Here is a 115,343-nt window from a genome sequence, read left to right on the forward strand (position 1 = left end):
GACAGATGCTCGGGGTCCTGGTTCTTGCCGTGATAGCCGGGCACGACGGGCACGCCCGCCTCTTCCATCAGCGCCTTGGCCGCGTCTTTTAGGCCCATCTTGCGGATCGCATCCGCCGAAGGACCGATGAACACGAGGCCCGCTGCCTCTACCGCGTCCACGAACTCGGGGTTTTCCGACAGGAAGCCATAGCCCGGGTGGATCGCCTTGGCACCGGTCGCCTTGGCAATGGCGATGATCTCATCCCCCAGAAGGTAGCTGTCGACGGGCGCAGAGCCGGTGCCGATGTGGACTGCCTCATCCGCCATGGCCACATGTTTCGCCGCGCGGTCGGCGTCCGAATAAATGGCGACGGTTTTCACGCCCATGGCGCGGGCGGTTTCCATGACACGGCAGGCGATCTCGCCCCGGTTTGCGATCAGAATCTTGTCAAACATCTTTGTGGTCTCCGAAATCACGGACCAGACGAAAGGTCTCAACCATCATCGGTGCGTTTTGGTGAAAGCGACCCGTACGGGTCAGGTAGCTTTCGTACCCCGCCCGCCAGTGCTCCAAGTCTTTGAATTCTCCCTGAGGCGGAACCATCTCTGCCGTTACGTCGCAAAAGCGGACCTTGTCCACCTTCACGGTTTCGGTGGCGCAGGCGGCCGTTCCGTCCCAGTTCAACACGATATCCACGCGCCCCGCCTCGGGAAAGCTTTCCAGGCCATCGTCGAAGACCGACCAAGCCTCGCAGCTGACGGTCTTTGCGCCCGAGCGGATCAGGCCGATGATTTCGGCATTCAAGGCAGATGAATCGCCGGGGCGATAGCTTTGCGCAACGGGAAATGCTGCGAGGGCCTCTTCGAGGGGGATCATCGTTGCCTTACCTCACATCCGGAACACGCCAAAGCGTGTGTCTTCAATCGGGGCATTCAAAGCAGCGCTCAGCGACAGGGCCAGCACCTCGCGGGATTTTCGCGGGTCGATGATGCCGTCGTCCCAAAGCCGCGCCGAGGCATAGAGCGGGTGGCTCTGCTCCTCGAACATCTCGATGGTGGGGCGCTTGAACTCGGCCTCTTCCTCGGCGCTCCAGGCTCCGCCCTGTCGCTCGATGGCATCGCGTTTCACAGTGGCAAGAACGCCCGCCGCCTGCTCGCCGCCCATCACCGAGATCCGGCTGTTCGGCCAGGTCCACAGGAAGCGCGGCTGATAGGCACGGCCCGACATGCCGTAGTTGCCAGCACCGAACGAGCCGCCGACCAGCATGGTAACCTTCGGCACATTAGTCGTTGCCACCGCTGTCACCATCTTGGCGCCGTGGCGGGCGATGCCTTCGTTCTCATACTTGCGGCCCACCATGAAGCCGGTGATGTTCTGCAGGAAGACCAGCGGGATCTTGCGCTGGCTGCACAGTTCAACGAAATGCGCGCCCTTCTGGGCGGCTTCGGAGAACAAGACACCGTTGTTGGCGATGATGCCAACCGGGCAGCCCTTCACATGGGCAAAGCCGGTGACCAGCGTCTCACCAAAGCGCGGCTTGAACTCGTCAAAGCGCGAACCGTCCACCAGACGCGCGATCACCTCGCGGATATCATAGGGCGTGCGCAGATCACCGGGCACAACGCCAAGGATTTCTTCAGGGTCATAGGCGGGTTCTTCCGGGCTGGCCCAGTTGACGCCCAGCGGTTTGGTGATGTTGAGCGATTGCACCGCGCGCCGCGCCAGCGCCAGCGCGTGGGTGTCATCCTCGGCCAGATAATCGGCCACACCAGAGAGGCGCGTGTGCACATCACCGCCGCCGAGGTCTTCGGCGGAAACCACCTCGCCCGTTGCGGCCTTCACCAGCGGCGGACCGGCGAGAAAGATGGTGCCCTGTTCCTTGACGATGATGGTCACATCCGACATCGCGGGCACATAGGCTCCGCCAGCGGTACAGGAGCCCATGACCACGGCGATCTGAGGGATGCCTTTGGCGGACATGCGCGCCTGATTGTAGAAGATGCGGCCAAAGTGGTCGCGATCCGGGAAGACCTCGTCCTGGTTGGGCAGGTTGGCGCCGCCACTGTCCACCAGATAGATGCACGGCAGGCGGTTTTCCTCGGCGATCTCCTGCGCGCGCAGGTGTTTCTTGACCGTCATCGGATAATAGGTGCCGCCCTTCACGGTGGCGTCGTTGCAGACCACCATGACCTCTTGCCCGTGGACGCGGCCGATGCCCGCGATCACGCCTGCGGCAGGGGCCGCGCCATCATACATGCCATGAGCCGCCGTCGCGCCGACCTCAAGGAAGGGAGAGCCCGGGTCCAGAAGGTTCGCCACCCGGCGGCGCGGCAGCATCTTGCCCCGGCTTTCGTGACGGGCGCGGGATTTCTCCCCGCCTCCCATGCGCGCGGCCTCCGCCGCCTCGTTGATCTGCGCCAGCGCCTCCAGATGCGCCTCGCGGTTCTGCTTGAAGCCTTCGGAGGAAGGCATTGCCTTGGATTGAAGTTTCATACCTACATCCTTTTCAATCTTCGCGGGGTTGGCTGCTCAGCTCAACCACCCTGAATTTCAACCATCGAGACACCGCTTCCTGATAGGAACAGACCACCTCAGAAGACACATTCGGAACTTTGAGCTGAGAACAATCTATGGCCTGCGCGGCCCCCGTGGGCAAAGGAGAGATGCCGCTGGGATTCTCCACCCTTTTTGCCGCGTCAGGAAAACTCGATCGAATACGTGTGATGTCCGTTTCCAACCATTCTGTCACCGTAGACAGACACTGGCTTGCGCCCTGCCCGCCGGTGTTGAGATCGCAGAGTTGCCTGGCAGCGGAGACACAGAGCTGGTTCATGGGGATCTGCATTGCCACGTTGGGAATGCGGTTCGTGCATTCTGCCAGGAAACCCGGAGTGTCGAACGGAGGCGTTTTATCTGCCTCCGCCTGCGCCTGGCGCGGCATTGTCTGAAAAACGGCAAGTGCCGCACAAACTGCAAATAACGGCTTCATGCTTTCCCCTCGGCCGCTGCCCGCGCCTTTAGCTCCTTGCGGATCACTTTGCCGGTCACGGTCATCGGCAGGGCGTCCAGAAATGCGATTTCACGGGGGTAGGAATAGTGGGCCAGACGGTCCTTGACGTAATCCTGCAACGCTTTCTCGGTGGCCGCAGCGCCCTCTTTCAGCACCACATAGGCCTTCACGATCTCGGTGCGCATCGGGTCGGGCTTGCCAACGACGCCGACGGTTGCGACGCTGGGATGGGTCAGCAGGCAATCCTCGATCTCGGCCGGGCCGATCCGATAGCCGGAGGAGGTGATCACATCATCCTCGCGGCCCACGAACCGGAGGTAGTCGCCCTCCCAGATGCCGCGATCACCTGTGATCAGCCATTCACCGTGGAATTTCTCGGCCGTCTCCTTGGGGCGGTTCCAGTATTCCAGCATCATCGAGGCAGAGCCACGCCGCACCGCAACATCGCCCTCCTGATCAGTGGGATTGCCATCGGCGTCGATCACGGCGACCTCATGCCCCGGCACCGCCTTCCCGATGCAGCCCGGACGGGCCGGGTAATCCACGCCGCAAGAGGAGGCGACCATGTTGCATTCGGTCTGCCCGTAGAATTCGTTGATCGTAAGACCAAAAGCCTCCTGCCCCCAGGCCAGCATCTCGGCCCCCAAGGGTTCGCCACCCGATGCGACCGAGCGCAGGCCCGGCACCGCCTTCCCGGCGGCCTTCAGCATACGCAGCGCGGTTGGCGGGAAGAAGATGTTGCGTACATCTCCGCGCGTGATCAGATCGACGCAGGCCTCAGGCGTGAATTTGTCGAGCCGCGCCGCGACGACAGGCACGCCCAGCGCGAGCCCTGGCATCAGCACATCGAACAGCCCGCCAATCCAGGCCCAGTCCGCAGGAGTCCAGATGCAATCGCCCGGTTGGCCCAAGTGATCGTGGCTGATGGCAACACCCGGCAGGTGGCCAGTCAACACCCGGTGGGCGTGCAGCGCGCCCTTGGGGCTGCCGGTGGTGCCGGAGGTATATATAAGGACAGCCGGGGTTTCCGGGCCGGTCGCGGCAAAGGGCACCGGGGCGCCGTCAATGCCTGCGTCCTGCACCATCACCGCCTCGGCCAGATCACCTAGCAGCAGCGCACCCTCGGGATCGGTCAGCACGAAACGCACCCCCGCATCCCCGGCGCGCGAGGCCAGCGCATCGTGCTGAAACAGCTTGAACAAGGGCACCGAAATGGCGCCGACCTTCCAAATCGCCAGATGCGCGGCAGCACACCAGGGCGACTGGCTGAGCAGCACACCCACCCGGTCGCCCGGCTGGATCCGCGACAGAAGATAGCGCGCCAGACCATCGACCATCGCCGCCAGTTCCCCATGGGAAATGTCGCGCCGCGCGGCGCCGGTCAGATCGATCAGCGCCAGCGCATCTGCCGGGTGATCCATGGCCTGTGCCGCCATATTGAGCCGCTCTGGCAGATCCCAGCGACCATCGGGCGTCAGCCCTGGTATGCTACAGTAGTCCTGCATGGTCACATCTTCCTAAAACGCATGGCAGGCATGCGCATTTTGTGGTGCATTTCAAAGGCTCGGCACAAACCTGCTTGATCCAGATCAGAGACGTTTTCGCCTCCATGGTGCATGATCCCGGCGTACTCGAAAGAAAAGGGATCTTCCCCATGAAACGCATCGTTTCCGCCCTCGCCCTCTCTGCTGCATGCGCCGCCTTTGCGGCCCCGGCCCTTGCCCAGTCGCAAGGCGACTGGACCTTCGGTGCAGGGATCGCCAACGTGAACCCCAAATCGAACAACGGCACGTTGGCCGGGGGTGCCGCAACGGTCAGCGATGAAACGCAACTGTCGCTGACAGTTGAATATTTCATCCGCGACAACCTTGGCATCGAACTCTTGGCCGCGACCCCGTTCGAGCATGACGTCACCATCGCCGGTGTCGGCTATGCCGGTTCGACCAAGCAGTTGCCGCCGACCCTGTCGCTGAACTACCACTTCCCGACCAACAGCAAGATCACGCCCTTCGTCGGCATTGGTGTGAACTACACCACCTTCTTTGAAGAAAGCTCGCCGCTTGGCGTGCTGAACCTTGATGACAGCTGGGGGCTTGCGCTCAACGCTGGTGCGGACTGGCAAGTGTCGGACAACGGTGCGCTGCGCCTGAACGTGCGCTACATGGATATTGAGACCGACGCCTTCCTGAACGGTGCCGCGATCGGTACCGCCGAGATTGATCCGGTTGTTGTGGGTGTTGCCTACGTCCACCGCTTCTGACCCTCTGATCCGGTTTTCCGGGCGGGCGCTGGCGCCTGCCCGGACCACAGACAAGCCCGCGTGCCTTCCCTCGGTCACGCGGGCTTTCTGCTTTTACATGGTTGCCATCAGCTCGCGGCCGATCAGCATGCGGCGGATTTCCGAAGTGCCCGCGCCGATTTCCATCAGCTTGGCATCGCGGAAGACCCGGCCCACCGGATTGTCAGACAGATAGCCGGCACCGCCAAAGGCCTGCACCGCCTGGTGTGCCTGCACCATTGCCTGCTCAGAGGCATAAAGGCAGCACGCCGCCGCGTCCTGGCGCGTCACCGTGCCATTGTCGCAGGCCTTGGCCACTTCGTAGATGTAGGCGCGCGAGGAATTCATCGCCGTGTACATATCGGCGATCTTGCCCTGCATCAGCTGGAAGCTTCCGATCGGTTTGCCGAACTGCTTGCGCTCTTTCATGTAGGGCATCATCTCGTCCATGCAGGCGGCGATGATACCGCTGCCGATGCCCGCCAGAACCACGCGTTCGTAATCAAGGCCGGACATCAGAACCTGAACGCCCTTGCCCTCTTCACCTAGCACGTTCTCAAACGGCACTTCGCAGTCCTCAAAGATCAGCTCGCCGGTGTTGGAGCCGCGCATGCCCAGCTTGTCGAAATGCACCGAGGTCGAGAACCCCTTGAACTCTTTCTCAATCAGGAAGGCGGTGATGCCCTTGGAGCCTGCTTCGGGATCGGTCTTGGCGTAGACCACCAGCGTGTCGGCATCGGGGCCGTTGGTGATCCAGTATTTGTTGCCGTTGAGGCGATAGTGATCGTTGCGTTTTTCGGCCCGCAGGGACATCGACACAACATCAGAGCCAGCGCCCGCTTCGGACATGGCCAGCGCGCCGACGTGCTCGCCCGAAATCAGCCGGGGCAGGTATTTCTTCTTCTGCTCGGCGTTGCCGTTCAGCTTGATCTGGTTGACGCAGAGGTTGGAATGCGCGCCATAGGACAAGGACACCGAGGCGCTGGCGCGGGCGATTTCCTCGACCGCGATGGTATGGGCCAGATAGGACATCCCGGCTCCGCCGAATTCCTCGGGGACGGTGATACCCAGAAGACCGAGCTCACCCATCTCCTGCCACAGCTCGGCGGGGAATTCGTTCTTCTGATCGATCTCCTGCGCCATCGGCTTGACGCGCTCTTGCGCCCAGCGGTGCACCATGTCGCGCAGGGCGTTTACATCTTCGCCCAGATCAAAAGTCATGCTTGCGTTGAACATCTCGCGTCTCCTCCCGAGTCATCGCGAATTATTTGAACATGTGTTCATTTATTGCCGGCAAGCCACCACAGGTCAAGAGGTCACGTGGGGACACGAAAAGGCCGGACCCTGTCGGGGCCCGGCCAGCCGGAGTTGATTGGTTCTGAAAACAGCCTCTGCTGTGGTTCAGGCGCCCTGAAACACCGCACCGACCTCGGCGCGGATGATGCGGGCGATCTGGGCGCAGTCCTCAAGGCTAAAGGTCAGCGGAACCCGCATATCGACGATCCCCGCCAGAATGCGATCACTTTTGGGTAGCGACGGCGTCTCGGCGTAGCGCCAGCTGTCATAGCGGGAGGTAAAGGCCACGGGTTGCGGTTCACCAAACCACTTCAGCTCAACCCCTCGGGCGGCGCAGCGGCCCAGGACTTCCTGCACCCGGTCCGCAGCCCAATCCAGCAACAGAAACTGGATAGAGGAGCCGACATAGGTTTCCGCTGCCGGGCGCTCCACCACGGTAAGGCCCGGCGTGCCGCGCACCCCGGTTTCGACCTCCTTGTAGCGCTCATTCCAGCGGGCGACCTGCGCCTCCAGATCGCGCAGCTGGGGCCGCAGAATCGCCGCCCGCAGATTGTCCATCCGCCCGGAGATATTCGGGGTTTCGTATTTCACCCGTTCGAACACCTCTGGCCCCGGCGCGGCCAGATGACGGCCATAGAGCATGTAGGATCCGGACAGGATGATAGCCCGCGCAGCGACCTCCTCGTCATCGGTGATCAGCAATCCGCCCTCGCCCGAGTTCACGTGCTTGTAGGTCTGGCAGGAATAGCAACCCACCGTGCCATGCCGCCCCGAAAGGGTGCCATTCCAGGCCGCCCCCATGGTGTGGGCGCAATCCTCGATCACGGTGATCCCGGCGTCGTTGCAGAGCTCCATCAGCCGGTCCATGTCACACAGATGCCCGCGCATATGGCTCAGCATCAGCACCTTTGCCTGATCCGCCTTGGCGGCCAGATCCTCCAGGTCGATGGTCAGATCCTCGGTCACATCCACATAGACCGGCGTGGCGCCGACAGCGGCAATCGAACCAGGCACCGGCGCAAGTGTGAAGGCATTGGTCAGCACCCGGTCGCCATGTTTCACGCCAACCGCTCTTAGCGCGGTGGCCAGTGCGTAGCCGCCCGAAGCAACCGCCAGACAGTATTTCGCCCCCATCTGATCGGCGAATTCGCGCTCCAGCAGCGCGGTCTCTCCGGCCTCGTCGCCCGCAACATTGTAGCGGTGCAGACGGCCATGGCGCAGTACCTCCATCGCGGCGGAAATCGCCTCTTCGGGAATGGGTTCCTGCTGGGTGAAACTGCCAGTGAAAATCTCGCTCATGGCCTGTTTGTGAGCGCGGCCAGCTGCGGGGTCAAGGGGGAAGCCGCTGTCGCGCCCGGTTTCAGACGCGTGCGGAAGGACTTCAGATCATATGGGCAGCAATTCCGCCACCACCCCGGGCAGATCCTCATACCGGTGCAGCAGCGCCTCGGGTTTCAGCGCCGCCATGTCATCGCCTGCAGGACCGAAGGTGACCAGAACCGAAGGCACGCCCGCCGCGGCGGATGTGTTGCGGTCGGTATCACTGTCGCCAATCAGAACGGTGCGCGCGGGGTCACCGCCCGCGCGGCGGGCCGCTTCGAACAACGGCGCGGGATCGGGTTTGCGCACCGGCAGCGTATCGGCACCGACAAGCGAGGCAAAGGCATCGCGCACGCCAAGGGATCGCATCAGCTGCTCGGCCAGCGCCTCGGGCTTGTTGGTGCAGATGCCAACGCCATAGCCAGCCAGTTTCAACGCCTCGACGGCATCCATCGCGCCGGGATACAGAACGGTGTGGTGATCGATTGCGCCTTTGTACGCCTCCAGCAGCACGGGATAAAAGGCTTCGACGGTCGCGTCATCGTACTCATTGACCCGCTTCAGCCCCTCGGTCAGCATCCGTTTGCCGCCGCGCAGGGCGATCGCCGCGTCGCCCGGGCGGGTCAGCAGATCGCCATGGCCCATCTGGCGAAAGCAGGCATTAGCCGCTGCCAGCAAATCCCCCGACGTGTCCGCCAGAGTACCATCCAGATCAAAGATCACTGTCCGCATATCGTCCCCTTTCGGCGCATTTCCGCCGCATGATGTTGCAAGCCGCAACCTAGTTTGATGGCGCAATGGCTTGCGCACCCACTGTTAGCGGATAAAACGGGGGCGCTGAAAAGACAAAGAGAAACATAACATGAGCACAGCCCTCGTCATCCTGGCCGCAGGCAAAGGCACGCGGATGAATTCGGATCTGCCGAAGGTCCTGCATCCCATCGCCCAGGCCCCCATGCTGGAACACGCCATGTCCGCCGGGCGCGCTTTGGAGCCGGAGCGGATCGTCGTGGTTGCCGGTCATGGCGCCGAAGCCGTGCGCGCCGCCGTGGCCGACATCGACGAGAGCGCCGAGGTTGTGCTGCAAGAGGAACAGCTGGGCACAGGTCACGCAGTGGATCAGGCAAGGGAGGCGCTGGCCGGGTTTGATGGCGATGCGGTGGTTCTTTATGGCGACACGCCTTTTGTCAGCGCCGAGACCATCACCCGCATGATCGAAGCGCGCGCACAGGCCGATCTGGTGGTTCTGGGTTTCGAGGCTGCTGACCCTGGCCGCTATGGGCGGCTTGTGATGGACGGCGACAGCCTGGAGCGGATCGTCGAGTTCAAGGACGCGAGCGAGATCGAACGCGCAATCACCTTCTGCAATTCCGGCCTGATGGCCTGCGCATCGCAACTGATGTTCGACCTGATCGCCGAGATCGGCAACGACAACGCGGCGGGCGAATACTACCTCACCGATTTGGTGGAACTGGCCCGCGCCAAGGGCCTGCGCGTCACCGCCGTAGCCTGCGACGAGGCTGAAACGCTGGGTATCAACAGCCGCGCGGAACTGGCCCAGGCCGATGCGCTGTTCCAGAGCCGCGCCCGGGCCGAGGCGCTGGAAAATGGCGTCACCCTGATGGCGCCGGAAACCGTCTATTTCGCCTTTGACACCGTGGTCGGCCGCGATGCGGTCATCGAACCCAACGTGGTGTTCGGCCCTGGCGTTACGGTGGAAAGCGGCGCGTTGATCCGCGCCTTTTCGCATCTCGAAGGCTGCCACGTCAGCCGCGGCGCCAAGGTCGGCCCCTATGCCCGCCTGCGCCCCGGCGCCGAACTGGCAGAAGACACCCACATCGGCAACTTCGTCGAGATCAAGAACGCCGAGATCGCTGCGGGCGCCAAGGTCAATCATCTCTCTTACGTGGGCGATGCCTCGGTCGGTGAAGCCACCAATATCGGGGCCGGCACCATCACCTGCAACTATGATGGCGTAATGAAGCACCGGACCGAAATCGGCGCCCGCAGCTTCATCGGCTCCAACACCCTTCTGGTGGCACCGGTGCGCATTGGCGATGAGGCGATGACCGCCAGCGGCACCGTGGTGACAAAGAACGTCGACGATGGTGATCTGGCAATCTCGCGCAGCGCCCAGGAAAACAAACCCGGCCGCGCGCGAAAACTGATGGACATGCTGCGCGCCAAGAAGGCCCGCAAGGCAAAAGGAGGCGCGTAATGTGCGGAATCGTCGGAGTTCTTGGCAATCATGAAGCCGCGCCCCTGCTGGTGGAGGCGCTGAAGCGGCTGGAATACCGCGGCTATGACAGTGCTGGTATTGCCACCGTCAACGACGGCAAGCTGGAACGCCGCCGCGCTGTCGGCAAGCTGGTCAACCTCAGCGACCTGCTGGTGCATGAGCCGCTGGCGGGAAAATCCGGCATCGGCCACACCCGCTGGGCCACCCATGGCGAACCATCGGTCAACAACGCCCACCCGCATCGTGCCGGCGCAGTGTCGGTCGTGCATAATGGCATCATCGAAAACTACCGCGACCTGCGGGCGGAACTGGCCAAAGAAGGGATCGAGTTTCAGACCGAAACCGATACCGAAACCGTCGCGCTGATGACAGAGCGCTACATGCGCGGTGGGCTGTCCGCCGCCGAGGCCGCACAGAAAACCCTGTCACGGCTGGAGGGCGCCTTTGCACTCGCCTTCCTGTTCGACGGCGAAGAGGATCTGATGGTTGCCGCCCGCAAGGGCTCGCCCTTGGCGATCGGTCATGGCACCGGCGAAATGTTCGTCGGCAGTGATGCCATCGCCCTAGCGCCGCTTACGGACAAGATCACCTATCTTGAGGAAGGCGACTGCGCCGTCCTGACCCGCAGCAGCCTGGAGATCCGCGACGCAAACGGGGATCTGGCGAACCGCGAAATGCGCACCATTCAGATAGACGCAGCACAGGTCGACAAGGCCGGGCATAAGCATTTCATGGCCAAGGAAATCGCCGAACAGCCCACGGTCATTGCCGAAGCTATCCGCCACTACCTGCCAGTCGGCGAAGACGCGGTGCACCTGCCAGGAGACGGGATCGATTTCACAAAAATCGACCGGCTGACACTGGTCGCCTGTGGCACCGCCTTTTATGCCTGCCTCACTGCGAAATACTGGTTCGAAAAACTGGCCCGCATTCCGGTCGAGGTCGATATCGCCTCCGAGTTCCGCTATCGCGAACCACCGATCCCCGGTCGCACTGCCGCACTTTTTGTTTCTCAATCGGGCGAGACCGCAGATACCCTCGCCGCCCTGCGCTATTGCAAGGACAAGGCCGATCAGATCCTGTCGGTGGTCAATGTCCCCGAAAGCTCCATCGCCCGCGAGAGCGATCTGGCCCTGCCGATCCATGCTGGCGTCGAAATCGGGGTCGCCTCGACCAAGGCCTTTACCTGCCAGCTGAGCGTGCTGTTGATGCTGGCCCTCAAGGCCGCAACCGACCGGGGCGAAATCGGCGAAGAGGAGCTGCAGGCCCATATCTCCGCCCTGCGCGGGCTTCCGAACGTCATGTCTGCTGCACTGGAGCAGAACGAGGCGATCCGTCAGGCCTCCCTGAAGCTCAGCGAAGCACGGGATGTGCTGTTCCTGGGTCGGGGGCTGATGTTCCCGCTGGCGCTCGAAGGCGCGCTGAAACTGAAGGAAATCAGCTACATCCACGCCGAAGCCTATGCCTCGGGGGAATTGAAACACGGCCCCATCGCGCTCATCGACAACAACATGCCGGTCGTGGTTCTCGCCCCGCGGGACGATCTTTTCGACAAATCGGTCTCCAACATGCAGGAGGTGATGGCGCGCAAGGGCAAGGTGATGCTGGTCTCGGATGCCGAAGGGCTTGCCGAGGCGGGTGATGAGGTCTGGCAGGCAATCCGCATGCCGCAGGTCCACGACAGCCTGTCGCCGATCCTTTACGCCCTGCCCGCGCAGATGCTGGCCTATCACACCGCCGTGGCCAAGGGCACCGATGTGGACCAGCCGCGCAACCTCGCCAAATCCGTGACGGTGGAATGATCCGATGACGCTGGACGAGGCGCTGGCGCAGCTGCGCGCCCTGATCGAACCGGGCCGCGCCGAGCAGATGGTGGCCTATCACAAGCAGAACCGGGAGGTTCTGGGTATCCCGAACCCGGCGCTCAACGAGTTGACCAAGGGCTGGCGGCAGACCCTCACGGTGGAAGAGCGCGTCGCCCTTGCCGATGCCCTGTGGCAGACGGATATCTTCGAGGCGCGCCTCGCTGCCGCCAAACTGCTAACCCAGGCCCGGATCAAGGGCGACGACGCCGCCTGGGCGTTGATCTGTTCCTGGGTGCCACAGTTCGATAGCTGGGCCATCGCCGACCATGCCTGCATGGCGGCGCAGAAACGGCTGGTGGCGGATCCCGCCCGGCTGGACGATGTTGAGACCTGGACGCAGTCCGAACATATGTGGACCCGCCGGGCCGCATTGGTCGCCACCCTGCCCTGGGCCAAAATGAACAATCTCAAACCCGCCGATCAGGCCCGGCGGGCGCGGATCATCACATGGGCGGCAGGCTATGTGCCAGACCGCGACTGGTTCATTCAGAAAGCCATCGCTTGGTGGCTGCGCGACCTTAGCAAACACGATGCAGAGGCCACCCGTATCTTTCTGGCGACCCATGGCGATGCGATGAAACCCTTTGCCCGCAAGGAAGCCGGGAAATACCTTCGAGACGAGGCGCCCAAGGCAGGCTAATCCACTGGTTTAGTTCACCGGTCAGTTGGCCCGTCAGTTGGCCGGGCGCACCTGTAGCTCAACCAGCTCGGTCAAAGGCAGACCAAGCGCCCGCATTGCAGCGATGGACACCCGGGCGCTGCCCCCGTTTGCCGCCGGTTTCAGCGTCACCTGCACCTCTGCACCGCTGGCGCTGCGCAATACCGCCTGTTGCTCGGTGCCGACCAAAGAGGTCTCCATCCACAGTCCCGGAACCGCCGGATCCCCCAGCGAGGCGACCACCTGCTCGGTGCCGGTGAAGATTGAGGACGCCGCAGGCGCCTCAGCCTCGGACACCATATCCTCCTCCACATCATCCGGCACCGTCAGGGCGCCACCGGTTGCATCCAGCGGCGCGCCAGTCACGGGCGCTGCGGTCGGCGCCGGGGTGCTGCTTGCGGCCTGTCCACGCAGGTCGGGAAAGTCCAAATTCCCGCAACCGGCAAGCAGCAGGGACAGGGACAATGGCAGGGCGGCGGAGCATGAGACTGTGATACGCATGGCCGCAAATCTATTGGCGCACACAGATCTTTACCAGCAGGAAAATGCACTCCCCTCTTGTCGCAGGCAAGGCACCGCTTTACCTATGCAGTCATGACTGCTCCGCTGATCGATCCCTTCGCCCGCGCCATCACCTACCTGCGCGTCTCGGTTACTGACCGTTGTGACTTCCGTTGCGTCTATTGCATGTCGGAAAACATGACCTTTCTGCCCAAGAAAGAACTCCTGACGCTGGAGGAACTGGACCGGCTGTGTTCGACCTTTGTCGGCATGGGCGTGGAAAAGCTACGCATCACCGGCGGTGAGCCTCTGGTGCGGCGCGATATCATGACCTTTTTCCGCGGCATGACCCGGCATCTGGACAGCGGCGCCCTCAAGGAACTGACGCTGACCACCAACGGCTCGCAGCTGGAGAAATACGCCCAGGATCTGTTTGATGCCGGGGTACGCCGGGTCAATATCTCGCTTGATACGCTGGACGAGCAGAAATTCGCGGCAGTCACCCGCTGGGGCCGCCTGCCGCAGGTCATGCGTGGCATCGATGCGGCGCAAAAAGCGGGCCTCAGGGTCAAGATCAACGCCGTGGCGCTGAAAGGTTTTAACGAACCGGAGCTGCCCGAGATCACCCGCTGGTGCGCCTCGCGCGATATTGATCTCACGTGGATCGAGGTCATGCCCATGGGCGATATCGGCAATGAGGACCGCCTGGACCAATACTGGTCGCTCAAGGACGTGCGGCGCGAATACGAAAATCACTATACCGTGACCGATCTGGCGGAACGCAGCGGCGGCCCGGCCCGCTATGTGCGGCTGGAAGAGACCGGTCAGAAGATCGGTTTCATCACCCCGCTTAGCCATAATTTCTGCGAAAGCTGTAACCGGGTGCGCCTGACCTGCACCGGCGAGCTTTACATGTGCCTGGGTCAGGAAGACATGGCCGATCTGCGCGCGCCCCTGCGCGACCACCCGGACAGCGAGGCCCCGCTCGAAGAGGCGATCCGCGCCGCGATCAACCTCAAACCCAAGGGCCATGATTTCGATTACTCCCGGCAGACGCCCGGCGGCCAGATGTCCCGCCACATGAGCCACACCGGCGGCTGAGATGACCAGCCAAGGTTCTGGCGGCGAGGCGACGGCTCTGTATCACGCCTACCGGGCCGTCACCGCGCTGATTGCGCCCTTTGCCTACCGCAAGGTTGCCGCAAAACTGGCGGCGCAGGGTGTGTCCCCGCAGCGCCAGCGCGAGCGTCTGGGCCATGCCAGCCAGCCACGCCCCACCCTGCCGTCCGGTGCGCCGCTGATCTGGTTTCACGGCGCCTCGGTTGGGGAAAGCCTGGCCGCGATTACCCTGATCAACCGGCTGGCGGAAAAACGCAGCGACGCGCGCTTCCTTCTGACCTCGGGTACCGCCACCTCGGCTGCGGTCGCTGAAAAGCGGCTACCAAAGGGCGCGATACATCAGTTCGCCCCACTGGATGCGGCCGGACCGGTGCGCAGGTTCCTCGATCACTGGCGGCCCGATGCGGGGATCTTCGTCGAAAGCGAACTCTGGCCTGTCACCCTCAGCGCCGCTCATAAGCGCGGAACCCGGCTGGCTCTGGTCAATGCCCGCCTGTCCGACCGCTCGGTCCGCAGCTGGCAGAAACGCGCCGCTACCGCCCGTTTCATCCTGTCGCGTTTCGATCTGCTGTTGAGCCAGAACGATCACATGGCACAGAACCTTATTTCGCTTGGCGCCGATACCGCGCGGGTGCAGCCCGGTGGCAACCTCAAGGCCGGGGCTGCCGCCCTGCCGATTGACGCGGCGGCGCTGGAGGCGCTGCGATCCGAGGTCGGCGCGCGGCCGGTGTGGATCGCTTCTTCGACCCATGACGGCGAGGAAGAGACTATTCTTGCAGCGCATCGCACCCTGCTGGACCGTTTTCCCGAGTTGTGCCTGGTGCTGATCCCGCGCCACCCGGAACGCAGCGACAAGGTTGCCGAACTCATCCGCGACGCCGAGTTGACCTTCGCGCGGCGCAGCAAGGGAGAAGCGATCACCCCGCGGACGCAGGTCTATCTGGCCGACACGCTGGGCGAGCTGGGCACATTCTACGCGTTGTCGCCGCTGGTGTTTCTAGGCGGCTCGCTACGGCCCATTGGCGGGCATAATCCGTTTGAAGTGGCACAGGCAGGCGCCGCCGTGATCACCGGTCCCGGCACCAGTAATTTCACCGAGACCTTCCCGCCGCTGATCGCCGCTGGCGGTGCGGTTGAAGTGCAGGACGCACCCGGACTTGCGCATGCCGTACAGCACTGGCTGGAAGAGCCCGAAGCTCTGCACGCTGCCTGCGCGGCCGCCTCGGGCTTTGCCAAATCGCAAGCGCAGGAGCTGGATGGCGTGGCGGATCTTCTGATCGACCGGCTGGGGCTTGGGGCCAAAGGGACACATCCCGATGCCTGAGCTCTTCGTCACCAATTTCAACCGTAATTTCACCGGGGTTTCGGCCACCGCCGCCAATGTGATCCGCCAGCAGGCAAACACCCATGATCTGCGGCTGGTGGGTCGCCCCCTGCCCGGCTGCCCGGCCCCGGTTACCACGGCCGAGGCGCGGCGCCTGTGCAGAAACGCCCCGGACGGCAAACCCTTCGCCATCTGGCACGTGCGACGCAATACGGAAATGCGCGCGGCGATCTGGGCGCGGGATGTGCTGCGCCTTCCGATCCGCATCGTCTTTACCTCGGCGGCGCAGCGGCGGCATTCGGCCCTGCCGCGCTGGCTGATCAGCCGGATGGATGCGGTGGTGGCGACCACGGACAAGGCTGCTGAATTCGTTCCGCACGTGCGCGCGGTGGTGCCGCATGGGGTAGACACCGATCTGTTCCAGCCAGCAGACAACCGCGACACCGCCTGGGCGGCGCTGGGATATGGCGGAACCCGCGGCATCGCTACGGTTGGCCGTATCCGCCCGGAAAAGGGCACCGATATTTTTGTCGATGCGATGATCGACCTCTTGCCCACCCTGCCCGGCGCGGTCGCGCTGGTGATTGGCCGTGCCGCGCGCGAACATCAGGGATTTCTAAAGGATCTGAAATCCCGCATCGCTGCTGCGGGTCTAGGTGATCGTATCCTGTTTCCCGGCGAAATCCCCGCCGCAGATCTACCGCCGCTGATGCGGGCGTTGTCACTGGTGATGCAACTGCCCCGCTACGAAGGCTACGGCATGGCTCCGCTGGAAGGTATGGCCAGCGGTGTGCCCTTTGTGGGGGCCGAGGCTGGATACTACCGCGCCTTTTCGGCCCAGGGCAAAAGCGGCGTGATCGTACCGCTTGAGGCCGCGCAAGCCGCAGCCGAAGCTGCCCGCGCGATCCTGAGCGATCCGGCGCGCCATGCCCAGATGGCACGGGATGCCCGCGACATCGCCCTGCACAGTTTCAGCGCCCGGACTGAAGCAGATGGGATCGAAGCGGTCTATCAGGCGCTCTGGTCCGAAGGCTGAACGTGAAAAAGGCCCGACGATCTGCCGGGCCTTTTTCTTTCAAAAAACTCAGCCTCTATCAGGCGGCGGGCATGCGCTGCTCGACGATACCGGCCCACCAGCTGCAACCAGCCGGAATGGCCTCGTCGTTGAAGTTGTATTCCGGGTGGTGCACATCGGCGCTGTCGCCGTTGCCAACCAGGATATAGGCGCCGGGACGCTCTTCCAGCATATAGGCGAAGTCTTCGCCGCCCATGACCAGCGGCGCTTCATCGCAGTTGCCGGAGATATCGGACGCAACCTTGGCTGCGAATTCGGTCTGCTCTTCGTGGTTTACCATGACCGGATAACCGCGGTTGTAGGTGACGTCGGCCGTGCCGCCAAAGGTCGCTGCAACGCCTGCGCAGATTTCCTTGATCCGCTTTTCGGCCAGATCGCGCATCTCTTTCGACATGGTGCGCACGGTGCCTTTGATCTGAACCCGCTGCGGGATCACGTTGAATGCCTTGGAAGAGGTTTCGAATGAGGTCACCGAGACAACCACGCGATCCACCGGGTCGGCATTGCGCGATGCGATGGTCTGCAGCGCCAGAACCGCCTGAGCGGTCATCACGGTGGTGTCGATGGTCTCATGCGGTTTCGCCGCATGGCCGCCGCGTCCCTCAAAGGTGATGTCAAAGGTGTCGGTCGCGGCAAAAAAGGCACCGGGGCGGATCGAGAAGCTGCCGATCGGTTTACCCGGCCAGTTATGCATGCCGTAGACTTCCTGGATGTTCCAGCGCTCCATCATGCCGTCGTCGCACATCTCCTTGCCGCCGCCGCCGCCTTCTTCGGCGGGCTGGAAGATCACCACAACGGTGCCATCAAAGTTGCGGGTCTCGGACAGGTATTTGGCAGCGCCCAGCAGCATCGCGGTGTGGCCGTCATGGCCGCAGGCGTGCATGGCATTGGCGGTTTTGGAGGCATATTCAAGCCCGGTCTGTTCGTGGATCGGCAGCGCGTCCATATCGGCGCGCAACCCGATGACCTTGCCCGAAGTGTCGGACTTGCCCTTGATCACGCCGACAACGCCGGTGCGGCCGATGCCGGTGACGATCTCGTCGCAGCCGAATTCCTTCAGCTTGTCTGCCACCAGCGCCGAAGTGCGGTGGGTTTCGAACAGGATTTCGGGGTTCTCGTGAAGATCACGGCGCCAGGCGGTGATTTCCTCCTGAAGCTCGGCAAAACGGTTCTTGACCGGCATAGTGTCACTCCTTGTTTTTATCATGTGCGGCGCCACATGCGCCGCCGGGTTTGCTGTCGCAGGCGCCATAGGCACCCGCGAGGGTCCGCGGCCGGATCAGGCCGCGGGCATTCTGCCTTCGACGATTTCCGCGAACCAGCTGATGCCGGCCGGGATGATCTCGTCGTTGAAATCGTATTCGGGGTGATGCAGGCCCGCGCTAGGGCCATTTCCCAGACGGATCATCGCCCCGGGGCGCTCCTGCAGCATAAAGGAAAAGTCCTCACCGCCCATCAGGATCGGCACATCCTCGCAGATGCCAACCGCCTGCGCCGCGGCGCGGGCGTATTCCGTGGCCGCATCATCGTTGATGGTGACCGGCACGCCGATGCGCATTTCCAGCTCGACCGAGCCGCCAAAGGTCGCTGCCACGCCTTCGGCGATTTCCTTGATCCGCTTTGGGATCATCGCGCGCACGTCTTCGGAGTGGGTGCGGATGGTGCCGCGGACCTCTGCCTTGTCGGGGATCACGTTGAACGCCTTGGAAGAGGTCTCGGCGCTGGTCAGCGACATCACCGCCTTCTCCACCGGATCCATGTTGCGCGAAACGATGGTCTGCAACGCGGTGATCATATGGCACATCATCACCGTGGTATCGACGGTCATGTTCGGCTTGGCGCCATGGCCGCCGCGCCCGCTCAGATGCAGGGTGAATTCGTCGACCGAAGCTAGGATCGGCCCGGGACGGATGGCAAATGTGCCTGCTTCGATGCCGGGGCTGTTGTGGATGGCATAGACTTCGTCGATGCCGAAACGCTCCATCATCCCGTCTTTGACCATGGCCTCGCCGCCATTGCCGCCTTCTTCGGCAGGCTGGAAAATCATCACAGCGGTACCGTCAAAATTGCGGGTCTCCGCAAGGTATTTGGCTGCTCCCAGCAGCATTGCGGTGTGACCGTCATGGCCGCAGGCGTGCATCGCGTTGGGGATCTTGGAGGCATGCGGCAGGCCGGTCTGTTCCTGCATTGGCAGCGCGTCCATATCGGCGCGCAGACCGATGGCACGCCCCTTGCTGTCGCTCTTGCCGCGGATCACCGCAACGACGCCGGTGCGGCCGATCCCGGTCACGACCTCATCACAGCCAAATTCTTTCAGCTTTTCCGCCACCAGGGCAGAGGTGCGGTGGGTGTCGTAAAGGATCTCGGGGTTTTCGTGGATGTCGCGGCGCCAGGCTGCGACCTCTTTCTGAAACTCTGCGGCGCGGTTCTTGACTGGCATTCTCGATCTCCTCAGGCGGCGGGCATACGTCGTTCGACCAGTTCGGCGAACCAGCTGCACCCCAGCGGGATGGCATTGTCGTCAAACACATAGGCCGGGTGGTGGCACATGGCGGTGTCACCATTGCCGAGGAACATATAGGCGCCGGGGCGCTCCTCCAGCATATAGGCGAAATCCTCGGATGGCATGATCGGGTCCGTGTTGTCGACCACATCGGCAGAGACTGCACGGGCAGCTTCGACGGCGTAACCCGTCTCTTCCTCGGTGTTGATGGTGACGGGATAGCCCGGCGACCATTCGACCTTTGCCTCGGCGCCATAGGCGGCAGCGACGTTCTCCGCGATCTGGCGAACCCAGCCTTCGGCCTGCTGGCGATACTCAGTATCGAGGGTGCGCACGGTGCCCTGCAGACGAGCGGTATGCGCAATCACGTTGGAGGCGGTGCTGTCGGTTTCAAAGGTGCCGACGGTCAGGACCACGCGTTTCACCGGGTTCACATTGCGCGACACGATGGAATGCAGCGACACCACGATCTGCGACGCCACCAAAGTCGTGTCGATGGCATCATGCGGCGCCGCCGCATGGCCGCCCTTGCCTGTCACGGTGATTTCGAATTCATCCGAGGACGCCAGCAGGGCCCCGGGGCGGATAGCAAACTGCCCGACAGGCAGGCCCGGCATATTGTGGAGACCATAGACCTCCTGAATACCCCAGCGCTCCATCAGCCCGTCATCGCACATCGCCTTGCCGCCAGCGCCACCTTCTTCGGCAGGCTGGAAGATCAGCACGACCTTGCCATCAAAGTTGCGCGTCTCGGACAGGTATTTCGCCGCCCCCAGCAGGATCGAGGTGTGACCATCGTGGCCACAGGCGTGCATCACGCCCGGCGTTTTCGAGGCATAGTCGACACCCGAGGCTTCGGTGATGGGCAGCGCGTCCATATCCGCGCGCAACCCGATGACCCGGCCCGAGGTGTTGGTCTTACCTTCGATCACCGCGACGACGCCGGTGCGGCCGATGCCGGTGGTGATATCGGTGAGACCAAATTCCTTCAGCCGTTCCTCCACAAATCCGGCGGTCTTGTGAACCTCGTACATCAGTTCCGGATTCTCATGCAGGTGGCGGCGCCATTTGGTGATTTCATCCTGCAGATCGGCAAAACGGTTTTTGACTGGCATCCTGTTCCTCTTGCGTTGTGCCCGCACGGCTGCGGTTCCGGGGCACTGTCAGTCAATTAAGTTGCGTTAGCAAGTATCACAAGCAGACGAGCTGCCATGCAAAACGCGTCAAAGCGAACCAATTTTGACCTCCGAAATTTCGCCCCCATTAAATCAATGACTTAACCCGAACCAATTTGCAGATTTGCACTACTGCATTGGTTCGCCCCCGCAAAAATATTTGTATTTGCACAAAATAGCGGCCCAGGGAGTGGGCTAATGAAAACGGGCTGCATCGCCCTGCGATACAGCCCGTCCGTGTTCAGAATATGCATCAGGCGCCCAAGCACCGCGCCCTTGGATCAGGCCGCCAGCCGGTCCACCAACTGCCGCATGAAATCGTGACCAGCGTTGAACTGAGCGACGGTGATAAATTCATTCGGCTGGTGCGCCTGGGCAATATCGCCGGGGCCGCAGATGACAGCGGAATAGCCCGCTTCCTGGAATTGCCCCGCTTCGGTGCCATAGCTGACCACGTGGGTGCCATTGTCCCCGGTGATCATCCGCACCAGCGTTTCCGCTGCGCCCTCCTGTTCGGGGACGAGGCCCGGAACGTTGAACTTCTTTTCGATCTCGATTCGCGCCTCCGGGTGCACTGCCTGCATCTCGGCTTCGATGCGGCGCACCTCGGCCAGATAAGCCTCTCCCCAGTCGGCCGCGTTTTCGCCGGGCACCACGCGGAAATCCATCACGAACCGGCAATCCTTGGCGGTGATGTTATGCGCCGTGCCACCTTCGATCATGCCGACGTGGCAGGTGGTATAGGGCGGCGTGAACATCGCCGGGATCTCCTCCGGCTCGGCAGCCGCATTTTCCGCATTACGGTGGTTAGCCCAGTCGATCAACCGCGCCCCCTGCATCACCGCGCTGACCCCGGTGTGCATCAGCGAGCTGTGCACCTCAAAACCGATCAGATGCGTGTCATAGCCGATACCGCCCTTGTGGCCGGTCACCGCCTTCATCATCGACGGCTCGCCGACGATGACCGCGCCGCCCTTGGGCAGCACGGGCTGCATGGCCTCGATCATCGGCGGGGCGCCGGTGCAGCCAATTTCCTCGTCAAAGGAAAGCGCCAACTGCAGCGGACGATTTACGCCGCGCCGGTGCGCCTCGACCAGCGCCCAGATCGCCAGCGCGTCGAAGCCTTTCATGTCGCAGCAGCCGCGCCCGTAGTATTTGCCGTCACGCTCCACCACGGTGAAAGGATCGCTGTCCCAGGGCTGGCCGTCGACCGGCACCACATCGGTATGGCCGGACAGGACCACCGCCCCTTCGACCATCGGTCCGGCATGGGCAAAGACCGCAGCCTTGTGCGGCTGATCGGGATCGACCCAGCGGTGCGGCGTGATGCCATGGCTGCTCAGGTACTCTTCGACCCATTCGACCAGCGGCAGATTCGTGTCCCGGCTGACGGTGGGAAAGGAAACCAGTTTCTCCATCAGCTCCAGCGGCGTCAGAATATCAGCCACAGGATCAATACCCACTGTCGGTGGTCAGAACGAAATGGCCCGGCTCAAGCTCAAGGTACTCCGACGGCTCCGGCTTGTAATCCGTGCCGTGAATGGGCGAGGGAATCGGTTTGAAGTTCAGATCTTTCTCGCTCTTACGCTTGCGCGGATCGGCGATAGGCACGGCCTTCATCAGCGCCTGGGTATAGGCGTGCAGCGGGTTGGCAAAGACGCGGTCGCGCGGGCCGATTTCAACGATCCGGCCCAGATACATCACGCCCACCTGATGGCTGACGCGTTCGACGACGGCCATGTCGTGGCTGATGAACAAGAAGGACAGCCCCAATTCGGCCTGCAGTTCCATCATCAGGTTCAGAACCTGCGCCTGCACCGATACGTCCAGCGCCGAGACCGCCTCGTCCGCGACGATCAGTTTAGGATTGAGCGCCAGCGCCCGGGCAATGGCGATTCGTTGCCGCTGACCACCGGACATTTCATGCGGATAGCGGCGCATGAAGCTGCGCGGCAGGTGCACACGGTCAAACAGCGAGGCAACGCGATCCTGCAGTTCCGAGCCCGAGGCAAGCCCGTAGTTACGCATCGGTTCAGCCACCTGATCCAAGAGCTGCATCTGCGGATTGAGCGAGGCAAAGGGATCCTGGAAGATCATCTGCATGTCGAGACGCGCCTTGTGCATCTGCGAGTTGCTGAGCCCCAGAATATCGCGCCCCTCGAAATTTACCTGCCCCGACATGGGTTCGACCAGACGGAGAATCGAGCGTCCGGCGCTGGATTTACCACAACCGGATTCGCCGACCAGCGACAGGGTCTGGCCCTTGAACACCTTGAACGAGACGTCCTCGACCGCGTGCACATTGGCAACCGTACGGCGCAGCACCCCGCCTTTGACCGGGAAACGGGTGGTCAGGTTCTTAACCTCAAGAAGCACCTCATCGGTGCCCTTGATCGGTTCGATCTTCTGGTCCTCGACGCCCATCAGTTTCATCGGTTCGGGGTAGTCCTTACCGATCATCTCGCCAAGTTTTGGCACGGCGGCCAGCAGGGCGCGGGTATAGTCGTGCTGCGGGTTTTCAAAGATCTCGGTGACGGTGCCTTCTTCGACCTTGTTGCCGCGGAACATAACCACCACGCGGTCCGCCATTTGCGCCACAACCGCCATATCGTGGGTGATGAACATCACTGCAGTGCCGGTTTCCCGCTTCAGCCGGTCCATCAGGGCCAGAATTTCAGCCTGAATGGTCACATCAAGCGCGGTGGTCGGCTCATCCGCAATCAGAAGGCGCGGCTCACAGGCCATCGCCATCGCGATCACCACACGCTGACGCATACCGCCGGACAGCTCATGCGGGTATTGCTTCAGGCGCCGTTCGGGTTCGGGGATGCGCACCTGACGCAAAAGTTCCAGCGCCCGCTCTTCTGCCTGTTTTTTAGTCATGTTCTTGTGGATGCGCAGACCTTCGGTCAGCTGGCGCCCCACTGTGAACACCGGATTGAGCGCAGTCATCGGCTCCTGGAAGATCATTCCGATCTCGTTGCCGCGAATCTGCTTCATCATCTCCTGTTCGGCCTTGGCCAGGTCGGTGGTTTCACCGCCACGGCCATTGAACAGCAGTTCCCCACCCGCGATTTCGCCGCCGCCGAACTCGACGAGACGCATCAGGGAGAGGGAAGAAACCGATTTCCCCGAACCGGATTCGCCCACGATACAAACGGTTTCGCCCGGGTTGACGTCAAACGAGACATCCTCAACCCCGACGACCGGGCCGTCCTTGGTCTGAAATTCGACCCGCAAGCCCTTAATTTGTGCAATTGGTTGGTCCAGCACCCCAGTCGTCCCCTTATCGGTAAATCGTTATCCGCTGCATCGTTGGCAGTCTTTCAAGGCCGAGATGTAAGCTGATCATTGAAGCTTCGTCAAACCAATGGGCGGCGTTAAGCGAAATTTTGGATCCGAAGGCTTGCAATTTCCGCAAACTCTGTTTCGATACCTCCCAGTGTCTGCCCGAGCAATCTGGCGCGCAGCACCGGCCATGGCCGAAGCTGGCGCATTAGATTTCAATCGTTTAACGCGTGGGGCGGAACGACAAACCATCCGCAATCTTGCGGCAACAGGCTGGGCCACGCATCGCCCGGCCGCAAAAAGACACAAGAACACCGTTTCTGTGTTCGACAAGGAGAGTGTGAAAATGAAACTCAAGACCCTTTTGATGGGGGCTATTGCTTCTGCAGCGCTTGCTCCGGCAGCGTTTGCCGAGCGCGGCACCGACGGTCAGGTGAACATCATCTACTGGCAGGCGCCCTCGATCATGAACCCGTTCCTGTCGGGCGGCACCAAAGACGTTGAAGCCTCCTCGCTGGTCATCGAACCTCTGGCGCGCTACGACCCCAACGGTGCAATGGTTCCCTTCCTGGCCGAAGAGATCCCGACCGTCGCCAATGGCGGTGTGAGCGAAGACCTGACTTCCATCACCTGGAAGATCAAGGCGGGCCTCACCTGGTCTGATGGCACCCCCTTCACCTCCAAAGACGTGAAGTTCACCTACGACTACTGCACCCATCCCGAAGGCGGCTGCGCGCAGGTCACCAAATTCGAAGGCGTGACCTCGGTCGAAACACCCGACGATCTTACCGTCAAGGTCACTTTCGAAGGCCCGACCCCCTTCCCTTACGGCCCCTTCGTTGGCGGTGAAAGCCCGATCATCCAGGCCGCTCAGTTCGCCGAATGCCTGGGCGCCAAAGCCCCCGAGTGCACCGAGGCCAACTTCAGCCCGATCGGCACCGGTCCTTTCGTGGTCGACGAGTTCAAACCGAACGACGTGATCACCCTGTCGGCCAACCCGAACTACCGTGACCCGGCCAAACCGGCCTTCGCCAAGGTACTGTTCAAAGGTGGCGGCGACGCAACTGCGGCCGGTCGTGCCGTAATGGAAACCGGCGAATTCGATTACGCCTGGAACCTGCAGCTGGCACCCGATGTGATTGCCCAGATGGAAGCAGGCGGCAAAGGCGTTGCTGTGGCAGGCTTTGGCCCGCTGGTTGAGCGCATCATGCTGAACAACACCAACCCTGATCCGGCGCTTGGCCCGGACGAGCGTTCGGTTGTACGCCCGCACCCCTTCCTGAGCGATCCTGCGGTTTACAAAGCCATGTCCATGGCGATCGACCGCCCGCTGCTGGTTGAAATCGGTTACGGCAAAGCCGGTAAAGTGACCTGTAACTGGGTTCCCGCACCTGCCGTCTACGCAGCAGATATTGCTGGCTGTGACGTTCAGGACATCGCTGGCGCCAACAAGATGCTGGACGAAGCAGGCTACAAAGACACCAACGGTGACGGCGTTCGCGAAACTCCGGATGGCAAGCCGATGAAGGTTCTGTACCAGACTTCGACCAACGCCGTGCGTCAGGACTTCCAGGCGCTGATCAAACAGTGGTGGAGCGAGATCGGTATCGAAACCGAACTGCGTAACGTCAACGCATCCGTCTTCTTCGGTGGCGACCCGGGTTCCCCGGACACCTTCCAGAAGTTCTACGCGGACGTGGAAATGTACGCCAACACCTTCAACGGCACCGACCCGCAGTCCTACTTCGGCAACGGCCTGTGCGACAAGGCACCGACTCCGGCATCCCAGTGGCAGGGTGAGAACATCTCCCGCTTCTGTGACGAAGAGTTCGACGCTCTGCACGCTGAGCTGACCAAGACTGCCGATGCAGGCAAGCGCGCCGAAATCGGCCAGCAGCTGAACACGATGATCTTCGAAAAAGGTGGCATGATCCCGCTGGTTCACCGTGGTCGTCTGTCCGGTCAATCCAACACCCTGGGTGGCCACGTCCTGAACGTCTGGGACAGCGAACTCTGGGATGCGGCTGACTGGTACCGCATCAAGTAAGGCAGGCTAGCCTCTCCTGAGGCCCCGGTGTTCCACCGGGGCCTCTTGCCATTTACGCCCAGATCCGCTTTAGCGCGCGGGCATAATGGACCCGAGGCCTCCGGCCCTGCTTCCTAATTCTGAAATCGAACATCAAAGGCGCCCACCTGATGCTGACCTTTACAATCAGGCGACTGATCCTATCGGTTCCGACGCTGCTGTTCATCAGCCTCGTGATTTTCCTGCTGCTGGAGCTCGCCCCTGGCGATCCCATGGCGCAGGTCCCGCTGACCGTCCCCCCCGAAGTAAAAGAAAAGATGCGCGAGGCCCTTGGCCTTGGCCAACCCGCCCATATCCGGTTCTGGAAGTGGCTTGTGCAGTTCTTCTGGATCGAGCCGCAGGTCATGATTGACTACTACTTCGGCTCCAATTTTTCCGAAGGCGATCTGCGCGTGATCTCCTGGCAGACCCGCTCGCCCGTCATGGACATCGTGATCCAGCGTATGCCGCAGACCCTGTGGGTTGTCGGTACCGCCTATGTGGTGGCAATCCTGATCGCCCTGCCCATCGGGATCTACTCGGCCTACCGCCAATACAGCTGGTTCGACCAGATGGGCACCTTCGTGTCCATGGTCGGCTTCTCCGTGCCGCCGTTCTTCTCCGGCGTGCTGGTCATCGTGATCTTCTCGGTGCAGCTTGGATGGTTCCCGTCGATCTATGACACCACCTTGGTCGTTGACAGCTGGGACGCCTTCGTCAAACAGCTGCAACAGATGATCATGCCAGTCATGGTGCTGGCACTGCAGATCACCGCCCAGCTGAGCCGCTTCATGCGGGCCTCGATGCTGGACAACCTCAATCAGGACTACGTACGCACCGCCCGCGCCAAGGGTCTGAGCGAATATACCGTGGTCATGGTGCACGTGCTGCGCAACTCGATGATCCCGGTTGTCACTGTGATCGCACTGGGGATCCCAGCGATCTTCGGCGGCGCCATCATCACCGAGCAGGTGTTCAAGGTGAACGGAATCGGTCAGCTACTGATCGGCGCCATTCAGGCCAACGACCTGCCGATGGTGCAAACCCTGACCTTCATCTTCGCGGTGCTGATCGTGATGTTCAATCTGATCGCCGACGTACTGTACGGCATTCTTGACCCAAGGATCCGCTATGACTGAGCTGAGCAATCCTGTCCCGAGCAACCCGCCGCGCAGCCAATGGCTGGACGTGTGGGATCAGTTCAAATCTCACCGTGGCGCCCTGATGGGTGGGGCGCTGTTCCTGTTCATCATTCTGGCCGTGTATCTAGGCCCCATGTTCTGGGATATCGAAGCCACCAGGATCGATATCCGCGCGCGGAACCAGGGTCCAAGCTGGGCGCATCCCTTCGGCACCGACCAATTGGGCCGGGATATGCTGGCCCGGATGATGGCCGGTGGATCGACCTCCGTTTCGGTGGGCCTGACGGCCATGCTGCTGGCGCTGTTCCTGGGCTCATTCGTGGGTGTTGTCGCGGGTTTTTTCAAGAAGCTGGACGGGCCGCTGATGCGTCTCACCGACCTGTTCCTTGCGCTGCCCCTGCTGCCGCTTCTGCTGGTGATGATGCTGTTGTTCCGCGAACCGCTGAACGCGGCCTTTGGCCCCGAACAGGGGATCTTCATCCTGATCGTGACCTCGATCGGCGTGACCAGCTGGATGCCCACGGCGCGGATCGTGCGTGGCGATGTGCTGGCCATCAAGGAGCGTGAATTCGTTCTGGCGGCCCGCTCCATCGGTACCTCGGATGGCAAGCTTATCACCCGACACATCCTGCCGAACGTGCTGTCGCCGATCATGGTCTCCGCGACGCTGGGGATCGCCACCGCGATTATCACCGAAAGCTCGCTGTCGTTCCTTGGTCTTGGCTTCCCGCCGGACTTCCCAACCTGGGGCCGTCTGCTGTTTGATGCCACCGACTATCTGCAGCAGTACCCTGAGCGCGTGTTCTGGCCCGGTATGGCGATCTCGCTGACCGTTCTCAGCGTCAACTATCTGGGTGACGGCCTGCGTGATGCGCTGGATCCGCGTATCCGGGGCCGCTGAGCCGCAAGCTAGACGGGACACACCCGCACATATTCAAATAAGAACATAACCACCGGCCGCCCCAACAGGGCGGCCGGTTTGTTTTGGGGCACCCCGCCCCATCTGGATTCATTTTCTGCCAGCCCTCCGCTACCGGGAACTTTGTCCTGCAGATACCCGTCGACAACTGCGATACTGGCCTTGCTCGCTTGGATATTTCGCGCCATTTCGGGAAAAAGTTCCGATTTCCGGTATGGAGAGTATCATGTTCGAAACGTTCGGTTTTGAAGAGACCACCGCACGCCAGGCTTCTGTCCTGTTCGCGTTGGGGCTGGGCCTTGTCTTTGGCGCGCTGGCGCAATTGACCCGGTTCTGCCTGCGGCGCACCATCGACGGCAGTGACCGCCGCGAAGCCGCTGGCGTCTGGGCCATGGCGCTGGCCATTGCTGTGCTCGGCACCCAGGCCGCTGTCCTGCAGGGCTGGATCAGCTTTGACGATCACCGCCTACTCGCCGCAGATCTGCCGGTGCTGGCCGTCATCGCCGGTGGTCTGATGTTCGGTGTCGGCATGATCCTGACCCGGGGCTGCGTGTCCCGGCTGATGGTTCTCAGCGGCAGTGGCAACCTGCGCGCCCTGCTGGTGATCTCGGTCTTTGCGATCACCGCCCATGCCACGCTGAAGGGTGTTCTGGCGCCACTGCGCACCAGCCTTGGCGCCGTCACTGTTCCGCTTGGCGATTACGCGACGCTGGCGGCCCTGCCCGGCGGCGCGCTCGTCTGGGGCCTGCTGATTGCGCTCGCCGCACTTGCCATTGCCCTGCGCTCTGGCAACCGTATCCCCGTGCTGGCTGGCGCGGCTGTGATTGGCCTGCTGGTCCCGCTGGCCTGGGTCGGCACTGGCTTTGTGCTGTTTGACGAATTCGATCCCATCGCGATGGAAAGCCTGTCCTTCACCGCGCCGTCTGCTGACACCCTGTTCTACGTCGTCGCCTCCAGCGCCGTCTCCGGCAGCTTTGGCACCGGTCTGGTGGGTGGCGTTCTGGTCGGCGCACTTGTTGCGGCCCTGCTGACCGGACAGTTCAAGTGGCAGAGCTTTGAAAGCCCCGCCCAGACAGGACGCTATCTGGCAGGTGCCGTGCTAATGGGCATCGGCGGCGTGCTGGCCGGTGGCTGCACCGTTGGCGCCGGTCTGGCCGGGGTTCCCACCCTTGGCGTGGCTGCCCTGCTGGCGATCCTGTCGATCCTGCTGGGCGGCAGCCTCACCCAGGTGCTGCTCAGTGCAGACCCTTCCGGATCCGCCGGACGGCAAGCCACACCAGCCCCACAACCGGCAGAGTGATCAGCGCGGTCATCATCCCCTTGCTGAGCCCCAGCGGCCCGGCAAGGGGATAAAGCGCATAGGACGCCAGCGACACCGCATAGTAGCTGATTGCCACCACAGACAGCCCCTCGACCGTATGCTGAAGCCGCAGCGCCATATCGGCGCGGCGGTCCATGCTTTCCAGCAAGGCCTGATTCTGCGCGCTGCGCTCCACATCCACCCGGGTGCGCAAAAGCTCCCCCGCCCTGCGTGCCCGATCAGCCAGCGTCACCAGCCGCTTTTCGGTGGACTTCACCGTACGCATGGCCGGCTCATAGCGGCGCAGCATGAATTCTGCGAAGGTCTGGAAGCCTTCCAGGCGTTCCTCCCGCAACAGCCTGATCCGCTGGTTCACCAGCGCCTCATAAGCGCCGGTGGCGCCAAAGCGGAAGGCCGCGCGGGCGGCCATCGCCTCCAGCTCGGCCGAGACCGTCAGAAGGTGCGACAGGGTCTGTTCTGCCGGAACGCTGCTGCCGGTCATTTCCGCCATAATTTCACTCAGATGGGTGTCCAGCCCTCCGATGGTAGGCGACAATCCCCGGGCACGGGAAAAGCCCAGCATCGACATGGCGCGATAGGTCTCGATCTCGCACAAGCGCTGCACGATGCGGCCAATCCTGCGGCTGCCTGTTTCGCGGTTCACAAAGGCAGCAAACCGCATGTGCCCCGCCGGATCGATCCGGAAATCCCCGGCCACCACCGCATTGTCGTCCAGCACCTGCGACACCGCCATGCTTTCGGGCACCAGCCAGTCCTGCAGCTTTGATTTGATTTCCGCCGTGTCCGGACGCGGCAGGACACGCAGCATCAGTGAGGTGATCCGCTGCCCCGGCGCCTGTTCCAGCCAATCGCCAGGCAGCACCTCGAAATCAACCGGATCAAAGGGCCGTTCGCTGACACCGTCACTGTAGAGCGTGTAGCTGACGAATTCGGTGTGCTGTTCCCACTTCAGGGTGTGGCGCCCCAGCTGGGCCGCATGATGGGTGGCGCCCGGTTTCGGGTGCGGCGCGCCGTGGCGGTCCAGCAGATCGATCAGATGCGCAAGATCCAAGCCGCGGTCCCGGTGCACGGCTTCCTCGGGCTGTTTTACCGCCAGATAGATCACGGTGCTTGGGCTTTTCATGGTCGGAAAAGGACGCGCGTGCAGCTCATTGGCAAGCTGATAGCGCAACGGGTGATCCTGGATCGGGGGCATCACGGTCTCCACTGGTACAGGGCGACCATAGCCAAAACCACAAGACCTGTAAAGAATGCATGTAATTCAATACCTTAGCAGGATACAACAGTATACAACGCGGCCGCATGCAGCATAGGCTAGCCGCAGAATGTAGAAAAGGCGCCCCACAAGAGGCGCCTTTTCCGAGTGTTACAGCCCGCAGGCCTGTGGAACTGATCAGCTGATCTTGGTCAGCAGATCGTCCAGAGATTTTTTCGCATCGCCGTAGAACATCCGGGTGTTCTCTTTGTAGAACAGCGGGTTCTCGATACCCGAGTAACCGGTGCCCTGGCCGCGCTTGGACACGAAGACCTGTTTCGCCTTCCAGCATTCCAGCACCGGCATGCCGGCGATGGGGCTGTTGGGGTCTTCCTGTGCAGCAGGGTTCACGATGTCATTGGAACCAATAACGACGGCCACATCGGTCTCCGGGAAGTCCTCGTTGATCTCGTCCATTTCCATAACGATATCATAAGGCACCTTCGCTTCGGCCAAGAGAACGTTCATGTGGCCCGGCAGACGACCCGCAACCGGGTGAATCGCAAAGCGCACGTTCTTGCCCTTGGCGCGCAGACGCTTAGTCAGCTCGGAAACCGACTGCTGTGCCTGTGCAACGGCCATACCGTAGCCCGGGATGATGATGATGTTGTCGGCCTCTTCAAGAGCCTGTGCAACACCGTCAGCGTCGATCGCAACCTGTTCGCCCTCTACTTCCATCGCAGGACCCGAAGTGCCGCCAAAGCCGCCCAGGATCACCGAGATGAAGGAGCGGTTCATCGCCTTACACATGATGTAAGAGAGGATCGCACCCGAGGAGCCAACCAGCGCACCCACAACGATCAGAAGGTCGTTGCCAAGGGAGAAACCGATCGCCGCCGCGGCCCAGCCCGAGTAGCTGTTCAGCATCGAAACAACCACCGGCATGTCGGCGCCGCCGATGCCCATGATCAGGTGGTAGCCGATGAACAGCGCCATCAGGGTCATCAGGAACAGCGGCAACAGCGCGCCAGTGTTGAAGTACCAGATCAGAGCCAGCAAAGAGATCGCCGCCGCGCCTGCGTTCAGCATGTGACCGCCGGGCAGTTTCGTCGCTGCCGAGCCAACCTTGCCCGCCAGTTTACCATAGGCAATGACAGAGCCGGTAAAGGTCACAGCACCGATGAAGATACCGAGGAACAGCTCGACCCGCAGAATTGCGATCTCGACGCCGTCCTTCTTGGCCAGCAGCTTGGCAAAGCCATCAAGCGAGGCCTTGGCGCTGTCGTCCATGGCCATAACGCGGCCCAGTTCGACATGGGCGATAAAGCCCACGAAAACCGCCGCCAGACCGACCAGCGAGTGCATCGCCGCAACCAGTTCCGGCATCTGGGTCATCTGCACCCGGTTGGCCAGGAAGTAGCCGATGATGCCGCCACCAGCGATCAGCACCAGCGACAGCAGCCACAGGCCCGAACCGGGGCCGATCAGCGTGGCGAAAACCGCCAGCGCCATGCCAGCGATCCCGTACCAGACCGCACGTTTTGCGCTTTCCTGTCCCGACAGACCACCCAGCGAGAGGATGAAGAGAACAGCCGCGACCACATAGGCCGCCGTGGTAAATCCGTATTCCATCTGTTTTCCCTCGCTCTTAAGACTTCTGGAACATGGCGAGCATGCGCCGTGTCACAAGGAAGCCGCCGAAAATATTGATACCGGCCATGAAGACCGAGAGCGCTGCCAGCAGGATCACCAGGAAGGAGCCGGAGCCGATCTGCATCAGCGCGCCCAGGATGATGATCGAGGAGATCGCGTTGGTCACCGCCATCAGAGGTGTGTGCAGGCTGTGCGCCACGCCCCAGATCACCTGGAAGCCGACAAAGACCGCCAGAACGAAGACGATAAAGTGCTGCATGAAGCTGGCTGGAGCCACGAGCCCCACGCCCAAGAGCAGCGCTGCGCCGATCACCAAGAGGGTGACCTGTTGCTTGGTCTGCTGCTTGAAGGCGGCGATTTCCTGCGCGCGTTTTTCTTCCGCGGTCAGTTCTTTCGGCGCCTCGGGCTTCTTCTGCGCCGCGATGGCCTGAACCTTTGGCGGCGGCGGCGGGAAGGTGATTTCCTTGTCGAAAGTCACCGTTGCGCCGCGGATCACGTCGTCTTCCATGTCATGCACGATCTGACCGTCCTTTTCAGGGGTCAGGTCGGTCATCATGTGACGGATGTTGGTCGCATAAAGTGTCGAGGACTGCGCGGCCATACGGCTCGGGAAGTCGGTGTAGCCGATGATGGTGACGCCGTTGTCGGTGACAACTTTCTCATCCATCACGGTGCCTTCGACGTTACCGCCCTTTTCGGCTGCAAGGTCGACGATGACAGAACCCGGCTTCATCGCCGCAACCATGTCCTCAAGCCAGAGCTTGGGCGCTTCGCGGTTGGGGATCAGCGCGGTGGTGATCACGATGTCCACTTCGGGGGCCAGTTCGCGGAACTTTGCGAGCTGTGCTTCGCGGAACTCGGGGCTGGAGACGGCCGCATAGCCGCCGGTCGCCGCGCCGTCCTGCTGTTCCTCTTCGAAATCGAGGTAGACGAACTCAGCGCCCATCGATTCGACCTGCTCTGCCACTTCGGGGCGCACGTCAAACGCATAAGTCACAGCGCCTAGGCTGGTGGAGGCGCCGATGGCTGCCAGACCGGCCACACCTGCGCCCACGACCAGAACCTTCGCCGGGGGCACCTTGCCCGCAGCGGTGATCTGACCGGTGAAGAAACGGCCGAAGTTGTTGCCTGCCTCGATCACGGCACGGTAGCCGGCGATATTCGCCATCGAGGACAGCGCGTCCATCTTCTGCGCGCGGCTGATGCGCGGCACCATTTCCATGGCGATGACATTGGCGCCCTTGGAGCGGGCCAGTTCCAGGCCTTCCTCGTTGCCACCGGGATTGAAGAAGGAGATCAGCGTCTTACCCGCTGTCATCCGCTTCAATTCGGTGTCGGTCGGAATGCGCACCTTGGCGACGATATCCGATGTCTTCCACAGCGCGGCTGCGGTTTTCACGATTTCGACGCCAGCCTCTTCATAGGCGGCATCGCTGAAACCGGCCAGTTGACCGGCACCGGTTTCGATGGCGCAGTCATAGCCCAGCTTTTGCAGCTGCTTGGCAGAGTCCGGCGTCATCGCGACGCGCGCCTCGCCTTTCATTACTTCCTTTGGTGTACCTATTCTCACCTTGTCGGTCCCCCTCGTCTTGCCCGTGCCAGCAAAGCACCGGGTACGGATCGCAAATATTTTGATTATCCTGCGCAACATTTTTGCGCAAGCGTTTCGCCGCGTCGCCGCATCATTTTGCCGCGACGCCGCATGACCTTTAGACCCAGCGGCGTACCTTTCCTTCGTAGCGCGCCCAGTCCTGACGGAATGTCCGCCGCATTCTGTTTTCTTCGGGTTCGATGAATCGCCGTTCCAGAATCCAGACGAAAATCGGAACCAGCGGCAAGGACAGCACCGCGTCAAACCGCAGGATCAGCCCCGCCAGAACTAGAATATCGCCCAGATAAATGGGATTGCGGCTGCGGCTGAAGATCCCCGATTGCACCAAGCGGCTTGGTGTCTGGTGGGGAATGATGGTGGTGTGCTGGCGCCGCATCTCGACCACCGCAAGCAGCATCAGAAGGATGCCCCCCCCGACCAATATTCCACCAAGGAAATCCGCCCACGCCCCGCCAAAGGTCAGCCCATAGGGCATATAGCTGGCCTGCAGCCACGCCAGGATAAGGCAGGCAAACAACCAGACGGGAGGCATATCAATCCAGCGCATCAGGCGCACACCATCGCGATATCCGGGGCAGAGTACAAGTTCATCGAGCGCAAAGTCCTCTTATCCGGCCGACAGGTCCAGCCCGCGGCGCCGTTGTGCGCAAAGAAAAGGACAAAATGTCCAAAATGGCCCCAAAACGGCGAATCTGTTCCGGGATGCGGCATGATCCTGCACAATTCTACGGGCTTTCCTACGTATACTTTTGCATGCTGACCGGGTGCGGGGTCATTCCCACTCCATTTCCTCGAAGACCCGCCCGGCGTTCTTGGTAGCGAGTTCCTCGAAGGTATCGAGCCCCTTCCAGCGTTCCTGGTCCACATAGTAAGCGCCAGCCAGATCACCACCCTCGTCGATATGGGCGCCGATCTTCGCTCGCAGATCTGTGAGGTAGTCGTAGGTGTAGCGGCGCACCTGCGCGAGGTTGGTCGGATGGCCATGCCCCGGGATCACATAGGTCGGGTTCAGCGGCTCCATCTTGGTCTCCCAGGTTTCCAGCCAGCAGGAGGTACAGGTCCCCTCAAAGATCGGCAGCATGCGTTCGTGAAAGGCCATGTCCCCGGCAATCAGCATGTTCCATTGCGGCAGCCAGACCTGCGTATCGCCCGGGTCATGCGCCGGTCCCATGTGCATGACCTTGATCTCTACTCCGCCAAGAGTCAGGTCGTAATTGTCTTCAAAACTTAGGTTTGGCGTCACGATCCGGGTGCCTTCGGCCTTGTCGCGGTTGTAGCGCTCCATGCCCTGCAAGATGAAATCGGCCTCTTCGGTGAAGGCTTCGATCGCATCCACATGCGCCAGAATATCGACGCCCTGATCGACCCAGTAGGAATTGCCAAGCATCGCATGGCCCTGGCCGTTTTCATTGATCACCAGCACCACCGGCTGTTCGGTAACCGCTTTGATTTCATCGTGCAGCGCCGCCGCCAGACGCACCGAAGCGCCGCCGTTGATGACCACGACGCCCTCACCGGTCACGATAAATGACAAATTGTTGTTGTGTCCTGAGTTCTCGTAGGTCGGCGGCGCGGTGGCTCCGATGGCGGAAAACACATGCGGGATCACCTCGACCGGCTTGGAGTAAAGCTCGGATTGCGGGTACTGATCGGCGATGTCTTCGCTGGCCCATGCGGCGCCTGCGCTAAATGTCGCGATCAATGCAGCGGAAAAAATCGGTTTCATGGTGTCCTCCCAAAACAGCTGCGCAATAATTCACACTTATGAATATGATTGTAAATGGTCCCGGTGGAAAACCTTTGCCCAAGAGTGCCGACACGGAATTGTGACGGGACGGCTTTCTTGCCCTGCCCCGGCATGCCGTTAGGCTGGACGCAAACACGGGAGGACCGAACAACATGACATCACAAGACACGACATCGCTGGCAGGAAAACATGCGCTGGTCACGGGCGGCGGCACCGGGATCGGCCTAGCCATCGCCCGCGCCCTGGCCGCGCAAGGCGCCGAAGTCACCATCACCGGGCGCCGCCAAGAGGTGCTGGAGGAGGTCGCCACCAAGGGCCTGCACCCCATGGCGATGGATGTGCGCGACGAAGACGACATCGTGACCAAGATCCAGGCCGCCGTCGATGCGCGGGGCCCGATCCAGATCTGCGTCGCAAATGCCGGCGTTGCCGAGGGCAAAGCCCTACACAAGACCACGCTCGATTTCTGGCGCAACATGATGGCGACCAATCTGGACGGTGCCTTCCTGACCATCCGCGAGTGTCTGAAATCCATGCGCGAAACCGATTGGGGCCGGGTGATCACCGTCTCCTCAATCGCGGGGCTGCGCGGACTCAAGGGCGGTGCCTGCTATTCCGCCAGCAAACACGGCATGATCGGCCTCACCCGTGCGCTGAGCGAGGATTACCTCGGCACGCCCTTCACCTTCAACGCGATCTGCCCCGGCTACGTAGATACCCCCATCGTGGAGCGAAACATCACCTCGATCTCGGCCCGCGCCGGTGTCAGCGAAGATGAAGCGCTGAAGATCATGACCCACGCCAACCGCCACCAGCGTCTGATCGAGCCGGAAGAAGTCTCGGCGGCGGCTATGTGGCTCTGCGGTCCCGGATCACAATCCATCAATGGGCAGACCATCGAAATCTCCGGCGGCCAGACCTGATCGCAGCAATAGCCCCGCACCACATTGCGCCGCCGGATTTCCGGCGGCGTTTTTGCGTGTCCTACAGAAATACCACACGCACTGGACAGGTTTTTGAATATCGGATACAAAATCCGAAACCTTCAAGCTTGAAACAGTTCAGGCCCTTCTTTTCAGCCCGCCAGACGAGGTTCCGATGACCGATTTTGCCGCCACCAAGGCCATGTTCGACCTGCCCGAAGGGGTGATCTACCTCGACGGGAACTCACTGGGCCCCCTGCCCAGCGCCGCCAAGGACCGCGTCGCCAACATGATGACCGAGGAATGGGGCAAGATGCTGATCACCGGCTGGAACAAGGCCGGATGGATGCAGAAATCCACGGCTGTCGGCAACCGCATCGCCCGGCTGATCGGCGCCGAAGAAGATCACGTGATCATGGGGGATACCCTGTCGATCAAGGTCTATCAGGCCGTCGCCTCGGCGCTGGAAATGAACCCGAGCCGCAAGGTGGTTCTGTCGGACAACGGCAACTTCCCGTCTGACCTCTACATCGTGCAAGGGCTGCTTAAATCGCTTGGCGCCGAGTACGAGTTGCGCGTCGTCGACCCCGAGGCGGTTGCCGAGAACATCACCGATGATGTCGCTGTGCTGATGCTGACCGAGGTGGATTACCGCACCGGACGCAAGCACGACATGAAGACCCTCACCGCCAAGGCCCATGAGGCAGGCGCCCTGACGGTCTGGGATCTGGCGCATTCCGCAGGTGCCCTGCCGGTGGATCTGGCAGGCTGCAAGGCTGATTTCGCGGTCGGCTGTACCTACAAATACCTCAACAGCGGCCCCGGCGGCCCCGCCTTCATCTATGTGGCGCCGCGCCACGCCGAGGTCGCCCGTCCGGCGCTCTCTGGCTGGCTGGGACACGAGGCACCCTTTGCCTTTGATCTTGATTATCGGCCAGGCCGCGGCATCGAACGCATGCGGGTCGGCACGCCACCGGTGATCCAGTTGACCTCGCTGGAAGCAGCGATGGACATCTGGGACCAGGTCGACATGCAGGATCTGCGGGCAAAATCCATCGAACTCTGTGATCTGTTCATCGCCGAGGTCGAAGCCGCCTGCCCCGAGTTGGAGCTTGCTTCGCCCCGCGATGGCAACCAGCGTGGCAGCCAGGTCTCCTTCCGCTTCCGCGAAGGCTATGCCGCGATGCAGGCCCTGATCGAACGCGGCGTGATCGGAGATTTCCGTGCCCCGGACATCATGCGCTTTGGCTTTACCCCGCTATATATCGACGCCGATGACGTGCGTGCCGCCGTGGCGATCGTGAAAGACGTGATGACCAACGATCTGTGGGACAATGACGCCTACAAACAACGCGCCGCCGTGACCTGATCGTGAGTGGGGCAACGCATATCCTTCCTTTGTGCAGACCTGCGGGCTGGGTGGCGCTCTGGCGCCGCCTGGCTCAGTGCTGCCGGTTAAACCGGAGGACGCTTTCCTTTCCCTGATGTATAAAAGACCAAGGAACAGGAAAGATCCAATGAGCAAATGCCCTCTTAACTCTCCCTTTGACCCGGCCGAGGACGGCGCCGAAATGTCCTTTGACGGGCGCATGTCCTATGGCGACTACCTGTCGCTGGACGCGATCCTGACAGCGCAAAAGCCGCTCAGCGACGCCCATGACGAAATGCTGTTCATCATCCAGCATCAGACCAGCGAATTGTGGATGCGCCTCGCGGTGCACGAGCTGAACGCCGCCCGCGATTGCCTGCTGGCCGGTGATTCCCGGCAGGCGTTCAAGATGCTGGCCCGGGTGGCTCGGATCTTTGAGCAGCTGAATTCGGCCTGGGATGTGCTGCGCACGATGACACCCTCGGACTACACTCATTTCCGGGATTCACTGGGGCAGAGTTCGGGCTTTCAATCCTATCAGTACCGGCTGATTGAGTTCATGCTGGGCAACCGGAACAAAGCCATGCTGCGCCCCCACGCCCATGATGCGGATGTGACAGCCCTCTTGGAGAATGAACTGTCGCAGCCCTCGCTTTACGATGTGGCCCTGCGGCTTCTGTCGAACAGCCTGCCGCTGCCTGCCCAGGTGCTGAGCCGGGATGTCTCCTTGCCCTACCAAGCCAGCGACGCGGTTATGCAGGCTTGGACCACTGTTTATCAGGCTCCCGAGACCCATTGGGAGCTGTATGAGCTGGCCGAAAAACTAGTCGATTTCGAGGATTACTTCCGCCGCTGGCGGTTCAACCATGTGACCACAGTGGAACGAGTGATCGGCTTCAAACGCGGCACCGGCGGCACTGGCGGCGTCAGCTATCTGAAACGCATGCTGGAGGTGGAGCTCTTCCCCGAACTCTGGCACCTGCGCACCGAACTCTAGGCCCGGTCCCCACCGCCGGTCAGGGCACTCTCCCGCCCTGACCGGCGGTGGCTTATCCGTTGCTAGGTGCCTTCGAGCGCCCGTGCCATCAGCGCGGCAAGCTGCGAAACACGCATGCGATAAGTTGGGTAATCGGGCGCCGTATGCTTGATCCCTTTGAGAGCGGCGCAGAACACCTGCGCCACCTCTGCGGCCGTCCCGACGTTTTCGGGCAGATCTCTTTTCTGCAGCCATTCGGCATAGGCCCCAGACAGCGCCGCCTCGCCCGCCTCGATGGCCTCTGGCGCGACGCTCACACCAGCCTCGAACAGCTCCAAGCCATGCGCCGAGGACATCATCGCCTCCATCGTTGCCCCGCCATGGGCGGCAAAGGCATGCGCAACGCGGTCGGCCAGAGTGCCCTCTCCCTCCAGCGCCGCGCGGATGTCTTCGCGCGCCTGCCGGTAATAGGCTTCGACCAGAGCCGTGAAGATCGCTTCCTTGTTGCGAAAGTGAAGATAGACCGCCGGACGGGACATCCCTGCCCCACGCGCTATGTCGTCCATAGAGGTTTTGCGGAACCCATAGGCCGAAAAAGCCTGCCAGGCAGACTCGAGTATGGTCTGGGCCTTCGGGTCGGACAACATGGGATCAGCGGTAAGACGGTTCATACCCAAGGCTACTGACACTATTGCCTGATTTTGTCAATTGACACACTGACACAATTGACGCATTTTGTCACAACATCCACAAACAGAGGTCAGCCCAATGCCAACCACGCTCAGGATCAACGGAAGCGACCACGAGGTGGATCTGCCGCAGGATGTACCCCTGCTCTGGGTCCTGCGTGATGAAATCGGCCTTACGGCCACCAAGTTCGGCTGCGGCATTGCGGCCTGCGGTGCCTGCACCGTGCATATCGACGGGGTGGCGACGCGCTCCTGCCAGGTGGCGCTTGGCGATGTCTGGGGTGAGGTCACCACCATCGAAGGCGTCGGCACGCCCGAAGCCATGGCTGCAATCCAGCAAGCCTGGGTCGATCATCAGGTGGCACAATGTGGCTATTGCCAGTCCGGGCAGATCATGCAGGCCGCAAGCCTGCTGGCCGAGAACCCAGCGCCGAGCGACAGCGATATCGACGACGCCATGCAGGGGAACCTGTGCCGCTGCGGCACCTATCCCCGCATCCGCGCTGCCATCCATACCGCCGCCAAAATGATGCAGGAGGCGTGATCCATGGCCAGCTTCAAGAAAATCGCCCGCCGCAGTTTCCTAATCGGCTCTGCCGCCATCCTTGGTGGTGTGGCCTTTGGCACCTACAAGTACCATCAGCCCGCGCCCAATCCCCTGTCGCCGAAAGAAGGTCAGGCCGCACTCAACCCGTTTGTGATGGTGGATCAGTCCGGCGTGACCCTGGTCGCCCCCCGCGCCGAAATGGGTCAGGGGGTGCGCACCTCATGGGTAGCGCTGATCGCCGAGGAACTGGATGTGCGCCCCGAAGCGGTGCAGGTCATCCACGGCCCCGCCGCCAAGGCCTATTACAACAGCGCCATGATGGCCGAGGCCCTGCCCGGGCGCGGCTATGACGCCAGCAACTTCCAGCACTCGCTGGGGCAGGTCGTCGGCCATATGTCGAAATTCCTCGACCTGCAGGTCACCGGCGGCTCCTCATCCATGAAAGACGGGTTCGATCGCATGCGGATGGCCGGGGCCACCGCGCGTGAAACCCTGAAAGAGGCCGCGGCCCAGCGCCTTGGAACCTCGCGCGCGCTTTTGGATACCGAAGACGGCCATGTGATCGCCCCGGACGGCAGCCGAATCCCCTATACCGATCTGGCGGTGGAAGCCGCCGGGATCGACCCGCAAGAGGCCGCGCTGCGCCCGGCGGCGCAGTGGAAGTACGTCGGCAAGGACGTGCCGCGCCTTGATATGGTTCCCAAGGTGACCGGCACCGCGGGCTTTGGCGTCGACGTGCGCCTTGAAGGCATGAAGTTCGCCGCCATCCGGCAGAGCCCGCATTTTGGGGTGGGCAAGACCGCCTTTGACGCCAGCGCCGCAGAAACCATGCCCGGCGTGGAAAAGGTTCTGGATCTGGGCGATGCAGTTGCCGTGGTGGCAACCAACACCTGGCTGGCGCAACAGGCGGTGAATGCGATCGACGTGACATGGGAGCCCGCTCCCTACCCAGAAACCACCGATGCGATCTTTGCCGAAATCGACCGCGCATTCGAGGACAGCTCAAACTCCGTCCTGCGCGACGATGGCGATGTCGACAGCCTCCCCGAGGGGGCGCAGATCATCGAGGCCGAATACCGCCTGCCCTATCTGGCCCATGCCACAATGGAGCCGATGAACGCCACCGCGCTTTATACCGGTAACGCCTTGCAGATCTGGGCCCCCAATCAGGGCCCGACGGTGGTGCAGAAATCCGCCGCCGATCTTGCTGGATTGCCGAAAGAGGCCGTGGAGGTCCACACCACCTATCTTGGCGGTGGTTTTGGGCGCCGGATCGAGGTGGATTACACCAACCGCGCGGTCCAGGTTGCGATGCAGATGCGCGGCACCCCGGTGCAACTGACCTGGAGCCGCGAAGAAGACATGACCCACGACTTCTACCGCCCCGGCGCCGTGGCGCGCTATCGCGCGGCGGTGAAGGACGGCAAGGCGGTGATGGTACACGGCAAGATCGCCGCCCAGTCCACCACGGTGGAGGGCGCAGGCCGCATGCTTGGTCTGCCGATGGGTGGACCGGACAAGGGTCACGTCGATGCCGCCTTCAACCAACCGCTGGCGATCCCGAATTTCCGCGTCGAAGGCTATCTGGTGAAACCAATGATCCCGGTCGGATTCTGGCGCTCGGTTGCGGCGTCGTTCAACGGCTTCTTTTCGGACACCATTCTGGATGAGATGGCCCATACGGCAGGCCGCGATCCGCTGGAATTCCGGCTGGAGCTGGCCCGCGCCGAGTGGGAGCCAGCGGCACAGGTGCTGGAAAAGGTGCGCGATATGTCCGGCTGGACTGGCGAGACGCCCGAGGGCGTGGGGCGCGGTGTCGCGCTGGCCTATAGTTTCGGCACCCCCGTGGCCGAGGTGATCGAGGTGGTGGATGAGGCCGGCCAGATCCGCATCAACAAGGCCTGGATCGCCGCCGACATCGGCCTGGCCGTGGATCCCCGCAACGTTGAGGCGCAGCTGTTCAGCGGCCTTGCCTACGGTCTGTCAGCGGCCTGTTTTGGCGAGATCACCTTTGACGGCGGCGCGGTGGAGCAGCAGAACTTCCCCGATTACGAAGCCATGCGCATGCATACCATGCCAGCGGTCGAGGTCGCGGTTCTGCAAAACCAGACCCACATGGGCGGCGCAGGTGAACCGGGCACGCCCCCGGCAGCCCCGGCGCTGGCGAATGCGCTATTCGACCTCACCGGCAAACGCGCCCGCAGCCTGCCGTTGATGCACGAGTTCGACTTGCTGGTTTGAACCGGCGTGGCGAGAATATGAATAAGAAGAGCCCGCCGCTGATCCGGCGGGCTTTTTCTGCGTGCTAGCCTTGATGGTCGACAATCTGCACCTAACCGACCAACATGGTTGCACTGACTACGTGATCTCCTTACCCTTTGCGCAAATCTTCACCGACAGGATCTGAGCGGCTTGGACCAGTTCTTCACATTAGCTTTTGGATCTATTTTGTTTCTCGTGGGGTCAGTATTATGCTTGACGTCAATAAAGACTGTTTGGCTTCAGTGTGACAAAAAATCTTTGAAAATCAACCCTATATACAGGTATCTGTCGAACAAATCGCCAAGGTTTCACTTTGTGTCGATGGTCGCTTATCGTGTGTTGGCAATGGTATTCGGGACAGTGGCATTGATTTGGGGGGCCGCCGTTCTCATTGCGTCATGGTCTACCATGAGTTGACAAGTTCAATCGATGGCGGAGTCGAGATGCCCCGGAAAGCAATTCTTCTTTGGGCTCAAAGCGGACCAACGCGATTGGGAGGGGATATTTCGTTCACCCTCTCCCCCACGTTCGACTGAGACGAGCTCCCGATCAGGCCGACTTCTGCAACGGTTTTGGACGCGCACCATCCGCCCAGTCGCGCACGGCTTCGCCGAAGGCCTGGAACAGCGGGCGCGACACGGGGTCGTTCGCCGCGTCCCATTCCGGGTGCCATTGAACTGCGAGGGTAAATCCGGGCGCATCCTCGACATAGATGGCCTCGGGCGTGCCATCAGGGGCGTAGCCGTCGATCACGATGCGGGTGCCCGGCTGTTTGATGCCCTGCCCGTGCAGGGTGTTGGTCATCACCTCTTCGGCGCCGAACAGGCGGTGGAACACGCCGCCGCTGGTCAGCTTTACCGAATGGCGCAGGGCGAATTTCTCTTCCAGGGTGCCATCGGGGGGCATGCGGTGGTTCATCCGGCCCGGCAGATCGCGGATCTCGGGGTATAGCGTACCACCCATGGCGACGTTCACCTCCTGAAAGCCGCGGCAGATGCCAAGGAAGGGCTGGCCACGCTCGACGCAGGCGCGCACCAGCGGTAGGACGATGGCATCGCGGGCGCGGTCAAAGGCGCCGTGGGCTTCGGTCTCTTCCTCGCCGTATTCGTTGGGATGCACGTTCGGACGCCCACCAGTCAGCAGGAAACCGTCAAAGGTCTCAAGCAGTTCTTCCACCGAAAGGAAACGCGGATCCGAGGGGATCAGCAGCGGCATGCAGCCGGACACGTCGGCCACCGCTTCGGAGTTCATAGTTCCACCGGCGTGGGTGGGATACTGATCGTTCATCAGATAGGAATTGCCGATAATGCCAACTTTGGGCCGCGCCATGATCCACTCGCGAGTTGTTGCCTTTTGGTGACCCTAGCGGCGCAGCGCCAGGCATTCAACTCGTCAGGGTGGCGCAGGCGCTTGTTCAGGTACGCACAGGGGGCAAAGCGGTGATTTTTAACGCAATCCTGCGGTAACGCCGCGTCAAAACGAAACGGCCCGCACCCCGGAACGGGGACAGGCCGGTTCATTGTTCGCCATTGCACAAAGGCGGGAGATCAGGCCTCGCCGACCAGCCCCACGGCCTCGATCCCAGCCAGCGCCGCTGCGGCATCGTTGTCCGAGGTATCGCCGGTGACGCCCACGGCGCCCAGCACGGCGCCCTTCTTGTCGCGCAAGAGAACGCCGCCGGGGACCGGCACAACCTGACCACCATAGACGCCGTTCACGGCCGCCATGAAATAGGCCTGCTGTTCGGCCCGGGCCATCTGCGCCGAACCGGACATGCCCAGCATGACGGCGCCATAGGCCTTGCCGTGGGCGATGGCAAAGCGCCCCGGTGCGGCGCCGTCTTCGCGTTCAAAGGCCTGCACGTGCCCGCCCGCATCCAGCACCACCACCGACAGCGGCTTGAGATCCAGTTCGCGGCCCTTTTCCAGCGCCTTGCGGATGATGGTGCGGGCGCGTCTGAGTGAAATCGTCATCTGCGGTTTCCTTCTGATGAGTGTGTTTCAAAGAAAAGGTCCGGGGACAGGCCCCGGTCCGATCAATCGTATGGGTCAGCCAGCCGCCTTCAGCTCAAGCCGACGGGCGTGCAGCACCGGCTCGGTATACCCAGAGGGCTGAATGCGGCCCTTGAAGACCAGATCGCAGGCCGCCTGGAAGGCGATGCCGTCAAACCCGGGCGCCATCGGACGATAGGCCGGATCACCGGCGTTCTGCCCATCGACCACGGCGGCCATCTTCTGCATCGCCGCCATCACTTGCGGCTCATCCACGATGCCGTGGTGCAGCCAGTTGGCCAGCGCCTGAGAGGAAATCCGGCATGTCGCGCGGTCTTCCATCAGGCCGACGTTGTTGATGTCCGGCACCTTGGAGCAGCCGACGCCCTGATCGACCCAGCGCACCACATAACCAAGGATGCCCTGGGCGTTGTTCTCGATTTCCTTGGCGATCTCATCATCCGACAGGTTCTGCCCTTCCATCACCGGGATGGTCAGCAGGTCCGCGAGGCTGCCACGGGCACCGCCTGCCTTTAGTTCGTCCTGGCGCGCCAGAACGTCGACCTTGTGATAATGCGTCGCGTGCAGGGTCGCAGCGGTCGGGGACGGCACCCAGGCGCAGGTAGCACCGGATTGCGGATGGCCGATCTTGGCCTCCAGCATCTCACCCATACGGTCAGGCATGGCCCACATGCCTTTGCCGATCTGCGCGCGGCCCTTCAGACCACAGGCCAGACCGATATCGACGTTGCGATCCTCATAGGACGCGATCCAAGGGGTCGATTTCATCTCACCCTTGCGCAGCATGGCGCCTGCTTCCATCGAGGTGTGGATCTCGTCACCGGTCCGGTCAAGGAAGCCTGTATTGATAAAGGCGACGCGGGATTTGGCGGCGCGGATGCATTCCTTGAGGTTCACAGAGGTGCGGCGTTCCTCGTCCATGATGCCGATCTTGACGGTGTTGCGCGGCAGGCCCAGCGCCTCCTCGACATGGTCGAAGATCTTCACCGCAAAGGCGACCTCTTCGGGGCCGTGCATCTTCGGCTTCACCACGTAGACCGAGCCGTGCAGCGAGTTACCGCCTTCGGACTTCAGGTCATGCATGGCGATCAGCACGGTGATCATGGCGTCCAGGAAGCCCTCGCCCGCTTCGCGGCCTGCGCTGTCCAGAACCGCCGGGTTGGTCATCAGGTGACCAACGTTGCGGATCAGCAGCAGCGAGCGGCCTTTCAGCGCAGCCACCTCGCCTGCGGGCGTGGTGTAGGAGATGTCGTCGTTCAGCACGCGGGTGAAGGATTTGCCGCCCTTGCTGACCTCTTCGGCCAGATCGCGCTTCATCAGGCCCAGCCAATTGGAATAGGCCTGAACCTTGTCCGCTGCATCGACGCATGCGACAGAATCTTCACAGTCCATAATGGTGGAAAGCGCCGATTCCAGGGTGATGTCGTTGATACCTGCGCTATCGCCCTTGCCGATATTGCCGGTGGCGTCGATCTCGATAATCGCGTGCAACCCGTTGTTTTTCAGGAAAATCCGCGACGGGGCCGAAGCCTCGCCGACGTGGCCCGCGAATTGTGCCGCATCCTTCAGCGCCGGAACCAGCGCACCATCCGCGACCGACAGGGCGTCGATATCGGACCAGGAGCCAGCGGCCAGCGGGAAGGTTTCATCCAGGAACGCCCTTCCCCAGGCAATCACCCGGTCGCCGCGCGCCGCGTCATAGCCGCCACCTGCGGGCAGATCGCCCATGGCATCGGTGCCGTAAAGCGCATCATAAAGCGATCCCCAGCGGGCGTTCGCCGCATTGAGCGCAAAGCGCGCATTGGTGATCGGCACCACCAACTGCGGCCCCGGGGTATGGGCGATCTCGGGGTCGACGTTCTCGGTTTCGATTTCGAAATCATCGCCTTCGGGCACAAGATAGCCCAGCTCGCGCAGGAAGGCGGTATAGGCCACAGCGTCATGCCGCTGGCCGCGGCGTTCAACGTGCCAGGCATCGATGCGGCCCTGGATGTCTTCGCGTTTGGCCAGCAGGGCGCGGTTTTCATCGCCCATGCCATTCACAAGGCCGGACAGCCCCGCCCAGAAAGCATCGGCGCTGACACCGGTGCCCGGCAAAGCCTTGGCTTCGATAAAGTCAGCCAGCTCGGATGCGACCTGCATCCCGTGAATGTCTTTCATGTCTGCCATCGGCTCTCTCCTCGCAGGTAAACGTTGGTCAGTTTCCCCGATACAGGAAAAGTTTCCTATCGGCAACAAGGGTGGTAAACCTTTTTTACCAATTTAGGCGCAGCTGTTTCAAATCTTCTTTGCAGATGCGCCCTTTGCCATGCCGCGACAACGGGCCGAGCAATAGATGACCTGATCCCAGTCCCGCGCCCATTTGCGCCGCCAGGCAAAGGGGCGCGCGCAAACCGGGCAGGTCTTCGTCGGCAGCTCTGTTTTCTTCCTCATACGTGCCATTAAAAATCAAAACTCAGCTGGTCAGCGCCCTTCGCAGGCTTTTTGACCTGCCTGCCCCGGGTCGGCGGGGATTTGCGGCTGGCGTGTTTCTTCACGATACGGCGGGCGACGGGGCGAAATCCATCCTGCTGCCGTACAGCCCAGACCGCATCGCGCGCCGCCCGCGCCGCCGTCTGCACATCGACGATAGGGGCCGGATATGCCTGCCCCAGCAGCCGCCCAGCACCCTGCCACTTCCACGGCTCCTGCAGGAACCGGTCCGGCACCTCGGCCAGTTCCGGCAACCATGCCCGGGTAAAGGCGCCTCTGGGGTCCTGATCCAGCCCCTGTTTCACTGGGTTGTAGATCCGCAGGGTGTTCATCCCCGTAGTGCCTGACTGCATTTGCACCTGGCTCCAGTGGATGCCCGCCTCGTAATCGGTGAACATGCGCGCCAGATGTCGGCCGGTTGCCCGCCAATCGAGCCACAGATGATAAGAGGCTACCGACATCACCATCGCCCGCATACGGAAATTGAGCCATCCGGTGGCGGTCAGGCTGCGCATGCAGGCATCAATAAAGGGCAGCCCGGTTTCGCCCCTCTGCCAGGCCACCAGTCGAGCGGCATCCGGCTCCATGGGCCTGAGCCCCTCAAACGCCGGGTGCAGGCAACGGTGTTCGATATCAGGCTGGTCCTCCAGCTTCTGCATGAAGTGATCCCGCCAGGCCAGACGCGCCTGAAAGGATTTCAACGACCCGGACCAACCGGCCTTGCGCCCTACCTCTTGCCCGGCTTTCGTGGCCTGCACCACCTCGCGCACGGAGAGCGTGCCAAAGGCGAAATGCGGCGACAGGCGGGAACAGGCCGTCGCCCCCTCCAGAGGCGATGACATGGCGCGGCGATAGTGCTGGCCGCGATGGTCCAGAAAACTGTCAAGGCAGCGCAACCCCGCCCGGCGTCCGCCCGGCTGCGCATTGACAGCCCCGTCAGGCATCAGACCAAGGTCTGCGGCCGCAGGCATCGGATCGCTGTCGCAGTGTATCGCGTCGACGAAATCGGGCGCACTTACCGGCGCTTGCCCCATGAAACCGTCCCGCGCCCGCTGCCAGCCGTCCCGCGCCGCCAGCCCGCGCACCACTCCGCATTGCGGCAACTCGGTCCAGCGGATGCCGCGCGCCCGCGCCCACCCCGCGACACGCTTATCACGCGAATAGGTCCAACCGTTTCCGGTTTCCTCATGGCTGACCAGATGGTCGACAGCGTACTGCCCCGCCAGCCCTTCCAGCACCTCAACCGTATCTCCAACACGAAGAACCAGATCCGCACCACAGCGGCGCAGCGCCTCACGCAGGCCGGGCAGGCTTTGCCGCAGGAAATCATACTGTCGGGCAGAGGCATCCGGCAGCCGCCACAAATCCGGTTCGACAACATATAGGCACAGGACCGGCCTGCCCAAGGCGACCGCATGTGCCAGCGCCGGATGATCCTCGATGCGCAGATCGCGCTTGAACCACAGGATTGTCGTCATTGCCGGGCGGCGCCTCCTTGTCTGCTGCCCCGCGCCAAGGGCCGGGCGCGATTTGCGCGCTCTGCGCTTGCTGCTCCGGGCTGCATTGCATACCACTATGTTCAAGATACGCGCGCCCCTGCCTGCCGGTTCAAAACAATCCAAGCAGGAAACGCGCCGCGCCACAGATGCAAAGGACCCCGCCATGAAAGATGCCGCACCCGAAACCGCGCCCGAGACATTCTATCTGAAGGACTACACGCCCTTCGGGTTCGAGGTGCAGAGCGTCGAGCTGACCTTCCGGCTGGCGCCCAAGGCGACACGGGTTCTGAGCCGCATCCACTTTGCCCCGAAGCCCGGCGCAGAGAACCCGGAGTTTTTCCTGCACGGCGAACAGCTGACCCTGATCAGCGCAGCCGTGGATGGCGCCCCCGTGACCCCGACACTTACCGAGGGAGGTCTGACCTGCGATGTGCCAGACCAGCCCTTTGTCTGGGAGGCCGAGGTCGAGATCGACCCACAGGGGAACACCGCGCTCGAAGGGCTTTATATGTCGAACGGCATGTATTGCACCCAATGCGAGGCCGAGGGATTTCGCAAGATCACCTTTTACTCCGACCGCCCCGATGTGATGTCCACCTTCAAGGTCCGCATCGAAGGGGATGAGCCGGTAAAACTCTCCAACGGCAACCCGACCGCCAGCGGTGCGGGCTGGGCCGAATGGCACGACCCCTGGCCCAAACCTGCCTATCTCTTTGCTCTGGTGGCGGGCGATCTGGTCAACCATCCCGACAGTTTCACCACCATGTCCGGCAAGGAGGTCGAACTCAACATCTGGGTGCGCCCGGGGGACGAGGGCAAATGCGCCTTTGGCATGGAGGCGCTGAAGAAGTCCATGAAATGGGACGAGGATGTCTATGGCCGCGAATATGACCTAGATATCTTCAACATCGTGGCCGTGGATGACTTCAACATGGGCGCGATGGAGAACAAGGGCCTCAATATCTTCAACTCCTCCTGTGTGCTGGCCTCGCCCGAGACCTCGACCGATGCCAATTTCGAACGCATCGAGGCGATCATCGCGCATGAGTATTTCCACAACTGGACCGGCAACCGCATCACCTGCCGCGACTGGTTCCAGCTCTGCCTGAAAGAAGGCCTGACCGTCTTCCGCGACGCCCAGTTCACCGCCGATATGCGCTCCGCTCCGGTCAAGCGGATTTCGGACGTGATCGACCTGCGCGCCCGCCAGTTCCCCGAGGACGGCGGCCCGCTCGCCCACCCGGTCCGCCCCGAACAGTTCCAGGAAATCAACAACTTCTACACCGCCACCATCTATGAAAAAGGCGCCGAGGTGATCGGCATGCTGAAACGTCTGGTGGGCGATGAAGATTACGCCAAGGCGGTAACGCTGTATTTTGACCGCCACGACGGGCAGGCCTGCACCATCGAGGACTGGCTGAAAGTCTTTGAGGACGCCACCGGACGCGATCTGTCGCAATTCAAACGCTGGTACAGCCAGGCAGGCACGCCGCATCTGAAAGTGTCGGAAGACTATGCCGATGGCACCTACACGCTGACCTTTGAGCAAAGCACGCCGCCCACCCCCGGCCAGCCGGACAAGGATCCCCGCGTGATCCCCATCGCGGTCGGCCTGTTGGGTCCGAACGGCGATGAGGTCTGCGCCACCCGGGTGCTGGAAATGACCGAGGCAAAGCAAAGCTTTACCTTCGATGGGCTGGCCGCAAAGCCGGTTCCTTCGATCCTGCGCGAATTCTCTGCGCCGGTGATCCTGGAACGTGACACATCCAACGCCGAGCGCGCCTTTTTGCTGGCCCATGACACCGATCCCTTCAACCGCTGGGAGGCCGGCAATGCGCTTGCCCGCGAAGCGCGGGTTTCCATGGTGCTCGAAGGCGCCGCGCCGGATGCCGATTACCTGGATGCGCTACAGAAACTGCTGCGCGACGACAGCCAGGACCCGGCATTTCGCGCGCTGGTACTGTCGCCGCCCAGCCAGTCCGACATCGCCCAGACCCTGTTTGAGCGCGGCCATGTGCCGGATCCGCAAAAGATCTTTGATGCGGCGGAAACCTTTGTTCAGACCCTGGCACAGCAGCTCGCCGACAGCCTGCCCAGGCTTTATGCGGATACCACCGTTTCAGGCGCCTATTCCCCGGATGCGATAAGCAGCGGCAAGCGTGATCTCAACGGGCGCATCCTGTCGCTTCTGACCCGGCTTGACGGCGGTCAGCAAGCGGCGCGCCAGTATGAAGACGCCGACAACATGACCCAGCAATACGCAGCCCTCGCCTGCCTGCTGAAGGCTGAAAAAGGTGATGCGCAATCGCAGGCCTTCTTTGACCAATGGAAAGGCGACCGGCTGGTGATGGACAAATGGTTTGCCTTGCAGATCGCCTCAGCCGCGCCGGAAACCGCTGCGTCCGTTGCGCGCGATCTCACCCAGCATGAATTGTTCACCCTGAAGAACCCCAACCGGTTCCGCGCGGTGATGGGGGCACTGGCAGGCCATCACGCCGGGTTCCACCATGCCTCGGGCGCGGGCTATCGGTTGCTGGCCGAGAACCTGATCGCCCTTGATAAGCTGAACCCGCAGACCACCGCCCGCATGTGCGCCGCCTTCCAGACCTGGAAACGCTACGACGCAGACCGTCAGGCGCTGATCCGGACGGAGCTGGAGCGGATCGCGGGCACCGAGGGGCTGAGCCGTGACACCACCGAAATGGTGACCCGGATCCTGGATGCCTAAGGGGAACACTCCTCCCATGCCGAAAACCGCCCCTGTGGAAGACTATCACTTCCGTCGGAAGGGGCGGTCTCCCGCACTGGTTCTGGCGCTGACAGCCTGGCTTGCGGCGCTGGCCGGGCTGTATTTCTATGCGCAGGCAACGCCATGGCTGATTGCGTTGTTGTTCCTGCCGGTCATTCCCGGCCTGTTCGATCTGGTAAAGAATCCGGGCTCCGGCCTTGATGTGACGGCGGAGCAGATCGTCTGGTTCACCGGCGGCGAGCAGACGGACCTGCCGCTGTCACGCATCGCGCGGCTGCGGCTTGATACCCGGCTGGATCTTTCGATCCGCGCAACTCTGATCCTGACAACGGGCAACAAGCTGCGACTGCCGCAGCCCGTCGTGCCGCCTGTGGCCGAGCTGACCCACGCGCTGGATCAGCGCGGCATCGCCCATGAGCGGCATCATTTCTCACTTTTTTAGTATTATTTTACAGGTTTACCCTGTTCATTATACCTTTTCGAAAGGACCTCTCCCGTTTTTCCGGATCGGCTCCTTCAGTTCCCCAGAGCTGCCATTTTTGCGCCGCAATGCGCCATCAGTTTGCGAGGGACGAAGCAGTACCAATTCGCCGGAAACGAGAATGCCAAGATCCCCCTTTCAACTTTCGGATATCCTGTCCCGCCTCCCCGTTTCCCTGCCTGACCGGCTGAAACGACGCGACGCCACGACCGCCGTTGCGGCACCGGCCTCAGTGCGCGCTGAGCCAGCGGCCCACTATGCGCGTCCGGAGGATAGCCTGTCGATCTCGATCTGTACCGAGAGCGACGAGGATACCGCCTGCTGTGCCTTGCAGAAGGAGGGGCAGTTCCTTGCCCGACAAGAGCGCTGGCAGGAGCTCTCGGACCGGATCGCAGAGGCCGATCAGGCACGGTTCACCACTCCCGGCGGCATGCCCGAGGCCGAGCTTCTGGCCTATGGCGCACGCGCCGATGTGGTCAACGCGGTGGAGCATGCCCTGAATGACGGGCAGCCCCGCGATCAACGGCAGCTTATCGACGGGGTGATGGCACTAGAGGCCATCCGCAAGGATCACCGCAAAGACCCCTATCTGACCGCGCTGATCGCGCTGGCCCATATCGATATCGGCTGGGTCTGGCGAGGTCCGGGACTTGAGGAAACCGTCTCCAAGGTACACCTGCGGCGCTGCGCAGCCCATTTTGAACGCGCTGCCACGCTGCTATCGGGCATCGCGCCCGGTCTGCCCGGCAGCGCCTTCCTTGCAGCGGCGGACTGCGCGCTCTTTGCCGCCCGCCGCGCCGAAACGCTGCATGTGGCCGATGCCTATGCCCGGCTGATCGATCTGGCACCGCAGAACCACCGCCCCATGCGCGCCCTTGGGCTTCAGATGCTGCCACGGTGCTCCGGTTCCTATCCGGCGCTGGAGCTGGAGGCCCGCCGCACCGCTTCGCGCACGCAGGATATCTGGGGCTCCGGTGGCTACACTTGGGTCTATTTCGACGCCCTTGCCACCGACTCGGCAGCCGGGGCCCTGGTCGATCCGCAGTTTTTCATCGACGGTCTGAAGGACATCCTGGCCGCCCATCCCTCGCAGGATATGGCGAACCTTCTCAGCGCCTATTGCGCGGTGGCACTGGGCGGCGCGCAGATGGATGGCACCACGCCGCAGACGCCCCGGCAGGAAATCGCAAGCGCCGCCAGCTGGCTGATCCGCGACCACCTGCGCGAAGTGCATCCGCTGATCTGGGCCCATGCGGCGAACGGGTTTGACAACAGCGCCCGAGTTACCTCGCTGCGCCGCTTCTCGGCCCGCGGGCAGGCACAGGCTATGAGCTTTATCGCGCAGATTTTCCGAGATGAGATCGCCCATGGCCAGAAGATCGCCATCACACCGGACGGGCTGCATGTGACCACCGGCTAGGCGTGCGCCCTCGGGCAACGCAGCACTGTCAACAGACACAGAAAAGGCCGGGACATGCCCGGCCTTTTGCGTTGCGGCTTCATCCGGCGTTCAGGTTTTCTTGAAGGCATCCATCAGTGCTGCGCCCAGCGCGCCGGTGGCGCCACCTTTCTCCTGCGCCGGTTTCCCCTTGGGGCCTGCCGTCATCTTCCCCCGCGCAGGCGGTTTGCCACCGCGACGGTTGCCCGGCCCCTGCCCCGGACCGGCGCTGCGTTCCTTGCGGTTTTCCCGGGCCGACGCGCCGCCGTCCTTTTTCATCGTCAGGGCGATCCGTTTACGCGGCACGTCCACCTCGGTCACGGTGACCTTCACCACCTGCCCGGCTTTCACCACCTCATGCGGGTCCTTCACGAACCGGTCAGCCAGCTGGCTGACATGCACCAGGCCGTCCTGATGCACGCCGATATCCACGAAGGCGCCAAAGGCTGCTACATTGGTCACCGTGCCTTCCAGCACCATGCCCGGTTTCAGATCGGTGATCTCTTCGACCCCGTCGGTAAAGGAAGCGGTGACAAAGCTGGGACGCGGATCGCGGCCGGGTTTTTCCAGCTCGCTCAGGATGTCGCGGACCGTGGGCAGGCCGAAGCTGTCGTCGACGAAGTCTTCGGCGCGGATGCCGCGAAGAGCCGTGTTATCCCCCATGATCTGGCGGATATCCCGCCCGCAGGCCGCCACGATCTTGCGCGCCACGCCATAGGCCTCCGGGTGCACAGAGGACGCATCCAGCGGCTCCTTGCCGTCGCGGATACGCAGGAAGCCCGCGCATTGCTCAAACGCCTTGGGACCAAGCCGCGAAACTTTCAACAGCTCCTTGCGGGACTGGAACGCCCCGGCGGCATCCCGATGCGCCACGATCGCCTCGGCCAGCCCGGGGCCAAGCCCCGAGACATGCGCCAGAAGCGGCGCCGAAGCCATGTTGAGGTCGACGCCGACGGCGTTCACCACATCCTCGATCACCGCCTCCAGTGATTTCGACAGTTTGTGCTGATCGACATCGTGCTGGTACTGGCCAACGCCGATGCTCTTGGGCTCGATCTTCACCAATTCGGCCAACGGGTCCTGCAGACGGCGGGCAATGGAAACCGCGCCGCGCAAGGAAACATCGAGATCGGGAAATTCCCGCGCCGCCAGTTCAGAAGCCGAGTAGACTGAGGCGCCCGCTTCGGAGACCACCACCTTGGTCGGCGCCTTGATCTTGGTCGGCAGATTCTTCAGCACCTCGGCCACCATCCGCTCGGTCTCGCGAGAGGCGGTACCATTGCCGATGGCGATCAGCTCGACGCCGTGCTCCGCGATCAGCTTCAGGATCGATACCTGCGCCCCGCGCAGATCGTTCTTGGGCTGAAACGGATACAGCGTCTCTGTGGCCACCAACTTCCCGGTCGCATCAACCACTGCCGCCTTGACGCCGGTGCGAATGCCCGGGTCCAGCCCGAGGGTCGGTCGCGCACCGGCTGGCGCTGCAAAAAGGAGATCCTTGAGGTTGCGGGCAAAGACCTGGATCGCATCCTCCTGCGCCCGGGCGCGCAGATCGCCCATCAGTTCCAGCATCATCGACAGCGACAGTTTCACCCTCCAGGTCCAGCCTGCGACCTTGCGCAGCCATTTGTCGCCGGGCCCATCGCCGCCAGCCCCCAGAACCGCGGCCACCATGGCCTCGGCCTTTGCCACGCCCTCTTCCGGGTCGGGGCCGATATCCAGCGTCAGCACGCCTTCGTTCGAGCCGCGCAGCATCGCCAGCGCCCGGTGCGAGGGTACATCGGCCCAGCGTTCGCGATGATCGAAGTAATCAGAGAATTTGGCGCCTTCCTGCTCCTTGCCTTCGACCACCCGTGCGGTCAGCAAGGCGTCGCGCTGCAAGAACTCGCGGAGCCGACCCAGAAGGTCGGCGTTTTCCGTCAGGCGCTCGGTCAGGATATCGCGCGCACCGTTCAGGGCATCCTTCACCGTCGCCACCGCCTCGGTGATATAGCTTTCGGCCAACGCCTCGGGCTCAAGGTTGCGGTCGGCAAGGATCGCCTCGGCCAATGGTTCCAGCCCGTTTTCCCGCGCGATCATCGCCTTGGTACGACGCTTGGGCTTGTAGGGCAGATAGATATCTTCAAGCTGCGCCTTGGTCTCGGCCTTGGCAATCTTGGCAGCCAGATCGTCGGTCAGCTTGTCCTGACTGCGGATCGATTCGAGGATGGTTCCCCGGCGCGCTTCGAGTTCGCGCAGGTAAGAGAGGCGCTCGTCCAGGGTCCGCAGCTGGGTATCGTCCAGACCGCCGGTCACCTCTTTGCGGTAGCGGGCGACAAAAGGCACCGTCGCACCCTCATCCAACAACTGCACGGCGGCGCTGACCTGTTTGGCGGCAGCGCCGATTTCGGTTGCGATGGTCTGGGCGATGCGGGCGCTGATCTCGGGCGATGTATCCACGGGCGGGGTCCTCTTCCTTGGCGCGGTCATGGCGCGGGGAGACCCTTCTTAGCCTTGGCGACAGGAGCCGCCAAGGGGGTGACGAATGCACCTGCGCGCATCCGCCATTTTTCAGCCGTCAGGGCGCTCAGAAGTAGATGAAGTCATCCCAGCTGAGCTCAGAGGCACTGACATTTTCAAGCAGCACCGTATCGCCCGCGCCATAGCCAACCAGCGTGCCATCGACCACCGAGGTGATGGTGATTTCCCCCTGGGTCACAACCTGCATTTCCAGCAAGTCGACACCCACTTCGAAATCGGTGATGACGTCAGCGTTGCCGCCTTGCTCAAAGGCGAAGACATCGAACCCGACGCCGCCGCTCAGGATGTCATTTCCGGTACCGCCAGCCAAATAGTCAAAGTCGGCACCGCCGCTGATCACATCGTCGCCGTCACCGCCAATCAGGTAGTCAAAGCCATCACCACCCGTGAGAACGTCGTTACCATCCCCGCCAAGCAGATTGTCATCGCCTGCCCCGCCATGCAGCGTGTCGTGTCCAACACCCCCGTCAAGGCTGTCATGACCCGCGCCACCAAACAGCGCATCCTCGCCAAAGTTGCCCAGCAGCTCGTCACTCCCTGATCCGCCATAAACAACATCGTTGCCGCCATCGGCCCAGATGTAGTCATTGCCAAGTCCGCCATCCAGCGTGTCAGCGCCATAGTTGCTGGAGATGATGTCATCCTGGGCACTGCCGATAAGGTTGCTCGCCTCGATACCGTCGATGGTGATGAAGCGGTTGCTGTAGAGGAATGTCATCTCGCTGAAGTCATAGCTGCCGCCGGCCTCCAGGCGCAGGCCTTCGTCTTGCCCGGCAACCCCCAGCTGGATCTGCTCGATACCGCGCAGCTCTGCATCCGCGCTGATGCGGTTGTTGTCGCTGCCGGTGAATTTCAGCGTGTCGATCCCGGAGCCACCGCTCACGACGCCATCCAGGCGCCCGTCCGCCGTCTCGTGCAGGATGAGATCATCGCCGCCGCCCCCGTACAGGGAATCGCGGCCCTCGCCACCATCCAGAGTGTCACTGCCATTGCTGCCGGAGAGAAGGTCGCCGCCAGAGCTGCCGACCAGGTGATCATCGCCATCCCGTCCAAAGATGCGATCATCGCCAGCATCACCCCAGATGTAGTCATCGCCAAGGCCGCCATCCAATGTGTCGTCGCCAGAGTTGCTGATGATACTATCGTCCTGGGCACTGCCGGTGACTTTGGTCGCCAGCGTGCCATCGACAAAGATATCGCCGGTGCTGTCCAGGAACGTAATCGCGCTGAAATTGTAGAGGCCGCCAGACTCAAGCCGCAAATGGCCCGGTGTCTCCGCATCGCCCAGCTGGATCTGCTCAATGTCGATCAGCTGCGCATTCGCACCGATGGAGGCATTGTAGGGGCCGACAAACCTCAGTGTGTCGATCCCGGTGCCGCCGATCACGACGGTGTTCAGAGGCCCGTAAAGCGTGTTGTATTCGATCACGTCGGCGCTATCGGCATCCACCAGGGTAAAGTCCGATTGGTCGATATTGGCGGCATCGACGTTTTGCAGGAAGATACTGTCACCTTCGCCATAGGTCACAAGGGTACCGCCATCGACAGCGGCAATCGTGACATCGGACCAGGCCGCACCGCGTATTTCCAGCGTATCCTGTCCATCGACAAAATCGGTGATGGTGTCCATCCCATCCCCGGAGCGGAAGGCAAAATGGTTAGCACCAGCACCGCCAGTCAGCCTGTCAGAGCCACTTCCCGCGTAGAGGGTGTCGTTGCCAAGACCGCCATCGATCACATCATCGTAAGCGGTTCCGAAAAGGATATCGTCTGCGTCTGTTCCAGTTTTAATATTCGCCATATCGCCGGTGTCCTCTGTTGAATATGGTATTTGCCATGCGTCAGCAAAAACCCGCACAGGGTGCATTTGAACTCAGCAAAACAACCTTATCGAGTCTTTGATGTTTCCAATTTTTCGCTTAGGGCGAGGTGGTCATCTGGGCAGAGGCTCCTTCCCGGCGTCGAATAGCCCTGATTTTGTTATCCCGGCGGGAAAGCCACGGCCCGAAGCGATGGGCACGATCCGCGTCCATCCGGGCCGGACATTTAAAAGAGACACTTTGAACTAAACTGCAGGCCACAGGGGCGCTGCCGCCATTGCCTCTTGCTCCTCGCGCCCGGCGGCCCTAGAACGCTGGGCAAACCAGATATTAGGAGCCGGCACCCATGCTCGACCTGACATATGAACTCCCCAAGCCCAAGGTGATCTCGGGCGCCAAGCATGACTGGGAACTGGTCATCGGCATGGAGGTGCATGCCCAGGTCAGCTCCAATGCGAAACTCTTCTCTGGCGCCTCGACCCAATTCGGCGCCGAGCCGAACTCCAACGTCTCTTTCGTTGATGCGGCGATGCCCGGCATGCTGCCGGTGATCAACGAATATTGCGTCGAACAGGCGGTGCGCACCGGGCTGGGCCTCAAGGCGGATATCAACCTCTGGTCCGCATTCGACCGCAAGAACTACTTCTACCCTGACCTGCCGCAGGGCTATCAGATTTCGCAGCTCTACCACCCCATCGTCGGCGAAGGCGAAGTGCTGGTCGAACTGGGCGACGGCACCGCGCGCATGGTGCGGATCGAGCGTATCCACATGGAACAGGACGCGGGCAAGTCGATCCACGACATGGACCCGGCGATGTCCTTTGTCGACCTGAACCGCACCGGCGTCTGCCTGATGGAGATCGTCTCGCGCCCCGATATCCGCGGTCCCGAGGAAGCCGCCGCCTATATCGCGAAGCTGCGCCAGATCATGCGCTATTTGGGCACCTGCGATGGCAACATGCAGAACGGCAACCTGCGCGCCGACGTCAACGTGTCTATCTGCCTGCCGGGCGCCTATGAGAAATACCAGGAAACCCAGGATTTCTCGCATCTCGGCACCCGCTGCGAGATCAAGAACATGAACTCCATGCGCTTCATCCAGCAAGCAATCGAGGTGGAAGCCCGCCGCCAGATCGCCATCGTCGAAGCTGGCGGAGAGGTCGAGCAGGAAACCCGTCTTTACGATCCGGACAAGGGAGAGACGCGCTCCATGCGTTCCAAGGAAGAAGCGCATGATTACCGCTACTTCCCCGATCCCGACCTGCTACCGCTGGAGATCGAACAGGACTGGGTGGACGGTATCGCCGCCAACCTGCCCGAGCTACCGGACGAGAAAAAGGCCCGCTTCATCGCGGACTTCGGCCTCACCGACTATGATGCTTCTGTGCTGACCGCAGATGTGGAATCGGCCGCCTATTTCGACGAGGTCGCCAAGGGCCGCAACGGCAAGCTGGCCGCCAACTGGGTGATCAACGAGCTGTTCGGCCGCCTGAAGAAAGAAGACCACGACATTACCGACAGCCCGGTCTCCCCGGCGCAACTGGGCGGGATCATTGACCTGATTTCCTCGGACGCCATTTCCGGCAAAATCGCCAAGGACCTGTTCGAGATCGTCTACACCGAAGGTGGCGACCCCGCGAAGATCGTCGAAGAGCGCGGCATGAAGCAGGTGACCGACACCGGTGCGATTGAGACCGCACTGGACGAGATCATCGCCGCCAACCCCGCGCAGGTGGAAAAGGCCAAGGTGAACCCGAAACTGGCGGGCTGGTTCGTTGGTCAGGTGATGAAGGCCACCGGCGGCAAGGCCAACCCCAAGGCGGTGAACGAGCTGGTCGCCAAGAAACTGGGCTGAGCCAATCAAACCTTATCAAAAGGCGCTCCAACTGGGGGCGCCTTTTTTGTCGCGTTTACCCCACAAGGGCAGCGCCCCACCTAGGTCGGATACAAGTTCGACCCTACCCTCACAATCGGCTGCTTATCAGCGAAAGTTATTTTCGCGCATGCCCCTGTCGAATTACGCCCCCCCCCCTTCGATCATTGAAGGCCTTCAACGACTCTCCAAAACTCTTGCCACGCGGCTCGCTGTTCAGGAGGAATGCCTTCTTCATCATCATTGGCAATTTGCTCTGGCGTTGCCCAGGCGATGCTGAGGGTTTTCGCCGAGCTACACAGCCGTTCTGCTTGATCACTGGCGAGTTCGGCTCCTAGAACTTCAGACAGGCCCGCCTTCCCCTCTGACACCTCAGTCATTGCATCAATGTGAGCCTGCACGCCAGCACGCTCCGCGTCCTTGGGAAAGGCTGCAATGAGCGCTTCGATAGCCGCTAAGTCGTGATCTCGCTGCCCTCCGCACGCCCACTTGATCGCGATCGGCTTCAAGAAGAAGTCAAAGCCAAAGAAGATATTTTGAGGTGGGTTTGTTTGAGCCGATGCTCCAGACGCTATCAAACTCAAGGGAATTACAGTCTGTTTTATCAAGTTAATCATCGCGAGTAGTTCCGCCCCATTTTGGAAGCATTCTGAGAGCCGCTCTCGTTGCCAAAGCCACCACAAGGCAGCGACATCGTCCCTCCGGCGGTTCCTCCAGCCAATCCCTAAAACTCTGCCGGTCTACAATCTCGCTGACGTCCAAATGTGCTGCCCCTTGTCAATCCCTGCCCTGCAATGCCTCCACCCTGCCCGCAGCCCCCTGCGGTTGCAAGCCTACCCTTGACCCTTGCTGCGCTCTGGCCCAGCCTGCCGCCCAACGAACACCTCTCTACGGAGCACCCCATGAAAACCCAATTCGATCAGGCCCTTCAGGACCGCTTGGTGCGCTATGCCGCCATCGACAGTCAAAGCGATGAGACCTCGCCCTCCTCCCCCAGCACCGCGATCCAATTCGATATGCTGAACCTGATGGTCGAGGAGTTGAAAGAGATCGGCGCGCAGGATGTGGAGCTGACCGAATACGGCACGGTACTCGCCACCGTGCCCGGCACGGCAGAGGGGCCGACCGTGGGTTTCCTCGCCCATGTGGACACCGCGCCGCAGTTCAACGCCACAGGGGTCAAGCCACGCGTGATCAAGGGCTATAATGGCGGCGACATCACATATCCCGACAATCCCGATCTGGTGCTCTCGCCCAAGGATCACCCCTATCTGGCGGGCAAGGAAGGGCATGACCTGATCACCGCCTCGGGCACCACCCTGCTCGGCGCCGATGACAAGGCGGGCGTTGCCGTGGTAATGACGCTGGCGCAGCACCTGATCGACAATCCAGACATCCCCCATGGCCCCATCCGCATCGCCTTTACCCCGGACGAAGAGATCGGCCGCGGCGTCGATCCGCAACTGCCCAAGGATCTTGGCGTCGATTTCGCCTATACGCTGGATGGCAGCGATTTGGGTGAGATCATCTATGAAAGCTTCTCGGCTGACCGCGCCGTGGTGACGATCAAGGGCGTGTCGATCCACCCCGGCTGGGCCAAGGAGAAGATGGTCAACGCAGCGCATCTGGCGTCCAAGATCATCCAGACCCTGCCACAGGCCACGATGACGCCGGAAACCACCGATGAGCGCGAGGGTTTCCTGCATGTGACCGACATGAACGGTGGCTCCTCCGAGATGGAGATCAAGCTGATCCTGCGCGATTTCGAGCGGGGCGGGCTGGCCGCAAAGGGTGATCTTCTGCGCAAGGTCTGCGACGCCGTGCAGGCAAGCGAGCCGCGCGCGGAGATCACCTGCGAGATCTACCCGCAGTATCGCAACATGCGTTACTGGCTGGAGGATGACATGACCCCGGTGGATCTGGCGCTGGAGGCCTGCAAGGCCAATGGGATCGAGCCGATCTCGATCCCGATCCGCGGCGGCACCGATGGATCGCGCCTGACCGAGCTTGGCGTGCCGACGCCGAATATCTTCTGCGGCATGCAATGCGTGCACGGACCGCTGGAATGGGTTTCGGTGCAGGACATGGCCGCGGCGACGAACGTCTGCCTGACCCTGGCGCAGCTGGCTGCGAAGAAGTAACCGGCCCCACCGCGCGGCACCCTGTCGCCGCCGCAGATGTAGAGAGAATGTCACGGCCTGCGCCGCGTTCCGGCGGCGCAGCTTGACCCCTCGCCTGCATCCGCTAAACCTTCGGGCTAGTCGTCAGGAGTCCGGCATGCAGCCTTATGAATACAAAGTGGTTCCCGCCCCGCATAAGGGCACCAAGGCTAAGGGCGTGAAAACCCCCGAGGATCGCTTTGCCCACTCGGTCGAGATCACCCTTAACCAGATGGCCGCTGAAGGCTGGGAATACCAGCGCGCAGAACTGCTGCCCTCGGACGAACGTTCCGGGCTGACCGGATCGACAACCAACTGGCGCAATGTGCTGATCTTCCGCCGTGCGCTGGCCCCTGCCCCCGTACAGCAGGCCCCAGCAGAGGACACAGCCGCGGCCGCCCCGCCGCTGACGGCCACAGCTGGTGATCCCGAAGCCCCCACAGGAGCAACCCCGGTTCCCGGTCCCGGCGCAGCGCAGATGCAGGGCGACGATGGTGTCGAAGAACTCAGCCCGGTTTCGGGCGTGACGACCGCGCTCAAAACCCGGGCCAGCCTGTCAGCGACGCGCGATCTGCCTGAAAAACCGACAGGCGATCCCGAAGACGACTCCGGAACCCGCTGAGGATACCGCGCCCGCCTGGGGCGCAATAAGCCGTGCTTAACTGCTGATATCCAGCGCCAGCGCGTGAATACGCGGCACGATATCACCCAATGCCTTGTGGACCGCGCGGTGCTGCTGAACCCGGTTCATCCCGGCGAAGGCCGCAGCGCGGATTTTCACATTAAAGTGACTCTCACCCGCACCGTCATGACCGGCATGTCCGATATGGCTGTCGCTGTCGTCGACGACCTCCAGATGGCTGGGCTGGAACGCCTCTTGCAGGCGCATTTCCATTTCGCTCTTCACGCTCATTTTCCGCTCACTCTCATAAAAATTTCCCCTCCCCCCTTCTATCTTCTGCCCCTTACACTAAACTGCTTGCTCCGAGTCGAGCAGATCCGTCTAGAAGGTGCGCCCCATGAGCAAATCAGATCCCTTTGGTTTCGATATGTCCGTCCGCTCCGCGAAAAAGAAAAACCCACGCGGGCGACGTGCCGTATCCGGAGCCTCAGAAACATCGGTGCGAACCTGCGCCAAGGACGGCTGCGAGGAAGCCGGCAAGTTCCGCGCCCCCAAAGCCCCCGATGTGCTGGATGAATACGTCTGGTTCTGTCAGGAGCACATCCGGGAATACAACCAGAAATGGAACTTCTTCCAGGGCACCACAGAGGCTGAATTGAACGCACAGGCCTCCAAAGACAAGGTCTGGGAACGGCAGACCCGCCCGATGGGCGACCCGGAGGCCCGCGCCTGGGCGCGCCTGGGCATTGAGGACCCGCATCAGGTGCTGGGGGCCAATGCCACCCGCAACCCCGGCAAGAACGCGAAATCCGGCCGCCGCCTGCCCGCCACCGAGCGCCGCGCACTTGAGATCCTGGAAGCCCGCGACGACTGGTCCAAGGCTGAGATCCGCAAGGCCTACAAGAAACTGATCAAGGTTCTGCACCCGGATATGAACGGCGGCGACCGCAGTCAGGAAGAACAGCTGCAAGAGGTTGTCTGGGCCTGGGACCAGCTGAAAGAGAGCCGCAGCTTCAAATAACCGATCTACGCATTTTGTGATCAGGGCCCCACCGGGGCCCTTTTCGTGCAGGATCTGGCCGTCGTACATTCTTCGCTCTAAGCCCGTTTCAGCGCTCCCCGTATACGCTCATAGCCTCTGCCACAGCCCGCCAAACATGCATCCATCGCGGTGAGACGTCGCGCAATTGTACCGCTCAACTACCTTTCGCTTGCCCTTCTCCGTCAGATCGGGCACCAATCCCCCGAATTACGCCCCCAAGACCGCCGGGGCACAGAGATAAGGATCGACTGCTATGAGCGACGGCATGCTGGATATGAATGCGAAACCGACCGAGACCATTTCGGTCCGTGATGTGTTCGGGATTGACACCGACATGACCGTCAAGGGCTTTGCCGAAGGCTCTGACCGGGTGCCGGCGCTGGATCCGACCTACAAGTTCGACCCCGACACCACGCTGGCCATCCTTGCTGGCTTCAGCCACAACCGCCGCGTGATGATCCAGGGCTATCACGGCACGGGTAAATCGACCCACATCGAACAGGTCGCTTCCCGCCTCAACTGGCCCTCGGTGCGCGTCAACCTCGACAGCCACATCTCCCGGATCGACCTGATCGGTAAGGATGCGATCAAACTTCGCGACGGCAAGCAGGTCACCGAATTCCACGAAGGCATCTTGCCTTGGGCGCTGCGCAATCCGGTTGCCATCGTATTCGACGAATACGATGCGGGCCGTGCCGACGTGATGTTCGTGATCCAGCGGGTTCTGGAGCATGACGGCAAGCTGACCCTGCTCGACCAGAACGAGATCATCACCCCGAACCCCTTCTTCCGCCTGTTTGCCACCGCGAACACCGTCGGTCTGGGCGATACCACGGGCCTTTACCACGGTACCCAGCAGATCAACCAGGCCCAGATGGACCGCTGGTCGCTGGTCTCCACGCTGAACTACCTCAGCCACGATGCCGAAACCGCCATCGTCCTGTCCAAGGCACCGCATTACAACACCGAGAAGGGCCGCAAGATCGTCAGCCAGATGGTCACCGTTGCGGATCTGACCCGGACCGCCTTCATGAACGGTGACCTGTCCACCGTGATGTCGCCGCGGACCGTGATCAACTGGTCGCAGAACGCCGAGATCTTCCGCGACGTGGGCTATGCCTTCCGCCTGTCGTTCCTGAACAAATGCGACGAGCTGGAACGTCAGACCGTGGCCGAGTTCTATCAGCGTTGCTTTGACGAGGAACTGCCCGAAAGCGCGGCAAACGTCGCCTGAACCCGGTAAGGACACTCCCATGCATATCGGCCTGATCGGTGGAATCGGCGTTGCAGCCACGGTGGTCTATTACCAGCGGCTGACGGCGGCGATGACCGCACGGGGCCTGCCGCTGGAGCTGACCATCGTCCATGCCGATGTGCAGGAGCTGATCCGCAACAATCTGTCGGACAAACGCGCGGCGCAGGCCGAAATCTATGCCGGGCTGATCGACCGTCTGCGCGGCGCCGGGGCCGATTGCGTTGCCATCACCTCTTTGGGTGGGCATTTCTGTTTCGACGAAACGGTGGCGCTGTCGTCCCTGCCGCTGGTCTCGGCCGTCACGCCGCTGGACGATTATTTTGCGGCACAGGGGCTGAACACCGTCGGTCTGCTGGGCACCCGCGTGGTGATGAAGACGGGCCTTTATGGGCAATTGAAGAAAACCCGCGCCGTGGCGCTGGAGGATGAGATCGAGGATCTGGGCCAAAGCTATCAGGACATGGCCGTCGCCGGGGTATGCACGCCGCAAAAGCGGGCGCTGTTCCTGGATGCAGGACAGCGGATGGTCGATGGTCTGGGCGCCGATGCCATCGTGCTGGCGGGCACCGATCTCAACCTGGCGTTTGACGGGCAGGATCCGGGCTATAGGGTGGTAGATGCGCTGGATGTGCATGTGGACCTGCTGGCGCGGCTGGCGGCCGATGAAGCCGACCTCGATGAAGTGAGAGCGAAAATATGAGCAAACCGACCGACAACCCGGCAGATCCGTTCAAAAAGGCGCTGGCCGAAGCGACCAAGGTGATGGCCGACGATTCCGAACTGTCGGTCAGCTACACGGTCGACCCGGCCGGGCTTTCGGGCGATTCCATGCGCCTGCCGCAGGTCTCCCGCCGGATGACGCGCGAGGAAGTGCTGTTGGCCCGCGGCACTGCGGATGCGCTCGCTTTGCGCCACAAGTTCCACGACGATGCCGTCCACGCGAAATACGCACCGCAAGGCGAGATGGCCCGTGATCTGTACGAGGCGATGGAAACCGCCCGCTGCGAGGCGATGGGCGCACGCCACATGCCCGGCACCGCCTCCAACATCGACGTCAAGATCCGCAACGAGGCGATCCGGCGCGGCTATGATCAGATGAAATCCTCGACCGAGGCGCCGCTGGCCGCTGCTGCGGGCTATCTGGTCCGGCAGATGGCCACGGGCCGCCCGCTGCCCGAAGGTGCTGCCAACGTGGCCGAGCTGTGGCGCGGTTATATCGAGGCCGAAGCCGGTGAAACGCTCGGCGACCTCGAAGAGAAGATTGCCGATCAGGCGGAATTCGCCCGCTTTGCCCGCCAGATCATCACCGATCTCGGCTATGGCGACCAGCTGGGCGATGACCCCGATCAGCCGGATGAGGATCAGGAAGACCAAGCCGAAGAGGACGCCGAAGAGCAGCAGGATCCCGACAGCTCCGGCGAAGATGATTCCGACGACGAACAGGCCGATGCGGATGCCGAACAGGCGCAGGAGCAGCAGCAAGACGAAAGCCAGGCCCAGGTCTCGATGGACGAGATGGCTGAGGACGAGCTGTCGGAAGAAACCGAAATGCCCGATGGCGAGGCGCCGCTGGACCCGCCCCCGCCGCCGCCTGCCTCAGAAGCGGATCCCGACTACAAGGTGTTCCTGGACACCCACGACGAGGAAATCGCCGCAGAAGATCTGGCCGAACCAGCCGAGCTGGAGCGCCTGCGCGCCTATCTCGATCAGCAGCTGGAACCGCTGAAGGGCGCCGTTTCCCGGCTTGCCAACAAGCTGCAGCGCCGTCTTCAGGCGCAGCAGAACCGCTCCTGGGAATTCGACCTGGAAGAAGGCATTCTGGACGCAGGCCGTCTCGCGCGCGTTGTCGCCAACCCGACCACCCCGCTGTCGTTCAAACGCGAAAAGGATACCGAGTTCCGCGACACCGTGGTGACGCTGCTTCTCGACAACTCCGGCTCGATGCGGGGACGTCCGATCTCGATCGCGGCGATCTGCGCCGACGTTCTCGCCCGCACCCTTGAACGCTGCAACGTGAAGGTCGAGATCCTCGGCTTTACCACCCGCGCCTGGAAGGGCGGCATGGCGCGCGAGGCCTGGCTGAACGAAGGCCGCCCGCAGCAGCCTGGTCGTCTGAACGATCTGCGCCACATCATCTACAAGGGTGCCGATGTACCATGGCGCCGCGCGCACCCGAACCTTGGCCTGATGATGAAAGAGGGCCTGTTGAAAGAGAACATCGACGGTGAGGCGCTGGAATGGGCGCACCGCCGGATGGTCGGCCGTCCCGAGGCGCGCAAGATCCTGATGGTGATTTCCGACGGCGCGCCGGTAGATGATTCTACCCTGTCGGTGAACCCGGCGAACTTCTTGGAAAAACACCTGCGCGATGTGATCGCCATGGTGGAGAAGAAAAAGCAAGTGGAGCTTCTGGCCATCGGCATCGGCCATGACGTCACCCGCTACTACGACCGCGCGGTGACCATTACCGATGTCGAACAACTCGCCGGAGCCATGACCGAACAGCTGGCGGCGCTGTTTGACAGCGACCCGCGCGCCCGCGCCCGTGTCATGGGCATCAAGAAGGCCAGTTAAGAGAGCCCCGGCATGGCGCAGCGCAAGATCGAATATTTCTACTCCACCCATTCCGCCTATGCCTATCTTGGCTCCAGGCGGCTGGCAGAAATCTGCGCGGCCCATGACTGCCAACTGATCCACCGCCCCTTTTTGTTGTCGCCGGTGGTGGAGCAGGCAGGCGGGCGTCCCTTTGCCGGGCGCAGTCAGGCGCATGTCGATTACTTCTTCGGGCGCGAGATCGAACGCTGGGCCGCCTATCGCGGTGTTCCGATCATTACCTACCGTCCGACCTACCATGACAACCCCCTGACCCTTTCCAGCGGCATGGTGATCATGGCCGAACGTCTGGGGCAGGACGTTGATGCCCTTACCCATGCGTTGCTTGAGGCGCATTGGCGCGATGACATCGACCTGATGAACCCCGAGCAGCTGTCACAGGCTGCACGAAACGCCGGGCTTGCCCCCGAACCGTTGCTTGAAGGTGCGATGGCGCCCGATGTGCAGGCGGCTCTACAGGCCAATACCGATGCGGCCCTGCGGATGCATCTGTTCGGATCACCGACCTATGTGCTGGATGGGGATCCCTATTACGGACAGGACCATCTGGAACTGCTGGAATTCGGCCTGCGCCAGCCCTTCCCAAACACGACCTTTCAGAACCCATCTGTCGGCACGGCCTGAATTTCCCGGGTTGCACCCGGCCCCGCTTCGCTGTTCTCTGGCGCTGTTGACACCCGCCAACGCAGGAGGCTCCCCATGTTTCAGTCATTCGACGTCACCGCCCGCCCGGATCAGGGGCCGCCCCGGCTGCAGGCACTGCGCGCAGAGCTGGATCGGGAGGCGCTGGATGGATTCCTCGTGCCCCGCGCCGATGCGCATCAGGGCGAATACGTCGCCCCGCGGGACGACCGGCTTGCCTGGCTGACCGGTTTTACCGGCTCTGCAGGGTTTTGCGCGGCCATGGCCCATGTCGCGGGTGTCTTCATCGACGGGCGCTACCGCACGCAGGTGAAACAGCAGGTCGCTGATGTCTATACCCCGGTGCCCTGGCCCGAGGTCCAGCTGCACGACTGGCTGAAGGAACAGCTGCCGGATGGCGGTCGCGTCGGGTTTGATCCATGGCTGCACGCCACCGGCCAGATCGCCGACCTGCGCAGACAGCTGGACGGCAGCGGCATCATGCTTGTCGATTGTGAAAACCTGGTGGACCGCATCTGGGAGGACCAGCCTGCACCGCCCGCAGAGCCCGTCATCGCCCACCCCGAGGCCTACGCCGGGGAAAGCGCCGCCGACAAATGCGGACGGCTGGCCAAGGGCCTGCGCGAGGCCGGACAAGAGGCCGCCCTTATCACCCTACCCGACAGCATCATGTGGCTGCTGAACATCCGCGGATCGGACATTCCACGCAATCCGGTCGCCCATGGCTTTGCCATCCTGCACAGTGATGCGCGTGTGGACCTGTTCATGGACCCGTCGAAACTGGAGGGGCTGACGGATCATCTGGGCGCAGGCGTAACCGTACATCCACCTGCCGGTTTCCTGAATGCCGTGGGCGCGCTCAATGGCGCCGTGGCGGTGGACCGGGACAGCCTGCCGCAGATCGTTGCCGAGACTCTAGGCGGCCGTCTTCAGCCGACAGGCGACCCCTGCGCCCTGCCCAAGGCCTGCAAGAACGCGGCAGAGATCGAAGGCAGCGCCGCCGCCCACCTGCGCGATGGCGCCGCTGTGGTGGAGCTGTTGGCTTGGCTCGACGACCAGGCCCCGGGCAGCATCACCGAAATCGACGTGGTCAAACAGCTGGAAACGCTGCGCCGCCGGGACGACAGGCTGCGCGATATCAGTTTTGACACCATTTCGGGCACCGGAGCCAATGGCGCCGTGATCCACTACCGCGTCACGGTCGAGACCGACACGGTACTGCAGGACGGCGATCTGCTGGTTCTGGACAGCGGCGGGCAGTATCTGGATGGCACCACCGACATCACACGCACCATTGCTATTGGCGCCCCGGGAGCCGAGGAACGCGCCGCCTTTACCCGCGTGCTGCAGGGCATGATCGCAATCTCGTGCCTGCGCTGGCCACAGGGACTGGCCGGGCGCGACATCGAGGCCATCGGGCGGATGCCGCTGTGGCTGGCCGGGCAGGATTTCAATCATGGTCTGGGCCATGGCGTCGGCGCCTACCTCAGCGTACACGAAGGCCCGCAGCGCCTCAGCCGTGCCTCTGCGGTACCGCTGCAGCCCGGCATGATCTTGTCCAATGAACCGGGATATTATCGCGAAGGCGGCTTTGGCATCCGGATCGAGAACCTGATCGTCGCCCAAAAGGCCCCTGCCCTGCCCGGCGGAGACGCAGAGCGTGACATGCTGGACTGGCGTACCTTGACCTTTGTCCCGATCGACCGGCGGCTGATTGACGCAGATATGCTATCAAGGGAAGAACGCGACTGGCTGAATGCTTATCATGCGCAGGTCGCCCAGAAAATCCGCCCGCAGATCAGCCCCGCCGCACAGGCCTGGCTGGATCAGGCGACTGCGGCGATCTGATACCCGGCTGTTACATTGCCGGGGCAAGACATGCATACCAATGACGAGATGGGGAAAATCACATGAGCAAGATCCGAATTCGCAAGGCAGATGGCACCTGGGTGGTGCGCTCGGGCGGGGCCGTTCTGGGCGAAACCAACCGCGCATTGGAGCTGAGCGAAGAGGGTCATGCGCCGGTCATCTATTTCCCGCGCGAAGACATCGCCATGGCCTTTCTAGATCCCAGCAGCAAGACAACGCATTGCCCGCACAAGGGCGATGCCTCCTATTTTTCCATCGTAAACAAATCCTCGGTGACCGAAGACGCTGTCTGGAGCTATGAGGACCCAATCAGTGACGTGGGCGAAATAAAAGGCTATTTGGCGTTTTATCCCAGTGACTCGGTGAAGATCGAACAGATCTGAATCTGCCGGGCCAGCAGGGCCGCGTTATACGCCACAGCTTCTAGGCGGCACAGCATTTTACCGGCGCTGTGCCGTTTTCGAAGCGATTAAGAACCGATTGCAATCATTAAATTTAAACTGACCGACAGCGGTACCGCGCGACCTGCGCGTATCATTAACAATTATACAAAATTTTGGGCCGCCTATACTTCCGCGCCCTTGCCAATGAGGGGTTCGAAGCTAGATCACGGTCGGCACCTATTCCGGCGCCCACGGCCGGTCAAAGCGGCCCATCAGGACCGCCCCGATATCAGGATTTCAAAGTGGCCCAACAGCCTGAAAGCAGATCAGCCCTACAACAGTACAGAACGGACCAAATGCCGTTTTGCCTGTTCCAGAGCTTCCCCCGACCCAAAGACATTTGCGTCTCTGGCGCATTCGATTGCGTAGTTGACCAACGCTTCGAGGGCCGCCTGTTCTTTGTCCTGCTCGCTCGTTTTGTTTTGTACTTCGACCTCTTTCGGGTCGAATTTATAAGTACGCATATTTTCCCTTCCGCACCCCATTTACGCCCGTTGCCGTTAACTTTACTTAAAAAAGCGGTTCATCCAATCCAGCGAAAGAAAAAATTAATAAATGCGTGACGTAGATACATCTCAGTTGAGTGGTCGCCTGCTTCGGGTCTTTTTAACAGTTTACGATGAAATGTCCGTCAGCAAGGCGGCTGAGCAGCTGAACATCAGCCAATCCACCGTCAGTCATAACCTGGAAAAACTGCGCTGCATCATAGGCGACAAGTTGTTCGTGCAGGCCGGGCGCGGCATCGTTCCCAGCCCACGCGCGGAACGCCTGGTGCCCAAGGTCCGACGCCTGTTGGCCCAGATGGATGCGCTGGTGGACCATGGGGAATACGTCCCCGCCAATGACCCCGATCCGTTTGTGATCGCCACCAACGGCGGCGTTCTTGTCCCCGAGGTCAACCGAACCTGCACGCGCATCTGGCAGGAAGTTCCCAGAAAACGCATGGTGTTCCGCGAGCTAGGCCCCAGCGCGAATGCCGAAAACCTGCTGGAGCGTGGGATTGCCGATTTTGCCATTGCCCCCCGCCCCGAAGTCTATCCCGCGACCCTGTGCCATGCGCATCTTTTCTCCGAGGGCTTCCGGGTCTTTTACGATCCTGAGGTGCGCGGACCGGTAAAGGACGTCTACGACTACTCTGGCGCCAGCCATGCCACGCTGGATTTCGGCGGCCCCTACAAAAGCACCGTGCAGAGCGCGCTGGAGGCCCTCAACCTGTCACGCGACATTGCCGTCAGCGTGCCGAATGTCTGGCTGCTGGCCGAGGTGATCCGTGGCACCGACACGGTTGCCACCCTGCCGGCCATGCTAATAAATTCTGCGTTCCGGGGGTTCAGCAGTTCTCCGCTACCGCTGAGCGTTCCGGATGCAGAATTTGATCTGGTCTGGCATCGCCGGTTCGATGGATCATCCCGATTGGCATGGCTACGTGAGATTCTCACCGAAACCCTGAAACAGCCCGCCAGCTGAGGCACACCAGAACCGCCCCCGGGTCTTAGCTGTGTTCCTCTGCAGCCGTTGCCACTAGGGCGCGGTTATAGGCTTTCAGCGCATCCACGTGGTAGAGCACCCCAAGAAGGCGGCCCTGCTGCTCAGCATCGCTCGGCGCGGGCACGTCATCCGGAGCAACCACCGGCAAGAACGGCACATCCGCCCGGTCGAACACCGGCAGCACCGCCTCCAGCGACTGATCGGGGCGCAGCATCAGTCCCTGATCAACCAGCGGAGCGCAATCCTCTGGCGTGGCGCAGCGCGGATCCCCCAGCGGCCGCATCAATCCCCCCACCTGCAGCAGCGCCAGCAGATAGGCCTGCGGCCCGGCCGCGCAATGCAGATTGCGCCGCTCCAGCTGGGTCAGGAAGAACGACCGGTCCACCAGCCGCGAGGCCAGCGCCGTCGACAGGGAGACCGAAACCATGACGGCAAGGCCGATCTGCCAGTCTCCGGTCAGCTCGAATACGATCAGCGTGGTCGAGATCGGCGCCCCTAGAACGGCAGCCGCGACCGCCCCCATGCCCGCAAAGGCATAAAGCGTATGCGTCCCTGACACTTCCGGCAGGACCGATGTCGCGATCAGCCCAAAGGACAGGCCGGTCATCGCTCCGATCATCAGCGACGGTGAAAACACCCCGCCCCCCATGCGCCCGCCCATGGTGATGGCCACGGCAGCGGTTTTTACCACGGTGAACAGGATGGCCTGCGACAGCACCAACCCACCAGTAAGCGCCAGTACCGTCGTCTCATAGCCAACCCCGATGATATGCGGAAACCAGATCGCAATCGCCCCCAGAAGAAAGCCAGAGACCGCCGGGCGCAGCCAGCGCGGGATCGATAGAGCTGTCTGGATATCGGTTCCCACTCGATCTGCCCAAAAAATCGAGCGCATGAGCACCACGGCCACCAGTCCACAAATCAGCCCGAGCATCAAAAAGGCAGGTAGCTCCACATAGAACTGCAAGGCGCCCGGCGTGGTCAGCGTGAATTCCGTGACATCGCCATATTCCAACCGGTTGATCACCGTGCCCGCGACCGAGGCGATGGCGATGGGCGCAAAGGCATGCACAGCAAAATGCCGCAACACCACCTCAAGCGCGAACAGCGCACCGGCGATAGGCGCGTTGAAGCTGGCAGAAACTGCCGCTGCCACCGCACAGCCCAAAAGATCGCGCCCGGTGATGCCATCGGCCTTGATCCGGTCGCTAACCCAGCTGGAAATGACGCCTGCTAGGTGCACCACAGGTCCTTCACGGCCGGCCGATCCGCCGGTCGACAGCGTCAGGAAGGACGCCATGGCCGACCCAAGCCCGGCGCGGATTTCGACGCGGCCATTGCGCATTGCCGCCCCTTCGATCACATCGGCAACCGAACGCACCCGCCCATCGGGGGTGAAATTGTGCAGGATGATTCCGACGACCAGCCCACCCACGGTGGGGATCACCAGCAGCATGTACCACGGCAGATCCTGCGCGAAACTGTGCAGGAAATGAATATCCTCGGCGCCATAGATCCAAGCCTGAAAGGCGGTAATCCCCTTTCGGAACAGCAAGGCCGCAAAACCGGCAGAGATACCGATCAGCAGGGCTATCATCCAGAATTGAAACTGGCTTGGCCCGCGATGCAAAAGAATACGCCAGACATCTCGCAGCCATGCAAGACCCTGCATCGCCAGCACCTTTGCCCCGGTCCGGGAATTATGCTTCATTGTTCGCCTTCAGTTTCCTGCCCCCCTCAAAGCAGAGAAAAATTGCCAAACCACCAACACTGAGCACACAGGACCGTGACCCGTGCGTCAGCCAGTCAGCAAGGCTCCGGCGGCGGCGCGCGCTTCTTTGGTGATGGTATCGCCAGACACCATCCGGGCGATTTCATCCACCCGTTCCGTCTCGCTCAGCGGCACCACCTCGGACAGGGTCATGCCATCGGTTACGCGTTTCTGTACCCGCCAGTGATGCGCGCCCTGGGCAGCGACCTGCGGCGAATGGGTAACGACCAGCACCTGCCCGCCCGAGGCTAGGGATTTCAGGCGCCGCCCCACCGCATCAGCGGTGGCACCACCGACCCCGCGGTCGATCTCGTCAAAGATCAGCGTCTTGTCGCGATCCTCGCCGCGCAAACAAACCTTCAGGGCCAGCAGGAAGCGGCTCAGTTCCCCGCCCGAGGCGATCTTATTGAGCGGACCCGCCGGGGCACCGGGATTGGTCGCCACGGTAAAGGCAACATCGTCGTGGCCCTCCGGCCCCGGGGCGCCTGCGGTGATCCGGGTTTCAAAAACCGCGCGCTCCATCTTGAGAGGCGCCAGTTCAGCCATCACCGCTGTGTCCAGCGCCAGCGCGCTGTCGCGGCGCGCGGCACTCAGCGTCTCTGCAGCCGCTGCATAAGCCGCCTCAGCGTCGCGCAGGGCGGCCTCCTGATCGGCCAGATCCTTATCGCCTGCATCCAGTGCCGCCAGTTTTTCGCGCAGGGTATCCGCATAGGCGGCCAGATCATCAGGCAGAACGTCATGCTTGCGCGCCAAGGCACGGATCGCAAACAGTCGCTCTTCGCAATCTTCCAGATCGCCTGGATTGAAATCGAGCGCCGAGAGAACCCGTTCGACGCCATCCTGCGCATCGCCCAGTTCAATCATCGCCCGGCTGAGCGCCGCCAGCGGCTCTGCCAGCCCGATCTCCTCGGCGCCCTCGACGCCTTCCAGCCAGCGCTGCGCCTCGCCCAGCGACGGATCGGCCCCCTCGCTCAGCAGCGCATAAGCACGGGCGATATCGCCGCGGACCCGCTCTGCCCCCTGCATCTGGCGGCGGCGCGCATCCAGCGTCTCGTCCTCGCCTGGCTCCGGGTTCAGCTTGTCCAGTTCCTCAACGGCGTGACGCAGGAATTCCTCTTCGGCGCGCACCGCATCCAGTGCGGCGCGGGTGGCCTCCACCGTCTTGCGGGCCTTGGCGGCCGTCGCCCAGGCCGCACGGGTCTGCAACAGCAGGTCCGGCACCGCGGCAAAGGCATCCAGCAGGCTACGGTGGCCCTTGGGGTTCAGAAGGCCTCGATCATCGTGCTGGCCATGCAGTTCCACCAGAGTTTCCGACAGGGCGCGCAGCACCTCACCCGAGCAGCGCCGATCGTTCACCCAGGCCGTCTTGCGGCCCTCGGCAGTATTGACGCGGCGCAGGATCAGTTCGCGCCCGGCAGGCAGGCCTGCCTCTTCCAGAACCGAGTGGGCCGGATGGCCCTCGGACAGTTCGAATTCCGCCACCACCTCGCCCTGCGAGGCGCCCTGACGCACCAGTTCGGCGCGACCGCGCCAGCCCAGTACAAAGCCAAGAGAGTCGAGAAGGATCGATTTACCGGCGCCGGTTTCGCCGGTCAGCACGTTGAGACCGGCCTGAAAGTTCAACTCCAGATGGTCGATGATCAGAATATCGCGGATATCAAGCGCGCGCAGCATTACTTTGCTCCGTTGCAAACGCTGTTACAGCCACTGGCCCTTGATCGACTGGCGATAGATCTGGCTCAGCCAGTTGTTCCCCCGGTCACGCATCTTCAGACCCTGCGACGTCAGCAATTTATAGCTGTCCTCGTACCACTCTGTCGATTGATAGTTGTGCCCCAGGATCGCGCCGGCGGTCTGCGCCTCATCCACCAGACCCAGCGACAGATAGGCCTCGACCAGTCGGTGCAGCGCCTCTGGAGTGTGGCTGGTGGTCTGGAAATCCTCCACCACCACACGGAAGCGGTTGATCGCCGACGTGTAGTGTTTGTGGCGCAGGTAGTAGCGCCCGATTTCCATTTCCTTCCCCGCCAGATGGTCGAAAGCAAGATCGAATTTCAAGATTGCCGAGTTGGCATATTCGCTGTCAGGGTAAACCTCGATCACGGTGCGCAGCGCCTGCAGCGCCTGAAAGGTCAGCCCCTGATCGCGACCAACTTCGTCGATCTGGTCATAGAAACTGAGCGCCAGCAGGTATTGCGCATAGGCGGCGTCTTCGTCGGTCGGGTAGAAATCGATGAACCGCTGCGCGGCGGCGCGGCTGTTTTCGTAATCCTTGGCACGGTGATAGGAAAAGGCCTGCATGATCAGCGCTTGTTTCGCCCATTCAGAATAGGGATAGAGGCGCTCGATCTCGGAGAAGTAAAAGGCCGCGTCCTTGGAACGGCGGCGTTCCAGTTCGAACTCGCCGCGTTCAAAGATCTGTTTGGGGGTATAGCCGTCCAGCGCGCCTGCCTTTTCTGCCGCGCCACCGTCGCCGCCGCAGCCCGACAATGCAGCCATCAGAACAACCGCACCGATCCATTTGGCTCCTGCCCTGATGCCGATCATCTTTGCCTTACCTCACCGCATTTGACTCGCGGGTGTCCACCCCGGTTATGCCCGGTCTAGCACATTCAATTGGCGTGCAAAACGCCTTTAACCCACTTCGCCCTCACTTGGCAGAGATTGTCGGCCCGGGTCAAGCCTGCGGCGCCCCAGCGGTGGGTGCCGGACCACAGGGACAAATGAAAAAGGGCACCTAAGTGCCCCTGTCCGTCTTCCATCGGTATCCTGATGATTGCGCTGATCCCTGCAGGGATCAAGCGACCTTGCGGATGGCTGCGGGGATTTCCCCCCAAACCAGCCCCTGCCCCGGCAGGCGGGCCACCATGGCCGCATCACACTCTACCAGACGCACCGCGCCGGGGGTTGCGAACAGCGCCCGCAGCAGGGTGTTGGTCAGGGCATGACCAGCACGCTCACCGATATAGCGCCCCATCAGCGGCGCACCGGCCAGCGCCAGGTCACCCAGCGCGTCCAGCATCTTGTGACGGACCGGCTCATCCGAATGGCGCAGACCTTCGCCGCTTTCGACCTCTTCACCATCGAAAACAACAGCGTTCTCGCCCGGCACACCGCCAAGAGCCAGGCCATTGGCCTGCATCGCCTCGACATCAGCGCGGCGGCAGAATGTACGGCTGTCGCACAGCTCGCGGGCAAAAGCCCCATTGCGCAGGTCCAGCGTCTTGCTCTGACGTCCAATCGCCTGTTCAGCGAAATCGATGTGGAATTCGATCATCAGCCGGTCGCAGGGCAGAATGGTCGCCTTTGCGCCATCTTTTTCGACGCTGACCTCTTTCAGAACCTGCAGAACCTGCACCGGAGCAGACAGGCGACGCACGCCTTTCTGCATGATCCCGCGCACAAACAGCGCCGAGGAGCCATCAAGGATCGGCACTTCGGGTCCATCGATTTCAATCAGGGCGTTGTGCACACCACAACCAGCCAGTGCGGCCATCACGTGCTCAACGGTAGATACCGACACACCGGCGGCGTTGACCAGACGGGTGCACAGGGCAGTGCGCTCCACATAGTCCCAGCGGGCCGGGATGACAGAATTGCCCAAAGCGATATCGGTCCGTTTGAAACGGATGCCATGATCCGCCGCAGCCGGTTTCAGAACCATCCGCGCAGGCTGGCCGGAATGCAGGCCAGCGCCTTCAAATATCACCGATGCTTTCAGGGTATTCTGCACCTTGTGCCTCTTTCTTCTGGGTCCGGCCATCTGGGGCCGTGTTGCCGATGATAGGTAAGGAAACGGGCACGCGGGCTCAACTCAATCTTTGTAACGGATTGAAACATCCCTGTAACGAATAGGCAAAACACTGCCTAGATGCGCGCAACCTTCTGGAACAAAAGGAAAAAGGGCCGCCAGATGGCGACCCTCTTCACGAGATATTCTGAAAAATCAGTTGGCCTGACGGCGCAGGAAGGCCGGAATTTCGATCCGTTCCTGATCCGGATCAGTCTGCTGCTGCGGTTGCGGCGCGGCGGATTGCTGCGGCGCGTGCTGCGGGGCCTGCGGCTGCTGACGCACCGGCTGAGGCTTCGCCTCACCGCCTTCGGCAGCGCTGCCGGTCATCCGGTGGATAAGCGAATTCAGGCCAAAGCGACGCTGTTCCTGCTGCGGTGCGGGCGCCTGCTGCTGTTGCGGAGCTGCGGCGGCCGGGCGCTGTTGCGGTTGCGGCGCGGGCTGTGGTGCCGCTTGCTGCGGCTGAGCCCGTTGCGCGGCGGCCTGCAGACGCACGATAGCCTCGGGCGACGGCGTGCCCGGCGCCGGAGCTTTGGGCGCGACAAAACTGTCGGCCCCGCCTTCGGCGGCATCGGCCTGCGGCTGGAATTCCGGAACCTGCGGCTGATAGGCAGGCGGCGGCAGGCCGTCGTCATCATAGGCTTCGGTCTCAGCCGGGGCTGCTTCGGGCTGCGATGCGGTGGCGTCCAGACCTTCGAACAGGGTCGGCTCCTCGTGCGAGGCTTCCGTGGCTGCGACGACGGGCTGTTCAACCGGCTCGTCCAGTTCCAGCGGCGCGGCACGGGTTTCTTCAACGCTGACGGTTTTCTTCAACGGCGCCGACATCGGACGGCGTGCAACCGGCATGTCGGTGTTCACGTCGGAAGCATCGATACCGGTGGCCACGACGGACACGCGCATCTTGCCTTCCATTTCGGTGTCCAGGGTCGAACCGACGATGATATTCGCATCCGGGTCCACCTCTTCGCGGATCCGATTGGCGGCCTCGTCCAGTTCGAACAGGGTCAGGTCGTGAGCGCCGGTGATGTTGATCAGAACGCCGCGCGCACCGCGCAGGCTGATTTCGTCCAGCAGCGGGTTGGCGATGGCCTTTTCTGCGGCCTGAATGGCGCGATCTTCGCCTTCGCCCTCGCCTGTGCCCATCATCGCCTTGCCCATTTCGTCCATCACGGCACGGACGTCAGCAAAGTCGAGGTTGATAAGGCCCGGACGGACCATCAGGTCGGTCACGCCTTTGACGCCCTGGTACAGGACATCGTCCGCCATCGAGAAAGCCTCGGTGAAGGTGGTTTTCTCATTGGCCAGGCGGAACAGGTTCTGGTTCGGGATGATGATAAGCGTGTCGACGACCTTCTGCAGCGCCTCAACGCCGTCCTCGGCCTGGCGCATACGCTTGGCGCCTTCGAACTGGAACGGTTTGGTCACGACACCCACGGTCAGAACACCCAGCTCACGGGCGGCCTGCGCAATGATCGGCGCGGCGCCGGTACCGGTGCCACCACCCATCCCGGCAGTGATGAAGCACATATGCGCCCCGGCCAGATGATCGACGATCTGTTCGATGCTTTCTTCAGCGGCGGCCGAACCGACCTGCGGACGGGCACCTGCGCCCAGACCTTCGGTGACTTTGATACCCAGCTGGATCCGGCTTTTCGAGGCGCTTTGTTGCAAGGCCTGCGCATCCGTATTGGCGACGACGAAATCGACCCCTTCCAGCGCCTTCTCGATCATATTGTTGACCGCGTTTCCACCCGCGCCACCGACACCGAATACGGTGATCTTTGGCTTCAGCTCTTCCTGTCCGGGCAACGAAAGGTTCAATGTCATGCTCTTTCCGCCTGTGTTGATAGCCCTCCCGCAAGGGCCTTTTCCTGACTTTTCTGCGGAAATTGTACCGCAGCCTCGGAGTCGCGTCATCCCAAAAAGCGTCGGCGGCTACAAAATATGGCCCCTGATCCATGGAAATCTGCGGTATTTCGCCTAAGGCGACAGATCTAGCGGTTAAATAGCAGCTCCCCCACAAACACCAGAAAACCCCGACGCCCATAGGCACCGAATTCCTATTCTGAGTTATCGCGGTCTGGCCACTGCCCGGCCTTCAGACTCGTCGCTTAATGCGTCCGTTAACCCGAAACTAACGGTTTCGGGCGGCGCTGTCACGGGGGGCAAGGCCCACAAAGGCGACTTTTTTCAGGCTTAATATCGCCTCGCGTGCGGTGCAGGTCGCCAAAATTCAACCGGGGTGGGCGCAGGCCCTACCAATTGTCTTTGAACCACTTCACCGCGCGGCGCAGAGAGCGGGCCGGATAGCGGTCGACCGGCATTTCGAAATCCCACCATTCGTCCTGCGGATGCGCCGCAAAGAGACTGAGTCCCACGGCCGAGGCAAAACCCGGCCCGGTCGCCGATTGCGGCAGACCGTGGACGCGAAGTGGACGTCCGAGGCGCACCTGCTGGCCAAGGATACGACTGGCCAGGGCATCAAGCCCCATGATCTGGCTGGAGCCACCGGTCAGCACGATCTGCTGGCTGGGCAGATATTCAAACCCCGCCGCATCCAGCCGGACCCGCACTTCTTCCAGGATCTCCTCGACCCGCGGGCGCATGATGCCGATCAGTTCGGCCCGGCTGACGGTGCGCCGGTCGTGCTCCCAGTCGCCGGTATCCCCGCCAATATCGATCATATCGCGGTCGTCGGCGCCGGTGGCATGAACGCCACCGCAAAAGGTCTTGATCCGCTCGGCATTGGCCATCGGAACACCCAGCCCCATGGAAATGTCGCTGGTGATATGATCGCCGCCCATGCGCACCGCATCGGCATAGATCATATGTTTCTTCATGAAGACCGAGATCGAGGTCGACCCGCCGCCCATGTCGATACAGGCCGCGCCGAGTTCCTGCTCATCCTCGACCAGCGCCGCATAGCCCGAGGCATAGGCCGACGAGGCAATACCTGCCAGTTCAAGGTCGCAGCGCTGAATGCAGCGCATCAGGTTCTGCACAGTGGCGGAATCCACCGTCAGCATATGCATGTCCACCGACAGGGTCTGCCCCATCTGGCCGCGCGGATCCGACAGGCCCGAACGGTTATCAAGCGCGAAATTCACCGGCTGGGCGTGGACCACTTCGCGCCCGGCGCCATAATCCGGCACCTCGCAGGCGGCCAGCACGCGGGCGATCTCGTTCTCCGACACTTCCTGCGCCTGAAGTTCGACCTTTGCATCCAAACCGTAGGAACGCGGATTGGCCCCGGCGAAGCAGGCGATCACGTGGTCGACACGGACACCTGCCATCTTCTGCGCGGCCTGAACGGCGGTGCGGATGGCCCGTTCGGTTTCCTGCATGGCGGAGATTTCACCGAACTGCACCCCGCGCGAGCGGGTGGTCGCGGCGCCGATAACCCGGAAGCCGGATTGACCGGCAAGCGACCCGATAGCACTGTCTTCATTAGGTTGGGCAGAGCCATCAAATCGCAGGACAAGACAGGCAATCTTGGAACTGCCTACATCCAGAATGGCCACGACACCGCGCTGCAATGCCTGCCGCCGCATCTGCCGCATGGCACGCTGCGATTGATAAAGATCCGTCATCTTACAGCCCACCCCCGTTCATTTCCCTGATCCGCCACCAGTTTTCCACTGCATTTTCTGTCATCCGGACCGTCGGTCGCGCCGCGATCCGCATATCTACGGCGGCGACATCACGCTCCAGCAGATCCTTGACCTCGCTGACCACGATCACCCGCTCCAGCGCCTGCACCGGGTTGTCCTCGGGCAGCATGATCCGCTGACCGCGATCCAGAACCACGTCCCAACGCCGTTCGCCAACCCGTACCAACCCCCGCAGCCGGTCGCCAAGCGGGCTGGCTGCTGCCAGAAGCCGCATCGCCTCCTCGGCCTCGCGATTGGCCCCACGCCCGGCAATGAGCGGCAGATCAGGATGCAGCCTCCGCTGTCCCAACTCGGCCACATGCGCGCCGGTTTCATCCAGAAGCGCCAGCCCGTCGCGGCTACGCCAGATCAGCGCCGGTTTACGTTCTTCCACATTGACCTGAAGAATACCGCCCGGGCGGATCCGCACGCTGGCGGTGCGCACCGGGTCAAGTCCTTCGATCACATCGCGGATCTGGCCCAGATCCAGATCGAAGGAGCTGATCGGAAAATCGAGCGGCACCACCTCGCGGATATCTTCGGAGACGCTGGTCCCTGCCCCGTCGATGGCCATGACGTTGACCATGAATTCAGGACGCTCCTCGATCGAGGCGCGGATCGAATTGATCGTACCCTGCAAGGCGTCGCGCCGCCCTTCATCCGCCAGAAACGCGGTTCCCGCCGCAGCCAGCAGGCAGATCGGCACCCCGACCCGCAGACCGAAGCGGATCCCCGGCGTCAGCATCCAGCGCTGCAACCGGTACTTCAGGCGCGAAGGCGCCGGATCGGACGCTCCGCTGTGTTCCTTGCTCTTGCGCCGGATCAGCGACCGCATGAGGCGTCCTCCACCATCCATGCGCAAAGCTGGCCAAAGGTGATGCCGAAATGTTCGGCTTGCTCGGGCGCCAGCGAAGTCGGCGTCATGCCGGGCTGAGTGTTGGTTTCCAGGATTATCAGCCCCTCAGCGCCGCGGCTTTCGTCCCAGCGGAAATCGGTGCGGCTCACGCCCCGGCAGCCCAGTGCATCATGGGCGCGTTTGGCGTATTCCAGGCACAGATCGAAAATCTCCTGCGGCAGATCCGCAGGCAGCACATGGCGCGATCCGCCCGGCTGATATTTCGCATCATAGTCGTACCAGCCATCGGTCAGGATATCGGTGACGGTCAGCGCCTTGTCGCCCATCACGGTCGCGGTCAGCTCGCGCCCCGGGGCATAGGTTTCCACCATCACCTGATCGGGCATGTCGTCCGAGAGTTTCGGCGGCGCATTGGCGGCCTCATGCACCAGGTAGATGCCAACGCTGGAGCCTTCATTATTGGGTTTAACCACATAGGGAGGCGCCATCACATGGGACGCCTCGACCTCAGAGCGGGCAAAGATTTCGCTGGCGACCACCGGCAGGCCAACGCTGCGGAACAGGGATTTGCTGCGCTGTTTGTCCATCGCTAGCGCCGAGGCCAGCACACCAGAATGAGTATAGGGAATACGCATCCATTCCAGAAGGCCCTGCACGCAACCGTCTTCGCCCCAGCGACCGTGCAGCGCATTGAACACGACGTCAGGTGCCGCAGCCTCAAGCTGCGCACACAGATCCGGACCCGCGTCCAGTTCGATCACCTGATAGCCTTCGCCCCTTAGCGCGGCGGCGCATTCACGCCCGGAGGACAGGGACACCTCACGCTCAGCCGAGGGGCCACCCATCAATACCGCCACTGTCGGGAGTGTCCTGCTCGACTCACTCACCACAAGTGCCTCAATTCATCGGGCTTATCGCCCCTGTTTCTCGCGTCCGTTATTCGGCCGCGTTCATTATTCTGGGATCACCACCGCATCGGCGACAGAGATCCTTTTGCTTGCATCAGAAGGCAGTCATGCCGTGGGGCGCGGCAAATCACGTCCCATAGGTCATCATACTGCCCAAAGAGTTACCGGGACCTTAACGTCCTCTTTACCAACCTTAATGGATGTCTCTTTCTTGCCCGAATTTCACACACCGTTCCAGCCAAATCAAACACGTCGGGGCGAATGATTGCGAATTGCACTCACTCGCCCGCTGCAGCGTGGATTACGGGTGACACTGATGGCGCTGACACCGCTTCAGTCCGGCAGGTTTTCGCCGACCCGCATGATTTCCCACTGCAGGGTAATGCCGGAATTCTCCAGCACCTTGCGGCGCACCTCTTCTCCCAACGCCTCCAGATCGGCGGCGGTGGCATCCCCGGTATTGATCAGGAAATTCGGATGTTTCTCGCTCATCTGCGCACCACCAAGGCGGGCACCGCGCAGACCGGCATCCTCGATCACTTTCCAGGCTTTTAGATCGTGCACATCCCCCGCCTGCCCGGTCGAGGAAAACCCCGCCGGATTGCGAAAGGTGGAGCCGGCCGAACGATCCTTGACCGGCTGTGTCTCATCGCGCTTCTTCAGCTGCTCTTCCATCCGGGCATGAAGCGCCTCCGCCTCACCCCGGGGCGCTTTGAAGGTCGCCGAAACCAAAACCGCGCCTTCGGGTAAAGTGGTCTGGCGATAGGCAAAATTCAGGTCTTCCGGGCCAAGTATCTGCAGCTCCCCGGCCCGCGTCACCACGGTGGCGGTGTGGAACACATCGGCGGTATAAGAGCCGTAGCAGCCCGCGTTCATCCGCACCGCGCCGCCAATGGAACCGGGGATGGTGCGCAGGAAAGTCAGATCCAGCCCCGCATCAGCCGCCTTGCGCGCCACATGGGCATCCAGCGCCGCCGCGCCTGCGGTCACGGTGTCGCCGTCGATTTCAATCTGGTTGAAGCCACGCCCCAGCCGGATCACCACCGCGCGGATACCCCCATCCCGCACGATCAGGTTCGAGCCGACCCCCATGGGGAAGACCGCAACATCCCCAGGCAGGGCGCACAGGAACTCCCGAAGATCCTCGATATCCGCAGGCTGAAACAACACATCCGCAGGCCCGCCTACACGCAGCCAGGTCAGCTCCGAAAGGCTGCGCCCCTCGGTCAGGCGTCCACGCGCGGCAGGAAGGGATTCAGTGATTTCGGTCATGATGTGCCACTCGTTCGGTTTCCTGCAGGGTTTAAGGCAAACCCGAACGGGAAGAAAGGACTGCCGAGCTCCCGCATACCCCGCGTAGAACCCGCCATCAGCCGCGCAGGACCACCCGGCGCAACCAACGGCCCAAATAGATCACCGGATAGCGCAACACACTCATCCCTGCGGCCAGCACCGCCAGCCCCCACCATGGACCGTTTTCATAGGTGACATAGCCAAGGATCGGGATGCCGACGGCGATCAGTGCATAGGCGCGGCGCCAGTGATTGTCGTGGCTGGGTATCATGGCAAGGACATTGGCCGTCAGCGCCCAAAGCGCGGCAAGGATCAGGGACAGGCTCACAACATACCTCCCACGGCTGTAATCAGGGCGATGGTGGACAGAACAAGCCCCACAATCGGCACCGTCATCGGCACCTGAAAGGGCGCGCCAGGCGCGTGGCGTTTCAGCAAGATCAGCGCGAGGTTCACCAATACAAAGACCGACAGCAACACCGAGGACGTGACCTCGGCCAGCCGATCCACCGAGAAGAACAGGGCCGTCAGGATCACCGCCGCACCCAATACCAGCGTGGCCAGCACCGGGGTTCCGAACCGAGGGTGGGCGTGGTGGAACAGGGCCAGCGCCGGACTGCGTTTGCCCAATCCGAACAGCACCCGCGAGGCCATGACGATCTGCGCCAGGATCCCATTGAGCGCAGCAAAGACCGCGATATAGGACAGGAAATCAGGGTTCGATCCGCGCGCTGTCTGCCAGACCAGTGCCAGCGGGCTGCTGGATTGCGACAGGTCGGCCACCGGGACTGTACGAACCGCAGCCCAGCAGACCAGCGCATAGATGATCGATGTGATGGTCAGCGACAAAAGGATCGCCTTCGGCATGGTGCGGGTCGGCTCCGAGACCTCCTCGGCCATGTTGACGATGTCTTCAAACCCGATGAAGGCAAAGAAGGCCAGAACCGCACCAAGGCCAAGGCCCGCCCAGACGGTAATGCCCGGCAGGTCCTGCGGCAGGGCCCAATCCGGCGACACATCGCCGGTGCCACCGGCCCAGATCACCAGCGCAAGCCCAGTCAATTCGATCGCGGTGAATACAGCCGCCAGCGACAGGCTTTCCAGAACGCCGATCACGGCCACCGCCACCAGCGCCAACCCCATGGCGATGATCGCAAGGGTTCCATCCACGCCGGTTGCCGCCGTCAGATACCCGGCGCCGCCACGCAGCACCGCGCCGGCAGAGACGGTTCCGGCCACAACCACGGCCAGCCCCACCAGCAAGGCAAGGGACTGCGAGCCAAACCCCTGCCCGACAAAGGCTGCCTCTCCGGCAGCTTCGGGCACGCGTGAGGAAAACTCCGCATAGCTGAGCGCAGTGGGCGCGGCGATCAGCCCTGCCAAAACAAAGGATAGCGGCGCCCAGATCCCGGCGTCGGCGACGACCGCCCCAACCAGAACGTAGATCCCCGCCCCGACCATGACGCCGACGCCGTAGGCGGTCAGAAGACCAAGGCCAATACGGCGTTTCAGCGGCTCAGCCATGGCAGTGTCCTTTCGCGGGGGCTATTGGCTTTTGCTTAGCCGCTCGGGCAGCCCGTTGGCCCAGGCGCTGATGGTACCTGCGCCGAGGCAGACGACCATGTCACCGGGGCGCGCCTGTTCGCGCACCAGCCGCTCCAGATCGTCCTCGTTCAGCAGCGCCCGGGCATGGCGATGTCCGTGGCGGATCAGGCCCGCCACCAGATCGTCGCGACTGGCGCCTTCGATCGGGTCCTCACCGGCGGCAAAGACCTCGGCGATGGCGACCACATCGGCATCGTTGAAGCAGGCGCAGAAATCATCAAACAGGGAAGACAGGCGTGAATAGCGGTGCGGCTGGTGCACGGCGATGACACGAGCATTGCTATCAGCGCCAACCGCCTGACGCGCGGCCTTAAGCACGGCGGCGATTTCCACCGGGTGGTGGCCATAATCGTCGATCACGGTAACACCGTTCACTTCGCCCACCTTGGTGAAACGGCGGTTGACCCCGCCGAATGCAGCCAGCGCAGCGCGGATTTCCTCGCCTTTCATGCCCAGATGGCGCGCCACGGCCACTGCCGACAGGGCGTTGGAGACATTGTGATCCCCCGGCATCGGCAGAGTGCAGCCTTCGATCTTCTGACCTTCCGCCTGCAATAGGATGTCGAAATGGGCAACGCCCGCCTTGTAGGTCAGGTTCACGGCACGAACATCCGCCTGTGCATTAAAACCATAGGTGACGACGCGGCGGTCGGTGATGCGCCCCACCAGCGCCTGCACCTCGGGGTGGTCGGTACAGCAGACAGCGACACCATAAAAAGGAATGTTCGAGACGAAGTTGTAAAACCCGTCGCGCAAAGTATCAAAGTCGCCCCAATGCTCCATATGCTCGGGGTCGATATTGGTGACGACGGCAATGGTCGCAGGCAAGCGGTTGAAGGTGCCGTCGCTTTCGTCCGCCTCGACCACCATCCATTCGCCCTGCCCCATGCGGGCGTTCGATCCATAGGCGTGAATGATGCCGCCGTTGACCACGGTGGGGTCAAAATTCCCGGCCACCATCAGCTCGGCCATCATCGTGGTCGTGGTGGTTTTGCCATGGGTGCCGGCAATGGCGATGTTGGATTTCAGCCGCATCAGCTCGGCCAGCATCTCGGCCCGGCGCACAATGGGCAGCCCCCGGCGGCGCGCCTCGTCCAGTTCCGGGTTGCCCGGCTTGATCGCCGAGGAAATCACGACGACTTCGGCGTCTTCCAGGTTCTCAGCCCGCTGACCTTCGAAAACCAGCGCACCGAGGCTCTCCAGCCGCTGGGTGATCTTTGACGACTTGAGGTCAGACCCCTGCACCACATAGCCAAGGTTGAGCAGCACCTCGGCGATGCCGGACATGCCGATGCCGCCGATGCCGACAAAATGGATCGGGCCAACATCTCCGGGCAATTTGGTTGCGGGCGTCATGGTCTATCCTTCCTCCGCCAGCTGTTCGACCAGAGCCACCAGACGATTGGTGGCATCGGGAACGCCGACACTTAATGCTGCTTGGGCCATCTGGGCGGCCGCGTCGGGGGCGCTCAGAACGGCAGAGATCTGCTCTGACAGCGCCTGAACGTCAAGGGCGCTTTCGGGGATCAGCACCGCCCCGCCCGCATCAACCAGCCCACGCGCATTAGCGCTCTGGTGGTCTCCCGCCGCGGCGGCGAATGGGATCAGGATCGACGGGCGGCCAATGACCGAGATATCGGCAACCGACGAGGCCCCGGAGCGCGAGATCACCAGCTGCGCCTCGCTCATCCGTGCGGGCACATCGTGAAAAAATGGCTGAACATCGGCTGCAATGCCATGTTCGGCGTAGAAGGCGCTGACGCGTTCGCCATCCTCATCGCGCGCCTGATGGGCCACGCGCAGATGGCGACGGATCCCTTCGGGCAGGGCTGCAATCGCGCCGGGCACCACATCGGACAGGATGCGCGCGCCTTGGCTGCCGCCCATCACCAGCACCGACATCGGATAATCGCCCGGTGGAATATAGGCCGCGCCCGCGCGCTCCAGCACGGCGCGGCGCACCGGGTTACCCACGTGCACGCCCTTGGCGCCCTCAGGCAATTCGGTCGGCCATACGCCGCAGGCCACCTGCGCCACGCGTTTGGCAAAAAGCTGGTTCACCCGGCCCAGAATACCGTTCTGTTCATGGATCATCCGGGGCAGCCCCAGCAGCGTCGCCGCGCCCAGCGCCGGGATCGACGGATAGCCGCCAAAGCCCACCACCGCGTCGGGGCGGTCGCGCCGCATCTGCAGGGCCATGCTGGCAATGCCCCCGGCGATCTTCGGTCCTACCAGCGCCTTGGCCAATAGTCCGCCGCGGGCAAAGGTGGCCGAGGACACCTCGGTGATTTCCACCGTATGAGGAAAGCCGCCGGTATAGCGGGCGCCGCGCGCATCGGTCGACAGTTTCACCCGCCAGCCCTTGCGTAGCATCTCTTCGGCCAGGGCCTGCGCCGGGAACATGTGCCCCCCGGTGCCGCCTGCCGCCATCAATAGCAGTTTCTGTGTCATAAACCCGCGTCGTTTCGTACCTAATGCGTCAGCCGCGACCGCGGCCACGCAGATAATCTGCAATCTCACCCTGCGGGCGCGAACGGGTAAAGGCCAGCAGCATTCCCATGGCAATGCCCGTCGCGATCAGCGAAGAGCCGCCATAGCTGACGAATGGCAGGGTCATGCCCTTGGCCGGCAAGAGCCGCACCGCAACCCCCATGTTGATCATGGCCTGCACCCCGAACATGCAGACCAAGCCTGTCCCCGCGAGCCGCACAAATGTATCGCGCTCGCGCATCAGACGGAACAGCGAGCGCACAACCACCGTGGCGTAAAGCCCGATCAGCACCGTGACCAGAACCAGCCCGTATTCCTCGGCAGCAACCGCGACGATGAAATCGGTATGGGCATCAGGCAGCGACCATTTCACCTGCCCCTCCCCGACTCCAACGCCGAACAGCCCGCCTTCGCGGATAGCATTGGTGGCATAGCCAAGCTGGGTAGTGGGATCGATATCCGGGTTCAGAAAGCCGTCGATGCGGCGGGCAAAGTGTTCGGAACTGGAATAGGCCATCACACCGCCCATGACCACAACCGCCGCCATGCCAACCAAAAGCAGCATCGGCGCCCCTGCCACAAAATACATCACACCCCAGCCGAACAACGTCAGCGAGGCCTGACCAAAATCGGGCTGCATCACCAGCATCAGCACCACGCTCATGCACAGGCCAAAGGAAATCAGCGTGCCCGGCGGGCCGTTGATCTGCTGGCTCGAGGCAATCATCCAGGCCGCAACCACGACAAAACCGGGCTTCAGGAACTCGGACGGCTGCAGCGATGCAAAGCCCAGCGAATACCAGCGTACCGCGCCTTTACCGAAATCGGTCCCGAAAATAGGCAGCAGCGCCAGCGCCACAAAGGCGAGAGCAAAGCCGACGATCGCAAGCCGCCGCACCAGCGTCGGCGACATCATCGAGGTCAGCACCATGGCGACCAGAGCCGCACCGCCAAACACCGCTTGTCGCTGCACATAGTGAAAATTGCCGAACCCGTTGCGCTCGGCCAGCGGCACTGAGGCTGCAAGCCCCAGAAGCAGCCCCAGCACGAACAGCATCAGGACGCAGGACATCGTCCATTTGTCCAAGGTCCGCCACCATTTGGGAAGAATAGGTTCACCTGATTGTACAGGAACCGCACCATAGACCATCTCAGTCATGGAAACACCGCCGCTCTTTGCCTCGTGATACGCCCCGTTTTTCGGGGTCTGTAATGGAACAGTAACGCGAAACCCGTGATCAGACCAGTGTCTTGATCCCGGCGCGGCAGGATTTTGCGCCCGGGACAGCTCCCTTGCGCGAGAGGTCATTCCATGGTCGATGCCCTCATGCAGGTAAACACCGTGATTCTTGGCGCTGGCGCAGCCGGCATGATGTGCGCAGCCCATACCGGCGGCAGCACGCTGGTGGTCGACCACGCCAAGGCGCCGGGCGAAAAGATCCGCATTTCCGGCGGCGGGCGCTGCAACTTCACCAACCTTTATGCCGATCCGAGCAACTACCTCTCTGGCAACCCTCATTTCTGCAAATCCGCGATGGCGCGCTATACGCAATGGGATTTCATCTCACTCGTGGACCGCCACGGTATCGCCTGGCACGAGAAAACCCTCGGGCAGCTTTTTTGCGACGGCTCAGCGAAACAGATCGTCTCGATGCTGACATCAGAGATGGCAAAGGCCGGGGCCGAATTGTGGCTGCAAACCAGCGTTGGCCCTGTTGAGCAGCGCGATGATGGCTTTGCCCTAACATTGACCAAAGACGGCAAGGATCACCACGTCACCTGCCGCAATCTGGTTCTGGCGACGGGCGGCAAATCCATCCCCAAGATGGGCGCCACCGGCTTGGCCTATGACATCGCCCGCCAGTTCGCCCTGCCAGTGACCGCGACCCGCCCCGGCCTTGTCCCCTTCACCTTCCCCGAAGGACGCTTTTCCGCCCTGGCAGGTGTATCCCTGCCCGCGCGCCTTTCCAACGCGCGCGCCAGTTTCGACGAGGCGCTGCTCTTCACCCACCGCGGTCTTTCCGGCCCCGCGGTACTGCAGCTCTCCTCCTACTGGCACGAAGGAGAGGAGATCACAGTCAACCTCGCTCCCGAAACCGATATTTTCGCGGCGCTGCGCAGCCAGCGGCAGATCGCGGGCAAGCGCGCGATTGCCACCGAACTGGCCCGCCACCTGCCTGCCCGGTTGGTGGATTATCTGAAAGAGGCGCTCACCCCGACCTACGACCTGACGGCCCGCCTCGCCGATCAATCCGACGCCGCCTTGCAAGCCCTCTGCGATCAACTCGACCAATGGCAGCTGACACCCGGCGGCACCGAAGGCTACCGCACCGCCGAAGTCACTCTGGGCGGCATCGACACCGATGCGCTCTCCTCAAAAACCATGCAGGCCCAATCCCGCCCCGGTCTCTACGCGATTGGCGAGGCGGTGGATGTGACCGGCTGGCTTGGCGGCTACAACTTCCAGTGGGCCTGGGCCTCGGGCCATGCCGCAGGCACGGCCATCGCCGCCACCCGCTGATCGCCACCATTGATCGCGCGCCCGGATTTCCGCTTCGGAGCCACCCTCGCCTGTGACCCGGCAGTCAAATCCGTCGCAGGGGCGCCAGTCAAATTGCCGAGGGGCCCCGCCAGCGGCGGGGAGACGGCCATTTTGCTTGCGCCGCAAAGGCGGGTTTGGCAGGGCAGAAGCAGGACGAGGGTGGAACCGAAACGGATTTCCGCTTGGGTGAGCCCGAAGCCCTTAACCGTTTTCCAATCTGCGCGTGACCTCGGCGATGAAATCCTCACCGCGCTGCTCGAAGTTGTCATATTGATCGAAACTGGCCGCTGACGGCGCGAGCAAAACCGTGTCGCCCGGCTCAGCCTCTGCCATCGCCTGCGCCACTGCCTCACCCATGGTGGTGCAGACCACAGCGTCCACATCCAACTGCATGGCAAAGGTCTCCGCCTCGCGGCCGATCACATAGGCCCGACGCACCGAACCTGTGTGACCTTTCAGGGCCTCCAGCCCGCCATCCTTTTCCAGTCCGCCGCAGATCCAGCGGATATTGCCAAAGGCGCTCAGCGCCTTCACTGCGCTGTCCACATTGGTGGCCTTGCTGTCGTTGACGTAGCGCACCCCACCCGCCTCAGCGATGGTCTGGCTGCGGTGCGGCAATCCGGGATAACTCTCCAGCCCGCCTTCGATCATCCGCGGCGCCAGCCCTAGCGCCCGCGCGGCGGCATAGGCGGCGCAGGCGTTCTGATGGTTATGCGCCCCCGGCAAGCCCTGCATCGCACGCAGATCGATCGAGGCCACCTGCCGCCCCTTGCGGTATTCGCTCAAAAACCCTTTGCGGGCAAAGACCTGCCAACCCGGCCCTGTCAGCTTCTGCGCTGCCGAGATGCGGATCACACGGTCATCACTGGCGGCCTCGGACAGTTGTCCGGCCAGAAACAGCCCTTCATCCTCATCGATACCGACAATGGCGCGATCAGGGCCGCCTTCTGCGAACAGGCGCCGCTTAGCCGCGAAATAGCCGCCCATGCCGCCATGCCGGTCCAGATGATCCGGGCTGAGGTTGGTGAAGACCGCCACATCCGGGGTCAGCGCCCGCGCCAGTTCGGTCTGATAGCTGGACAGTTCCAGCACGATCACGCCGCCATTGCCCGGTGGGTCGATATCCAGAACCCCGCGGCCGATATTGCCCGCCATCTGGCTGTCGCGCCCGGCCTGCTCAAGGATATGCTGCAACAATGCGACGGTGGTGGATTTACCGTTCGATCCGGTGATGGCCACCACCTTGGGCGGCTGGTCGAACTTGTCCCATTCTCCTGTCGCGACAGAGCGGAAGAACAGCCCGATGTCATTGTCCACCGGCACCCCGGCCATCAGGGCCGCGCGCACAACCGGGTTGGGCTTTGGGTAGAGATGCGGAATACCCGGGGACACGATCAGGCTGGCGATCCCGACAAAGGCACCAGCCCGGCTCAGATCGGTGCAGGAGAACCCCTCCGCCTCGGCCCGTTCCCGCGCCTCCGGGTTGTCATCCCAGCAGATCGCCTCGGCGCCGCCAGCCCTGAGGGCCCGCGCCGTAGCAAGGCCGGAGCGCCCCAATCCCAGAACGGCGACCCGCGCCCCTTCAAACCCTCTGACCGGGATCATGACCACCCTCATCCTTTGATCAAATTTCGGCGCAGAGTGCACCGCCATCACGGCCTTTGCAAGCCGCCGCAAACCACCCCCGTGCGCGCATTTTGCGCGCGCCACGCCCCCCCCGTGACAGGCGGGCCTACCCGTCGAAGGGGGCGGGCGTTTTCCGCATGCCAAGCGTAAGACCGCCGCACAAAAAAGGAGGCCGCAGCCTCCTTTTTCGACCTTATGACGTGCAAGTGCTCAGCGCACTTTCAGCGTTGCCAGACCAATCATCGCCAGGATCAGCGAGATAATCCAGAACCGGATCACGATGGTCGGCTCCGCCCAGCCCTTTTTCTCATAGTGATGGTGAATCGGCGCCATCAGGAACACCCGGCGGCCGGTGCGTTTGAAATAGAGCACCTGAATGATCACGCTCAGCGCCTCGACCACGAAAAGCCCGCCAACGATGGCCAGCACCAGCTCGTGTTTTGTGGCCACCGCGATGGCACCCAGCGCACCGCCCAAGGCCAGCGAACCGGTATCCCCCATGAACACCGCTGCAGGCGGCGCATTGTACCAAAGAAAGCCAAGCCCGGCGCCGAACAGCGCCATGGTGAAGATAAAGATCTCACCGGTGTCCTTGACGTAGTGCACGTCCAGATACTGGGAAAAGTCGGCCCTCCCCACGACATAGGCGATCACCCCCAGCGTCAGACCGGCAATCATCGCCGGCACGATGGCCAGACCATCCAGACCATCGGTCAGATTCACCGCATTGGCCGATCCGACAATAACGCAGACGGTAAAGGGAATGTAGAACAGGCCCAGATTGATCAGTGTATCCTTGAACACCGGCATCGCCAGCTGGTTCTGCAGCTCTGCCCCGTGATAGGCCGAGGCCCAGACCGCCGCGACCACTGCGATCAGAATGCCAAGCCCCAGCCGCAGCTTGCCCGGCACCCCGGCAGTGTTCTGCTTGGACACCTTTGCGTAGTCATCAGCAAAGCCAATCAGCGCAAAGGCCAGCGTCACGAATAGCACCAGCCAGACAAAGGGATTGTCCCACCGCGCCCAGAGCAGCGTCGAGGTCAACAAGGCACCGACGATCAGCAAACCGCCCATGGTCGGGGTCCCGGCCTTGGAGAAATGCCCTTCGGGTCCGTCGTCGCGGATCGGCTGCCCCTTGCCCTGCCGCTTGCGCAGAACATCGATCAGCGGCCTGCCGAACAGGAAGCCAAAGACCAGCGCCGTCATGAAGGCCCCTCCGGCCCGGAAGGTGATGTAGCGGAAGAGGTTGAAAAAATCACCGCCATCCGACAGCGCCGTCAGCCAATAAAGCATATCAGCCAGTCCTCACTTGGTAGAATTTGCATCAGAGTTCCGGCTGCCATGACCCAAATCGCGGATGCCGTCAACGATGGAGGCGAGCTTCATGCTGAGCGAGCCTTTGACCAGAACCACGTCGCCAGCCCCAATCTGCCCCGGAAGATCAGCCTTTGCTGCCGCGCTGTCTGCGTGCCAGCCGCCACGTTTTCCAGCCGGCAAGGCCTCTGCCAGATGCTGCATCAGCGGCCCGATGCAATGGATCTGGTCAACTTGTGCGATGGCAGGATGGCGGGCAAGATCCGCATGCAGTGCGACCTCCTCCGGTCCCAGCTCTTTCATATCGCCAAGATAGGCAATCCTACGCCCGCCCTCTGCCACCGGGGTGGCCGCCAGCACGTCCAGCGCCGCCTTCACCGAGGTTGGATTGGCATTGTAACTGTCATCCAGCAGCAGGACCTGCCCCTGTGACAGCTCCACCATTTCGCGCGCGCCGCGCCCGGTCACCGGCGACCACAGTGCCAGACTGCGAATGGCCTCTGCCAGATCAACGCCCAGCGCATTGACGCAAAGCAGCGCCCCTAGCGCATTCATGGCAAAATGCGCGCCCAGTGACTGGATATGCAACTCGGCCTCAGCACCTAGGATTTCGGCCCTGGCCACGGTTTCCTCGCCTGTCACCTGCGTTGCGATCAGCCGCGCATCGGGTGCGCTTGCACCAAACCATTGCGCCGAAACGCCCAGCTGTTCCGCCCGTTGCCGCAGGACCGGGGCCTCGTCGATATCGGCGTTGAGCACGGCGATGCCGCCCGGCTCCAGCCCATCCAGAATGGCCGCCTTTTCACGAGCAATCCCGGCGACATCATCAAAGGCCTCCAGATGCACGGCGGCCACGGTGGTGATCATCGCCACATGCGGGCGGGCCTGCCGGGCTAGGGGTTCGATTTCGCCCGGATGGTTCATGCCAATCTCGATGACCGCAAATTCCGTATCCTGTGGCATCCGCGCCAGAGTCAGCGGCACGCCCCAGTGGTTGTTATAGCTGGCGACGGCTGCATGGGTACGACCTTGATCCGACAGGATCCGCGCCAGCATTTCCTTGGTCGAGGTTTTCCCGACCGAGCCGGTCACTGCCACCACGCGCGCATTGGTGCGTTCGCGTCCGGCACGGCCCAGCGCCTCCAGCCCCTTTTGCACATCCTCGACCAGCAGCAGCGACGCGTCCTCGGGCAGGCCTTCGGGAATGCGTGAGACCAGCGCCGCGCCTGCGCCTGCCTTCAAGGCCTGAGCAACAAAATCATGGCCATCTCGCGCGGCCTTCAGCGCCACGAAGAGATCACCCGGCTGCAGGGTGCGGGTATCGATTGAGACGCCATTGATCTGCCAATCGCCGCGTGCCTCACCGCCGGTTGCAGCGGCGGCCTCGGCTGCGGTCCACAGCGGCGCGCTCATACGGTTTTCCCATCAAGTACGGCCACCGCCATGCTCGCCTGTTCCACATCATCAAAGGGCAGCACATCACTGCCGACAACCTGTCCGGTTTCGTGCCCCTTGCCGCAGATGAGCAGCGCATCGCCCGGCTCCAGCATTGCAACGCCGCGCAGGATCGCCTCGGCGCGGTCGCCCACTTCAATCGCCTCTGGTGCGCCGCCTTTGACAGCGGCCCGGATCACGGCGGGATCTTCGCTACGCGGGTTGTCGTCGGTGACGATAACCACATCAGCATTGTCATGCGCCGCCTGCCCCATCAGCGGTCGTTTACCCGCGTCCCGGTCACCGCCGGCGCCGACGATGGCAACGAGACGACCCAAAACATGCGGGCGCAGCGCCTTGATCGCGGTAGCGACTGCATCGGGCGTATGGGCATAATCCACAAAGACAGAGGCGCCGTTTTCCCGGGTCGCCGCCAACTGCATCCGTCCGCGCACCGTCGTCAGCTCGTGCAGCGTTTCAAAAACGCGTTCGGGCTCTTCGCCGCTGGCGATCACCAGCCCACAGGCCATCAGCACGTTTTCCGCCTGAAAGCCGCCAATGAGGTTCAACCGGGCCATGAAAGGTCTGTCGTGCCACGAGAACCTTATGTCCTGCCCGGTGCCGTCATAGCGCTGCCCCACCAGCGAAAGATCGCCAAGGCCGCGCCCCACGGTAATCACCTCTTGTCCGCGTCCCGCCGCGATGGCGCGCATTTCGGCGCCCCGGGCATCGTCCATATTGATCACCGCGACGCCCTCGTCCGGCAGCACCCGGCGAAAGAGACCCGCCTTGGCTGCGAAATACTCTTCGAAGGTGTGGTGATAATCCAGATGATCCTGGGTGAAATTGGTAAAACCCGCCGCCGCCAGCTGCACCCCGTCAAGGCGCCGCTGATCCAGCCCGTGCGAAGACGCCTCCATCGCGGCATGGGTGACACCCGCCTTTGCCGCTGCCGCAAGGGCGCGGTGCAGAGTGATAGGCTCGGGCGTGGTGTGGGCCAGAGGGTAGCTCCAGGCGCCTTCGACCCCAGTGGTGCCAAGATTCACGGCCTCATGGCCCAGCGCCATCCAGATCTGCCGCACGAAGGTCGCGACTGAGGTTTTGCCATTGGTGCCAGTCACCGCAACCATGGTCTGCGGCTGGGCGCCAAACCACAGGGCGGCGGTATAGGCCAGCACCTGCCGGGGGTCCTCGACGACGATCAGCGCCGCGTGGCTTTCTGACAGGGGGCGGGCTGCAATCTCGGCACCGGCGGCATCGGTCAGGATTGCCGCTGCGCCCTGTTGCAGGGCAGCGGGAATGAAATTGGCGCCATGCACCTGACTGCCGGGCAGAGCCGCAAAAAGCGCACCATCGCCCACCCGGCGACTGTCGACCACCAGATCGGAAATCATCGGGTCCGCGCCGCCGCGGGCGGTCAGCCCCAGTTGGCTGAGGGGACGTGGGTCCGGTCTGTCTTGCGGGGTATTGCGGCTCATGAGGCGCCCTCACCTGAGTCAGTTTGAGGTGAGGGTTATATCAGCCACCTCGGTGGGTTCAACTTGCGGTCTCAGCCCCAGCAGCGGCGCGACCCGCTTGATCATCTCGGCGGCCACCGGCACAGCGGTCCAGCCTGCCGTGCGGCGCTCTTCGTCATAGGCGAAGACCGAAGGTTCATCCAACGTCACGACCAGCACGTATTTTGGATCCTGCGCCGGAAAGATCGAGGCGAAGGTGGCGATCACCTTGTCCTCGTAATAGCCGCCGCGCGGGCGTGGCTTGTCCGCAGTCCCGGTCTTGCCGCCCACCTGGTAGCCGGGCACCCGGGCAAAGCTGGCAGTACCTTCGGTCACCACGCGGCGTAGCATGGTGCGGGCCGCCTTCGCTGCTTCTTCAGAAAGCACACGCTCACCGTGCTGAGCGCCCCGCTGTTTCAGAACCGTCGGGCTGACGTGATAGCCGCCATTGGCAATGGCGGCATAACCCGCCGCCAGATGCATCGGCGTGGTCGAAATTCCGTGACCATAGGAAATGGTCATCGCCGAAAGCTCGGACCAGTTCTTCGGGGTCAATGGCGTGCCGCCGCTGGCCTCGACAATCTCGAATGGTGTTGGCTCCAGCATGCCCAGCTCACCGAGGAAGCTTCTCTGCCGCTCGGCGCCAATCTGCTGCGCCAGCCGTGCGGTGCCGATATTCGAGGATTTCTCGATGATCTCGGTCACCGACAACTCGTTGCCGTAGTTGTGGAAATCCCGGATCGCGAATTTGCCCCAGCGCAGCGGCCCACGGGTGTCGATCACGGTCTCGGGCGTCACCAGCCCCAGATCCATCGCCTGCGCTGCTGCGAAAATTTTGAAGGTCGAGCCAAGTTCATAAACCCCCTGCACCGCGCGGTTAAACAGCGGGCTGACCGAGGGGTCGAACCCCGAGGTGGGTGGACGCGGGCGTTCGTTGGGATCAAAATCCGGCAGCGACACCACCGAAATTACCTCACCCGTGTGCACATCCATCAGGATCGAGGTGGCCCCCTTGGCGTTCATCAGCCTCATGCCGCCATCCAGCACCCGCTCGGCGGCAGCCTGAATGGTCAGATCCAGCGAGAGTTGCAGCGGTTTATCGCCATTACCGGGGTCACGCAGGTAATCGTCGAACTGCTTTTCGACACCGGCAACGCCGATCACCTCGGCTGCCGAAACGCCTTCCTTGCCGAAACCGGCGCCGCCCAGAACATGGGCCGCGACGCTGCCATTGGGGTAAAGCCGCATCTCGCGCGGGCCGAACAAGAGGCCCGGATCGCCGATATCATGCACCGCCTGTTTCTGCTCGGGACTGATTTTCTTCTTGATCCACAGGAACTTGCGCTTTCCGGTGAAATCCTCAACCAGATCTTCACGGTCCAGATCCGGGAATATTTCGGCCAGGCGCGTAGCGGCGCCCTCCGGGTCGATCATCTGCGGCGGCTGCGCGTAAAGAGAGTGCGTCTCGAAATTGGTCGCCAGAATACGGCCCTGCCGGTCGACGATATCGGCGCGCTGCGCGGCGATGGCGCTGCCTGCGGCGCTCGCGACCGGCTCGCTTGGCTCAGAGGTCGCCAGAACGCCCATCCGGCCGATCACCGCAGCATAGGCACAAAGGAAAAACACGCCCAGAACCAAAAGACGTCCTTCGGCACGCTGGCGCGATTTCGCCTGCATTTCCTCGTGCCGCAGGCGAATGTTCTCTTCTTCGATGACATCCGGGTTTTGCCCGGCGGCGCGAGCGTTCAGAATACGGGCCAGAGGGCGCAGCGGCGTGCGGATCATGGCTGCTCTCCTGCACCGCGATCTCGGTTCAACCCGGAAACATCGACACCGTTTGCAATGCTGAAGTCCTGCTCAAGCGGGTACGACACCTCGTCCACGCGACCGAACTGATCGGGGCGCAACGGCAGAAGGCCCAGCCGGTCAAAATTCAGCTCAGCAAGACCGATCAGACGGTCGGGGCGGTTGAGATAGGCCCATTCCGCGCGCAGAACGCCCAGCCGCACCTGAGCGGCGCCGATCTCGCGTTGCAGATTGCGGGTTTCCTTTAGGACCTGCTGCGTGGCGTAGTTTTCGCGATAGGCCCAGAAGGCCAGACCAAAAACCGCCAGAGCGGTGACAGCGTATAAAAGCGTCTTCATTTCCGCGCCTCCTTTAGCTGTGGCATGCCCAGATCGCGGGCCGAGATCGGTGCAGGTGCCGCATCGGTTCGCCGCCCCACGCGCAGGCGGGCCGAGCGGGAGCGCGGGTTTTCCGCCAATTCCTGATCATCCGGACCGACCGCCTTGCGGGTGACAATTTCGAACTGCGCGGGCTGTTCTTCGATTTCGGGGGCATAACGGTTGGCACGCCCGGTCTTGCCTGCACGGTGCTGGAAAAACCTTTTGACCATGCGGTCCTCGACCGAATGGAAGGTCACCACCGCCAGAAGGCCTCCGGGTTTTAGCGCCCGCTCAGCTGCCAGCAGACCTTCGAACAGCTCGTCATATTCCGCGTTCACCGCAATGCGCAGCGCCTGAAAGCTGCGCGTCGCCGGGTGCGATTGTCCGGGTTTGGCGCGCGGCAGGCAGGATTCCACCAGGCTGGCCAGCTGCAGCGTGGTGGTGATCGGCTCAATCTCGCGCGCCTTGACGATGGCGCGGGCGATCCGGCGACTGGCGCGTTCTTCGCCATAGTAGAACAGGATGTCGGCAAGCTCGGCCTCGCTCAGCTCGGCAACCAGATCGGCGGCCGATGGGCCTTCCTGCGACATGCGCATATCCAGTGGGCCGTCCTTCATAAAGGAAAAGCCGCGTTCGGCGAGATCGAGCTGCATCGAAGAGACGCCAAGGTCCAGCACCACGCCATCCAGATCCTGCGCGTATTCATCCATACGGGAAAACACGCCCTGCTGCTGCACCAGCCGGTCGCCATACTCCCCCGCCCAAGACTTGGCCATTTCAAAGGCCAGCGGGTCGCGATCCACCGCGATCACCTGATCAGCACCTGCCTCCAGCAGAGCGCGGGTATAGCCCCCTGCCCCAAATGTGCCATCAAGCCAACGCCCGGTCACCGGCGCCACTGCCTTCAACAGCGGGCGCAGCAAGACGGGGATATGAGGACCAGATGCGGATGTGTGCTCGGTCGTCATGCCTCAGACCCCTCCGGCGCCATCAAGAAATTCCAGTGGGTCGAAATCATCGGGCAGATCTTCCATCAGCTTTTCAGCTTCGGCCATTTCGACCTCTTCATAGGTCTGCGGCTTCCAGATCTGGAAGGTATCGCCCGCCGCGATAAAGAAGGCCTCACCCTCCAGCCCGATCTTGTTGCGCAGCTTGGCCGGAAGCACCAGACGCCCAGTCTCGTCCACCGTTGTCGGCAGGGACTGGCCGTTGAACATGCGTTCCAGGATCTTGCGCTCGCGCGAGCCGCGCGGCAGGGCTGCGATCTTGGCATCGACCTCGTCGATCGCCTCGATGGTGTAGCATTCCAGGAATTTGCGGCGCTCATCGCCGTAGACGATTACCAGTTCGGGGCTGTCCCCGGGCTGCCAGTTGGGATCGCTGGCCTCAAGAACACGGCGAAAGGTGGCGGGTATCGACACCCGCCCCTTGCTGTCCACCTTATGGTGGCTTTCGCCTCTGAACCTGCGGCCCAATTTACCGTCCCTTTTTCGCGTCCCTCGCGAGATATCTGCCCCCCGAAAGTAAAAGGGGCGGGCTGATCTGCTGCCACTGATCAACCCGCCGCCTGTCCCGCTGTGCGGGGGTGTCCGACTGCGCACGCCATCTGGGGGGATGTCTGCTCGCCCGCGCGCCGGATCTCTTTGTTCGATGAAAGCGAAGGCCTGTATGAAACCTGCTTTTTTTGATTTTTACGGGGTCGTTTGGCGCCCCATCCTTGCTCTCTGTCGATGTAGAAAGGGATACTATGGGAATTCAGGGTACGGCAACTAATTTCTTCACGGCAACGTGGGCAAGCATGGGCCAAATGCCTCAATTTCCGTTAACCTTTCATTAACACTTCGGCTAAATTCCGCCTAATTTGGGCAAGGTTAATGATAAGTAACTACATATAGTGGCCACAACAACGCCCCAAAATGACCCATAGTTTCCCAGAAAAAGTTTCAAGAGACTCGCGGGGCACACCTATGTTCACGGTACACCCCCACCCCTTTCTGCAACGACCCGGGCAGGGAGAGGCGAAACACCCCTTGGCCCCATGGAATTGGGCAGATGTGATTCGCGGCGGGACCCGCAACCACCGCAGCGAGCCCATGATTTCCCACGACCCGACCTCTGCAGTGCAGCCCATGGTTTCCCATCGACCGCGACTACACGAGGGTCGGGACGAAAAATTGGGAGGTCCTAATGGGATGACATGGGACAGAGGCACAAAACCGCAGCCTGATCGCACCAGATCAAGCCGCACCCCGGCAGGCCCCGCCCGCCCCGCGCCCAGACAAAGGGATCGCATCCCACCAGCACAGAGCGGTGACGCCTCGCAGAGGCAACAGGGACCGCAACAGCGACCCATCCGGGGTGGGACATCACGGCAGAGGCAGGCCTGCACGACAAAATGAAGACACCGGACCGCCTGCGCAGCCCGGCACCTATTATGCATTCAGATAGATGTAGACTGACCGGAAAACTGGGTCAGGCCATACCGCCCTGCACCAGACCAGAGGCAATCCGGCCATAGGCCTCGGCCATGGCCCCCTCGCCCGCGGCAACAGGCGTGCCACCATCCCCCGCCAAGCGGGTCTCAAGATCGATGGGCAGCGCCCCCAGAAGCGGCAAGCCCAGCTTTTCAGCCTCGGCCGCCACCCCGCCATGACCAAAGATGTGATGATCGCCGCCGCAGTCGGGACAGGTGAAGAAGGACATATTCTCGATCAGTCCCAGAACCGGTGTTTTCAGCTGGCTGAACATGTCCAGCGCCTTGCGTGCGTCGATCAGCGCCACGTCCTGCGGGGTGCTGACAACGATGGCGCCGGTCAGCTCTGCCTTGGTGCACAGCGTCAGTTGCACATCACCGGTGCCGGGCGGCAGATCGACGATCAGCACGTCCAGCTCTCCCCAATTGACCTGCCCCAGCATCTGCTGCAACGCGCCCATCAGCATCGGACCGCGCCAGACCACGGCTTTTGCCTCATCCACCATGAAGCCGATCGACATCACCGTGACGCCATGGGCGTGCAGCGGCTCGATGGTCTTGCCGTCCGGGCTGGCAGGCCTGCCCGTTACCCCCATCATGCGCGGCTGGCTGGGACCATATATATCTGCATCCAGCAGACCAACCCGCCGCCCCTGCCGGGCAAGGGCCACCGCGAGATTGGCACTGACAGTGGATTTACCGACGCCCCCCTTACCCGAAGCGATAGCAAGAATGCGCGCCACCCCAGCGGGCTTGATCGGCCCTTGTTGCGGTTTCGGGTGGCCGCCGACCTTGAGCGAGGGCGCCCCCTGCCCGCCACCGGGTGCGGATGCCGCCGGAGCATGCGCGGTCAGCGCCGCCGTCACGCTGGACACGCCATCAAGAGCGAGGACCGCCGCTTCGGCGGCGCGGCGCAGGGGTTCCATCTGCTGGGCAATCGCCGGGCTGGGCGCTTCGATCACGAAGCGGACGGTGTCACCGTCGACACTGAGCGCCCGCAACATATCCCGGGACACCAGGGTGCCCCCATCCGGCAAGGCCAGCCGCTCCAGCGCGGCGCGAATCTGATCGTGGGTCACCGGCATGGCGCTCTCCTGTCTTTCCTGCCCCTCTTTGGGCGCCCACCCTATATAGGAGCGCCCGCGCCAGCCCAAGCGCGATTGCCGTAACGGCAGCTTTACGCATCCCAGACATAAACCGCCGCAAGAATAGGCAATTTTGCCAACCCCGCACAAAACCACACCAATTTTCCGCACACCCCCCAGATGACCCATGCAAATGCTGCATGGCAGAAATGCTGACTCTTGGGATTGTGCAGTTGCAGCATTTCCCTAAATTGGTGTTCAAGAAACGCCTTTAACGGCACACGGAAATTTACGGAACTGAGGATCTGCCCAATGGCTGCAGTAAATCACATCACCGCCCACAAGGGCTCGCTGGCCGCAAACGGCCTGGGCCTGATCGACGAGCTGAAACTGAAAATCGCGCGTTACCGTCTGTACCGCGAAACCCTGAATGAGCTCTCCGCACTGTCGAACCGCGAACTGGCGGATCTGGGGCTGAACCGCTCGATGATCAAACGTCTGGCCTACCAGGCCGCATACGAAAACGCATAACCGAGATCAGGCTCTTTTCTCCTCCTCCCTAAAGGGCCTGTGTTCCGCGGTGACATCTTCCTCCTCCCTGATGTCACCGCACCCCATACCGGGATCAAACCCGGGATCTGATACATCCGGTCTTCTCCTCCCTTTTGACCAGATGTTGTTCAGAGCGGCGACACCTCTCCTCCTCCCTGGTGTCGCCGCACCTCATACCGGGATCAAACCCGGACGCTGATACATCCGGTCTCTCCTCCCATTTGGCCAGATGTTGTTCAGAGCGGCGGCGCCTCTCCTCCTCCCTGGTGCTGCCGCACCTCATACCGGGATCAAACCCGGGACCTGATGCATCCGGCCCTCCTCCCATTTGGCCAGATGTTGTTCAGAGCGGCGGCACCTCTCCTCCTCCCTGGTGTCGCCGCACCTCATACCGGGATCAGACCCGGACGCTGATACATTCGGTCTCTCCTCCCATTTGGCCGAATGTTGAAAAGAACGGCGGTGCCTTCCTCCTCCCTGGCACCGCCGTTTTTGCATTTAACGCCCCCCAGAAATCACCCGACACCATCGCCAGCCGCTGCGCGCCCGCCCTTTTCGCGCCGCAGCCGTTGCAACGGGGCAATGGCGCGGGGGCGCTGGCAGCATCGCTGCCAGCGCCCCCGCGCCCGGATCGGATCGCAACGCGATCCGACCGCATCATTCCATTTTCAGATTAATATGCTCAGGGCAGCCAGAAAGCAGACTGGCTCCGGCACAGCTCAAAACGGCACATCGTCATGGGCGGTGACGAATTTCGCGATCACCTTTTTCACCCCGGCCTTTTCAAAATCCACTTCCAGCTTGTCACCTTCGATGCCGGTGATCGCGCCATAGCCGAATTTCTGATGGAACACCCGCTCGCCAATCGTAAAGCTGGAGGTCGCCGTCAGGTCGATCACCTGATTGCGGCTTTCCCTTGGCTGCGACAACCCGCGCTCCCCGGCCCGCGCCTGCATGCGCTTCCAGCCCGGCGAATTATAGCCATCCGCCTGCGCCATCCGTTCGTCGATTCGGGACTGCACTGGCGTACCGCCCGCCGCTGCGCCATAGCCGCCGCCGTATAGCCCCGGCGGCGTAAGCACCTCCACGTGTTCTTCGGGCAGTTCATCAATGAACCGCGAGGGCAACTGTGACTGCCACTGTCCAAAGACCCGGCGGTTACCCGCAAAGGAAATCGTGCAGATCTTCTCCGCCCGGGTGATGCCCACATAGGCAAGGCGCCGCTCTTCCTCGAGCCCTTTGAGACCGCTTTCATCCATCGACCGCTGCGAGGGGAACAATCCATCCTCCCAGCCCGGCAGGAAGACGGCCGGAAACTCCAAACCCTTGGCCGCGTGCAGTGTCATGATGCTGACCTTCTGCTCGGCGTCCTGTTTATCGTTGTCCATCACCAGGCTGGCGTGTTCGAGGAAGCCTTGCAGGTTCTCGAAATTCTCCAGCGCCTTCACCAGTTCCTTGAGGTTCTCCAAACGGCCCGGGCTATCCGGGTTCTTATCCATCTGCCACATGGTGGTATAGCCGCTTTCATCGAGGATAATCTCGGCCAGTTCCATATGGCTGATGTCGGAATCGCCTGCCATCCGCCCCCAGCGGCGCAGATCCTCGGTCAGCTGACGCAGCGCCGCGCCGCCCTTGCCCTTGATCTCACCACTGTCGACGGCCAGCCGTGCCCCTTCGAGCAGGGAAACGCCATTCTCGCGCGCCGCGACCTGGATCTTCTGCTGAGCCTTGTCGCCAAGGCCGCGTTTTGGCGTGTTGACGATGCGCTCAAAGGCCAGATCGTCCTCCGGCGAGACCACCAGCCGGAAGTACGCCATGGCGTCGCGAATCTCGAGCCGCTCGTAGAATCGCGGCCCGCCGATCACCCGGTAGGGCAGACCGATGGTCAGGAAACGGTCCTCAAAGGCGCGCATCTGGTGGCTGGCCCGCACCAGAATCGCCATCTGGTTCAGATCCACCGGATCCTGCCCGCGGGTGCCGCGCTGCATGGCTTCGATCTCTTCCCCGATCCAGCGCGCTTCTTCTTCACCGTCCCAATGGCCGATCAGGCGCACCTTTTCGCCGCCGGTTGCCTCAGTCCACAGCTCCTTGCCCAGACGCCCGGCATTGCCCCGGATCACGCCGGAGGCCGCTGCAAGGATATGTTCGGTCGAGCGATAGTTTTGCTCTAGCCGCACCACCTTGGCACCGGGAAAGTCCTTTTCGAACCGCAAGATATTGCCCACCTCGGCGCCGCGCCAGCCATAGATCGACTGATCGTCATCGCCGACACAGCAGATATTCTTGTGCCCGGCCGCCAGCAGCCGCAGCCACATATACTGCGCGACGTTGGTATCCTGATATTCGTCGACCATGATGTAGCGGAACCAGCGTTGATACTGAGACAGCACATCCGGATGGTTTTGGAAGATCGTCACCATATGCAGCAGCAGATCGCCAAAATCGACGGCATTCAATTCTTTCAGGCGGGCCTGATACTGGGCATAGAACTCGGTGCCGCGATGGTTATAGGCGCTGGCATCGGCCACAGGCACGCTCTCCGGTGTCAGGGCACGGTTCTTCCAGTCGTCGATGATCCCGGCCAGCATCCGCGCAGGCCAGCGTTTGTCATCGATCCCGGCGGCTTGGATCAGCTGCTTCAGGAGGCGGATCTGATCGTCAGTGTCCAGAATGGTGAAATTCGACTTCAGCCCGGCCAGTTCTGCATGGCGGCGCAGCAGCTTGACGCAGATCGAGTGAAAGGTGCCGAGCCAGGGCATGCCCTCGGCAGGCTGGCCCAGCATCCTGCCGACCCGCTCTTTCATCTCGCGCGCCGCCTTGTTGGTAAAGGTCACGGCGAGGATCTCGTTCGGGCGCGCCTGTCCCAAGGTCAGCAGATGCACGATCCGGGTGGTCAGCGCCTTAGTCTTGCCGGTGCCGGCGCCCGCCAGCATCAGAACCGGCCCGTCCAGGCATTCCACGGCGTCCCGCTGGGCCGGGTTCAGCCCATCCAGATAGGGTTTGGGGCGCGCAGCCATGGCGCGGGCGGAGAGGGAAGCGCCCTCAAAGGCGTCCATTTCATCGAAACTGCTCATGGGCGTGATCCTAGCGTGATTCATCTGCGCGGGAAAGGGGACGTTCACACTATGTTCACGCCTCTTTTTACCGCGAACCGCTCCCCAGTGGCGCCGCTGTCTGCGCCCGCCTGGGCCCCTGTTAGAATTCTGTAACATTTTCGCTAGACTTTCGCTGCAAAGCAGCAATTATGCGCCGCATGAACATGCACCAGGATCTGCACCTGCATTACCCCGGCCTGTCTGACCTGCGCGCAGCAGCACGCAAGCGCCTTCCCCGCTTTGTCTGGGAGTATCTGGACAGCGCCACCGGCACCGAAGCCACCCAAAGGCGCAACCGCACCGCGCTGGACCGGGTCGGCTTCCTGCCCTCCATCCTGCACGGCCCGCTTGAGATCGACCTGTCGACGCAGCTGTTTGGCGCGACGCTACCGCTGCCCTTTGGCATTGCGCCGGTGGGCATGTCGGGACTGATCTGGCCCGATGCCGAAGGCCACCTGGCCCGCTGCGGAGCCCGCAGCGGCATTCCCTACAGCCTGTCCACCGTCGCCAGCCAATGCCCCGAAGATCTGGCGCCGCATCTGGGCGAGCAAGCCTGGTTCCAGCTTTACCCCCCCAAGGACGAAGGCATCCGCAAGGATATGCTGGCGCGCGCGCGGGACGCGGGCTTCAAGGTGCTGGTCCTGACCGTGGATGTGCCGGTCGCCTCACGGCGGGAACGGCAGACGCGATCCGGCCTCACCCAGCCGCCGCGCCTCACGCCGCGCCTGCTGGCGCAGGTGGCGATGCGCCCGGCCTGGGCCATGGGCATGGCCCGTCAGCACCGGCACGAGGGCGGCATGCCGCATATGCGCACGCTCGACAAATACACCGCCGAGGCCACCGGTGAGAGCCGTTCCTCCACCGCCCATATCGGGTATCTGCTGCGCACCTCGCCCGATTGGGACTATGCGCGCTGGCTGCGCGATCACTGGGATGGTCCTTTTGTGATCAAGGGCGTGATGCGCGCCGAGGACGCGCAGCCGCTGGAGGAGATCGGCGTCGATGGGCTCTGGGTGTCGAACCACGCCGGGCGCCAGTTCGACGGAAGCCCCGCCGCCATCGAAGTGCTACCCGAACTGCGCGCCGCCACCGACCTGCCCCTGATCTTTGACAGCGGCATCGAAGGCGGCCTCGACATCCTCAGGGCGCTGGCGCTTGGCGCCGATTTCGTCATGCTCGGCCGCGCCTTTCACTTCGCGCTGGCCGCGCTGGGGCCGACCGGTCCCGACCATCTGATCGACATCCTGAAAAAGGATCTAGAGGCGAACATGGGCCAGCTCGGCGCACCGGATCTTGCCTCTTTGCCAGCGGCCAGACCGCTCAACCACACCGCCCCGTGAGCCCGCTTTCGCTCCGCGCGGCGGAAAAGCACAAAATGAGAGCGCAATCATGCCCCGCACTACCCAGTACTACGGGTATACTGCACGCCAAGATGCGCCTAACACATCGCCAGACTGAACGACCTCGGGGGAAGATATGACCGACTTCAAGAAAATTCTGATCGCCAACCGCGGCGAGATAGCGATCCGCGTGATGCGGGCTGCGAATGAGATGGGCAAGAAGACCGTTGCGGTCTACGCCGAGGAGGACAAGCTGGGCCTGCACCGGTTCAAGGCGGATGAGGCCTACCGGATCGGCGAAGGCATGGGGCCTGTGGCGGCCTATCTGTCGATTGACGAGATCATCCGCGTTGCGAAGGAATCCGGCGCAGATGCGATCCATCCGGGCTATGGTCTGTTGTCGGAAAACCCCGATTTCGTCGATGCCTGCGCCCGCAACGGCATCACCTTCATCGGCCCCAAGGCCGAGACCATGCGCGCGCTTGGCGACAAGGCCTCGGCGCGGCGCGTCGCGATTGAGGCAGGCGTGCCGGTCATTCCCGCGACCGAGGTGCTGGGCGATGACATGGACGCCATCCGCAAGGAAGCGGGTGAGGTCGGCTATCCCCTGATGCTCAAGGCTTCCTGGGGCGGTGGCGGTCGCGGCATGCGGCCGATCCTCTCCGAGGCTGAGCTGGAAGAGAAAGTTCTGGAAGGCCGCCGCGAGGCCGAAGCCGCCTTTGGCAATGGCGAAGGCTATCTCGAAAAGATGATCACCCGCGCCCGCCACGTCGAGGTGCAGATCCTTGGCGACAAGCACGGTGAGATCTATCACCTGTTCGAGCGGGATTGCTCAGTCCAGCGCCGCAACCAGAAAGTCGTGGAGCGCGCCCCGGCGCCTTACCTGAGCGAGGCGCAGCGGGCCGAGATCTGCGATCTGGGCCGCAGGATCTGTGCGCATGTGAATTACGAATGCGCGGGCACCGTCGAATTCCTGATGGATATGGAAACCGGCAAGTTCTACTTCATCGAGGTGAACCCGCGGGTGCAGGTGGAGCACACCGTCACCGAGGAAGTCACCGGCATCGACATCGTGCAGGCGCAGATCCTGATCGCCGAGGGCAAGAGCATTGCCGAGGCCACCGGCAAGGCCGATCAGTCCGAGATCCGCCTGAACGGTCACGCGCTGCAGACCCGTGTGACGACCGAGGATCCGCTCAACAACTTCATCCCCGACTATGGCCGCATCACCGCATATCGGTCGGCCACCGGCATGGGCATTCGCCTTGATGGCGGCACGGCTTACGCGGGCGGGGTGATCACCCGCTATTACGACAGCCTGTTGACCAAGGTCACCGCCTGGGCGCCGACCCCGGAGAAAGCCATCGCGCGGATGGACCGGGCCCTGCGCGAATTCCGGGTGCGCGGGGTCTCCACCAACATTGCCTTTGTCGAGAACCTGCTGAAGCACCCGACCTTCCTCAGCAATGAATACACCACCAAGTTCATCGACGAGACGCCGGAGCTGTTCAACTTCGCCAAGCGCCAGGACCGCGGCACCAAGGTGCTGACCTATATCGCCGACATCTCCGTCAACGGTCACCCGGAGACCGAGGGCCGCGCCGAGCCGAAAGCGGGTCTGAAGGATCCGCGCCCGCCGAAGGTCGAGACCGGCGCCCTGCCCTATGGCACCCGCAACCTGCTGGAGCAGAAAGGCGCCCAGGCGGTGGCCGACTGGATGAAGGCGCAGCGGCAGCTGCTCTTGACCGATACCACCATGCGCGACGGCCACCAGAGCTTGCTCGCCACCCGCATGCGCTCCATCGACATGATCCGCGTGGCACCCGCCTATGCACAAAGCCTCAGCCAGCTGTTCTCGGTGGAATGCTGGGGCGGAGCCACCTTTGACGTGGCTTATCGCTTCTTGCAGGAATGCCCCTGGCAGCGGCTGCGGGACCTGCGCGAGGCGATGCCCAACGTGATGACCCAGATGCTGCTGCGCGCCTCCAACGGGGTGGGCTACACCAACTACCCCGACAACGTGGTGCAGGCCTTTGTGAAACAGGCCGCGATCACCGGCGTCGATGTCTTCCGGGTCTTTGACAGCCTCAACTGGGTGGAGAACATGCGCGTCGCGATGGATGCGGTGGTGGAGAGCGGCAAGATCTGCGAAGGCACCATCTGCTATACCGGCGACATCATGGATCCGGACCGGGCCAAGTATGACCTCAAGTACTACGTCGGCATGGCCAAGGATCTGGAAGCCGCGGGCGCCCATATTCTGGGCCTCAAGGATATGGCGGGCCTCCTCAAACCCGCCGCCGCGCGTCAGCTGGTGAAGGCGCTGAAGGAAGAGGTCGGCCTGCCGGTCCACTTCCACACGCATGACACCTCCGGCATCGCCGGGGCGACCATTCTGGCTGCCGCCGATGCGGGCGTCGATGCAGTGGATGCGGCGATGGATGCGTTCAGTGGCGGCACCTCGCAGCCCTGTCTGGGGTCGATCGTCGAAGGTCTGCGCAACACCGACCGCGACACCGGGCTGGATATCGCCAAGATCCGCGAGATCAGCGATTACTGGGAACAGGTGCGGGCGCAATACGCAGCCTTTGAGTCTGGCCTTCAGGCTCCGGCCTCGGAAGTTTACCTGCACGAGATGCCGGGTGGCCAGTTCACCAACCTCAAGGCGCAGGCGCGCTCCCTGGGACTGGAAGAGCGCTGGCACGAGGTCGCCCAGACCTATGCGGATGTGAACCAGATGTTCGGCGATATCGTCAAGGTGACGCCCTCCTCCAAGGTGGTCGGTGACATGGCGCTGATGATGGTGAGCCAGGGCCTCAGCCGCGAAGAGGTGGAGGATCCGCAGACCGATCTCTCCTTCCCCGATTCCGTTGTCGACATGCTGCGCGGCAACCTCGGCCAGCCGCCGGGCGGCTTTCCGGCGGGTATCGTGGACAAGGTGCTGAAAGGCGAAAAGCCCAACCTCGAGCGCCCCGGCAAACATCTGGAGCCGGTCGATCTGGAAGCCACCCGCGCCGAGCTGTCCCAGCAGCTGGAAGGCAAGGCAGTCGATGACGAGGATCTGAATGGCTACCTGATGTATCCCAAGGTGTTCCTCGATTACATGGGCCGCCATCGCCAGTACGGCCCGGTGCGCAGCCTGCCGACACGGGCGTTCTTTTACGGGATGGAACCGGGCGAGGAAATCTCGGCCGAGATCGACCCCGGCAAGACGCTGGAGATCCGCCTGCAGGCCATCGGCGAGACCGATGAGAACGGCGAGGTGAAGGTGTTCTTCGAACTCAACGGCCAGCCGCGGGTGATCCGGGTGCCGAACCGTCTGGTGAAATCCACCACCGCTGCCCGTCCCAAGGCCGAAGCGGGCAACCCCGACCACATCGGCGCGCCGATGCCCGGCGTCGTCGCCTCGGTCGCGGTACAGGTTGGCCAGCAGGTGCATGAGGGCGACATGCTGCTGACCATCGAAGCGATGAAGATGGAAACCGGCCTGCACGCCGAACGCGACGCGGTGGTCAAGGCCGTGCACGTCCAGCCCGGCGGCCAGATCGATGCAAAGGACCTCCTCATCGAGCTGGAATAAGACACAAAGCCCAGACCACAAAACTACAAGCCGCAGCCCCAAAAAAGGCTGCGGCTTTTTTCGTGCCGCACGTAGGCCGGATCCACTGCCCCGCGAATGCGCGACAACGGGGAAAATTTAGCAAGCCTCCTCATTTCGCTGCTGTCAATCTTGATCCTTTGCGGGACCAGCCCAAAATAGCGGCCAGTTTTTATCCAGTTTTCGAGGTTTCCAATGTCTTCAGCGAAATTGACAGCTCCTGTAGGTCAGTCCCCACGCTCCAGTTCCGGGGATGAGGTCAAGAACAAACCAGACGACGTGCTGTTGGTGCGCAGGATGCTGGAGGCCAATAAGATCGGGCCGCTTGGCGCCTCCAAGAAGATGGATACCGGCCTGCTGAAGGCCATCGGCACCTTTCAGAAGAAAAGCGGCTTCAAAAACCCCGACAAGGTCGTCGATCCCGGTGGGCGCACCTTCAAGGCGCTGCTGCCAGCCTACAAGAAGATGAAGGCCGAAGAGGAAAAGGCCGCCAAACAACCGATGATGGAGGTCACCTTCCGCGGCAAGAAGATCCGCTGCACGCCCAAGGAATACGAGAAGGTCAAGCTGGACGTCCTCAAACGGCTGACGCCCTATATGAAATCGGTCCTGCGCAACCATGAAACCGCGCTGGAGACCTATCAGCACTATCTGGACGTGGCCCAGTTGAAAGATGGCGTGCTGAACGCCGTAGCGCAGGTCATCATCATCGAGGCCGGATCGGTCAAGATGCCCGATAACAAGCTCTGTGGCCGCTCCATCCGCGCCAGTGGCAAGCTGGAGCGGGCGATCATAACAAAGGACCTCAAGCTGATCGATGAGGCCCTGCCCGAGGCAGAAAAGGCGATTGGCGCCTTCAACGCGGACCTTTTGCGGTTTCTGAAGGAATTCACCGGCTCTGCCCGGACCACGGCCACTGTTCTGTCGGTTTCGTCGGCTGCCTGTTTTGCCGTCGTCGGGGCGCTGGCCGCCCCGGTTCTGGTGACCGGAGCGGGCATGACCGCTGGCGGTGCGGCTGTCACCTCTGGTGCCGGTGTCGGCCTCCTGCAAAGCGCCAGTCAGGAGCTTGGCAAACATGCCAGCGGTCAGAAGGTGACCGTCTGGGGTTCGATCCAGGCCATGGTGATCGATGGCACGGTTGGCGGGCTGACCGGCGGGATCGGCAGCAAGGTACCGCTCGGCTTTTGCGATGATGCCGCAAAATGGGTCGCACCCAAGCTGGCGTCCAAGGTCGCCTTCCTGTCCACCAAACAGCTTGAGAAATTCATCGCCAATTACATCGCCGGCTCCGGACAAGAGGTGATCAAAACCGTTCTGGGTGAAGCCGTGAAGGAAGTCGGCCGGATCATGAAGACCGGCAAGCCCCCGACCGAAAAGGAATTCCAGGCCATCGTAACCTCACTTCTTTATTCGGCACTTCTTGGCGGGATGGTGAAGAACCTCGGCAGCTTCCAGAAAAAATGGGCCTATAAGAACAAGGATCTTCTGCAGGGCACGATCCTGCCGGACCGGCTGGCGAAACTGGCCAAGACCAACAACATCCCAAATACGCTCAAGGCCAAGCTCTGGGCTGAGGTGATGAACAAGGTCAGCGATGAAAGCCTGAAGGTCGGCTATGGCGTGATTCTGTCCCGCGCCACCGGCAAGGAAAGCGAGGCACAGATGACCGATATGGCTGCCAAGGCCGCCGCCAAGGACAAGGCGCTGATGAAACTGGTCGACAACGAACTGGCCAAGGCGCTGAAAAAGCACAAGATCCCGGTCAAATAATCACCTCAACGGATACGCCCCAAGGGCCGTGGGGACCACTCCCCCTGCGCTCCGCATCCCGCCCGCGCTTCCGCGGCGCGCATTCCCTGGCGTGAACCCGCTCTGAATCGGCTTCAAAAGCCCCGTAGGATTGTTCAGTATTAAGTTCCAAAAACGAACCCACTTATCACACTGCAATTCCTATGGGGAGGATAGGCCGATGCTTCCGATTACATCACTTTATGCCGGCGGGGCGGCGCTCTTGTTTGTCTACCTGTCGCTTGGCGTCAGTCGCCAGCGGCTGAAACACAAAATTTCCGTCGGAGATGGCGGCAATCGCGCATTACTGATGGCCATCCGCGCGCAGGGAAATTTCGTGGAATATACTGCGCTTGGCCTGGTTCTTCTTGCGCTGAGCGAAGCACAGGGCGCACCGGCACTGGCCACGCATGCGCTGGGGGTGATGTTGCTGGGCGGACGGCTGATGCACGCGGTCGGTTTTACCGCGCGCCCGCAGATCCTGATCCTGCGTCAGGCCGGGATCGTGCTGAACCTTCTGATGCTGCTTGTGGCAGGTCTGGGCCTGATCGCGCACGCGCTTTTCTAAGGTGAGGAGTAGCTGCCTCTATACGTCGTGCCCCTGCACCGGGGCCGTGACCTCGGGGGCGCTGATCGTCTTGACGTAGACCGGCGCGGGCCGGATCGCGCCCGGGTCGACCTCAGATGCGGTTTCCGGGCTCTGTCCCCCCGCGGGCGACAGCGCCTTGGCCAGCGCTATGGTCGCGATCAGCGCGCCAATACGGGCATAATCGGCAGGTTTCATCTTAGACAGCTCCCCTCTGTTTCTTTTCGTCTGTATGAAACGCAGCAGCCCGCAGGTTCCGTCGCAGAAAATGAGAGTTTTTTCCGGGGCGGCACGATTTTCCACTTGCAGCCCCGCGGCGGAATGAATATTTCACCCCTCACCGAATGGCAGCGCGGGCGTAGCTCAGGGGTAGAGCATAACCTTGCCAAGGTTAGGGTCGGGCGTTCGAATCGCCTCGCCCGCTCCATTTGGACCACTAAAAGGCCGCCGCTTTGGCGGCCTTTCGTGTTTTCGGATTCTGGTGTTTTTGGGCCTTGCCAGCTCCTGTCGCCGCAGGGGAAGACGCCGCGAGAGACTTGCGCGGAATCGCCTTTGCGAGTACCACTTCTGCGCAAGGAACAGAGCAAGAACGACAAACGGGGCTGACAGGCAGGATGCTGACATCGGTTGAACTATGCGCAGGTGCAGGCGGCCAGGCCCTTGGGCTGGAGCGTGCGGGCTTTGATCACACCGCGCTGGTCGAGATCGACAAACACTGCTGCGCCACCCTGCGCCACAACCGCCCCACATGGAACGTGCTGGAAGAGGACGTGCGCCGATTCAAGGAAGAAGCCAGTGATTACAAGGGCATCGACCTGCTGGCCGGCGGCCTGCCCTGCCCGCCGTTTTCCGTCGCCGGCAAACAGCTGGGCGAACAGGACGAGCGCAACCTCTTTGACGATGCCATCGATATCGTCGATGCCACCCGTCCCCGCGCGGTGATGATCGAAAACGTGCGCGGGTTTCTGGACGCGGTGTTTCATGACTACCGCGAAAAGCTCAAAGGCCAGCTGTCGAAACTGGGCTATGAAACTGATTGGCGGTTACTGAACGCCTCGGACTTTGGCGTGCCGCAGCTGCGCCCGCGCGTGGCCATCGTGGCCCTGCGCAAGGAATTTGCTGGGCAGTTCAACTGGCCCGACCCGCTGCCGCACAACCCGCCCACGGTGGGCGCCACCCTGCTTGACCTGATGCAGGAACGTGGCTGGCGCGGCGCCGAAGACTGGGCCGCCAAGGCAGATGAAATCGCCCCAACCATCGTTGGCGGCTCCAAGAAACACGGCGGACCGGATCTGGGCCCCACCCGCGCACGCCGCGCCTGGGCCGCGCTTGGTGTCGAGGGGCGCACCATCGCCAATGAGGCGCCCGATCCCTTTCACAACGACATGCCGCGCCTGACCGTGCGCATGGTGGCGCGCATCCAGGGCTTTCCCGACGCCTGGCATTTCACCGGCGCCAAGACCAACGCCTACCGCCAGGTCGGCAATGCCTTTCCACCGCCGGTGGCCGAAGCCGTGGCCCGCCAGCTGCGCGCTGCGATTGCCAAGCCGAACCTTCATGCCGTGCGGGCCTAAAGCCGCCCTGACCAGTCGGAGCCAAGGGCCGCGCCCGCCCCGGCAGAAAGGGCGAAACCTGCGATGAAACAGAACCTTCCCGACAGCCTGATTCTGCCCGGACACCCGGATTATGACCTCCTGACCGAGATCGCAGGCGAGATCACTGCCCGCGCGGGCGGCGCGATGGAACTGGCCAGCCGGTTTCCCGCCATGCTGCGCACTTGCATCGACGATGTGATCATGACGCCGAAAACCGGGCGCCGCGCTTATGAGGAACTGGAAAAGACCGAAAAGACATATATCGGCACCCGCGTCGAGATCGAGCTGCGCGCCCTGTTGCGGCTGCCCCGGGGCCGCCTCGACACCGAGGTTCTGGGCCGCGACATGGATATCAAGAACACCATGGGCAGCAACTGGATGATCCCGACCGAGGCGCTGGATCAGGTCTGCCTGCTGGTGGCCGCGGACGAGGCCCGCGCGCGCTGTTACCTTGGCCTGATCCTGGCGCGGCCCGACTACCTTACTGCCGGGCAGAATAAGGATGCCAAACGCACTGTCTCGGCCATGGGGTTCGGCCATATCCTGTGGCTGCTGCGGGATCATCCCTACCCTGAGAATTTCTGGCGCAGCCTGCCCGAAGAGACCGTCACCCGGATTTTTTCCGGCGCCACCGGCAATGAACGCATGGCGCAGCTGTTCCGGCTTGTTCAGGGCCGCCCGATCGACCGCGACGTGGTCGAGGCGGTGGCCCAGCAAAAGGATTTCATGCGCCGGATCCGCTCGGACAAAGGACGCGGCACCCGCGACATTCTGGAGCGCGAGGGGATTCTGCTGTTGTCGGGACAATACGATGGCCAGCTGATCCGCGCGCTGGATCTGCCCGCCTGCCCCGCCAGCGCCTTTGTCTCTTGCCAGCCTGAAACAGAGCAGCATCGGCGCATGGCGCTGCAGGCCGGGTTCGATCTGCCCAGGGCGTGAATGCCAACCTCCCCCACCCATCGGGCAGCTCTGCTTTTCTGTACCGGCGGGCATAATTTTCCTCTTGCACAGTCTCCGTGAAGCTCCTAAATACCCGCTCATCGAATGGTAGCGCGGGCGTAGCTCAGGGGTAGAGCATAACCTTGCCAAGGTTAGGGTCGGGCGTTCGAATCGCCTCGCCCGCTCCATTCGGATCAAAACAGCCGCCCTCCGGGGCGGCTTTTTGTTTTCCGCTTTCCCGCATTCGACCAGTCATAGAAATCCCCGCAGAGGCGGCATTTTTCCCTTGCAGCCCCCCGCAT

93 protein-coding genes and 2 tRNA genes (1 of these 95 only partly in view) are annotated in these 115,343 nt (G+C 62.3%); 40 read left to right on the plus strand and 55 right to left on the minus strand.

Translation table 11 applies throughout. From position 1 onward, the window contains the following. The 5 genes in view from AC5SSZ_RS09990 to AC5SSZ_RS10010 are tightly spaced (at most 13 nt apart) and all read right to left on the minus strand, a layout consistent with a single transcriptional unit that may run on beyond the window. On the minus strand, nucleotides 1-437 hold the 5' end (the start) of the coding sequence (locus AC5SSZ_RS09990) for an acetyl/propionyl/methylcrotonyl-CoA carboxylase subunit alpha (protein WP_495438090.1). Its footprint begins 1,504 nt before the window's first position; only the first 437 of its 1,941 coding nucleotides appear in the window; the start codon lies at nucleotides 435-437; its stop codon lies beyond the left edge, outside the window. Further along, nucleotides 430-858: an ASCH domain-containing protein gene (locus tag AC5SSZ_RS09995; protein ID WP_274831819.1), complete on the minus strand. Its 429-nt coding sequence runs from the start codon at nucleotides 856-858 to the stop codon at nucleotides 430-432. The genes AC5SSZ_RS09990 and AC5SSZ_RS09995 overlap by 8 nt, the downstream gene beginning before the upstream one ends. A gap of 12 nt (nucleotides 859-870) precedes the next feature. Then, on the minus strand, nucleotides 871-2,475 hold the full coding sequence (locus AC5SSZ_RS10000) for a carboxyl transferase domain-containing protein (RefSeq protein WP_495438091.1): 1,605 nt from the start codon (nucleotides 2,473-2,475) through the stop codon (nucleotides 871-873). A gap of 13 nt (nucleotides 2,476-2,488) precedes the next feature. Next, nucleotides 2,489-2,971, minus strand: a complete 483-nt coding sequence (locus tag AC5SSZ_RS10005; RefSeq protein ID WP_495438092.1) for a hypothetical protein — start codon at nucleotides 2,969-2,971, stop codon at nucleotides 2,489-2,491. Beyond that, complete coding sequence (locus AC5SSZ_RS10010) at nucleotides 2,968-4,497, minus strand: AMP-binding protein (protein ID WP_495438093.1); 1,530 nt, start codon at nucleotides 4,495-4,497, stop codon at nucleotides 2,968-2,970. The genes AC5SSZ_RS10005 and AC5SSZ_RS10010 overlap by 4 nt, the downstream gene beginning before the upstream one ends. Nucleotides 4,498-4,646: 149 nt before the next feature. Here AC5SSZ_RS10010 and AC5SSZ_RS10015 point away from each other — a divergent pair, with 149 nt between their 5' ends. Continuing rightward, nucleotides 4,647-5,252 carry an OmpW/AlkL family protein gene (locus AC5SSZ_RS10015; protein ID WP_065273793.1) on the plus strand — a complete coding sequence of 202 codons (606 nt, stop codon included), beginning with the start codon at nucleotides 4,647-4,649 and terminating at the stop codon, nucleotides 5,250-5,252. Between the two features lie 93 nt (nucleotides 5,253-5,345). Here the strand turns inward: AC5SSZ_RS10015 and AC5SSZ_RS10020 are convergent, their stop codons facing one another. The 3 genes from AC5SSZ_RS10020 to AC5SSZ_RS10030 form a co-directional block, all read right to left on the minus strand. Beyond that, nucleotides 5,346-6,506: an isovaleryl-CoA dehydrogenase gene (locus AC5SSZ_RS10020; protein ID WP_495438094.1), complete on the minus strand. Its 1,161-nt coding sequence runs from the start codon at nucleotides 6,504-6,506 to the stop codon at nucleotides 5,346-5,348. Nucleotides 6,507-6,671: 165 nt separating this feature from the next. Then, nucleotides 6,672-7,865 carry a DegT/DnrJ/EryC1/StrS family aminotransferase gene (locus AC5SSZ_RS10025; protein WP_495438095.1) on the minus strand — a complete coding sequence of 398 codons (1,194 nt, stop codon included), beginning with the start codon at nucleotides 7,863-7,865 and terminating at the stop codon, nucleotides 6,672-6,674. Between the two features lie 87 nt (nucleotides 7,866-7,952). Beyond that, on the minus strand, nucleotides 7,953-8,618 hold the full coding sequence (locus tag AC5SSZ_RS10030) for an HAD-IA family hydrolase (protein WP_495438096.1): 666 nt from the start codon (nucleotides 8,616-8,618) through the stop codon (nucleotides 7,953-7,955). 130 nt (nucleotides 8,619-8,748) lie between these two features. On the opposite strand from AC5SSZ_RS10030, the gene glmU reads away from it, so the two are divergent. The 3 genes from glmU to AC5SSZ_RS10045 are packed head-to-tail and all read left to right on the plus strand — an operon-like array spanning nucleotide 8,749 to nucleotide 12,630. Next, nucleotides 8,749-10,104 carry a bifunctional UDP-N-acetylglucosamine diphosphorylase/glucosamine-1-phosphate N-acetyltransferase GlmU gene (glmU, locus tag AC5SSZ_RS10035; RefSeq protein ID WP_495438097.1) on the plus strand — a complete coding sequence of 452 codons (1,356 nt, stop codon included), beginning with the start codon at nucleotides 8,749-8,751 and terminating at the stop codon, nucleotides 10,102-10,104. After that, nucleotides 10,104-11,927 carry a glutamine--fructose-6-phosphate transaminase (isomerizing) gene (gene glmS, locus AC5SSZ_RS10040; RefSeq protein ID WP_495438098.1) on the plus strand — a complete coding sequence of 608 codons (1,824 nt, stop codon included), beginning with the start codon at nucleotides 10,104-10,106 and terminating at the stop codon, nucleotides 11,925-11,927. The genes glmU and glmS overlap by 1 nt, the downstream gene beginning before the upstream one ends. Before the next feature lie 4 nt (nucleotides 11,928-11,931). Next, on the plus strand, nucleotides 11,932-12,630 hold the full coding sequence (locus AC5SSZ_RS10045; protein ID WP_495438099.1) for a DNA alkylation repair protein: 699 nt from the start codon (nucleotides 11,932-11,934) through the stop codon (nucleotides 12,628-12,630). Nucleotides 12,631-12,663: 33 nt separating this feature from the next. On the opposite strand, the gene AC5SSZ_RS10050 is transcribed toward AC5SSZ_RS10045, so the two are convergent. Further along, nucleotides 12,664-13,149: a hypothetical protein gene (locus AC5SSZ_RS10050; RefSeq protein WP_274828829.1), complete on the minus strand. Its 486-nt coding sequence runs from the start codon at nucleotides 13,147-13,149 to the stop codon at nucleotides 12,664-12,666. Nucleotides 13,150-13,242: 93 nt separating this feature from the next. Here AC5SSZ_RS10050 and moaA point away from each other — a divergent pair, with 93 nt between their 5' ends. From moaA to AC5SSZ_RS10065, 3 genes are read left to right on the plus strand one after another with little or no spacing between them, the layout of a single operon-like run. Continuing rightward, nucleotides 13,243-14,250 (plus strand): GTP 3',8-cyclase MoaA, encoded by a 1,008-nt coding sequence (moaA, locus tag AC5SSZ_RS10055; RefSeq protein ID WP_065273102.1) that lies wholly within the window; start codon nucleotides 13,243-13,245, stop codon nucleotides 14,248-14,250. Nucleotide 14,251: 1 nt separating this feature from the next. Next, nucleotides 14,252-15,592, plus strand: a complete 1,341-nt coding sequence (locus tag AC5SSZ_RS10060) for a 3-deoxy-D-manno-octulosonic acid transferase (protein WP_495438100.1) — start codon at nucleotides 14,252-14,254, stop codon at nucleotides 15,590-15,592. Continuing rightward, nucleotides 15,585-16,628, plus strand: a complete 1,044-nt coding sequence (locus AC5SSZ_RS10065; RefSeq protein ID WP_495438101.1) for a glycosyltransferase family 4 protein — start codon at nucleotides 15,585-15,587, stop codon at nucleotides 16,626-16,628. Before AC5SSZ_RS10060 ends, AC5SSZ_RS10065 begins: the two co-directional genes overlap by 8 nt. Before the next feature lie 58 nt (nucleotides 16,629-16,686). Here AC5SSZ_RS10065 and AC5SSZ_RS10070 read toward each other — a convergent pair whose 3' ends face one another. The 5 genes from AC5SSZ_RS10070 to AC5SSZ_RS10090 all read right to left on the minus strand — a co-directional run bounded on the left by AC5SSZ_RS10070 (nucleotide 16,687) and on the right by AC5SSZ_RS10090 (nucleotide 23,618). Then, the gene (locus AC5SSZ_RS10070; RefSeq protein WP_065273099.1) at nucleotides 16,687-17,850 is read right to left on the minus strand and encodes a M20 aminoacylase family protein; all 1,164 of its coding nucleotides are present in this window, start codon (nucleotides 17,848-17,850) and stop codon (nucleotides 16,687-16,689) included. A gap of 96 nt (nucleotides 17,851-17,946) precedes the next feature. Then, complete coding sequence (locus AC5SSZ_RS10075) at nucleotides 17,947-19,107, minus strand: M20 aminoacylase family protein (protein WP_274833522.1); 1,161 nt, start codon at nucleotides 19,105-19,107, stop codon at nucleotides 17,947-17,949. An 11-nt stretch (nucleotides 19,108-19,118) separates the two neighbouring features. Next, nucleotides 19,119-20,285 carry a M20 aminoacylase family protein gene (locus AC5SSZ_RS10080; protein ID WP_274831808.1) on the minus strand — a complete coding sequence of 389 codons (1,167 nt, stop codon included), beginning with the start codon at nucleotides 20,283-20,285 and terminating at the stop codon, nucleotides 19,119-19,121. A 341-nt stretch (nucleotides 20,286-20,626) separates the two neighbouring features. After that, nucleotides 20,627-21,793 (minus strand): acetylornithine deacetylase, encoded by a 1,167-nt coding sequence (argE, locus tag AC5SSZ_RS10085; protein ID WP_495438102.1) that lies wholly within the window; start codon nucleotides 21,791-21,793, stop codon nucleotides 20,627-20,629. Nucleotides 21,794-21,797: 4 nt separating this feature from the next. Continuing rightward, nucleotides 21,798-23,618, minus strand: a complete 1,821-nt coding sequence (locus tag AC5SSZ_RS10090) for an ABC transporter ATP-binding protein (RefSeq protein WP_065273095.1) — start codon at nucleotides 23,616-23,618, stop codon at nucleotides 21,798-21,800. A 361-nt stretch (nucleotides 23,619-23,979) separates the two neighbouring features. Between AC5SSZ_RS10090 and AC5SSZ_RS10095 the strand changes: the two genes are divergently transcribed. The 4 genes from AC5SSZ_RS10095 (at nucleotide 23,980) to AC5SSZ_RS10110 (ending at nucleotide 29,059) form a co-directional block, all read left to right on the plus strand. Beyond that, nucleotides 23,980-25,680, plus strand: coding sequence for a peptide ABC transporter substrate-binding protein (locus AC5SSZ_RS10095; protein ID WP_495438103.1), 1,701 nt, complete (start codon nucleotides 23,980-23,982; stop codon nucleotides 25,678-25,680). Between the two features lie 149 nt (nucleotides 25,681-25,829). Continuing rightward, the gene (locus tag AC5SSZ_RS10100; protein ID WP_274828840.1) at nucleotides 25,830-26,837 is read left to right on the plus strand and encodes an ABC transporter permease; all 1,008 of its coding nucleotides are present in this window, start codon (nucleotides 25,830-25,832) and stop codon (nucleotides 26,835-26,837) included. Beyond that, nucleotides 26,830-27,741, plus strand: coding sequence for an ABC transporter permease (locus tag AC5SSZ_RS10105; RefSeq protein WP_274828842.1), 912 nt, complete (start codon nucleotides 26,830-26,832; stop codon nucleotides 27,739-27,741). The genes AC5SSZ_RS10100 and AC5SSZ_RS10105 overlap by 8 nt, the downstream gene beginning before the upstream one ends. Nucleotides 27,742-27,985: 244 nt before the next feature. Continuing rightward, nucleotides 27,986-29,059 (plus strand): YeeE/YedE family protein, encoded by a 1,074-nt coding sequence (locus AC5SSZ_RS10110; RefSeq protein WP_495438104.1) that lies wholly within the window; start codon nucleotides 27,986-27,988, stop codon nucleotides 29,057-29,059. Here AC5SSZ_RS10110 and AC5SSZ_RS10115 read toward each other — a convergent pair. The 5 genes from AC5SSZ_RS10115 to AC5SSZ_RS10135 all read right to left on the minus strand — a co-directional run bounded on the left by AC5SSZ_RS10115 (nucleotide 28,995) and on the right by AC5SSZ_RS10135 (nucleotide 35,266). Beyond that, complete coding sequence (locus AC5SSZ_RS10115) at nucleotides 28,995-30,275, minus strand: DUF3422 family protein (RefSeq protein WP_065273090.1); 1,281 nt, start codon at nucleotides 30,273-30,275, stop codon at nucleotides 28,995-28,997. The genes AC5SSZ_RS10110 and AC5SSZ_RS10115 overlap by 65 nt on opposite strands. Nucleotides 30,276-30,473: 198 nt before the next feature. Beyond that, nucleotides 30,474-31,907, minus strand: a complete 1,434-nt coding sequence (locus tag AC5SSZ_RS10120) for an NAD(P)(+) transhydrogenase (Re/Si-specific) subunit beta (RefSeq protein WP_495438105.1) — start codon at nucleotides 31,905-31,907, stop codon at nucleotides 30,474-30,476. Between the two features lie 16 nt (nucleotides 31,908-31,923). Further along, nucleotides 31,924-33,498: a Re/Si-specific NAD(P)(+) transhydrogenase subunit alpha gene (locus tag AC5SSZ_RS10125; protein WP_065273088.1), complete on the minus strand. Its 1,575-nt coding sequence runs from the start codon at nucleotides 33,496-33,498 to the stop codon at nucleotides 31,924-31,926. A 139-nt stretch (nucleotides 33,499-33,637) separates the two neighbouring features. Next, nucleotides 33,638-34,087 carry a methyltransferase family protein gene (locus tag AC5SSZ_RS10130; protein WP_495438106.1) on the minus strand — a complete coding sequence of 150 codons (450 nt, stop codon included), beginning with the start codon at nucleotides 34,085-34,087 and terminating at the stop codon, nucleotides 33,638-33,640. 225 nt (nucleotides 34,088-34,312) lie between these two features. Beyond that, nucleotides 34,313-35,266 (minus strand): MBL fold metallo-hydrolase, encoded by a 954-nt coding sequence (locus AC5SSZ_RS10135; protein ID WP_495438107.1) that lies wholly within the window; start codon nucleotides 35,264-35,266, stop codon nucleotides 34,313-34,315. Nucleotides 35,267-35,439: 173 nt separating this feature from the next. Between AC5SSZ_RS10135 and AC5SSZ_RS10140 the strand changes: the two genes are divergently transcribed. The 3 genes from AC5SSZ_RS10140 to kynA all read left to right on the plus strand — a co-directional run bounded on the left by AC5SSZ_RS10140 (nucleotide 35,440) and on the right by kynA (nucleotide 38,576). Beyond that, a complete protein-coding gene (locus tag AC5SSZ_RS10140) occupies nucleotides 35,440-36,210 on the plus strand; it encodes an SDR family NAD(P)-dependent oxidoreductase (RefSeq protein WP_065273085.1) in 771 nt (256 codons plus the stop codon). Nucleotides 36,211-36,385: 175 nt separating this feature from the next. Further along, nucleotides 36,386-37,579 (plus strand): kynureninase, encoded by a 1,194-nt coding sequence (kynU, locus tag AC5SSZ_RS10145; RefSeq protein WP_495438108.1) that lies wholly within the window; start codon nucleotides 36,386-36,388, stop codon nucleotides 37,577-37,579. A gap of 148 nt (nucleotides 37,580-37,727) precedes the next feature. Continuing rightward, nucleotides 37,728-38,576 carry a tryptophan 2,3-dioxygenase gene (gene kynA, locus AC5SSZ_RS10150; RefSeq protein ID WP_274831800.1) on the plus strand — a complete coding sequence of 283 codons (849 nt, stop codon included), beginning with the start codon at nucleotides 37,728-37,730 and terminating at the stop codon, nucleotides 38,574-38,576. Nucleotides 38,577-38,638: 62 nt separating this feature from the next. Here the strand turns inward: kynA and AC5SSZ_RS10155 are convergent, their stop codons facing one another. Beyond that, a complete protein-coding gene (locus tag AC5SSZ_RS10155; RefSeq protein WP_495438109.1) occupies nucleotides 38,639-39,226 on the minus strand; it encodes a TetR family transcriptional regulator in 588 nt (195 codons plus the stop codon). Between the two features lie 97 nt (nucleotides 39,227-39,323). Between AC5SSZ_RS10155 and AC5SSZ_RS10160 the strand changes: the two genes are divergently transcribed. Both AC5SSZ_RS10160 and AC5SSZ_RS10165 read left to right on the plus strand, forming a co-directional pair. Then, nucleotides 39,324-39,788 (plus strand): (2Fe-2S)-binding protein, encoded by a 465-nt coding sequence (locus AC5SSZ_RS10160; protein ID WP_495438110.1) that lies wholly within the window; start codon nucleotides 39,324-39,326, stop codon nucleotides 39,786-39,788. A 3-nt stretch (nucleotides 39,789-39,791) separates the two neighbouring features. Further along, the gene (locus AC5SSZ_RS10165; RefSeq protein ID WP_495438111.1) at nucleotides 39,792-42,032 is read left to right on the plus strand and encodes a xanthine dehydrogenase family protein molybdopterin-binding subunit; all 2,241 of its coding nucleotides are present in this window, start codon (nucleotides 39,792-39,794) and stop codon (nucleotides 42,030-42,032) included. Between the two features lie 570 nt (nucleotides 42,033-42,602). Here AC5SSZ_RS10165 and AC5SSZ_RS10170 read toward each other — a convergent pair. The 5 genes from AC5SSZ_RS10170 to AC5SSZ_RS10190 all read right to left on the minus strand — a co-directional run bounded on the left by AC5SSZ_RS10170 (nucleotide 42,603) and on the right by AC5SSZ_RS10190 (nucleotide 48,015). Next, nucleotides 42,603-43,382 carry a gamma-glutamyl-gamma-aminobutyrate hydrolase family protein gene (locus tag AC5SSZ_RS10170; RefSeq protein ID WP_495438112.1) on the minus strand — a complete coding sequence of 260 codons (780 nt, stop codon included), beginning with the start codon at nucleotides 43,380-43,382 and terminating at the stop codon, nucleotides 42,603-42,605. Between the two features lie 218 nt (nucleotides 43,383-43,600). Next, nucleotides 43,601-44,026 carry a GlcG/HbpS family heme-binding protein gene (locus tag AC5SSZ_RS10175; protein WP_274828862.1) on the minus strand — a complete coding sequence of 142 codons (426 nt, stop codon included), beginning with the start codon at nucleotides 44,024-44,026 and terminating at the stop codon, nucleotides 43,601-43,603. Between the two features lie 75 nt (nucleotides 44,027-44,101). Next, entirely contained in the window at nucleotides 44,102-46,225 is a 2,124-nt protein-coding gene (locus AC5SSZ_RS10180) for a malate synthase G (RefSeq protein WP_495438334.1), read from the minus strand. A gap of 117 nt (nucleotides 46,226-46,342) precedes the next feature. Further along, the gene (locus tag AC5SSZ_RS10185) at nucleotides 46,343-46,507 is read right to left on the minus strand and encodes a DUF2256 domain-containing protein (RefSeq protein WP_495438113.1); all 165 of its coding nucleotides are present in this window, start codon (nucleotides 46,505-46,507) and stop codon (nucleotides 46,343-46,345) included. Continuing rightward, a complete protein-coding gene (locus AC5SSZ_RS10190) occupies nucleotides 46,507-48,015 on the minus strand; it encodes an FAD-binding domain-containing protein (RefSeq protein ID WP_495438114.1) in 1,509 nt (502 codons plus the stop codon). The genes AC5SSZ_RS10185 and AC5SSZ_RS10190 overlap by 1 nt, the downstream gene beginning before the upstream one ends. Before the next feature lie 184 nt (nucleotides 48,016-48,199). On the opposite strand from AC5SSZ_RS10190, the gene pepN reads away from it, so the two are divergent. The 3 genes from pepN to AC5SSZ_RS10205 all read left to right on the plus strand — a co-directional run bounded on the left by pepN (nucleotide 48,200) and on the right by AC5SSZ_RS10205 (nucleotide 52,686). After that, nucleotides 48,200-50,764, plus strand: a complete 2,565-nt coding sequence (gene pepN / locus AC5SSZ_RS10195) for an aminopeptidase N (protein ID WP_495438115.1) — start codon at nucleotides 48,200-48,202, stop codon at nucleotides 50,762-50,764. 16 nt (nucleotides 50,765-50,780) lie between these two features. Further along, nucleotides 50,781-51,227, plus strand: a complete 447-nt coding sequence (locus AC5SSZ_RS10200) for a hypothetical protein (RefSeq protein WP_495438116.1) — start codon at nucleotides 50,781-50,783, stop codon at nucleotides 51,225-51,227. Between the two features lie 160 nt (nucleotides 51,228-51,387). Then, on the plus strand, nucleotides 51,388-52,686 hold the full coding sequence (locus AC5SSZ_RS10205; protein ID WP_368947520.1) for a hypothetical protein: 1,299 nt from the start codon (nucleotides 51,388-51,390) through the stop codon (nucleotides 52,684-52,686). A 90-nt stretch (nucleotides 52,687-52,776) separates the two neighbouring features. Here AC5SSZ_RS10205 and AC5SSZ_RS10210 read toward each other — a convergent pair whose 3' ends face one another. Together AC5SSZ_RS10210 and AC5SSZ_RS10215 are read right to left on the minus strand one after the other, a co-directional pair. Then, entirely contained in the window at nucleotides 52,777-55,143 is a 2,367-nt protein-coding gene (locus AC5SSZ_RS10210) for a Tex family protein (RefSeq protein WP_495438117.1), read from the minus strand. Between the two features lie 127 nt (nucleotides 55,144-55,270). Next, a complete protein-coding gene (locus AC5SSZ_RS10215) occupies nucleotides 55,271-57,025 on the minus strand; it encodes a calcium-binding protein (protein ID WP_495438118.1) in 1,755 nt (584 codons plus the stop codon). A 365-nt stretch (nucleotides 57,026-57,390) separates the two neighbouring features. Here AC5SSZ_RS10215 and gatB point away from each other — a divergent pair, with 365 nt between their 5' ends. After that, the gene (gene gatB / locus AC5SSZ_RS10220) at nucleotides 57,391-58,899 is read left to right on the plus strand and encodes an Asp-tRNA(Asn)/Glu-tRNA(Gln) amidotransferase subunit GatB (protein WP_495438119.1); all 1,509 of its coding nucleotides are present in this window, start codon (nucleotides 57,391-57,393) and stop codon (nucleotides 58,897-58,899) included. Nucleotides 58,900-59,081: 182 nt separating this feature from the next. On the opposite strand, the gene AC5SSZ_RS10225 is transcribed toward gatB, so the two are convergent. Next, nucleotides 59,082-59,534 (minus strand): hypothetical protein, encoded by a 453-nt coding sequence (locus AC5SSZ_RS10225; RefSeq protein WP_274868127.1) that lies wholly within the window; start codon nucleotides 59,532-59,534, stop codon nucleotides 59,082-59,084. Nucleotides 59,535-59,819: 285 nt separating this feature from the next. Between AC5SSZ_RS10225 and pepT the strand changes: the two genes are divergently transcribed. Both pepT and AC5SSZ_RS10235 read left to right on the plus strand, forming a co-directional pair. Then, nucleotides 59,820-61,058 (plus strand): peptidase T, encoded by a 1,239-nt coding sequence (gene pepT, locus AC5SSZ_RS10230; protein ID WP_495438120.1) that lies wholly within the window; start codon nucleotides 59,820-59,822, stop codon nucleotides 61,056-61,058. 136 nt (nucleotides 61,059-61,194) lie between these two features. Beyond that, the gene (locus tag AC5SSZ_RS10235) at nucleotides 61,195-61,698 is read left to right on the plus strand and encodes a DUF4177 domain-containing protein (RefSeq protein ID WP_274828886.1); all 504 of its coding nucleotides are present in this window, start codon (nucleotides 61,195-61,197) and stop codon (nucleotides 61,696-61,698) included. Between the two features lie 36 nt (nucleotides 61,699-61,734). Here the strand turns inward: AC5SSZ_RS10235 and AC5SSZ_RS10240 are convergent, their stop codons facing one another. Continuing rightward, nucleotides 61,735-61,989 carry a BolA family protein gene (locus tag AC5SSZ_RS10240; RefSeq protein ID WP_495438121.1) on the minus strand — a complete coding sequence of 85 codons (255 nt, stop codon included), beginning with the start codon at nucleotides 61,987-61,989 and terminating at the stop codon, nucleotides 61,735-61,737. A gap of 106 nt (nucleotides 61,990-62,095) precedes the next feature. Here AC5SSZ_RS10240 and AC5SSZ_RS10245 point away from each other — a divergent pair, with 106 nt between their 5' ends. From AC5SSZ_RS10245 to AC5SSZ_RS10275, 7 genes are all read left to right on the plus strand, one after another. Continuing rightward, complete coding sequence (locus tag AC5SSZ_RS10245; protein WP_065273068.1) at nucleotides 62,096-62,719, plus strand: J domain-containing protein; 624 nt, start codon at nucleotides 62,096-62,098, stop codon at nucleotides 62,717-62,719. Between the two features lie 274 nt (nucleotides 62,720-62,993). Then, entirely contained in the window at nucleotides 62,994-63,974 is a 981-nt protein-coding gene (cobS, locus tag AC5SSZ_RS10250) for a cobaltochelatase subunit CobS (protein WP_065273067.1), read from the plus strand. A 19-nt stretch (nucleotides 63,975-63,993) separates the two neighbouring features. Continuing rightward, nucleotides 63,994-64,695, plus strand: coding sequence for an aspartate/glutamate racemase family protein (locus AC5SSZ_RS10255; protein WP_495438122.1), 702 nt, complete (start codon nucleotides 63,994-63,996; stop codon nucleotides 64,693-64,695). Then, entirely contained in the window at nucleotides 64,692-66,569 is a 1,878-nt protein-coding gene (gene cobT / locus AC5SSZ_RS10260; protein ID WP_065273065.1) for a cobaltochelatase subunit CobT, read from the plus strand. Before AC5SSZ_RS10255 ends, cobT begins: the two co-directional genes overlap by 4 nt. A gap of 12 nt (nucleotides 66,570-66,581) precedes the next feature. Then, a complete protein-coding gene (locus AC5SSZ_RS10265; RefSeq protein WP_495438123.1) occupies nucleotides 66,582-67,232 on the plus strand; it encodes a 2-hydroxychromene-2-carboxylate isomerase in 651 nt (216 codons plus the stop codon). A gap of 75 nt (nucleotides 67,233-67,307) precedes the next feature. After that, nucleotides 67,308-69,098, plus strand: a complete 1,791-nt coding sequence (locus tag AC5SSZ_RS10270) for an aminopeptidase P family protein (protein WP_495438124.1) — start codon at nucleotides 67,308-67,310, stop codon at nucleotides 69,096-69,098. Between the two features lie 62 nt (nucleotides 69,099-69,160). Next, nucleotides 69,161-69,502, plus strand: a complete 342-nt coding sequence (locus AC5SSZ_RS10275) for a DUF427 domain-containing protein (RefSeq protein WP_274828896.1) — start codon at nucleotides 69,161-69,163, stop codon at nucleotides 69,500-69,502. Nucleotides 69,503-69,834: 332 nt separating this feature from the next. Here the strand turns inward: AC5SSZ_RS10275 and AC5SSZ_RS10280 are convergent, their stop codons facing one another. Further along, a complete protein-coding gene (locus AC5SSZ_RS10280; RefSeq protein WP_065273789.1) occupies nucleotides 69,835-70,026 on the minus strand; it encodes a hypothetical protein in 192 nt (63 codons plus the stop codon). Nucleotides 70,027-70,117: 91 nt separating this feature from the next. On the opposite strand from AC5SSZ_RS10280, the gene AC5SSZ_RS10285 reads away from it, so the two are divergent. Beyond that, entirely contained in the window at nucleotides 70,118-71,029 is a 912-nt protein-coding gene (locus tag AC5SSZ_RS10285; protein ID WP_274828898.1) for a LysR family transcriptional regulator, read from the plus strand. Nucleotides 71,030-71,054: 25 nt separating this feature from the next. Here the strand turns inward: AC5SSZ_RS10285 and AC5SSZ_RS10290 are convergent, their stop codons facing one another. From AC5SSZ_RS10290 to ftsW, 14 genes are all read right to left on the minus strand, one after another. Next, complete coding sequence (locus AC5SSZ_RS10290; RefSeq protein ID WP_495438125.1) at nucleotides 71,055-72,761, minus strand: chloride channel protein; 1,707 nt, start codon at nucleotides 72,759-72,761, stop codon at nucleotides 71,055-71,057. Between the two features lie 87 nt (nucleotides 72,762-72,848). Beyond that, the gene (gene recN, locus AC5SSZ_RS10295; RefSeq protein ID WP_495438126.1) at nucleotides 72,849-74,495 is read right to left on the minus strand and encodes a DNA repair protein RecN; all 1,647 of its coding nucleotides are present in this window, start codon (nucleotides 74,493-74,495) and stop codon (nucleotides 72,849-72,851) included. 24 nt (nucleotides 74,496-74,519) lie between these two features. Continuing rightward, entirely contained in the window at nucleotides 74,520-75,368 is an 849-nt protein-coding gene (locus AC5SSZ_RS10300; RefSeq protein WP_274868141.1) for an outer membrane protein assembly factor BamD, read from the minus strand. A gap of 250 nt (nucleotides 75,369-75,618) precedes the next feature. After that, nucleotides 75,619-76,554, minus strand: a complete 936-nt coding sequence (lpxC, locus tag AC5SSZ_RS10305; RefSeq protein ID WP_368947532.1) for a UDP-3-O-acyl-N-acetylglucosamine deacetylase — start codon at nucleotides 76,552-76,554, stop codon at nucleotides 75,619-75,621. Between the two features lie 213 nt (nucleotides 76,555-76,767). Further along, nucleotides 76,768-78,438 (minus strand): cell division protein FtsZ, encoded by a 1,671-nt coding sequence (gene ftsZ / locus AC5SSZ_RS10310; protein ID WP_495438127.1) that lies wholly within the window; start codon nucleotides 78,436-78,438, stop codon nucleotides 76,768-76,770. Nucleotides 78,439-78,866: 428 nt separating this feature from the next. Further along, entirely contained in the window at nucleotides 78,867-80,201 is a 1,335-nt protein-coding gene (gene ftsA, locus AC5SSZ_RS10315; protein ID WP_065273055.1) for a cell division protein FtsA, read from the minus strand. 1 nt (nucleotide 80,202) lies between these two features. Next, nucleotides 80,203-81,096 (minus strand): cell division protein FtsQ/DivIB, encoded by an 894-nt coding sequence (locus tag AC5SSZ_RS10320; RefSeq protein WP_274836696.1) that lies wholly within the window; start codon nucleotides 81,094-81,096, stop codon nucleotides 80,203-80,205. Further along, on the minus strand, nucleotides 81,084-82,004 hold the full coding sequence (locus AC5SSZ_RS10325; RefSeq protein WP_065273053.1) for a D-alanine--D-alanine ligase: 921 nt from the start codon (nucleotides 82,002-82,004) through the stop codon (nucleotides 81,084-81,086). The genes AC5SSZ_RS10320 and AC5SSZ_RS10325 overlap by 13 nt, the downstream gene beginning before the upstream one ends. 354 nt (nucleotides 82,005-82,358) lie before the next feature. After that, nucleotides 82,359-83,297: a UDP-N-acetylmuramate dehydrogenase gene (gene murB / locus AC5SSZ_RS10330; protein WP_495438128.1), complete on the minus strand. Its 939-nt coding sequence runs from the start codon at nucleotides 83,295-83,297 to the stop codon at nucleotides 82,359-82,361. A 97-nt stretch (nucleotides 83,298-83,394) separates the two neighbouring features. Continuing rightward, nucleotides 83,395-83,646 (minus strand): DUF2484 family protein, encoded by a 252-nt coding sequence (locus tag AC5SSZ_RS10335; RefSeq protein ID WP_495438129.1) that lies wholly within the window; start codon nucleotides 83,644-83,646, stop codon nucleotides 83,395-83,397. Beyond that, on the minus strand, nucleotides 83,643-84,842 hold the full coding sequence (locus AC5SSZ_RS10340) for an APC family permease (protein ID WP_495438130.1): 1,200 nt from the start codon (nucleotides 84,840-84,842) through the stop codon (nucleotides 83,643-83,645). Before AC5SSZ_RS10340 ends, AC5SSZ_RS10335 begins: the two co-directional genes overlap by 4 nt. 21 nt (nucleotides 84,843-84,863) lie before the next feature. Continuing rightward, nucleotides 84,864-86,279, minus strand: a complete 1,416-nt coding sequence (gene murC, locus AC5SSZ_RS10345) for a UDP-N-acetylmuramate--L-alanine ligase (RefSeq protein WP_065273049.1) — start codon at nucleotides 86,277-86,279, stop codon at nucleotides 84,864-84,866. A gap of 3 nt (nucleotides 86,280-86,282) precedes the next feature. Continuing rightward, nucleotides 86,283-87,374, minus strand: a complete 1,092-nt coding sequence (locus tag AC5SSZ_RS10350; protein WP_274831773.1) for a UDP-N-acetylglucosamine--N-acetylmuramyl-(pentapeptide) pyrophosphoryl-undecaprenol N-acetylglucosamine transferase — start codon at nucleotides 87,372-87,374, stop codon at nucleotides 86,283-86,285. 28 nt (nucleotides 87,375-87,402) lie between these two features. After that, nucleotides 87,403-88,572, minus strand: a complete 1,170-nt coding sequence (ftsW, locus tag AC5SSZ_RS10355) for a putative lipid II flippase FtsW (RefSeq protein ID WP_495438131.1) — start codon at nucleotides 88,570-88,572, stop codon at nucleotides 87,403-87,405. A 168-nt stretch (nucleotides 88,573-88,740) separates the two neighbouring features. Between ftsW and AC5SSZ_RS10360 the strand changes: the two genes are divergently transcribed. Further along, nucleotides 88,741-89,934: a BaiN/RdsA family NAD(P)/FAD-dependent oxidoreductase gene (locus AC5SSZ_RS10360; protein ID WP_495438335.1), complete on the plus strand. Its 1,194-nt coding sequence runs from the start codon at nucleotides 88,741-88,743 to the stop codon at nucleotides 89,932-89,934. Nucleotides 89,935-90,156: 222 nt separating this feature from the next. Here AC5SSZ_RS10360 and murD read toward each other — a convergent pair whose 3' ends face one another. The 9 genes from murD to AC5SSZ_RS10405 all read right to left on the minus strand — a co-directional run bounded on the left by murD (nucleotide 90,157) and on the right by AC5SSZ_RS10405 (nucleotide 101,548). Continuing rightward, a complete protein-coding gene (gene murD / locus AC5SSZ_RS10365) occupies nucleotides 90,157-91,560 on the minus strand; it encodes a UDP-N-acetylmuramoyl-L-alanine--D-glutamate ligase (protein WP_495438132.1) in 1,404 nt (467 codons plus the stop codon). Between the two features lie 231 nt (nucleotides 91,561-91,791). After that, complete coding sequence (mraY, locus tag AC5SSZ_RS10370) at nucleotides 91,792-92,874, minus strand: phospho-N-acetylmuramoyl-pentapeptide-transferase (protein ID WP_065273045.1); 1,083 nt, start codon at nucleotides 92,872-92,874, stop codon at nucleotides 91,792-91,794. Between the two features lie 12 nt (nucleotides 92,875-92,886). Beyond that, complete coding sequence (locus AC5SSZ_RS10375; RefSeq protein WP_495438133.1) at nucleotides 92,887-94,308, minus strand: UDP-N-acetylmuramoyl-tripeptide--D-alanyl-D-alanine ligase; 1,422 nt, start codon at nucleotides 94,306-94,308, stop codon at nucleotides 92,887-92,889. Beyond that, nucleotides 94,305-95,807: a UDP-N-acetylmuramoyl-L-alanyl-D-glutamate--2,6-diaminopimelate ligase gene (locus AC5SSZ_RS10380; RefSeq protein WP_495438134.1), complete on the minus strand. Its 1,503-nt coding sequence runs from the start codon at nucleotides 95,805-95,807 to the stop codon at nucleotides 94,305-94,307. The genes AC5SSZ_RS10375 and AC5SSZ_RS10380 overlap by 4 nt, the downstream gene beginning before the upstream one ends. A gap of 18 nt (nucleotides 95,808-95,825) precedes the next feature. After that, complete coding sequence (locus AC5SSZ_RS10385; RefSeq protein ID WP_495438135.1) at nucleotides 95,826-97,610, minus strand: peptidoglycan D,D-transpeptidase FtsI family protein; 1,785 nt, start codon at nucleotides 97,608-97,610, stop codon at nucleotides 95,826-95,828. Beyond that, complete coding sequence (ftsL, locus tag AC5SSZ_RS10390; protein WP_274831768.1) at nucleotides 97,607-97,969, minus strand: cell division protein FtsL; 363 nt, start codon at nucleotides 97,967-97,969, stop codon at nucleotides 97,607-97,609. The genes AC5SSZ_RS10385 and ftsL overlap by 4 nt, the downstream gene beginning before the upstream one ends. Then, a complete protein-coding gene (rsmH, locus tag AC5SSZ_RS10395; protein WP_274831767.1) occupies nucleotides 97,966-98,958 on the minus strand; it encodes a 16S rRNA (cytosine(1402)-N(4))-methyltransferase RsmH in 993 nt (330 codons plus the stop codon). Before rsmH ends, ftsL begins: the two co-directional genes overlap by 4 nt. A gap of 3 nt (nucleotides 98,959-98,961) precedes the next feature. Beyond that, a complete protein-coding gene (gene mraZ, locus AC5SSZ_RS10400) occupies nucleotides 98,962-99,465 on the minus strand; it encodes a division/cell wall cluster transcriptional repressor MraZ (protein WP_495438136.1) in 504 nt (167 codons plus the stop codon). 997 nt (nucleotides 99,466-100,462) lie between these two features. Next, nucleotides 100,463-101,548, minus strand: a complete 1,086-nt coding sequence (locus tag AC5SSZ_RS10405; protein ID WP_274831766.1) for an Mrp/NBP35 family ATP-binding protein — start codon at nucleotides 101,546-101,548, stop codon at nucleotides 100,463-100,465. Between the two features lie 312 nt (nucleotides 101,549-101,860). On the opposite strand from AC5SSZ_RS10405, the gene AC5SSZ_RS10410 reads away from it, so the two are divergent. Continuing rightward, nucleotides 101,861-102,079: a DUF1127 domain-containing protein gene (locus AC5SSZ_RS10410; RefSeq protein WP_274828928.1), complete on the plus strand. Its 219-nt coding sequence runs from the start codon at nucleotides 101,861-101,863 to the stop codon at nucleotides 102,077-102,079. A 740-nt stretch (nucleotides 102,080-102,819) separates the two neighbouring features. On the opposite strand, the gene AC5SSZ_RS10415 is transcribed toward AC5SSZ_RS10410, so the two are convergent. Continuing rightward, on the minus strand, nucleotides 102,820-105,174 hold the full coding sequence (locus tag AC5SSZ_RS10415) for an ATP-dependent helicase (protein WP_495438137.1): 2,355 nt from the start codon (nucleotides 105,172-105,174) through the stop codon (nucleotides 102,820-102,822). A 170-nt stretch (nucleotides 105,175-105,344) separates the two neighbouring features. Between AC5SSZ_RS10415 and AC5SSZ_RS10420 the strand changes: the two genes are divergently transcribed. The 4 genes from AC5SSZ_RS10420 (at nucleotide 105,345) to AC5SSZ_RS10435 (ending at nucleotide 112,489) form a co-directional block, all read left to right on the plus strand. Beyond that, nucleotides 105,345-106,535 carry an alpha-hydroxy acid oxidase gene (locus AC5SSZ_RS10420; protein WP_495438138.1) on the plus strand — a complete coding sequence of 397 codons (1,191 nt, stop codon included), beginning with the start codon at nucleotides 105,345-105,347 and terminating at the stop codon, nucleotides 106,533-106,535. A gap of 136 nt (nucleotides 106,536-106,671) precedes the next feature. Beyond that, nucleotides 106,672-110,115 carry a pyruvate carboxylase gene (locus AC5SSZ_RS10425; protein ID WP_495438139.1) on the plus strand — a complete coding sequence of 1,148 codons (3,444 nt, stop codon included), beginning with the start codon at nucleotides 106,672-106,674 and terminating at the stop codon, nucleotides 110,113-110,115. A 213-nt stretch (nucleotides 110,116-110,328) separates the two neighbouring features. After that, nucleotides 110,329-111,903 carry a hypothetical protein gene (locus tag AC5SSZ_RS10430; protein ID WP_495438140.1) on the plus strand — a complete coding sequence of 525 codons (1,575 nt, stop codon included), beginning with the start codon at nucleotides 110,329-110,331 and terminating at the stop codon, nucleotides 111,901-111,903. A 199-nt stretch (nucleotides 111,904-112,102) separates the two neighbouring features. Next, nucleotides 112,103-112,489, plus strand: a complete 387-nt coding sequence (locus tag AC5SSZ_RS10435) for an MAPEG family protein (protein ID WP_274834958.1) — start codon at nucleotides 112,103-112,105, stop codon at nucleotides 112,487-112,489. An 18-nt stretch (nucleotides 112,490-112,507) separates the two neighbouring features. Here AC5SSZ_RS10435 and AC5SSZ_RS10440 read toward each other — a convergent pair whose 3' ends face one another. Then, nucleotides 112,508-112,705: a hypothetical protein gene (locus tag AC5SSZ_RS10440; RefSeq protein ID WP_274834960.1), complete on the minus strand. Its 198-nt coding sequence runs from the start codon at nucleotides 112,703-112,705 to the stop codon at nucleotides 112,508-112,510. Between the two features lie 154 nt (nucleotides 112,706-112,859). Here AC5SSZ_RS10440 and AC5SSZ_RS10445 point away from each other — a divergent pair. From AC5SSZ_RS10445 to AC5SSZ_RS10460, 4 genes are all read left to right on the plus strand, one after another. Then, a tRNA-Gly gene (locus tag AC5SSZ_RS10445) sits at nucleotides 112,860-112,934 on the plus strand. Between the two features lie 187 nt (nucleotides 112,935-113,121). After that, nucleotides 113,122-114,081: a DNA cytosine methyltransferase gene (locus AC5SSZ_RS10450; protein WP_065273031.1), complete on the plus strand. Its 960-nt coding sequence runs from the start codon at nucleotides 113,122-113,124 to the stop codon at nucleotides 114,079-114,081. 63 nt (nucleotides 114,082-114,144) lie between these two features. Beyond that, nucleotides 114,145-115,041: a NaeI family type II restriction endonuclease gene (locus tag AC5SSZ_RS10455; RefSeq protein WP_495438141.1), complete on the plus strand. Its 897-nt coding sequence runs from the start codon at nucleotides 114,145-114,147 to the stop codon at nucleotides 115,039-115,041. Nucleotides 115,042-115,154: 113 nt separating this feature from the next. Further along, nucleotides 115,155-115,229, plus strand: a tRNA-Gly gene (locus tag AC5SSZ_RS10460). The last annotated feature ends 114 nt before the right edge of the window (nucleotides 115,230-115,343 follow it).

It is taken from the genome of Phaeobacter sp. CC-HEC084 (genome assembly GCF_059429255.1).

Bases quoted from the DNA above. Each gene is read 5' to 3' on its own strand.
- AC5SSZ_RS10375 (WP_495438133.1), bottom strand. From the start codon at position 94,308: ATGAGCGCGCCGCTGTGGACCGCAGCCGAGGCCGCCGCTGCAACCGGC.
- AC5SSZ_RS10005 (WP_495438092.1), bottom strand. From the start codon at position 2,971: ATGAAGCCGTTATTTGCAGTTTGTGCGGCACTTGCCGTTTTTCAGACA.
- AC5SSZ_RS10235 (WP_274828886.1), top strand. From the start codon at position 61,195: ATGCAGCCTTATGAATACAAAGTGGTTCCCGCCCCGCATAAGGGCACC.
- gatB (WP_495438119.1), top strand. From the start codon at position 57,391: ATGCTCGACCTGACATATGAACTCCCCAAGCCCAAGGTGATCTCGGGC.
- AC5SSZ_RS10130 (WP_495438106.1), bottom strand. From the start codon at position 34,087: ATGCGCTGGATTGATATGCCTCCCGTCTGGTTGTTTGCCTGCCTTATC.
- AC5SSZ_RS10025 (WP_495438095.1), bottom strand. From the start codon at position 7,865: ATGAGCGAGATTTTCACTGGCAGTTTCACCCAGCAGGAACCCATTCCC.
- AC5SSZ_RS10415 (WP_495438137.1), bottom strand. From the start codon at position 105,174: ATGAGCAGTTTCGATGAAATGGACGCCTTTGAGGGCGCTTCCCTCTCC.
- AC5SSZ_RS10155 (WP_495438109.1), bottom strand. From the start codon at position 39,226: ATGAACCGTCTTACCGCTGATCCCATGTTGTCCGACCCGAAGGCCCAG.
- AC5SSZ_RS10075 (WP_274833522.1), bottom strand. From the start codon at position 19,107: ATGCCAGTCAAGAACCGCGCCGCAGAGTTTCAGAAAGAGGTCGCAGCC.
- AC5SSZ_RS10135 (WP_495438107.1), bottom strand. From the start codon at position 35,266: ATGAAACCGATTTTTTCCGCTGCATTGATCGCGACATTTAGCGCAGGC.
- AC5SSZ_RS09995 (WP_274831819.1), bottom strand. From the start codon at position 858: ATGATCCCCCTCGAAGAGGCCCTCGCAGCATTTCCCGTTGCGCAAAGC.
- AC5SSZ_RS10160 (WP_495438110.1), top strand. From the start codon at position 39,324: ATGCCAACCACGCTCAGGATCAACGGAAGCGACCACGAGGTGGATCTG.
- AC5SSZ_RS10240 (WP_495438121.1), bottom strand. From the start codon at position 61,989: ATGAGCGTGAAGAGCGAAATGGAAATGCGCCTGCAAGAGGCGTTCCAG.
- pepT (WP_495438120.1), top strand. From the start codon at position 59,820: ATGAAAACCCAATTCGATCAGGCCCTTCAGGACCGCTTGGTGCGCTAT.
- cobS (WP_065273067.1), top strand. From the start codon at position 62,994: ATGAGCGACGGCATGCTGGATATGAATGCGAAACCGACCGAGACCATT.
- AC5SSZ_RS10175 (WP_274828862.1), bottom strand. From the start codon at position 44,026: ATGACGATTTCACTCAGACGCGCCCGCACCATCATCCGCAAGGCGCTG.
- AC5SSZ_RS10080 (WP_274831808.1), bottom strand. From the start codon at position 20,285: ATGCCAGTCAAAAACCGTTTTGCCGATCTGCAGGATGAAATCACCAAA.
- AC5SSZ_RS10215 (WP_495438118.1), bottom strand. From the start codon at position 57,025: ATGGCGAATATTAAAACTGGAACAGACGCAGACGATATCCTTTTCGGA.
- AC5SSZ_RS10105 (WP_274828842.1), top strand. From the start codon at position 26,830: ATGACTGAGCTGAGCAATCCTGTCCCGAGCAACCCGCCGCGCAGCCAA.
- AC5SSZ_RS10200 (WP_495438116.1), top strand. From the start codon at position 50,781: ATGCCGAAAACCGCCCCTGTGGAAGACTATCACTTCCGTCGGAAGGGG.
- AC5SSZ_RS10455 (WP_495438141.1), top strand. From the start codon at position 114,145: ATGAAACAGAACCTTCCCGACAGCCTGATTCTGCCCGGACACCCGGAT.
- recN (WP_495438126.1), bottom strand. From the start codon at position 74,495: ATGCTGCGCGCGCTTGATATCCGCGATATTCTGATCATCGACCATCTG.
- AC5SSZ_RS10380 (WP_495438134.1), bottom strand. From the start codon at position 95,807: ATGAGCCGCAATACCCCGCAAGACAGACCGGACCCACGTCCCCTCAGC.
- AC5SSZ_RS10065 (WP_495438101.1), top strand. From the start codon at position 15,585: ATGCCTGAGCTCTTCGTCACCAATTTCAACCGTAATTTCACCGGGGTT.
- AC5SSZ_RS10280 (WP_065273789.1), bottom strand. From the start codon at position 70,026: ATGCGTACTTATAAATTCGACCCGAAAGAGGTCGAAGTACAAAACAAA.
- ftsL (WP_274831768.1), bottom strand. From the start codon at position 97,969: ATGAAGACGCTTTTATACGCTGTCACCGCTCTGGCGGTTTTTGGTCTG.
- glmU (WP_495438097.1), top strand. From the start codon at position 8,749: ATGAGCACAGCCCTCGTCATCCTGGCCGCAGGCAAAGGCACGCGGATG.
- AC5SSZ_RS10030 (WP_495438096.1), bottom strand. From the start codon at position 8,618: ATGCGGACAGTGATCTTTGATCTGGATGGTACTCTGGCGGACACGTCG.
- AC5SSZ_RS10420 (WP_495438138.1), top strand. From the start codon at position 105,345: ATGCGCCGCATGAACATGCACCAGGATCTGCACCTGCATTACCCCGGC.
- AC5SSZ_RS10425 (WP_495438139.1), top strand. From the start codon at position 106,672: ATGACCGACTTCAAGAAAATTCTGATCGCCAACCGCGGCGAGATAGCG.
- AC5SSZ_RS10115 (WP_065273090.1), bottom strand. From the start codon at position 30,275: ATGCCCCCGATCCAGGATCACCCGTTGCGCTATCAGCTTGCCAATGAG.
- AC5SSZ_RS10170 (WP_495438112.1), bottom strand. From the start codon at position 43,382: ATGGCGCGGCCCAAAGTTGGCATTATCGGCAATTCCTATCTGATGAAC.
- glmS (WP_495438098.1), top strand. From the start codon at position 10,104: ATGTGCGGAATCGTCGGAGTTCTTGGCAATCATGAAGCCGCGCCCCTG.
- AC5SSZ_RS10275 (WP_274828896.1), top strand. From the start codon at position 69,161: ATGAGCAAGATCCGAATTCGCAAGGCAGATGGCACCTGGGTGGTGCGC.
- AC5SSZ_RS10050 (WP_274828829.1), bottom strand. From the start codon at position 13,149: ATGCGTATCACAGTCTCATGCTCCGCCGCCCTGCCATTGTCCCTGTCC.
- AC5SSZ_RS10140 (WP_065273085.1), top strand. From the start codon at position 35,440: ATGACATCACAAGACACGACATCGCTGGCAGGAAAACATGCGCTGGTC.
- AC5SSZ_RS10165 (WP_495438111.1), top strand. From the start codon at position 39,792: ATGGCCAGCTTCAAGAAAATCGCCCGCCGCAGTTTCCTAATCGGCTCT.
- AC5SSZ_RS10435 (WP_274834958.1), top strand. From the start codon at position 112,103: ATGCTTCCGATTACATCACTTTATGCCGGCGGGGCGGCGCTCTTGTTT.
- AC5SSZ_RS10405 (WP_274831766.1), bottom strand. From the start codon at position 101,548: ATGCCGGTGACCCACGATCAGATTCGCGCCGCGCTGGAGCGGCTGGCC.
- murC (WP_065273049.1), bottom strand. From the start codon at position 86,279: ATGACGCCCGCAACCAAATTGCCCGGAGATGTTGGCCCGATCCATTTT.
- AC5SSZ_RS10225 (WP_274868127.1), bottom strand. From the start codon at position 59,534: ATGATTAACTTGATAAAACAGACTGTAATTCCCTTGAGTTTGATAGCG.
- AC5SSZ_RS10270 (WP_495438124.1), top strand. From the start codon at position 67,308: ATGTTTCAGTCATTCGACGTCACCGCCCGCCCGGATCAGGGGCCGCCC.
- murD (WP_495438132.1), bottom strand. From the start codon at position 91,560: ATGATCCCGGTCAGAGGGTTTGAAGGGGCGCGGGTCGCCGTTCTGGGA.
- pepN (WP_495438115.1), top strand. From the start codon at position 48,200: ATGAAAGATGCCGCACCCGAAACCGCGCCCGAGACATTCTATCTGAAG.
- AC5SSZ_RS10205 (WP_368947520.1), top strand. From the start codon at position 51,388: ATGCCAAGATCCCCCTTTCAACTTTCGGATATCCTGTCCCGCCTCCCC.
- AC5SSZ_RS10255 (WP_495438122.1), top strand. From the start codon at position 63,994: ATGCATATCGGCCTGATCGGTGGAATCGGCGTTGCAGCCACGGTGGTC.
- mraY (WP_065273045.1), bottom strand. From the start codon at position 92,874: ATGCTTTATTGGCTGACGGCGCTGTCGGATGGCGGTGATTTTTTCAAC.
- AC5SSZ_RS10385 (WP_495438135.1), bottom strand. From the start codon at position 97,610: ATGATCCGCACGCCGCTGCGCCCTCTGGCCCGTATTCTGAACGCTCGC.
- AC5SSZ_RS10070 (WP_065273099.1), bottom strand. From the start codon at position 17,850: ATGCCGGTCAAGAACCGTTTTGCCGAGCTTCAGGAGGAAATCACCGCC.
- AC5SSZ_RS10350 (WP_274831773.1), bottom strand. From the start codon at position 87,374: ATGACACAGAAACTGCTATTGATGGCGGCAGGCGGCACCGGGGGGCAC.
- AC5SSZ_RS10300 (WP_274868141.1), bottom strand. From the start codon at position 75,368: ATGATCGGCATCAGGGCAGGAGCCAAATGGATCGGTGCGGTTGTTCTG.
- AC5SSZ_RS10185 (WP_495438113.1), bottom strand. From the start codon at position 46,507: ATGGCACGTATGAGGAAGAAAACAGAGCTGCCGACGAAGACCTGCCCG.
- AC5SSZ_RS10110 (WP_495438104.1), top strand. From the start codon at position 27,986: ATGTTCGAAACGTTCGGTTTTGAAGAGACCACCGCACGCCAGGCTTCT.
- ftsA (WP_065273055.1), bottom strand. From the start codon at position 80,201: ATGACGGATCTTTATCAATCGCAGCGTGCCATGCGGCAGATGCGGCGG.
- AC5SSZ_RS10340 (WP_495438130.1), bottom strand. From the start codon at position 84,842: ATGGCTGAGCCGCTGAAACGCCGTATTGGCCTTGGTCTTCTGACCGCC.
- cobT (WP_065273065.1), top strand. From the start codon at position 64,692: ATGAGCAAACCGACCGACAACCCGGCAGATCCGTTCAAAAAGGCGCTG.
- AC5SSZ_RS10440 (WP_274834960.1), bottom strand. From the start codon at position 112,705: ATGAAACCTGCCGATTATGCCCGTATTGGCGCGCTGATCGCGACCATA.
- AC5SSZ_RS10410 (WP_274828928.1), top strand. From the start codon at position 101,861: ATGGCTGCAGTAAATCACATCACCGCCCACAAGGGCTCGCTGGCCGCA.
- moaA (WP_065273102.1), top strand. From the start codon at position 13,243: ATGACTGCTCCGCTGATCGATCCCTTCGCCCGCGCCATCACCTACCTG.
- AC5SSZ_RS10245 (WP_065273068.1), top strand. From the start codon at position 62,096: ATGAGCAAATCAGATCCCTTTGGTTTCGATATGTCCGTCCGCTCCGCG.
- AC5SSZ_RS10000 (WP_495438091.1), bottom strand. From the start codon at position 2,475: ATGAAACTTCAATCCAAGGCAATGCCTTCCTCCGAAGGCTTCAAGCAG.
- AC5SSZ_RS10290 (WP_495438125.1), bottom strand. From the start codon at position 72,761: ATGAAGCATAATTCCCGGACCGGGGCAAAGGTGCTGGCGATGCAGGGT.
- AC5SSZ_RS10010 (WP_495438093.1), bottom strand. From the start codon at position 4,497: ATGCAGGACTACTGTAGCATACCAGGGCTGACGCCCGATGGTCGCTGG.
- AC5SSZ_RS10180 (WP_495438334.1), bottom strand. From the start codon at position 46,225: ATGAAAGACATTCACGGGATGCAGGTCGCATCCGAGCTGGCTGACTTT.
- AC5SSZ_RS10045 (WP_495438099.1), top strand. From the start codon at position 11,932: ATGACGCTGGACGAGGCGCTGGCGCAGCTGCGCGCCCTGATCGAACCG.
- AC5SSZ_RS10450 (WP_065273031.1), top strand. From the start codon at position 113,122: ATGCTGACATCGGTTGAACTATGCGCAGGTGCAGGCGGCCAGGCCCTT.
- AC5SSZ_RS10190 (WP_495438114.1), bottom strand. From the start codon at position 48,015: ATGACGACAATCCTGTGGTTCAAGCGCGATCTGCGCATCGAGGATCAT.
- AC5SSZ_RS10100 (WP_274828840.1), top strand. From the start codon at position 25,830: ATGCTGACCTTTACAATCAGGCGACTGATCCTATCGGTTCCGACGCTG.
- AC5SSZ_RS10430 (WP_495438140.1), top strand. From the start codon at position 110,329: ATGTCTTCAGCGAAATTGACAGCTCCTGTAGGTCAGTCCCCACGCTCC.
- ftsZ (WP_495438127.1), bottom strand. From the start codon at position 78,438: ATGACATTGAACCTTTCGTTGCCCGGACAGGAAGAGCTGAAGCCAAAG.
- AC5SSZ_RS10360 (WP_495438335.1), top strand. From the start codon at position 88,741: ATGCAGGTAAACACCGTGATTCTTGGCGCTGGCGCAGCCGGCATGATG.
- AC5SSZ_RS10120 (WP_495438105.1), bottom strand. From the start codon at position 31,907: ATGGAATACGGATTTACCACGGCGGCCTATGTGGTCGCGGCTGTTCTC.
- AC5SSZ_RS10015 (WP_065273793.1), top strand. From the start codon at position 4,647: ATGAAACGCATCGTTTCCGCCCTCGCCCTCTCTGCTGCATGCGCCGCC.
- kynA (WP_274831800.1), top strand. From the start codon at position 37,728: ATGAGCAAATGCCCTCTTAACTCTCCCTTTGACCCGGCCGAGGACGGC.
- kynU (WP_495438108.1), top strand. From the start codon at position 36,386: ATGACCGATTTTGCCGCCACCAAGGCCATGTTCGACCTGCCCGAAGGG.
- murB (WP_495438128.1), bottom strand. From the start codon at position 83,297: ATGACCGAAATCACTGAATCCCTTCCTGCCGCGCGTGGACGCCTGACC.
- AC5SSZ_RS10060 (WP_495438100.1), top strand. From the start codon at position 14,252: ATGACCAGCCAAGGTTCTGGCGGCGAGGCGACGGCTCTGTATCACGCC.
- AC5SSZ_RS10285 (WP_274828898.1), top strand. From the start codon at position 70,118: ATGCGTGACGTAGATACATCTCAGTTGAGTGGTCGCCTGCTTCGGGTC.
- ftsW (WP_495438131.1), bottom strand. From the start codon at position 88,572: ATGACTGAGATGGTCTATGGTGCGGTTCCTGTACAATCAGGTGAACCT.
- AC5SSZ_RS10265 (WP_495438123.1), top strand. From the start codon at position 66,582: ATGGCGCAGCGCAAGATCGAATATTTCTACTCCACCCATTCCGCCTAT.
- AC5SSZ_RS10020 (WP_495438094.1), bottom strand. From the start codon at position 6,506: ATGTTCAACGCAAGCATGACTTTTGATCTGGGCGAAGATGTAAACGCC.
- rsmH (WP_274831767.1), bottom strand. From the start codon at position 98,958: ATGACGACCGAGCACACATCCGCATCTGGTCCTCATATCCCCGTCTTG.
- AC5SSZ_RS10095 (WP_495438103.1), top strand. From the start codon at position 23,980: ATGAAACTCAAGACCCTTTTGATGGGGGCTATTGCTTCTGCAGCGCTT.
- AC5SSZ_RS10320 (WP_274836696.1), bottom strand. From the start codon at position 81,096: ATGCGGTCGCTGATCCGGCGCAAGAGCAAGGAACACAGCGGAGCGTCC.